This is a genomic window from Halomonas sp. V046, assembly GCF_052645355.1.
The window spans coordinates 56,566-171,908 of the sequence record NZ_JBQXYF010000008.1 but is presented as its reverse complement, the minus strand read 5'-3'; the positions used below and the strand labels follow the sequence as shown (position 1 = coordinate 171,908).

The following is a 115,343-nucleotide window of genomic DNA, read 5'->3' as shown; positions in this document are numbered from 1 at the left end:
GGCTGACGGTCAGCGCCTTCGGCTTCTTTCTCGCGCATGCCACGGCGTCGGGCTGGGTAGGGCGCGAGGCAACCACGGCCAGAGGCAGCGCAACGGCGCTGTATCTGGTGTTCTATTACCTGGGTGCGAGCATCGGCGGGGCCTGGATGGAGCCCTTTTGGCGCTGGGCTCAATGGCCGGGGGTGGTGCTGTCGTCGGTGCTGGTGCTGGGGGCCACCCTGTTCATCGCCTTGAGGCTGTGGTGGCTGCGATGCAGAGGGCGCGAGGGGAAAGGAGCAGGCTGAAGCGGAGCCGATAGATAGGGGAGGCCTGGGGCATGCCGCTATCGCGATCGCTGACCGCGCCGAATAGTGGCACCAACAACACGCCAGCGACGCCCTTGGACGGGGCGTCGCTGGCATGCTTGGCGGGTGACGAGCGGAGCTATGAAGCGGAGACCTTGACCGGACAGAGACCTCGCCCAGGGAGCGGGCTTGCCCGAGTCGCGGCCAAGGGCGTCGCCGTGGTCTGGGGGCGGCGCCTGGCGTGGCTCCCTGGGCCTGATGTTGCTCCTCAGCGCTTGTGGTTCAGGTCTCGTGGCTCAGGTCTCGTGGGTCAGGTCTCGTGGCTCAGGGCTCAGGGCCCTGCGAGGGACTCATGGGGCATGGCCTCATCGCCCCAGATTTCTTCGAGTCTGTCGGGGCGCCCACAGGCGTTCTTGTAGAAATTGTACCGAACCGGGTTCTTGCTGTAGTAATCCTGGTGGTAGTCTTCTGCGGCATAGAAGGTGTCGAAGTTATTGATCTCAGTGGCGATAGATTCGCCAAAACGCTCGGCCAACTCGGCCTTGGCGGATTCTGCCAGGGCGCGCTCGTCGTCGTTCATCGGGAAGAGCGCGCTGCGATAGGGTGAGCCTTCATCGCAGAACTGACGATTGACGGCGAAGGGATCGATATTGCGCCAGTAGACGTAGAGCAGGTCGCTGTAGTCGAGCTTGTCGGTGTCATAGGCGACTTCGACGACTTCGACGTGCCCAGTACCGCCAGCGCTGACGGATTCGTAGGTGGGGGCGTCGGTGTCACCTCCGGTGTATCCGGACGTGGTTTCGATCACGCCATCCAGCTTGTCGAAGGCTTCTTCCACGCACCAGAAGCAGCCGCCGCCGAAGACGGCCTTGCTGGTGTCGGCCGACGCGCCGCCAGCGGGTATGGCGATACCAGCCAGGAGGCCGAAGAAGAGGGGGGATTGCGCGAATGAACGTAATCGCATGCTGTCGCTCCGTCAGGGTCGGGTGATAGTTTGATGAGTCAACATGTCGTTATGTTCCATCATTCGGGGCGTCCTTACATAAATTGAGTGAATTGTCCCGATTCGGCACGGCCAAATGTAAGGAACGAGGCGGCCTGGCGACACAGCGGGCGTTCGAAACATTGGTCAGGTGCCCATAGGGCTTGGCGCCGACGCATTTCTGCATAGCTGTGCAATCCGTGAGTCAAGGAGGTCAGATTGAGCACCAGGCGATGGATCCTGTTGGGTGTGATAGCGGCGGCGATCGCCGCGTTCTTTCTCAGTGGTGCGAGTGACGCCTTCACCCTGGATAATATCAAGGCACAGCAGGTGCAATTTCAGGGCTGGCTGGCGGAGGATCCCTGGACGGTGGCCGGTGGCTTCTTCGTCCTCTACGTCGCGATGGCAGCGCTTTCACTACCCGGCGCAGCGTTGCTGACTCTGCTAGGCGGGGCGCTATTCGGATTCTGGTCTGGGTTGGTGCTGATCTCCTTCGCCAGCACGCTGGGGGCCACCCTGGCCGCCCTGTTTGCTCGTACTCTGCTGCGCGAGACGCTCGAGCGTCGATTCTCCACGCAGCTTGCCCGGATCAACGCTGGCGTCGATCGCGAAGGGCCCTTCTACTTGTTCACCTTGCGTCTGTTGCCCGTCTTTCCTTTCTTCGTCATCAACCTGGTGATGGGGCTTACCCGAATGCGTCTGCGCACTTTTTACTGGGTAAGTCAGCTCGGCATGCTTCCAGGCACCGCGGTATTCGTGAACGCGGGCCGCGAACTCGGCACCCTCGAGTCCCTCGGCGGTATCCTGTCGCCTGGGCTCCTGGTTTCATTGGTGTTGATCGGCGTTTTTCCGTGGATTGCGCGGGGGCTGGTCGGGGTGGTCAAACGTCGGCAGCTGGCCAAGCGCTTCGAACGCCCGAGCCATTTCGACCGTGATATCGTCGTCATCGGTGCCGGCTCCGCGGGGCTCGTGGCCAGCTACATCGCGGCGGCCGTCAAGGCTCGGGTCACCCTGGTAGAACGCCACAAGATGGGCGGTGATTGTCTGAATACCGGGTGTGTTCCGTCCAAGGCGTTGATCCGCGCTGCACGGGCCGCCCACGACATTCGCCAGGCGCCGCGCTATGGCGTAAGTGCCGGCGAGCCGAGGGTGGATTTCGCCGCGATCATGGGCCACGTCCATGGGGCAATTGCCGAGGTGGAGCCCCACGATAGTCCGGAGCGCTATCGCGGGCTGGGGGTGGATGTCATTAAAGGTGACGCCACCCTGGAAGACCCTTGGCGGGTCCGAATCGGTGATCGCGTTGTCACCACGCGGCATGTGATCATCGCCAGCGGGGCGCGGCCTCGGGTGCCGCCGCTGCCGGGGATCGGCGATGTCGAGGTGCTGACCTCGGATAACCTCTGGCAGTTGACCGAGCTGCCCGGGCGCCTTGTGGTACTTGGCGGCGGGCCGATCGGGTGCGAGCTGGGGCAGAGCTTTTCGCGACTGGGCAGTCGTGTCAGCCTGGTCGAGATGGGTGAGCAATTGCTGCCCCGAGAAGACCCGGATGTGGCGGAGCTCGCCGCCGAGGGCCTGCGCGAGAGCGGTGTGGTGCTGAGCCTTGCCACGCGAGCCTTGAAGGTGGTCGCCGGCGGTGGCACGGATGGCGCCCATCGCCTCGAGGTCGAGGTCACCCAGAATGGTGAGGCACGCCTCGAAAGCCTCGACTTCGATCAGCTGCTGGTGGCGGTCGGGCGCCAGGCTAACGTCGAGGGCATGGGCCTGGAGGCGCTGGGCGTGAATACCCGAGGCAACGGGACCCTGGACGTCGACGGCAGCCTGCAGTCGGTGTTGCCCAACGTCTGGGCCTGTGGCGATGTGGTCGGGCCGTTCCAGTTGACCCACGCCAGCGCTCATCAGGCGTGGCATGCCACGGTCAATGCCCTGTTTGGCGAGCTCAAGCGGTTTCGGGTGAGCTACCGTGCGCTGCCGGCGGTGACCTTCACCGAGCCTGAGGTGGCTCGTGTCGGCCTCAATGAGCGTGAGGCAAGCGAGCAGGGCGTTGCCGTCGAGGTGACGCGCTACTCGCTGTCGGAGCTCGACCGCGCAATCGCAGAAGGCAGTACTACGGGCTTTGTGAAGGTGCTCACGGTGCCCGGCAAGGATCGCATACTCGGTGCGACCATCATCGGTACCGGCGCCGGCGAGATGCTGGCGGAATTCACGCTGGCCATGACCCAGGGCATAGGACTCAACAAGCTATTGGGCACCATTCATCCGTATCCCACTCATTCCGAAGCGGTGAAAGCCACGGCGGGAGTCTGGAAAAATGCCCATAAGCCAGAGCGAGTTCTCGGCTGGCTCGAGCGCTATTTCACCTGGCGCCGCGGCGGCGCAGTGGAAGACGCGGCCCCCCGCGCGGGGGGCGAGCAGGCTGTTCCGCGGGATTGACCCACGCCCCTTGGCTTCGAGGTGTCGGAGGCGAGGCCAGGGTATCGCGGCTGGCGTAGTGCGCTTCCATTCACGCTTTCCTTGGCGCTTCCCCGACCCCGGCCGGCCCCGATCCTGATTCCACAGGGACGCTCGGTTGGGGCGTAGACGGGGTCGGCCGTGATCCGATCCGTTGACTGTCAGGACCCTTATGCTTGATCGCTGGACCATGCCGCTCACGCAGCGGCCGCTCACTGCCATCGCTCGTCACCTTGCCCGTCGTGGCGTGACGCCGGATCACGTCACCCTGGTGGCCTTTATTGTCGGCCTCCTGGCGCTTCCCTTGCTGGCGTTCGAGGTCTACTGGCTAGCGCTGGTGGCGATCGTGCTCAATCGGACGGGGGATGGTCTGGACGGGGCGCTGGCGAGACACGTCGGCCAGCCGACCGACAGCGGTGGCTTTCTCGACATCGGACTGGATTTCGTCTTCTATGCTGCCGTGGTGCTTGGGTTTGCTCTCGCGGATCCCGAGCGCAATGCCTTGCCGGCCGCCGTGCTGCTGTTTGCCTTCATTGGCACCGGCACCTCCTTTCTGGCCTTTGCCATCATGGCGGCGCGTCACGATCTGAATCGCCCCCATTTTCAGCGTAAGGCCTTCTATTACCTTCACGGGCTGACGGAGGGCACCGAAACGGTGGTGGCCCTGGTTGTCTTTTGCGTGTGGCCGGGAGCGTTCCCCGCGCTGGCGCTGGTGTTTGCCATTGCCTGCATGATCACGACAGCCACGCGACTGTGGGGCGGATACCATACGCTGAAGGCGCTATCGTCGGGCGGCCTGTCCGGTACGCCAGACACGAAGGGCTGAGGGAGTGCGTGGCCAAGCCCGGGACACGGGTGTCCCTGTCGGCGCGCGAGGGCCGGGGCGCGATACGTCTATCAGGCACAACTGACACGAACCAGGCAGGGGCCGGGGCGCGCTGTCTGGCGTGTCGAGACCGAAGCCGGAGTAGGCGCGGAGGCGGGCCTGGAGTGAGCCTGCAGAGAGAGAGGTGTGTCTGGCGTGCCGAGGCCGGGGCAGGACTGGAGCAGGACTGGAGCTGGCCTGGCGTGAGGTGTGTCAGGAGTGCAGAGCCTGGGGGCACGACCACCGAGGTCGGAACGACCTTAGGGTGTGAACCGAGGTTTGGGCACGAAAAAGGGCAGCCTGGACTGCCCTTTTACCGAAACCGCTGTGTTTCAAAACCGCAGTGCTTTAAAACCGCAGTACTGTAGCCAGATGGCTGGCTTAACAAGGCCCGGGCGATACCGTGGGCCGATGTGGCCAATTTGCTATCGGCTATCGGCTATCGGCTATCGCCATCGCGCCGGAGAGCGCTCGGATGCGCCGAGCGGCTGTCCATCGGTGACGATTGGCACCCGGCGCCAGCGGCGCGAGTCGCGTCAGCGAATCGCCCCGTTCAGACCCAGGGGAGACCCCGGGAGTCGAGAACGGTGTGCTCAGTGCTCGTGGCCGCCTTCGCCGTGCACGTGACCGTGCTCGACTTCTTCCTGGCTGGCTTCCCGCACTTCGGCGATTTCGACGTCGAAGTTCAGGTGCTGACCGGCCAGCGGATGGTTGCCATCGACGGTAACCGTGTCACCTTCGACCTTGGTCACGGTGACCATCAGCGGGCCGCCTTCGGTCTGCGCCTGGAACTGCATGCCCGGCTCGATACCTTCAACGCCCTGGAACGCATCACGCGGCACTTCCTGAACCAGCTGCTCCTGAAGCTCGCCATAGCCTTCGGCGGGGGCTACCTTGGCCTCGACCTTGTCGCCCGCAGCCTTGCCTTCGAGTTCCTTTTCCAGACCCGGAATGATGTTACCGGCGCCGTGGAGGTACGTCAGCGGCTCGCGGCCTTCCGAGCTGTCCAGCACTTCACCTGCGTCGTTGGTCAGGGTGTAGTGGAACGCGACAACGGAATTCTGCGCAATCTGCATTGAAAAACCTTTGGTGAGTGCATGTGAAGAGGGCATGGTAACGTGGTAGCCGATGGGCTGTCAGTGGCGTGGGACATTTTTCAGGTTCTGTGGTCATATCCTGAGCAGGATTCACGCCGCTTCCCGCCTTCTGTTCGGCGGTTGCGTGCCACGGGAGGTGGGGATACTCTCTTCCCACCTTTTGACTTTGATGATCCTTCAACGCTGTCTCACTGGAGTTCGACATGATGCTTTTGATCTGGCTGATCGCCTTTGCCGTCATCCTGGCCCTGATGATCAAGGGATGGGAATCGTCCACAGGGCCTGCCCTGGATCGCGTTCTGCCGGCGGTATTGCGTAGCGAAGGCGACCGCTGGATCTGGTGTCCGGCGCTGGCCGTGCTGGTCGCGACCTTTTTCGTTTCCCCTATCGATATGCTGATGACGCTGCTGGTGATCGGCCTGTTGGCACTGATCGTCGGCAAGCTGGGCTGCTGGGTGATGGGCAAGGTCAACCTGCACTGAACCTGCGCTGAACCCGCAAGGGTAAGCCCCGGACGGCCAGGGCTTGCCATGGGACCCGCACCAACGACAACGCCCAGCGCTATCCGCGCTGGGCGTTGTCGTTTCCATCCGCACCAGACCGCCTGTCTGCGCGGGCGGCCCAGAGGCCGTGATGGCAGCGTTGCCTGTCGCTGGGTCGCGCCCGACTCAGGTATGGACGCGCACGACTCAGGTGTGGACGCGCACGACGCTTGGACCTAGGCCCGAGCCTAGGCTTAGTAGGGCGCGACGCTCAGCCGTGAGCCAGTGCCGATCAGGCGAACGCGTTGGCCAACCTGGAAGGCCTGGTCAGCCTTTTGCACGACCACCACGGTCTGCCCGGTGTCCTTGCGAATTTCCATCTCCCAGGCGGTCGTCCGGTTGACGCCTTGTTCGATCTGGTTGCCGGCCACGGCACCGCCGATGGCGCCGGCGGCGGTAGCGATGGTGCGGCCCGAGCCACCACCGACCTGATTGCCGAGCAGGCCACCGATAATCGCGCCGCCGCCGGTGCCGAGAATGCCGCTGGCACTGCTTTCGCCTTGAATCTGGACTTGACGCAGCGCCGAGATGGTACCGAACTGCACGTTCTGAGCGGTTTGGGCCTGGTTGCCGGAGTAGACGTTGCCGGAATACTTGTTGGTCGCCGTGCAGCCGGCAAGGGTCAGAATGCTGAGTGCCAGGACAGGAAGGATGCCTGCTTTCATGAGAGTTCTCCTCGAATGACTGGGTGCGCCGCGCTATCGGTCTGGTCGTAATGGCGGCTTGATCGTTTTAGCGGTGTTGTCGTGTGAGCGTCTGACTCGTGCTCGGATCGTCGTTGATGCGTGCGTGGTCGAGTCTGCTACTGCTGATTGGCAAACGCTGTTCGGCAATATGATACTGCGAGTTTAGAAGCTTTCACAGCCGCATGGTTCCGCAAGGCTCGATCGCTGGAAGCGAATGGCCGTAGCCAGAAATCCTCCCGGGGGCCAGGCAGGACGACGCCCCAGTGAGGGTCGCTGGTTCGCGCTGCTGGTTCCGTGCTTCAGCCGCCGATGCTCCAGCCAAGCAGCATCGGCGTCGCGAGTGATGACTGGGTCGGCGATGGCGGGCCGATCATGACATGCCGATGCGCGCGCTGGGTGACACGACGCGCGTGTCGTTCGTGTGTCAGTGTGAGCTGGGCGGCAGTAAGGCGCAAAAAAAGCGCTGAGCAACCGGTGCGGCCGCAGCGCCTTGGCGCGCCAGACAACAGCAGGGCGACCCGAGGGTCGCCCTGCTGTTGTGCTTTCGATGGGCAGTGTCGATCCAGGGTACCGACTAGCCGTCTCGATGACGGGTCATGTTCGCGGGGGGCGGGCGGGGCCGAGCGGCACCGGTGACCGACCTCAGCCGAACTGGTTCATCGTGTTGTCCTTGCCGCCGGCCTTGAGTGCCGCGTCGCCGTGGAAGAACTCCTTGTGATCATCGCCGATGTTGGAGCCGGCCATGTCCTGGTGACGTACGGTGGCGATGCCCTCGCGAATTTCGCGACGCTGAACGCCTGCCACATAGGCCAGCATGCCTTCGTCGCCGAAGTAGCCCTTGGCCAGGGTGTCTGTGGAGAGTGCCGCTGTGTGGTAGGTCGGCAGCGTGATCAGGTGATGGAAGATGCCGGCTTCACGAGCGGCGTCGCGCTGGAAGTTGGCGGTCCACTCATCGGCCAGGCGACCCAGTTCGGTGTCGTCGTAGCGCGCTTGCATCAGCTCGGCACGCTCATAGTCGGCAACGCTCTTGCCCTCGGCTTCCCAGGCGTCGAACACTTGCTGACGGAAGTTCAGCGTCCAGTTGAACGACGGCGAGTTGTTGTAGACCAGCTTGGCGTTGGGCACCGCTTCACGGATACGGTTGACCATGGCGGCGATCTGGCCGACGTGGGGCTTCTCGGTCTCGATCCACAGAAGATCGGCGCCATTCTGGAGGCTGGTGATGCAGTCGAGCACGACGCGGTCCTCGCCGGTGCCGGCCTTGAACTGGTAGAGGCCGGAAGCCAGGCGCTTGACCTTGACCAGCTTGCCGTCCTGCTTGATCACCACGTCGCCGTTGTCGATGTCGGCGGCGCTGGCGATCGTCTCGCCGTCGAGGAAGCTGTTGTACTGGTCACCCAGATCGCCAGGCTCCTGGGTCACGGCGATCTTCTGGGTCAGGCCGGCACCGAGGGAGTCGGTGCGTGCCACGATCACGCCGTCATCGATACCGAGTTCGAGGAAGGCGTAGCGCACGGCATTGATCTTGGCGATGAAGTCCTCGTGGGGCACGGTGACCTTGCCGTCCTGATGGCCGCATTGCTTCTCGTCGGACACCTGGTTCTCGAGCTGGATACAGCAGGCCCCGGCTTCGATCATCTTCTTGGCCAGCAGGTACGTGGCCTCGGCGTTGCCGAAACCGGCGTCGATATCGGCGATGATCGGCACCACGTGGGTCTCGTGGTTGTCGATCTTGGCGGTCAATTCGTTGATCTTGGCCTCGTCGCCGGCCTCCTTGGCCTCGTCACGGGCGCGGAACAGGTGGTTCAGCTCCCAGGTGTCGGCCTGGCGCAGGAAGGTGTAGAGCTCTTCGATCAGCGCAGGGACGCTGGTCTTCTCATGCATCGACTGGTCGGGCAGGGGGCCGAACTCGCTGCGCAGGGCGGCGACCATCCAGCCGGACAGGTACAGGTAGCGGCGCTGGGTGGTGCCGAAGTGCTTCTTGATCGAGATCAGCTTCTGCTGACCAATGAAGCCGTGCCAGCAGCCCAGTGACTGGGTGTACTTGGCGCTATCGGCGTCATAGGCGGCCATGTCTTCGCGCATGATGGTGGCGGTGTGGCGGGCGATATCGAGGCCGGTACGAAAGCGGTTCTGGACACGCATGCGTGCAGCGCTCTCTGGATCGATGTTGTCCCACTGGCCGCGCTGAGCTTCGCGAAGCTGAGTCAGTGCCTTGAGTTCGTCAATGAAAGTCATGTTGGGCCGTCCTGTTGTCACCAGAATGTATCGCCTTGAGGCGGTTGGCGGTGTAACGGGCTGTGCCCGTTAGGCCGCGTCGATCATGTGCCGATGTCTCTAGACGCGTGCAGCGTCTTCGCGACATTCCTCTGGCTACCTTCACCTGCCTGCCTTGGGCCTTGTCGGTCGTCTCGGGCGGCGTTGCCGTCGAGGGTTCCACAGCCTGTATCGAGGCGGGTCCCGCTATGCTGCACCTGCGAAGTATAGTCAGGGTCTGTGACTTCGGCCGTGATGTCTTTACGGCCTTGGTCGTAGCCTGGTGGAATCGGTTGTCGGCGACTACAAGACGTGGCGCTGACGCCGCTCTGTCGCTTCTGAAATCCACCATGAACCAGACTATGGCCCATGCCGACGGGGCTGCGCTATTGTCACTTGGGGGGAGAACGGGTTGTAGTCCGACTACAGGAAAGGCTTTTATGAGCACATTCCTGTAGTCGTTTTTCGCGGGGAGAGGGGAGCGTGCGTGCGTCAGTCCGCTAGCGATAGGGTCATATTGCGGTGCGCAATGCCCGCGTCGAGGAAGATATCGCCTTCGGCACGAAAGCCCAGACGTTCGTAGAACACCAGGGCGTGGGTCTGTGCTGCCAGGACCACCTGATGGTGTCCCCGGGCTCGGGCAGCGTCGATGGCGGCCCCCATCAGTGCTGCGCCGATGCCAAGCCCGCGAGTTTCGCCGAGCACCGCCACTCGGCCGATGTGCCCATCGGGCAGCAAGCGGGCGGTGCCGACGGCTTGCTCACCGTGCCAGGCCAGGAAGTGCACGCACTCGGGATCGAGGCCATCCCATTCCTCGTCCTGGGGAACACGTTGTTCATCGATGAAGACGACTCGGCGTATCTCGCTGGCTATCGCGCCGAGGTGATCCCAATTCCCTTGTTCGATGTGAACGGCGCTCATCCCCATTCCTCCTCGTCGTCCATCGGCCAGCCAAGGCTACCGGTATCCACGAGGCGGGTCAGAAGGACGCTGGCGCCGGGCAAGTCGAGGATAGTCGCATCGACCGGTGCAAGGCTCGCCATCCGCCGGGCCAATGCCAGGCTGCAGTTCAGGCCGTCTCCGTCGACAAACAGGGTCGCTCGATCGTTGCCCAGTGATCGCCAGGCGAAACGAGAGCCTGGGGCACGCTCGAGGATTTCACCGTCCTGTAGTGCAGCAACAAGCTCATCGGCGTCGGACGGATGGTCGTTTGGCACCAACTGGTCGACATACTTTGGCTGGGTCATCACGCGGCCGAACCACTGTGCCAGTTGCGCCGGGTCGTCGAGGGTGTCGAGAATCAGCGCGCGCATGCGGGCGAGCGCGGCGTCGTCGACTTCCGCGGGGTCTTCGCAAGGGGCGATGCCTGCGTCCCCGTAGCGGTGAGACGTGGTTTGCAATTCGCCGACATAGTCGGCGAAAGAGGTGATCGACTCATCGGCAGAGGGTGCTCGGAAGCCCACCGAGAAGGTCATGCAGTCGTCGGACTGGCTGACACCGTGGTGCGCCCAGCCCGGCGGTAAATAGAGCATGTCACCCGGCTCCAGCACCCAGTCCTGGTCAGCGTCGACGGCGAAGCTTTCGAGGATGCGCAGGTCGATGCCGGGAACGATCGGTGCGTCGTCGGGGACCTTGCCGCCTAGCTGCCAGCGTCGCTGGCCACTGCCCTGGATCAGGAAGACGTCGTACTGATCGACGTGGGGACCTACGCTGCCGCCGGGAGGGGCGTAGCTCACCATAATGTCATCCAGTCGCCAGCGTGGCAGGAAGGTGAACTGTTCGAGCAGTTCGGCGACTTCCGGCACATAGTGATCCACCGCCTGCACCAGCAGCGACCAATCCCGCTCCGCCAGTTGGGCGAAGGCCGCCGCATCGAAGGGGCCGTGGCTGACCTGCCAGGGGCCGTCGCTGCCGTGCTCCTCGACCAGTCGGGCCTCGATATTGTCCTCGCAGGCGAGCCCGGCCAGCTCGTCCGGGGATAGCGGGCTTTCGAAGTCGGGAAAGGCGCCACGAATCAACAGTGGACGTTGCTGCCAGACGTCACGCAGAAAGTCCTCGGCAGACAGGCCGCCGAGCAGAGCGGAGGGAGTATCGGTTGCCATCTTGGGTCCCTGAGGGTAAGTGGGTGGGAGGCGGGGCTTGACGCGCATCGGCGCGACCCAAGCCAAAGCATCCACGGCATCATCGTCGGCCCATCCGCGTGCCACGGGGCAGGCCCGCCTGGCGGTGGCGAGCGGGCCTGCTCCTGCGCCAGGCCCCTGTCCAGGCTCACTGGTCGCGAGCGGTGGGCTCGGGGCTGGCGTCAGGGCTTCAGTTTTAGCGGCTTGCGCCCAGCGCACGGGCCTGTTCGACGGCGTTGCCGATGTAGTTGCCGGGGGTCAGTGCCTTGAGCTCGGTCTTCACCGCGTCAGGCAGGTCCAGGGTGTCGATGAAGGCGGCAAAGCCGGCCTGATCGATGCGCTTGCCGCGGGTCAGCTCCTTGAGCTTCTCGTAGGGCTTCTCGATGCCGTAGCGACGCATCACGGTCTGGATCGGCTCGGCGAGCACTTCCCAGCTGGCGTCCAGGTCATCGGCCAGGCGCGCCGGGTTGGCTTCCAGCTTGCTGATGCCCTTGAGCGCGGCCTGGTAAGCGATCAGGCCGTACGCCAGGCCGACACCGAGGTTTCTGAGCACCGTGGAGTCGGTCAAATCGCGCTGCCAGCGAGAGATCGGCAGCTTCTGGGCCAGGTGTGCCAGGATCGCGTTGGCTAGCCCCAGGTTGCCCTCGGAATTTTCGAAGTCGATCGGGTTGACCTTATGCGGCATCGTCGACGAGCCGATCTCGCCGGCGACGGTGCGCTGCTTGAAGTAGCCCAGCGAGATGTAGCCCCACACATCGCGGTCGAAGTCGATCAGGATGGTGTTGAAGCGGCACACGGCGTCAAACAGCTCGGCGATGTAGTCGTGGGGTTCGATCTGGGTGGTATAGGGGTTGAAGGTCAGACCGAGCCCTTCGACGAAGGTCTGGGCGTTGGCCTGCCAGTCGATCTCCGGATAGGTGGTCAGGTGGGCGTTGTAGTTGCCCACGGCGCCGTTGATCTTGCCGAGGATCTCGGCGCTCTCGATCTGCTTGAGCTGACGGCCGAGGCGGTAGGCGACATTGGCCATTTCCTTGCCGAGCGTGGTGGGACTCGCGGTCTGGCCGTGGGTGCGCGACAGCATCGGCACCTCGGCGTGCTCGCTGGCCAATCGGGCAATCTCACGCTCGACCTGCCGCAGGGTCGGCAGCAGGGCATCCAGGCCGTCGCGTAGCATCACGCCGTAGGACAGGTTGTTGATGTCCTCGCTGGTGCAGGCGAAGTGAACAAACTCGCTGACCGCATGAAGCTCGGCGTGGTCGGCGATGGCTTCCTTGAGGAAGTACTCGACCGCCTTGACGTCGTGGTTGGTCGTGCGCTCGATGTCCTTGATTCGCGCCGCGTCGGCCTCGGAAAAGTCGCCGATGAGGCGAGCGAGAAAGGCGCTGGCGTCGGCCGATAGCGGCGGAACTTCCGTAATCTGCGGGTGCGCGGCGAGGCGCTCCAGCCAGCGCACTTCGACGATCACGCGGGCGCGAATCAGGCCGAACTCGCTGAAGTGTTCACGCAGGGATTCGGCTTTGGCGCCGTAACGGCCATCGACGGGAGAGAGGGCGGTGAGAGCGGAGAGTTGCATGGCGTGGGTTCCGGCGGTCAGTGTCAGGAAGTCAGTCGGGTAACGGTATCGCGTCGGGTGCCGCCTGGTGGCGACACCCAGGGTCGAGTCAGAGGTCATCCAGGGCGCGCTTCATGGCGCCACGCTGGAAGATCAGCTTCCAGCGACGGCCGCCCTGCTGGTGCCAGAGCAGACCGAAGCGCACACCGGACAGCAGGCAGGCGCGCACCCGCTCCGGCATCATGCGGCTCTGCAGCAGGGAGGGGTCGCCCTGAACGACGATCCGATTCTTGAACGTCGAGAGTGTCTGCTGATAGGCCTCGCCGAGGCTCGCTACGACGTTTTCATGGGTGTTGCCGAAGTGCTCGGCCTGGCCCTGGATACGCGTGAGGTGGCGACCGAGGTCGTCGAGCATGGCGGTGTTGGTGCGCAGCTTGTTCATGATCAGCATCAAGCTGAAGCCGTAGCGCATCACCACGGGATTGGCCTGGCGCCGTCCGAGCACCGCCTCGAGCGTATCGAGGCCAAGGCGCAGATTGTTCGGGTGGCCGCCGTAGATGGATTCGAAGGACGGCGGGTTGGTCTCGAGAGTGGCGTTGATCTGGGTTTCCCAGGCACGCGAATCGACCTGCCCGGTGCGTGCCAGTTCATCGACCAGGTGGGCGGCCTGGAACACGCCGGCCAAGGCGATGGCCTGACGAGCGCCGGGGGAGTCCGGCGCACGGTGGATCGGAATCGAGTCGTTCATGCCGCCAGCTCCTGTGCATTCCAGGTGGACCGGATCACGCCGCCGCCGAGGCAGATGTCGCCATCGTAGAGGACCAGCGATTGCCCCGGGGTGACCGCACGCTGGGGCTCGTCGAAGTGAACTTCGACGCCGCCATCGGCACGGGTACGCATGCTGCAGGCCACATCGCTCTGACGATAACGTGTCTTGGCGGTGAAGCGCCCCTCGGCCAGCGGCGCACTGCCGGCGACCCAGTCCATGGCCTCGGTGGCCAGGCTGTCGGAATAGAGCAGCGGATGGTGTTTGCCCTGTACGGCGATAAGCACGTTGCGATCGAGATCCTTGCCGGCGACGTACCACGGATCTTCGGAATAGTCGGCGAGTCCGCCGATGCCGAGTCCCTGGCGTTGTCCCAAGGTGTAGTACATCAGGCCCATGTGGTCACCGATGACGTCGCCTTCCGGGGTCTCGATGGTGCCGGGCTGGGCCGGCAGGTACTGCTGGAGGAAGTCCGAAAAGCGGCGTTCGCCGATGAAGCAGATGCCGGTCGAGTCTTTCTTCTTGGCCGTGATCAGGCCATGGGCCTCGGCAATCGCGCGGACTTCGGGCTTCTCGATCTCGCCGACGGGAAACAGGGTGCGCGCAATCGCCGCCTCGGGTACTGCGTGCAGAAAATAGCTCTGGTCCTTGTTGGCATCGCGCCCCTTGAGCAAGCGGGCGCGGCCGTCGCGTTGGCCGCCACGGACATAGTGCCCCGTCGCTATCAGGTCGGCGCCGAGCATTTCGGCGTAGTCCAGGAAGACCTTGAACTTGATTTCGCGGTTGCAGAGGATGTCCGGATTCGGCGTGCGCCCGGCCTTGTACTCGGCCAGAAAATGCTCGAACACGTTATCCCAGTACTCGGCGGCGAAGTTCGCGGTGTGCAGCGGGATCTCCAGCTTGTCGCACACGGCCTGGGCATCCGCCAGGTCGTCCATGGCGGTGCAGTATTCGGTGCCGTCGTCCTCGTCCCAGTTCTTCATGAACAGACCCTCTACCTGATACCCCTGTTCGATCAGGCGGAGGGCGGAAACGGAGGAGTCGACACCGCCGGACATACCGACGATGACCTTGCCGGTGGGCGCAGACATGGCAACTCTCGAAATGGTGGCAGTCGTATCGACTCGCCTTGGTGATTTGGCGGATGCTTTGCGTGGTCAAGGCCTGGCGCGGGTAGCCGCGAGCCGTCCCGAATCGTCGGCGCAGAAGCCCGCGGGCGTTTTCAGCGCAGAAGCCCGCGAGCGTTTCAGTGCAGAGGGCAGCAGGCGTTTTCGGCGAGCCCGGGCGATGACCACTAAATGGGCGGGGATTATACACGATTCGACGCCAGGAACCGAAGCCCTCGCCGCAGGGGCCGGTAGCCTGCGCCGGGAGGCTCCCGGCCAGCGCGGTTGTTGCCCCGGAACCCGGGCGACGGCCGGGGTTGCCGGGTGAGGCGGGAGCGCCTGGTCTGATCGGGTCGCAACGCTCAACGCTCGCGGATGACCTCCATGGGAAAGGTCTTGCCGGCCAGCGCATCGCGGATTCGCCTGAGCACCAGTGGGCTGCGCAGGCGCCCGTCGCGCTCGAGTGCCTCGATCTCCTCCAGCGTCAGCCAGTGAATGGCCAGGATGTCTCGGTCCAGGTCGTTGCCGAGGTGAGCCAGGGCCATGCCGAAAAAAGCATGGCTATGGAAGGTCTTGCCGTCCGGCGCATGGTAGACATAGAGCCCCAGGTAGTCGGTGATACCGACGCGCCAGGCGGTCTCTTCCTCGACTTCTCGCAGCGCGCCATCGCGCACGCGCTCACCGGGTTCCAGGTGCCCGGCGGGTTGATTGAATAGCGTATAGGGGCCGCCACGGTCTTCTTCCACCATCAGGAATCGGCCGGCGCGTTCGACCACCGTGGCCACGGTCACTAGAGGGGTCCAGCGGGTCATCGGCGTCTCCTCGGACGGTGTGATGGACGCGAATCCGCGCGCTTGGGTGCGTGCAGGGTCTGGTGTCGCCATTGTCCGGGGGCGAGGTCATCCAGCCGCCAAGGGCCGATGGCAACGCGCACCAGGCGTAATGTCGGGTGGCCGACGTGGGCCGTCATGCGCCGCACCTGGCGATTGCGGCCTTCGCTGATGGTGAGTTCCAACCAGCATGTGCTTGGATGGCGCTTTGGGTCCAGTGGCGGAACCCGCTCCGCCAGCCCGCTGTCTGATAGGCGTCGTACCTTGGCCGGCCGCGTGGGGCCGTCCTTCAGCGTGACGCCTTCGCGCAACGCGTTCAAGGCGGCGTCGCTCGGTTGGCCTTCGACCAGCACACGATAGGTCTTGGACTGCTTGTGGCGGGGGTGGCTGATGCGATGAATCAGCTCACCATCGTCGGACAGCAGCAGCAGGCCTTCGGAGTCATAGTCGAGGCGTCCAGCCGCGTAGATGCCGGGGCGGTCGATGACCTCGGCCAGGGTCGCTCGGCCCTCGCTGTCGGTGAACTGGGAGAGCATACGGTAAGGCTTGTGCAGCAGGTAGAGCTGGCTCATGAGCGGCGAGACCGAAGGATGAAAATGGGTTGACGATAAGATTGTCGACAAAGCCTACTCCGGGCGCGGGCCGTGATGCTATACTCCGCGCTCCACTGAACAGACCAGACAGGGGAGTTCTCAATGGGTTTCCAGAAAATTGTCGTCCCAGAAGGCGGCGAAAAGATCACTGCCAACGCCGACAACAGCCTCAACGTGCCGAATCAGCCGATTATCCCGTTTATCGAGGGTGATGGCATCGGTGTCGACGTGACGCCGGCGATGAAAATCGCCATCGACGCCGCCGTGCAGAAAGCTTACAACGGCGAGCGCAAGATCCACTGGATGGAAGTCTACGCCGGTGAAAAGGCGACGCAGGTCTACGACGCCGACACCTGGCTGCCGGAAGAAACCCTGCAGGCGGTACAAGAGTACATCGTCTCCATCAAGGGTCCGCTGACCACGCCGGTGGGCGGTGGTATCCGCTCCCTGAACGTAGCGCTGCGCCAGAAGCTTGACCTGTACGTCTGCCAGCGCCCGGTACGTTGGTTCGAAGGCGTGCCGAGCCCTGTGAAGAAGCCGGGCGACGTGGACATGGTCATCTTCCGCGAAAACTCCGAAGACATCTATGCCGGCATCGAGTGGAAGGCCGGCACGCCCGACGCCGACAAGGTCATCAAGTTCCTGCGCGAAGAGATGGGTGTCACCAACATCCGCTTCCCGGAGAACTGCGGTATCGGTGTCAAGCCGGTGTCCATCGAAGGAACCAAGCGCCTGGTGCGTCAGGCCCTGCAGTACACCGTGGACAACGACCGCGAGTCGCTGACCCTGGTACACAAGGGCAACATCATGAAGTTCACCGAAGGCTCCTTCAAGGATTGGGGCTACGAGCTCGCCAAGGAAGAGTTTGGCGCCGAGCTGCTCGACGGTGGCCCGTGGATGACCTTCAAGAACCCGAAGACCGGCAAGGACATCGTGGTCAAGGACGTGATCGCCGATGCCATGCTGCAGCAGATCCTGCTGCGCCCGGCAGAGTATGACGTCATTGCCACCCTCAACCTTAACGGTGACTACCTGTCCGATGCTCTGGCGGCGGAAGTCGGCGGCATCGGCATCGCGCCGGGCGCCAACATCTCCGACACGACCGCGATGTTCGAGGCGACTCACGGCACCGCGCCGAAGTACGCCGGCCAGGACAAGGTCAACCCGGGCTCGCTGATTCTCTCTGCCGAGATGATGCTGCGTCACATGGGGTGGGTCGAGGCCGCTGATCTGGTGCTCAAGGGCACCGAGAAAGCCATCAGCAAGGGTGAGGTCACCTACGACTTCCATCGTCTGATGGACGATGCCAAGCTGCTGAAGTGCTCCGAGTTTGGGCAGGCTATCGCCGACAACATGTAAGCGTCGCGCCGGTAAGGGCCCTCGTCCGTTCGCGGACGGGGGCCTTTTTGCGTGAAAGCGGGCGCGAATGGCCCGATAATAGGGAGGGTGACTGAACCCTGCCGCGTCACCGGCGTCCAATGGTCGATGTCACCGACATGCCGGGGCGGCACGTTTTCTGACAGTGTGAGGCTTATGTTGATGGATTGTGTACGCGACCCGGTGAAGGGCCCGGCCCCGATGATCGCGGGCATGACGCGCCCGCCCGGACCCGCAGAGGAAGAGGGGGATGTAGCGACTCAGCAGGCCGACCCTGAGCTCGCGCAGCCGCCGATGTATAAGGTTGTCTTGCATAATGACGACTTTACCCCCATGGAGTTCGTTGTAGAGGTGCTACAGACGTTCTTTCACATGGATAGTGAGACCGCGGTGCAGATCATGCTGACGGTCCACAGCCATGGAAAGGCCATCTGCGGCGTCTTTACCCGCGACATTGCGGAAACCAAGAGCCACCAGGTGAACGAGTACGCCCGGGAGTGCGAACACCCGCTACTCAGCGATATCGAGACGGCGGACTAACCCGTGGCGCGACAGTGAAAGCTGTTGCATCGCGCCAGCGTTGACGAAGAACTTGCAACGGTGGCGTTTGTACCCGATGTTGATGATGCCGGACCACAAAAGATCCGATGCAAGCCCTATGCGGCGAGAAGGGGACTGCCATGCTGAGCAAAGAACTTGAACTGACCCTGAACACGGCTTTTACCGTGGCACGCTCCAAGCGCCACGAGTTCATGACCGTGGAGCACCTGCTGCTGGCGCTTTTGGATAATGCTTCCGCATCAGACGTGCTGCGCGCCTGTGGGGCCAATCTCGACAAGCTGCGGTCCGACCTGCAGGATTTCATCAATTCAACGACGCCGCTGATCCCCGAGGATCAGACCGACCGTGAGACGCAGCCGACGCTGGGGTTCCAGCGCGTGCTGCAGCGAGCGGTCTTCCACGTTCAGTCGTCCGGCAAGAGTGAAGTCACCGGCGCCAACGTGCTCGTGGCGATCTTCTCCGAGCAGGAAAGTCAGGCGGTGTACTTCCTCAAGCAGCAGAACGTTGCGCGAGTCGATGCGGTCAACTATATCGCCCATGGCATCTCCAAGGTCTCTGGCCACGGCCAAAGCCCTGCCTCCAACGCCCATGAGGCGGAGGATGCCGAGGAGGGTGGTAACGAGGCCGGCGGCAACCCGCTGACCGGGTTCGCCACCAACCTCAATGAGCAGGCTCGCATGGGCAAGATCGATCCGTTGATCGGGCGCGATTCCGAGCTCGAGCGAGTGGTGCAGATCCTGGCTCGGCGGCGCAAGAACAACCCATTGCTGGTAGGCGAGGCCGGCGTCGGCAAGACCGCCATCGCCGAGGGCCTGGCCAAGCGTATCGTCGAGGAAGACGTGCCTGACGTCATTGGCGATGCCGTGGTTTATTCGCTGGACATGGGCGCGTTGCTCGCGGGAACCAAGTATCGGGGCGATTTCGAGAAGCGGCTCAAGAGTCTGCTCGCGGAGCTGCGCAAGCTGCCCAATGCGATCTTGTTCATCGACGAGATTCACACCGTGATCGGTGCGGGCGCGGCCTCCGGCGGCGTGATGGATGCCTCCAACCTGCTCAAGCCGCTGCTGTCTTCCGGCGAGCTACGCTGCATTGGCTCCACCACCTTCCAGGAATTCCGCGGCATCTTCGAGAAGGACCGTGCCTTGGCCCGTCGCTTCCAGAAAGTCGATGTGATGGCGCCGTCGGTGGAAGACTCGATTCGTATCCTCAAGGGGCTGCGTTCGCGCTTCGAGGAGCACCACCAGCTCAAGTACACCGACGCGGCGCTCGACACGGCGGCGCGGTTGGCCGACCGGTACATCAACGACCGCTTCCTGCCGGACAAGGCGATCGACGTGATCGACGAGGCCGGTGCCCACCAGCGCCTGCTGCCGCCGGAGATGCGCGTCGATACCATCGACGTGGATCAGGTCGAGGCCGTGGTGGCCTCCATCGCCCGGATTCCGCCGAAGAGCGTGTCGAGCTCCGATCGCAAGTTGCTCGAGAACCTCGATCGCGACCTGAAGATGCTGGTGTTCGGTCAGAACGAAGCCATCGATGGCCTGTCGGCGGCGATCAAGCTGTCGCGGGCCGGGCTCAAGTCGCCGGACAAGCCGGTAGGCAGCTTCCTGTTCGCCGGGCCGACCGGTGTCGGCAAGACCGAAGTCGCGCGCCAGCTGGCCCATATCATGGGGATCGAGCTGCTGCGCTTCGACATGTCCGAGTACATGGAGCGGCACACCGTGTCGCGTTTGATCGGCGCGCCTCCCGGTTATGTCGGCTACGACCAGGGCGGGCTCCTGACCGAAGCCATCACCAAGCAACCGCATTGTGTGCTGCTGCTTGATGAGATCGAGAAGGCTCACCCCGAGGTCTTCAACCTGCTGCTGCAGGTCATGGATCACGGTCGTCTGACCGACAACAACGGTCGCGAAGCCGACTTCCGCCACGTCATTCTGATCATGACCTCCAACGCCGGGGTCGAGCTGGCCTCGCGGCGCTCGATCGGTTTTCAGACCCAGGACCATTCCACCGATGCCATGGAGGTCATTCGCAAGACCTTTACGCCGGAGTTCCGCAACCGCCTGGATGGCATCATTCAGTTCCATGCGCTGCCGATGCCGGTCGTGCGCAACGTGGTCGACAAGTTCCTGGTGGAGCTGCAGGCACAGCTCGACGAGAAGCGCGTCCAGCTCGAGGTCGACGACGAAGCGCGGGATTGGCTCGCCACGACTGGCTATGACCCGGACATGGGGGCACGCCCGATGGCGCGCCTGATTCAGGAAAAGCTCAAGAAGCCGTTGGCTGAGATGATCCTGTTTGGTGACCTGTCCGAGCATGGCGGCCTGGTACACGTTCGCCTCGAGAACGGCGAGCTTCATCTGTCCACCGACGTGGAGCTGGCCGACGCGCCTTGATCGGCGAGCCGGGAAGAGCGTCATCCGTATTCGGTCGATGAACCGAGATGACCCGATACGGTAAGGCTTAGGTGACAGAAGGCTCAGCCAGGAGTGAGCAAGGCACGACGCCCCGTCTTTGACGGGGCGTCGTCGTTTGTGCCGGGTGCCGCTGTTGACGATGATGCCGCTGTTGGAGCCGATGGCGAACTGACCGGCAGCGCGATGTCGCGAATCGTGCCGGGTTGCCGGTGGCCGTGGTTCGAGAAGAGCGGCGAGCCCATCGCCATGGCGTAGGTGCGTGGACGGCGGGCAGGCGGGTCATTGTCGGGCCGGTTGGGCCGGTTTCGAGGGAGAGGCGGGCAACGCCGATATCTCGGTGGCTACCGGCGCGGGCTCCTGGTCGGCGCTGGGCATAGGGTCAGCGCCTGAGCGATATGGAACGGCCGCGGTGGATCGGCCTTGCGCCAGATATGAGATGGGCCAGGCACAGAAAAACGCAAGCAGCACCGCCCTGCAACGCGAGCAGCAGGGCAAGGTCTTGCGTATTCGTAGATCTGGATCACCGGCGGGGCGGGGCGCGCCGCACAGGGCGCTCGGGGCCGATGACGTGGCGCTCTGCGCGTGGCGCAGTTGCCGTCCGCTCAGCGCGAGCGGTAGACGATGCGACCCTTGGACAGATCGTAAGGGGTCAGCTCGACCTTGACCTTATCACCGGTGAGAATGCGGATGTAGTTCTTGCGCATCTTGCCGGAGATATGAGCGGTGACCACGTGGCCGTTTTCCAGCTCGACGCGGAACATGGTATTGGGAAGGGTATCGACGACGACGCCTTCCATTTCGATATGGTCTTCGCGTGCCATATAGGCGAATCCTCGCTGATGAAGTCGAAAAAATCCCGACAGCAGATGGCGGTAGGTTCCGCCCGTGTCGTTAGGATAGCGCGATATTCTGCCGTATGCCGGGCCAGATGGCAAAGGAGATGGATGAAGTCGCTGGGGTTTGTCGGGAAAATGCAGAGAAACGTCAGGCTCAGAAGGGAATGAGGCGTCGCCATTGGCGTCCATCGAGGCGCTCCAGCGGCTGGAACGCCTGCTTGTAGCTCATCTTGCGGCAGTGTTCGATCCAGTAGCCCAGATACAGGTGAGGCAGCCCCTGGGCGGCAGCGCGGGCGATCAGTGTCAGGACCGCCTGGGTGCCGAGCGAACGACGCTCAAACGTTTCTGCGGGATCGAAGAAGGTGTAGATGGCCGACAAGCCGTGGTGCAGTTCATCGAAGGCTGAAACGGCGACGAGCTGGCCTTCCAGGCGCAGCTCAAGGAGCCTTGCATAGGGTTGGTCCAGGCTCAGGAAGGTGCGGTACTGTTCGTGGCTTGGCGGGAACATATCGCCGTCATGGTGACGAGTGCAGATATAGCGGGCGTAGAGGTCGTAATGCTCCGCCTTGAACAGGGCAGGGCATACGGTCACCGTCAGGTCGGCGTTGCGCTTTGCCAGGCGGCGCTGGGTACGGTTGGGCGCGAACTCGGCCACCGGAATGCGTACGGATAAGCAGGCGTTGCAGCCTTCGCAGTGCGGACGGTAGAGGTGCTGGCCACTGCGCCGAAAACCGAGCAGCGTCAGGGCGTCATAGACCCCTTGTCCCGGCGACTCCTTGGGATCCAGGAACAGGGTGGTTGCCTCGCGGTCAGGCAAGTAGCTGCAGGCATGTGGCACCGTGAGGAAGAAGCGCAGATCGCGCACCGGCTGCCGCGGGGTATTGCTGCTCAAGGCTGCCGTCTCCTATTGCGTGTGGGCGATCCCGCTGCCGGACCGGCAGGTGTCGAAAGCGAACCGACTCCGCGAAGGCTCGGTCGCTCGCGACCCGTATTGGGTGGGGCGATGCAGTGATCCTGTCGCTGAGCTCATTCACTGACCCCGTTCACTGCTTCCTTTTCACTGCCCCTTTCCCTGATCCCTTGTGCTGATTCCGTGGACAGAGGCCCATGGCAGCGGAGGGCTAACCGTGAGTCAGGTCGAGGGAGGGCGCGACAGCGGGCCTGGTGCGTCACTGCGACTCGTCGCCCAGGGTGTCGAAGGACCATGTCGGTGTCATCGGCGCGGCGTCGTCGTGTCCCGTCAAGTGTGTATCAAGATAGTCGATGAATTCGCGTCGGGCGATACCTCTAGCGCCCAGACTTTCCAGGTGCGGGGTATGCATCTGGCAGTCGATCAGGCGGCCTCTGCCGGCGGCCATGGCCCTCGCCAGGTGAACGAGGGCTACCTTGGAGGCGTCAGGCGCGACGGAGAACATCGATTCTCCGAAGAATAGCGGGCCGAGTGCCACGCCATAGAGCCCCCCCACGAGTGCCCCCTGGTGCCAGACTTCTACGGAGTGGGCGATCCCGTGGCGGTGGAGTTCACGATAGGCTGCGCACATTTCCGCGGTGATCCAGGTATCGGCCTGAGTATCGCGCGGTGCAGCACAGGCTTCGATGACCCTATCGAAGGCGCGGTCCGCGCTGACCGTGAAGCCGCCATTGCGCAGGCGCTTGGCCAGGCTGCGCCGCACCCGAATCTCCTCCGGTGGTAGCACCATGCGCGTTCCTGGACTCCACCACAGGATGGGTTGGTCGTCGTTGTACCAGGGGAAGATGCCACGACGGTAAGCGCTCACCAACCAGGCCGGCGTCAGGCCCCCACCCGCCGCCAGCAGGCCGTCGGGGTCGTCGAGAGCATCGGTCACTGGCGGAAACTGGACGGGCGACTCGGCGAGCCAGGGCAGCATGTCGATGTCCTCGGATGAAAAGCAGATGGGTTTGGGCGTAGAGTGTGACCCGCCCGGGGGGCCGTGCTCAAGGTCGCAAGGGCCTATAACCTTGCCCCCAGGCTCGGTATCATGGCCGTGAGTAGAAAGTTGGAAGACGCCCACGAGGCGCAAGGGGATGGCCGCTTGAGTGCCAATAAGAAGTCCACGTCGTCACGTGCGACGGCGGCAGCCGCCAGGGAGACCGCCAAACGGGTTGGTGTTCGTCTGCATGGCTCTGCCAGGGAAGGTGTCATCATCATTCTGTTGGCTGCCTGCGTCTTTCTGTTGCTGGCGCTATTCAGCTTCCAGCCGGAAGACCCCGGCTGGTCCCGCAGCGGACCCGAGACGGCGGTGGCCAACTGGATGGGGCCCTTCGGCGCCTGGCTTGCCGACGTGCTGTATTCGCTGTTCGGCGTCAGTGCCCTGTGGTGGCCCGGCATGCTCGGGTTCTCTGGCTGGTGGCTGATCCGCTCGCGCCAGGAGCGCTTCGAGTGGGATGCCACGGCGCTGGCGGTTCGCTGCGGTGGGCTGGTGCTGTTGCTGCTCGGTACCACCACACTTGGTGCGTTGTATTTCTTTCGTCCCGACAGTCCGCTGCCTTACTCCACCGGAGGGATCCTCGGCGAAGGATTGGTCGGTGCCCTTCGGCCATTGGTCGGCACCGGCGGTACCGGGCTGCTGGCCATCGCCGGCATTCTCTGCGGCATGCCATTGTTCACCGGCCTTTCCTGGCTGAACCTGGTCGATGAGCTGGGCAACCGTGTGGTGCGGCTTGGCCGCTGGGTGAGTGCTCGCTTCGGCGGTGGTGACGCGGACGACGCCGTGTCTTCCGACGTATCCGGACCCCAGAAGGTGGCGCGGTCGGCGTCCGCACCGACTGCCGAGCCCCGCGACGATGATAACGTCGATGCTAGCGTCGATGATGGTTCGGGTGAGGAGGCGGCACCGAGTTGGTGGCGGCGTTTGGTACCCGGTGCCAAGCGACGCGAAGCGCCGGATCTCGAAGCGCCGGTAGGGCGCCGCGAGCCGGGCTTTGATAGCCGCATGGGCGATGACGGCAATACCGATATCCCCTGGGACGTCGCGGAGCGGATGCCTTCTGCGAAGCAGCCTGGTGGCTCGTACATCGAGCGTGAGGCAGAGGCCGCCGCGAAGCGCCAGACCGGACGCCAGGATGCCGCTCGGCGCGCCGACGCGCCGAGCCGAGAAGCCCGCGAGCCGACACTGGGCGCGGCTTTCGCTTCATCACCGGCGGCGGGCCAGGACGGTGCCGGACATCACACTGTGGATCGTCAGGGTGTCGAGTCGCCGAGCGCGGGGCCTCAGGGCTCTGGTCAGGTGGACCCTGGCGCCGCACTGGCCGCGGGTAGCGCCCAGGACGCTCCGCGCCCGAAGATGTCATTGCGAGCGGAGCGTTCCGAGCCTCGTGTGCCGGGCGCCGCATCACCGCCAACCGCGGGGGGGCGCGCGCTTCAAGCGCGGACGCCAGTGTCCGGTCAGCGCCCGGTAGCGGGGCCCGGCGAGGCCTCGCAGCAGGTTCCGACTGGTGAAGTACCAACGGCCTCGGGCGCTGGTGACGATCGTGGAGCGGCGGGGGGCAACAGCTCGCCCGACGTCCGCACGCCCCGTCCAAGCGCTGCCGTCTCTCCCGAGAACCCCGCGCCCCGCGCTGACACTGCGCGCTCCGCCGATGACGCAGCCGTGGTGGGCGCTTACCCCGGTGCAGAGCACGGCGCCGAGGGGGCAATGGCGGGCCCGTCTGCGCCATCTCCGTCGTCGACGCAGCCGTTGTCGTCTGACGCAGTGAGCGCTGAGCAAGGTGAACCAAGAGCGGTCGCGCCGCCGTGGGCGACTGATGCGCCCGATGAAACGCCAGAGTCTGCCCGGGCCAACCCCTTCGCCTCGTCGGTGGCTCCGCGTGGTGAGCGTCGCGCCGAGGAAATCCCGGACCCGGTGCTGCCCGATGACGGTGGCGCCCTGGCCGGTGCGGCTATCGCCGGAGCCGGCGCGGCGTCATTGCTGGCGACGACCCACGAGGCGCCACGCGCCACGCGGGGCGCCAGTGTGCCGGGGGCGGCGCGTACCGCCCCGACGCAAGGCTCCGGCGACGTCGGTGCTTCCGACCAGCAGCGTCATGATTCAGGCGCCGAGCCAGGGCACGGCACGATGCGCTCCGTCGAGCCTGCCCAGGAGCACCATGACGCCGCAACGCAAGCACCGTCGCGCCCAGCCGCCGCCTCGGCGCCTGGCCACGAGTCGATGGGGCAAGCGCCGGCAGGCGACGAGGCTCAAGGCCAGGTAGCGACCGCCGAGCAAGGTCGCGAGGCCGCCGACAGTGGCCCCACCCTGTGGACCGTGGAGCACCTGCAGAGCCAGCGCCCGGGGCTCGAGAACATGCCCGAGCCCGACGGCGACTTGCCGAGCCTGCGCCTGTTGACGCCCCCCGAGCCGCATCAGCCCAACTATACCGAGCAGGAACTGGCCGACATGGCCGAGCTGCTGGAGATGCGTCTGCGCGAGTATGGCGTCAAGGCCGAGGTGGTCGACACTTGGCCGGGGCCGGTGATCACGCGTTTCGAGATCAAGCCGGCAGCCGGGGTAAAGGTCTCCAAGATCAGTAACCTGGCCAAGGACCTGGCGCGCTCGCTGATGGTCAAGAGTGTGCGCGTGGTCGAGGTGATCCCGGGCCGCCCGACGGTCGGTATCGAGATCCCCAACCCCAATCGTGCCATGATCCGGTTGCGTGAGGTCATCGACTCGGATCGCTACCAGCAGGAGGGGTCTGCCCTGACCATGGCGCTTGGCCAAGACATTGGCGGCGCCCCTGTGGTCGCCAACCTGGGCAAGATGCCCCACGTGCTGGTAGCCGGTACCACCGGCTCGGGCAAGTCGGTGGGCGTCAATGCGATGTTGATCTCCATGTTGCTCAAGGCCACACCGGACGAGCTGCGCCTGATCATGGTCGACCCCAAGATGCTGGAGTTGTCGGTCTACGATGGCATTCCGCACCTGCTGGCGCCGGTTGTCACCGACATGAAGGAGGCGGCCAATGGACTGCGCTGGTGCGTTGCCGAGATGGAGCGTCGCTACAAGCTGATGGCGGCCATGGGGGTGCGCAACATTGCCGGCTTCAACAGCAAGCTGGACGAGGCCGAACGCGCCGGTGCCCAGGTCGCGGATCCGCTTTGGGAGCCGCAGCCCTGGGAGATGCATCAGACACCGCCGGTGCTCGAGAAGCTACCCTACATCGTCGTTGTGATCGACGAGTTCGCCGACATGTTCATGATCGTCGGCAAGAAGGTCGAAGAACTGATCGCGCGTCTGGCACAGAAGGCGCGGGCGGCGGGCATCCATCTTATTCTGGCGACCCAGCGGCCATCGGTCGATGTGGTGACGGGCTTGATCAAGGCCAACATCCCCACCCGCATGGCGTTCCAGGTGTCGTCGCGCATCGACTCTCGCACCATTCTCGATCAGGGCGGTGCCGAGAACCTGCTGGGTCACGGTGACATGCTGTATCTCCCCGCCGGCTCCGGACAGCCGACCCGTGTCCACGGTGCCTTCGTCGATGACGACGAGGTCCACCGGGTGGTCGATGACTGGAAGCGTCGTGGCGAGCCAGAATACGTCGAGGAAATCCTCTCCGGCGGGGTCTCCGCGGATGCCTTGACCGGGCTCGAGGCGGAAGGCTCGGGGGACGGCGATGATGCCGAGCAGGATGCGATCTACGATGAAGCGGTCCAGTTCGTCACCGAGAGTCGGCGCGCCTCGATCTCGGCAGTGCAGCGTCGGTTCAAGATCGGTTACAACCGCGCGGCGCGTCTGGTTGAAGCGATGGAGGGAGCCGGGGTGGTCTCGACCATGGGCACCAATGGCAGTCGTGAGGTCCTGGCGCCGCCGCCGGTGGGCAACTAGTCCACTTTCTCGCACTCGCCGGCCATCGTCGCGAATTTGCGACGACGGCCGGCGGCAGGGTGCAACTACCATGCAAGGTCCCTGGATGAGGGCGGGTCAACGCAACTCGTCGATCCTCCCGCAGTCACAGTGACACAATGACCATCACGGAGTAAGCCGCTTATGTCCCTGAAACGGACGCTGACCTCGAGTGTGACCATCCTCACTGCCGCCCTGATGCTTCCCGGCATGGCGTTGGCCGATGGCGCCGAGCGACTCACGCGTATGCTGAAGCCGCTGGAGACTTACTCGGCGGACTTCGATCAGCAGATCCTCGACGGCAGCGGGCAGCGCCTGCAACAGGCCAGCGGTCGCATGTGGCTGTCGCGGCCGGGGCGTTTTCGCTGGGAGGTCAACGCGCCTTACGAGCAGGTCGTGGTGTCCGACGGCGATCAGGTGACTCTCTATGACCCCGACCTTCAGCAGGCCACGGTGCAGCCGCTGGATCAGCGCGTGACGCACACACCCGCGCTGCTGCTGTCAGGCAGCGCCAGTGAGCTGACCGAGAACTACGAAGTCTCCAGCAGCCAGCAGGGCGTTGCCGAAACCTTTACCCTGGTACCGACCGCCGCCGACACGCTGTTCGAGGAGTTGCGCTTGACCTTCTACAGCGAAGAGCTGGGCTTTCTCGAAATGACCGACAGCACCGGACAGCGCACCGCCATCGAGTTCGACAATGTCGAGCAGAACGGCGGCGTCGACGAGTCCAAGTTCGACTTCCAGATCCCCGAAGGCACCGACGTGATTCGCCAATCGTCCTGATTGCGCACCGCACCCCTTGCCGGTGCCGGCCGGAGACAACGCCCCTGAACGGCCACGTTCAGGGGCGTTGTCGTTGTCCAATGACGTGGGGGCCGCCGCGGACGATCGAGGGCGCGGCGCTCGGCCCCGTGACGGCCATGGTCGCCGGGTTGCCATCGCTAGTCTCGCTTTAGTGGCGCAAACAGCAACTCGAACAGGGCCTTGCGAATGGCCGGAGAGGCCTGGTTGCGCGCGTAGGCGAGTAGCACATCGCGGTGGTTGGGGTGCTGCGCGTTGCGCACCAGGATCTGGCGTGCCTGCCGGACATGGCCAGGGGACATGGCGATTTCTCCAAGGTTTCAAGCACCGGAGGGGGGGGGGGCTCGATAGAGACTCTGTCGATGCACCCTGCGCCTTCCTTACCCGGCCAAGATGGGATCAGCGTTGATCCGGTTCATCCGCGGCGGCGTCCAGCTCGGCACGCCAGGCCATGATCCGCGCGAAACGCTCCTCATGGCCGTGACCGGTCGGCGCATAGAATTGTTGGGCCGGCACCTCATCGGGCCAGCAATCGTGGGCGTGACCGGCGGGGTAGCCGTGGGGCTCGCTGTGGGCGTAGCGGTAGCCATCGCCATGGCCGAGGGACTCCATCAGCTTGGTCGGTGCGTTGCGCAGATAGGTCGGCACTTCCAGGCGTGGTTGGCTCGCGGCGAATTGCTGTGCGGACTTCCAGGCGCGGTCGATGGCGTTGCTCTTGGGCGCCACGGCAAGGTGAATGATGGCGTGGGCGATGGCACGCTGGCCCTCATAATCCCCGAGCCGTAGATAGGCGTCCCAGGCGGCGATCACCAGAGGCAGCGCGCGGGGGTCGGCGTTGCCCACGTCCTCCGAAGCGATGGCGGACAGGCGGCGAACCACATCCAGCGGATCGCCGCCGCCCTGGATGAACCTTGCCATGTACAGCAAGGCTGCATCCGGGCGCGATGAACGTACCGACTTGTGGATGGCCGACAGCAGGTCGTAGTAGTAGTCGCCTTGCTTGTCGAAGGCGCTGGCGGTGTGGCCAATGACATCCGTCAGGCCCTCCTGGGGCAGGCGCTCTTGAGCGCCTTCGGTGACGGTGAAGTCGCACGCTGTCTCGAGTAGGCCCAGGGCTCGGCGTGCATCGCCGGCGGCGGCTCTCGCCAGGATCGCGAGAGTCTCGTCGGAGACGGCGATGCGGCGCTGGCCAAGCCCGTGTTCGCTGTCGCTCAAGGCGCGCTGCATGACCGTGACAAGCGCCGCCTCGTCGAGGGCCTTCAGGACGTGGACCCTGGCACGCGACAGCAGCGCCGAGTTGACCTCGAACGACGGGTTCTCGGTGGTCGCGCCGATCAGGGTCAGGAGTCCGGATTCCACGTGGGGGAGCAGGGCGTCCTGCTGGCTCTTGTTCAGTCGATGGATCTCATCCAGAAACAGCACCGTGGTTCTGTTGTGTGCCTGCGCGGCCTTGGCGCCGGCGACCACTTCGCGGATATCCTTGACCCCCGCCATGACGGCCGACAGGTGCTCCAGGCGGGCGTCCGATGCCGCGGCGAGGATTTCTGCCAGGGTCGTCTTGCCGACACCTGGCGGTCCCCACAGGATCATCGAACGAACCTGCCCAGCTTCCACCATGCGTCTCAGTGGCTTGCCCGGCCCCACCAGAGCGGGCTGTCCAATGTAGTCATCGAGCCGCCGAGGGCGCATGCGCCAGGCCAAGGGGGCCGAGGCTTCCTGGTGAGCCTGCTCGAACATGTCCATGGTGATCTCCCGGTCACTGAGAAGGTGGCGGCGGTAACGCGGAATCGAGGGGATAGATGCGCTCGAAAATGCCGTTATAGAGCCGTTTGTAGGAAAAAAGCTACGTTGTTCAAGTGATTTTCGTACAAGCAGGATCTCGATAATGCGTCTAGGGTGATACATTCCGGTGCCTTGACGGCCCCGGAACCTGATCCGAGAAGGCAAGTCTAAGCTAGGTGGCTTTTGCTCGCGCTTCCCCCAGCGCCTTCAGCCGTGCCGATCTGAGGCCCTGCCCACGGCGAAACGAACGTACTGTTCGTGTCATGAGGCGTCAGATCACGCAGACCAGAGCCTACAGCTCTCGCTGACCAAAGGAGGTTTCCGCCATGCCCATGCTGAAACAACTGCGTCGGGATCATGCCAACATGGCGCGCATACTGCACGTTCTGCAACTCAAGCAGAAGACCCTTGCCCAAGGAGAGCGACCCAACTTCCAGCTTGTGCGGGAAGTGGTGGATTACATCCTGGACTACATGGCCGGGTTCACGCTGCCCCTGGAGCAGATCTGCACCGCGCGCCTGCAGGAAGTTGTGCCGGAAAGCGAAGAGGTCGCCGAGAGATTGTCGGGAGACTACCGCAAGCTCAAGGCCCGGCTGACGCGCCTGTCGCGTGACATCGACATGATTCTGATGGATGTGGCTGTGCCCATGGGGCAGTTCGCCGAAGACCTGAGTCAGTACCTGGACAGCCATCGAACCTACTTGCGTGATGAGCGCGAACTGTTGTTCCCGTTGATCGCGGATCACTTCACCGACGAGGATCTCGAGCGCCTTGCCCATGCCCTGCCGGAAAATGCCGCCACGGAGCTTGAGCGACTCCAGGCCGCCTACCCTGAGCTTTACGCCGAACTTCGCGAGGAGCCCGATGGCGTGCCTGCCTGACGGGGGCTCGGGGGGCGGGTCCACCCCGTCGTCGCCCTGGCCACCACTCGCCGAGAACCACGCTTAGGGACCATGCTCGGGGCACCATGCTCGGGGCACCATGCTCGGGGCACCATGCTCGGGGCACCATGCTCGGGGCACCATGCTCGGGGCACCATGCTCGGGGGCACCATGCTCGGGGCGCCGCGCCTTGGCGGAACAACACGATAGCGACCGGCGGGTTGCCGGGGTTGGCATCTAGGCCTGAGCCGTTTCGGCTCAGGCCTTCTTGTGCGGTAGAATGTCGGCGTTTTCGTCACCGGTCGGTCCCATGCATTATTCTGTTGTCTGCCGCTTTGCCTTCGCGCGTTGTGATGTGGGGCGCCTTTGCGTCGGTGCACGCCACCGCCTTGGCCGGCGTTGCCACCTCGTTGCAGGATGTCAGACGGAGTGCGAAGCCGTCAGTTTGGCGGTGCGACAGACCGGCCTGGCAAGCGCTGCTGGCCGTCTGGAATACTCTAGTGAGGGGCTCTGATGGCGGGGCCGATTCTGGTGTTCGATTCCGGTGTTGGTGGGCTGTCGGTGGTTGCGGCCTTGCGTCGGCATCTGCCCGATGCCGCCTTGGCTTATGTGTGTGACAACGCCATGCTGCCCTATGGCACGCGCCCGGATGCCTGGCTGGTCGAGCGGATCGTTGCGGTGTGCCGGGCGGCCGTGGCGCAAGCCGGGGCCGATACGCTGGTAGTGGCCTGCAATACGGCCAGCACCCTGGCCCTGGAAGGTCTCCGCGAGGCCCTCTCGATTCCGGTCGTGGGGACGGTGCCGGCGATCAAGCCGGCGGCCCAGCAGAGCCGCAGCGGTCACATAGCGCTACTGGCGACCAGCGCGACCGTGTCGCGACCTTACACTCAGCGCCTGATCGACAGCTTCGCCCCACACTGCCGGGTACTGCGCCTCGCCGCTGATCCGCTAGTGGCCGAGGCCGAAGCCTGGATCCGCGGTGGCTCGCTCGACGTGACCGTCCTGCGGGCTGCCCTGGCCCCGCTGGCAGCAGACCCTCGCCTCGATACCGTGATCCTCGGCTGCACCCATTTTCCGCTGCTGGGCAGCGCCCTCGCAGCGGCGGCGCCGGGGGACTATGACTGGGTCGATTCTGGCGATGCCATCGCCAGGCGCACGGCCCAGGTGGCGTTGTCGCCGGATGCCTGGCGCGGCCGCGGTGCTTCTCTGGTGACCGGGTCGGCGGTTGGGCTTGGCGACGGCTTCGCGCCGTTTGGGTTTGCGCCGCCGGCGCTGTTGCGGGTGCCCTGATGTGAGACGTTGGTCGGGCGCCCGTCGACAGCCTGCATGTGGTCCGTGTTTGTACCGCACGGCGCCTTGCAGCGAACCAGCAGTGAACCAGCACCGGACCGAACCAGCGCCGCACTGGCTCATCGTTGCATCGAATCAGCGTTGCAGCGCCCCATCGCCGTGTCGAACCCTCGCTACGCCGAAGCAGGCTGCTTGGCAGCGCTGCCCTCGGCTGCGTTCTATTCCGTTTTCTTCGCTCAACAGGAGCCGCCGTGGCTATCCCCGTCGTCGACCCCGCCCGTTATGACACCGAACTCGCGACCAAGCGAGAGCGGCTCATCGCTCAGTTCGCCGCCTTCGACGCGCCTCCTCTCGAGGTGTTTGCCTCGCCACCGAGCCATTACCGGCAACGCTGCGAGTTTCGCATCTGGCACGAGGGCGATGATCTTTACTACGCCATGTTCGAGGTCGATGCCGAGGATCCCTCGCAGAAGACGGTGGTGCGCCTCGATCAGTTCGCCGTGGCCGGTGAGCGCATCAATGCGCTGATGCCGGCACTGCTGGATGCCGTCCGCGACAACCCGGTGATGCGCCGCAAGCTCTTTCAGGTCGAGTTTCTGACCACGCTGTCCGGCGAAGCCTTGGTGACGCTGATCTATCACCGGCCGTTGGACGACGATTGGGAGCGCGATGCTCGCGCCCTGGAACAGTCGCTTGACGTCATGATCATCGGCCGCTCGCGCAAGCAGCGCATCGTGTTGACGCGAGACCATGTATGGGAGCAGCTCACCGTAGATGACCGCACCTTCTACTACCAGCAGGTGGAAAACAGCTTCACCCAGCCTAACGCCGAGATCTGTCGGTCGATGTTGTCCTGGGCTCGGGATGTGACCGCCGGGAGCGAAAAGCGTGACCTGGTCGAGCTCTACTGCGGCAACGGCAATTTTACCGCGGCGTTGGCACAGAACTTTCGACGGATTCTCGCCACGGAGATCTCGCGAACCTCGGTAGCCAGTGCGCGCTTGAACATGGAAAAGAACGATATCGACAACGTCTTTGTCGCCCGGATGTCGGCGGAAGACTTCTCTTCTGCGCTGAAAGGCGATAAAGGTGGGCGCCGGGTGGACGAGATGTGCCTGGACGACTATGACTTCTCCACGGTGCTTGTCGATCCTCCCCGCGCGGGGTTGGATGATGATAGTTGTGCCCAAGTCAGCGAGTACGAACGCATCGTCTATATTTCATGCAATCCAGATACGCTGGAGAAAAACCTGGAACACCTGACCCGGACACACCGAGTGACGAGGTTTGCGTTGTTCGACCAGTTCCCCTTTACCCATCACTGCGAGTGTGGGGTGCTGCTGGAGCGACGCTGAATGCGACTTTTGTCGGAGTGCTGCGCGAATGTCAAGAGACGATGCGCAACCGACATGATCCATGAGAAGGCCGGCATGTCGGTAGGGACAGGCAAGGGATTGGCGTAAGCTGGGCCCCACGCGACCATGGGGTCGCCCCACGTTCTTTTCGGTCACAATGAGGTGGCCGACGGCAGCCGAGGTGAGGATGCAACACGTCGCACAGGATGACAGTCGCGAGGATCTTCTCAAGCAGCTCGAGGAGCGCCTGCACGGCCGCCTCGAGCAGGACAAGGCCGATCAGATCGGCGACTTTGCCCGACTCTTCTATTCCACGGTGCCGCTTGAAGACCTCAGCGAGCGCCGGCTGGACGATCTTTATGGTGCCACCCTGTCGGTGTGGCACTTTCTTCAGCAGTTTGATCTCGATACGCCCAAGGTGCGGGTGCTGAACCCCGAGTTCGAAGAGCACGGCTGGCAGTCGACCCACACCTTCGTGGCGGTCCTGCACGAAGACATGCCGTTTCTGGTCGACTCGGTGCGCATTGAACTCAATCGCCGCGGCATGACCGTGCATGCCATTCACAACTCGGTGCTGTCGGTCGAACGCGATGGCGACAATCGCGTGACCCGGGTGACATCACCGTCACAGAATGGGGCTCCAGACGCACGCGAGTCACTGATCGCCATCGAGGTCGATCGTCACTCGAACCCGTCTGAGCTCGACGCCATCGAGGAGAGCCTGCAGGAAGTGTTGCGTGATGTGCGCACCGCGGTGGCCGATTTCGACGAGATGCGCGGCCAGATTCATGCCGCCATTGCCGAGCTCAAGGCTTGTCGACCGGTCTCGGTGCAGGAGGCGGATCACCAGGAGGCGATCGAGTTCCTCGAGTGGATGCTGCACGACAACTTCACGTTCCTTGGCTACGACGAGTACCAGGTCGAGCAGCGTGATGACGGCCAGCACCTCATCCAGGTCGACAACAGTGAGCTCGGCTTATTCCGTCTCGACCAGCCCCGTTACCGCGAGCGGATCCGCACCGACCAGGGCGTCGACGGCGATCAGTACGTACTGGTGCCTCAGCTGTTGTCCTTTGCCAAGAGTGCGCATCACGCCCGGGTCCATCGCCCGACCTATCCTGACTACGTATCGGTCGATCGTTACGACGACCAGGGCCAGGTCATCGGTGAGCGCCGTTTCCTCGGCCTCTTTACGTCCACGGTCTACAACGACTCTCCGCGTCATGTCCCGATCCTGAGGCGCAAGCTGAAGACGGTGATGGATATCGCTGGCTTCAACCCCAAGGGCCATAACGGCAAGCAGCTGCTGCAGATTCTGGAGGTCTACCCGCGTGACGACCTGTTCCAGATCGATACCGACGAACTAGCCCAGACTGCGCTTGGCATCCTCGATATCCGTGAGCGTCGTCGCGTTCGGCTGTTCATCCGCGAAGACCGTTTCGGCAAGTTCTATTCGTGCTTGGTGTTCGTCCCCCGCGACGTGTTTTCGACCGAGCTTCGCCTGCGCCTGCAGGACCTGATGTGCGAGGAGCTCGACGCTACCTTCGGCGACTTCAACACCTATCTGTCGGAGTCGGTGTTGGCACGTATTCAGTTCATCTTGCGCTTCAACGGCGACGCCCCGACCGACTACGACATCAAGGCCCTTGAGGGCAAGCTTGCACGGCTCTCGCGGAACTGGCGCGATGACCTGCTCCATGCCGCCGTTGAAGGTTTTGGCGAGGAGCAGGCCAACCATCTACTGCACCGCTTCCGTGATGCGTTTCCGGCGAGCTACCGGGAAGACTTTTCCGCACGTACCGCGGTCTACGATCTTCAGCATATCGGTGAACTCGACGCCGGCCGGCCGCTGGCGCTGTCGCTGTATCGGCTGATCGAGGAAGAGGGCAGTGGCGTCAACCTCAAGCTGTTCCACAAGGATGCGCCGATACCGCTGTCCGACGTCCTGCCGATGATGGAAAACCTGGGGTTGCGGGTGCTGGGGGAGCGTCCCTACGGCGTCGAGGCGACCGATGCGGAATACTGGATCCATGATTTTGATCTGGAGCACCACACCGCCAACGAGGTCAATCTCCAGGAGATGCGCGCGCCGTTCATCGAGGCCTTCCAGCGCATCTGGGCCGGCGAGGCGGACAATGATCGCTTCAATCGCCTGATCATCGGGGCCAACCTCGATTGGCGTGAAGTGGCCATGCTGCGTGCCTATGCTCGCTACTTGAAGCAGATCCGGTTCGGCATCTCCCAGGCCTTCATCGCCAACACCCTGGTCAATCACCCCGAGATCACCCGGGAATTGGTCACGCTGTTCGAGCTGCGCTTCGACCCCAGCGACCGGCCCGATGACGGCGAAATCGACGCTTGCCTCGAGCGCATCAATGCCTTGCTTGATGAGGTGGCGAGCCTCAACGATGACCGCCTGCTGCGGCGCTATGTGGAACTCATCCAGGCCACGTTGCGCACCAACTATTACCAGACGGCCGAGAACGGCGAGCACAAGGACTACCTGTCATTGAAGCTCGAGCCGTCCAAGGTCACCGGCATGCCCAAGCCCCGGCCGATGTTTGAAATATTCGTCTGTTCGCCGCGGGTGGAAGGCGTGCATCTGCGTGGTGGCAAGGTCGCCCGAGGTGGTCTGCGCTGGTCCGATCGCCACGAGGACTTCCGTACCGAAGTCCTCGGCCTGGTCAAGGCGCAGCAGGTGAAGAACTCGGTCATCGTACCGGTGGGCGCCAAGGGGGGATTCGTGTGCAAGCGCATGCCCGAAGGCGCCGATCGCGAGACCACGCAGAAGGAGGGGATCGCGTGCTACCAGACCTTCATTCGTGCGCTGCTGGATGTCACCGACAACCTGGCCGGTGGCGAAGTGGTGCCGCCGGGGAACGTCGTGCGTCACGATGAAGATGATCCCTACCTGGTGGTGGCCGCCGACAAGGGCACGGCGACCTTCTCCGATATCGCCAACGAGATCTCTATCGAGTACGGCCACTGGCTGGGTGATGCCTTTGCCTCCGGCGGTGCCAACGGCTATGACCACAAGAAGATGGGCATCACCGCGAAGGGCGCCTGGGAATCGGTCAAGCGTCACTTCCGTGGCCTTGGCGTCGACACCCAGGCCGACGAGTTCACCGTCGTCGGCATCGGCGATATGGCCGGCGACGTGTTCGGTAATGGCATGCTGCTGTCTGACACCCTCTGCCTGGTGGGTGCCTTCAACCACATGCACATCTTCGTCGACCCGACACCGGACGCTGCGGCGACCTTCGTCGAGCGCAAGCGCCTGTTTGAGCTGCCGCGCTCGAGCTGGGAAGATTACGACAAGAGCCTGATTTCCGAGGGTGGCGGTATCTTCTCTCGGGCCGCCAAGTCCATCGCCATCACGCCGCAGATGAAAGCCGTGTTCGGCATCAGCGAGGACAAGCTACCGCCCAATGACCTGATTCAGGCCATGCTTCGCTCCAGGGTCGACCTGATCTGGAACGGCGGGATCGGTACTTACGTGAAGTCGAGCGAAGAGACCGATGCCAGCGTTGGCGACAAGGCCAACGACGCGCTGCGCGTTAATGGACGCGAGCTCAACTGCCGAGTGGTCGGCGAGGGCGGCAACCTCGGCCTGACCCAGCGCGGGCGGATGGAAGCCGCGGCCAACGGCATCCGGGTCAACACCGACTTCATCGACAACGCCGGTGGGGTCAACTGCTCCGATCATGAGGTCAATATCAAGATCCTCATCGACGAAGTGGTGGCCAACGGTGACATGACCGACAAGCAGCGCAACCAGTTGTTGGCCGAGATGACCGATGAAGTGGGTGAGCTGGTGCTGCTTAGCAACTATCGCCAGACGCAGGCGCTGGATCTTTCCGAGCGCCTCTCTCAAGGTGGGATCGGGCCGTACCGTCGTTTCATCAGCGAGCTGGAGGCCAATGGCCAGATCGACCGCGAGTTGGAGTTCCTGCCACTCGATGAAGATCTGCAGGAGCGTGCCAACAACGATCAAGGCATGACGCTTCCCGAACTATCGGTGCTGATTTCCTACTCCAAGAGCACGCTCAAGGGCGATCTGATTGCCTCCGACGTGCCGGATGATCCGGTCGTCGCCCAGCACGTGGAGCGGGTCTTCCCGCGGGTGTTGATCGAGCGTTATCGCGATCAGGTCTATGCCCACCGCCTGAAGCGCGAGATCGTGGCCAATCAGGTCGCCAACGATCTGGTCGATCATATGGGCATCGTCTTCGTGCGTCGCCTGATCGACTCCACCGGCATGGGCCGTGCCGATATCGCTCGTGCCTACGTCATTGCTCGCGATAGTTTCCAATTGCCGCGGCTGTGGAACCAGATCGAGGCACTCGACAACCAGGTGTCCACAGACATCCAGTACTCCATGATGCTGGACCTGATGCGCATGCTGCGCCGCGCGACGCGTTGGTTCCTGCGCCACCGTTCCGGCCTTGCTGCTGGTGACTGCATCGAGTACTTCGCTCCGCGTCTTGCCCAGTTGCAGGAGAACATCGGCAAGCGCCTGCGCGGTGAAGAGCTCGAGACCTGGGAAGCGCGCCGTTCGGAGCTGGTCGAGGCCGGTGTGCCCGACGCCCTGGCCTCGACGGTTGCCGCCGCGGGTAGCCTGTATGCCGCACTCGGCATCATTCAGACGGCGCGTCAGGTCGATCAGAAGCCGCAGCGTGTCGCCGAGGTGTACTACGAGATTGGTGCGCGTCTGGAATTGCCGTGGATGATCCAGCAGGTCACCGCCTTGCGGGTGAAAGACAGCTGGCAGGCTCAGGCCCGGGAGACCTTCCGTGATGATATCGAGCGTCAACAGATGGCCCTGGCGGCGAGTGTGCTGCAGATGGAAGGCGGTGCTCGCGAGACGGTCCAGCGAGTGGATCAGTGGCTCGCCCAGCACGAGTCGGTGCATCAGCGCTGGTGTCGCCTGATCAACGAGGTCAGCGGCGGTAGCCAGGGTGGCTTCGCGCTGTTCGCCGTGGCTGTCCGCGAGCTGGTTGATCTGGCCGAGAGCAACGCCGAAACCTGAGCCACGGGGCCGACGCTTCTCGCCGTAGAAGCGTCGGGCCACGGCGGCGGGTCGGGGCACGGTCGTATGATCCTGTAGGGCGGCTCCTTCGTGGCCGTCGATGCCAGCGGCGTCGCCAGGACCATGCGGGGGCTGCGACCTTTGCTGCCAGGGCTGTGAAATCGGTCACCAGCGTCAAGTGAGTTCAACGCCAAAGGGGGCGCCGATATGGCGCCCCCTTTGGCGTTTGTGCTTCGTTGGCACGGCGCCGAGGAGAAATCGTCTTGCCAGCATCGCATCATGTGACGCGCGTTAGGTAGCGTCCAGGCCGGCAAGCGTTTCAGGCTGCTTGCGTCTCTAGCGGCAGCTGATGGTCCATACCGCCTTGTAGCCTTCGCCATCGGCGTTGAGGGCTTCGAGGTTGGTGTCTTCGTTGACGGTGCCGCCTTCGATCATCGCTTCCGCGCTCTCACGCTTTTCGGCGCTGGTGTTCGGGCCAAGCACCTGCTGCTCCTGGATGACGAACTCATTGCGATCTTGGACTTCGCACTGCTCCAGTGCGCGCTCCTTGGCTTCGTCGAGGGCTTCCTGGCGGTCGTCGCCGAGCCCCGTCACCACATAGTCCGTGCTCTTCTTTTCCATGGAGCCGCTGTCGCTGGCGCAACCGGCCAGCCCCAGTGCGGCCATGCCGGCGAGGGCGAACATCAGCGGGCGAGTCTTGGTGATCATCATGTAGCGTCTCCTTATGCTTGGGCCGGCCGGGGTAGCCCGGCTCCCACGTCATGACCATGCTAACGAGCTGACAGATCAGCACAAGAGTGGACGCATGGCGACGTCGATGTCTCCAGTAAGAGACGCATAGTGGGGCGGGGTAGCGCTCGACAGGCATGCCGCGTTGCTATCCAGCGCTCGGCGGCGCTGGCGCTGGCTCGGGGGACACGGGGCTCGGCAGGGCTTGCATTGGGCAAGCCAAGCGCGAAGGGCAGAGAGGACAGCGCTGCCGCCCCCCGAGGAGGGCGGCGGGAGCACCTACAGCATGAAAATGGTGGCAAGCCCGAGGAAAGACATGAAGCCCACCACATCGGTGACGGTGGTCAGGACCACCGAGCCGGACAGTGCCGGGTCGATGTTCATCCGCTTGAGCACCAGCGGAATGACGATGCCGCAGACACCGGCGGCGAGCATGTTGATCACCAATGCCGCCGCAATGATGGCTCCGATGGTGATATTGCCGAACCAGAGGACGGCGAGGACGGCCACCACCAGGGCCCAGACGACGCCGTTGAGCAAGGCGATGCCGACTTCCTTGCGCAGCAGCCAGTTGCTGTTGGTCTTGCTGATCTGGCCGAGGGCCAGGCCACGAATGGCCAGGGTTAGCGTCTGGCTGCCGGCAATGCCGCCCATGCTGGCGACGATGGGCATCAGCACCGCCAGCGCTACGACTTTCTCCAGGGCATCCTCGAACTGGCCGATGACCCAGGCGGCCAGGAAGGCGGTGAGCAGATTGATGCCGAGCCACACCGCACGACGCTTGGCGCTGGGCAGCACCGGGGCGAACAGGTCCTCTTCCTCATCGAGACCGGCCATGTTCATCAGGGCTTGCTCGGAGTCCTCGCGGATGACGTCGACGATGTCGTCGATGACGATCCGCCCAAGTAGCATGCCATCGTTGTCCACGACAGGGGCAGAGGCGAGGTCGTGGGTCTGGAACAGCGTGGCCACGTCCCGGGATTTCATGTCGACCTGGATGATGTCGACATCGGCGTCCATCAACTCGGAGACCCCGGACTCCTGATCGTGGGCGACCAGGCGCGCCAGCGGCAGAACGCCCATGAATTGACCGGTGCGATCGACCACCATCAGGGCGTCGGTATTGTCCGGCACCGACTCCTTCCAACGCAGGAAGCGCTGCACGGTTTCCAGGCTGACGTCGGCACGCACCGCGATGGTATCGGTACGCATGATACGCCCGGCACTGTCTTCTTCGAAGGACAGCGTTTCCTGCAGACGAGCCCGCTGCAACTCGTCCATGGAGCGCAGCATGTCCTCGGCGACCTGCTTGGGCAGGTCCTCGAACAGTTCGGCCAGGTCGGCGGTATCGAGGCTCGAGGTGGCCGCCACGATCTCGTCGGGGTCCATGTCCTTGAGCAGCGTACTGCGGACTTCGTCGTGGACGTGAAGCAGGACCTCGCCGTCGTCCTCCGCCGGGACTTGCTCCCACAGCTTGATACGCTCACCGAGGGGCAGCGATTCCAGCAGCAAGGCAACTTCGGCGGGTTCGAGGTCGTCGAGGACCTCGGCGACCTCATCGCGTCTATCCTCTTCCAGGGCCAGGTGGATTCGCGACAGGTGGCTCTCAAAAGACTCGGTACTCTCTGTCATAGGCTCCTCCCGGCATAGGCGGAGAGGCTGACAGGCCTCGCCGCGTGTCCTACGTTGTGGATGTTAGTAGACCATAAATGTCCGTAAATAAAAGGAGAGTGTGATGGCTGGAGGCAGCGAGGGGTACCACGAGCCGGTCGACGAACTGACCACCGAGACTCGCGACTACCATCGGGCGATGGTGTCGTTGATGGAAGAGCTGGAAGCGGTGGACTGGTACAACCAGCGCGTTGATGCATGCAAGGACGACGAACTGCGCAAGATCCTCGAACATAACCGCGATGAGGAGAAAGAACACGCCGCGATGACGCTCGAATGGCTGCGCCGCAAGGACCCTGCCCTGGACAAGTACTTGCGTGAGTTTCTGTTCAAGGACGGCGAAATCGGCCACTGAGCCGGAGCGGGCAACCTGACCGGCATGCCTGAATAGGCAAACAAAACCCCCACGGAAGGGCCCCGCCACCCGGCGGGGTTCGTCGTTTGCTGGCCGCTGCGCTATACTCCGCCCCCAATTCTCGCCGCGGTTTCTCGAGTCCCTGTCGTTGTCGATGGGCGCCTCGTCGCACCGCTGGCAGCGTTGTGCTGCCCACAATGGCCGCTTGGCCCTCACCGCCGCCTCGATGGAGACACCATGTACGAACTCGCTCGCTCGCTGCTCTTTCGTCTCGATGCGGAGGCCGCTCATGGCTTGTCGTTGAGCGGTCTGGATTGGCTTGAGCGCCTGCGCCTGGCGGGTTGCCTGGGGGGGCAACGGGTCGAGGACCCGGTCCAGGTGATGGGGTTGAGCTTCGCCAACCGTATCGGGCTGGCGGCGGGGCTCGACAAGAATGCCGATCATCTCGATGCCCTCGGGGCATTGGGCTTCGGCTTCGTCGAGGTGGGCACCGTGACGCCCCGTGCCCAGGCGGGCAATCCTAAGCCGCGCCTGTTTCGGATCCCCGAGCGCGGGGCCATCGTCAATCGCATGGGATTCAACAATTTCGGCGTCGACCACCTCGTCGAGCGGGTGAAGGCCAGCCGCTATCGCGGTGTGATCGGCATCAATATCGGCAAGAACCTGACGACCTCGGTGGAGGACGCGGTATCCGACTACCTGTATTGCCTGGAGCGTGTCCACGCCCATGCGCACTACATCACCGTGAACATCTCGTCGCCGAATACGCCGGGGCTCCGTAACCTCCAGTTCGGTGAGCATCTCGACGAGTTGCTGGGTCGCTTGCGTGAGCGCGGGTCACGCCTCGATAGCGCGGGCGGCAAGCGGGTACCGCTCACGGTCAAGATCGCACCGGACATGGACGAAGATGAGGTGACGCAGGTAGCCCAGGCGCTGGTGGCCAATGGGATCGACGGGGTGATCGCCACCAACACCACCGTGTCCCGCGAGGCCGTGGCCGGTCTGCCCCATGCCGATGAGCAGGGCGGGCTTTCCGGTCGGCCGGTGCGCCAGCCATCCAACCGGGTCATTGCAGCCCTACGTCAGGCCCTGCCCGACCTGCCGATCATTGGCGTTGGTGGTGTCGACAGCGGCGCCACGGCGGTGGAAAAACACTCCGCCGGGGCCGATCTGGTGCAACTGTATTCGGGCTTCATCTACCGTGGGCCGGGGCTGGTCGGCGAGTGCGCCAGGGCGTTGAAAGACGTCGCCGACTGATCTAGGCCACGTCTTGCAGCCGGGGCGGCGATGGGGCTCGGGGGAAACCGCGCCAGGTCATCGGGGCGGCAGGGCGACGAAAAAAGCCCATGGCTGTGCCATGGGCTTGTCGTGTGGCCATTGTACAATGGCGGACGAGGATGACTCGCTATGGGACTAACTGCTGATGATTCAATGTCGCGTCGAATTCAGAGCTAGAGCACCATGGGGTTCTTGTGGATACCGGAGACTCCCGTCATGCCCGACCACTGATCCCCACGACCTTCACGCCAACCGCTCATCCAGTATTCGCGTAGATTGATATCCTGGCTGGGACAGTCGTCGCGGGATCGCCCCGACACTCCTGCCTTGTAACCATGCACATAGGCGCGCTGGAAGCGATCACGTTTCTGTCGTTTCATGGGTTTACCTCATGACAAAGGTACCAATCCGACTCGATCCCGCCCTGGTTGGTGGGGCAAGGGACAATCGAGCCCGTGATGCCCAAGTCTCCCTCCGGTGCCTGCTCTCCCGAGCGGCACGACATGAAGACTTGTTGACAGGAACGCATGCGTCGTATCTGGTAGCTACCAGTTCATTGATAGCGCAACCGGCAACGGCTTGTCGACTGTTGATTTGTAACAGGCTGTTCACCGAACGGTCACTCTGAGCGTCGGCGCTGTCGTCGATTCAGGGCCTTTTTATCGATGGAGTTTCAAGTGGCTGAAAAGCTGGATCTTCTGGCAACCTGTCCCAAGGGCATCGAGCTGCTGCTGGCCGAAGAGCTGACGCAGCTGGAATGCGAGCCTGGCAAGACGACCGTCTCGGGTGTGCACTTTGGTGCCGATCTTGCCGGTGCCTACCGCGCCTGCCTGTGGTCGCGGCTGGCCAACCGCGTGATACTGTGCCTGTCCCGGGTGGACGGCATCGAGACGCCTGAAGCCTTGCATGATGCCGCCGCTGCCATCGATTGGCAGGCCCATCTTGGCCCTGGATCCACCATCGCGGTGGACTTTCACGGTCGCTCCGAGCAGATCCGTCACACACGCTTTGGCGCCCAGACGGTCAAGGACGGCATCGTCGATCGGCTGGTTGCCGCCGGCAGCCCGCGTCCTAACGTCGAGATTCGCGATCCGGATGTCCGCCTCTATGCGCACCTGCACCGCGGCCGATTGACGCTCGGTATCGATCTGTCCGGGGACAGCCTGCACCGCCGCGGCTATCGGCGCGATGCCGGTCACGCCCCGCTCAAGGAAAACCTGGCGGCGGCACTGCTGGTACGGGCCGGCTGGCCGGCGCTGGCACGCCAGGGCGCGCCGCTGGTCGATCCGATGTGTGGCTCCGGCACGCTGCTGATCGAAGCGGGCATGATGGCCGCCGATATCGCGCCGAACCTGCTGCGTGAGCGCTTCGGCTTCAGTCACTGGGTCGGCCACGATCCAGCGCTCTGGGCCGACCTGCGGCGCGAGGCCACGGCGCGGGCGAGTTTCGGCCGCAAGCGCATGAATAACCTGTTGTTCGGCTTCGATCAGAGCCCGCCGGCGTTGGCGGCGGCCAAGGCCAACGCCATGCGCGCCGGCATCCCCGCCTTGATGACTCTGGAAGGTAGCAGCGTCAATCGACTGTCGCGACCGAGGGTGCTCGACCCGGAGCAGCCGGGGTTGGTGATCACCAATCCGCCTTATGGTGAGCGCCTTGGCGAATTGCCTGAACTGGTGCGCTTGTACGCCGATCTCGGCGAGCGTCTGCGCCAGGAGTTCGGCCGCTGGCGGGTGGCGCTGTTTACCGCCAACCCGGACCTCGGGCATCGCCTGGGGCTACGGTCCCATAAGCAGTACGCGCTGAGAAACGGCCCCTTGGAAGCCAAGCTGCTGTTGATCGAGGTTCCGGATCCGGCGAGTCAACCGCAGCGTCAACCCGGGCCCGGCGACGGCGCATCGGCGGGTGACGAAGGGCAGGGCGCGGGCAGCGCCTCGCGGGAGGCATATGGCGAAAAGCCCAGCCGCTCTGCTGGTGCGCAGATGTTCGCCAATCGTCTGGAAAAGAACCGCAAAAAACTGTCAAAGTGGCTGAAACGTTCGGGCGAGACTTGCTATCGTCTTTACGATGCCGACATGCCGGAGTACGCCCTGGCTATCGACATCTACGGCAATTACGTTCACGTGCAGGAATACGCAGCGCCCAAGACCGTAGACGCCGGCCAGGCACAGAAACGCCTGTTCGAAGCCCTGGCCGTCATCCCCGATGTGCTCGAACTGGATCCGTCCCGTGTGGTGATCAAGCGCCGTGAGCGCCAGGCGGGCAAGGCCCAGTACCAGAAGCAGGGCGCCAGCGGGCAACGTTTCGAGGTCCAGGAAGGGCGCGCCCGGCTGTGGGTCAACCTGCGTGACTATCTCGATACCGGACTCTTTCTCGATCACCGGCCGGTGCGCCGGATGCTGGCCGAGATGGCGCCCGGCAAGCGCTTTTTGAACCTGTTTTGCTACACCGCCAGTGCCACCGTACAGGCCGCACTCGGCAGCGAGTCCGAGGGCGGGGCCAGCGACAGCGTCAGCGTCGATCTCTCCAATACCTATCTCGACTGGGCGCGCGACAACTTCAGTCTGAACCGGCTCGACCCTTCCCGTCACCGGGTGGTGCGCGATGACTGCCTGCGCTGGCTCGAAACCGCGAGCAGCGAGTTCGACCTGATCTTCATGGACCCGCCGACTTTCTCCAACTCGAAGAAGATGGACGACACCCTGGATATCCAGCGTGACCACGTGGCGCTGGTGCGCCTTGCCATGGCTCGGCTGGCGCCGGGTGGCACCCTGGTGTTCTCGAATAACCAGCGGCGTTTCGTGCTGGATGCAGGACTCGCCGAGCAGTTCGAGGTTCAGGACATCTCGCGCAAGACCTTCGACCCGGACTTCACCCGTCGCCCGGACCTGCACCATTGTTTCGTGATTCGCCATCGCGCCGACGAAGCAGGCGCGGCGTGATACGCCTGCGGCTGTACACCACGCTGGGTTGCCATCTGTGCGAGCAGATGCAGGCCCTGGTGACGACGCTATCGTGTGTCGATATCGTCTTTGAACCTGTCGAGATCAGTGCTGATGAGGCGCTGATGCAGCGCTACGGTACGCGCATTCCGGTGCTGCTGGACGGCGCGGACGACAGTGCCCAGGAAGCCCTGGAAGGCCGCGTTGGCGCGGACGATGTCGCCGACTGGCTGGCGGGCAAGGGGTGGCTCGATAGATCCGCCCTTGAGGCGTTTTCCCGATCGCCTGGCGTTCGAGAGACGCCGGGAGCACGGCTGGTTGCTGGGCGTAGGGTGCTGGGCCAGAAGGGTTAGCACAGCTCCGTCGCCAGCCCAAGACCCGCCGCTCAAGACCCGTCGCCCAAGACCCAACCGCCCAAGACCCGTCGCTCAAGCCCACCTCAGTGCGTTGGCGTGCGTCGCGCTTGCATGGCCTGGTAGCGTTCCTGGCGGTACGCCTCGGCGTGCAGGGTGGCTTCGGTGGGGAACCGGCCGAGGGCCACGGCCAGTTCGAAGAACCCGGCTCCTGGCACCTGCGCGCCCTGGCGGCTGACCACCAGGGCGGCGATGAAGGGGCGGCCATATCGCGCATCCTCCTTCATCAGCGCCTCCAGCGCCTCGGCGACGCGCCGGATCGTGCGGGGTGGCGTCAACGCCAGCGCCTCGGCGACACCCTGGTAGGTCATCGGCAGATGACTCGCCGGTGCCGTCGCCAGTAGCTCTCGGATCCGGCCGGGGAGGCGGTGTTCGGTCATATCGGTGGTCATGTTGGAATCTTCGTGTCGCACGTCGGTGGTGCCCGCAGCGTTGGCTAGCTCTCGGCGGCGCTGGCTAGCTCTCGGCAGCGCACGGTGCGAGCCCTGGGCAATGGCGTGAAAGAGGAGAGACGAATCGCGCGGGGCGAGCCTCGAATCCGAGCCCAAGCCTACACTTGGGTCATTGCCAAAGGGGCTACAAGGCATCGAGGAGCGACAGCTGGCTGACGGCCTCGCGCCCCTCGGGGGTATGGTCATCGGCTTCGAGCACCTTGCGAAAGCCCCGCGAGGTCTGGATCGTCGTCTCGTCATCGAGCCACATCATGGCCTGGGGGTGGTCGTCGGCAAGGCGATGCTTCAGGCCGCCAAACTGAGTGCCGATCTGGCCCCAGGCGCGACTGAAGATCCAGTCACCGAACATGTCCTGGTGGATATGCACGAGGACATAGTCATGGTCGGTTTCCCAGCGGACGATCACGGCGGCTCCCGGTGTGGCGACGTCTGTCATCGACGTCATGGTAGGCAGAAAGGGTATGATGGGCATTGTAAGGCCTTGTGGACGCACCACAAAGTGCCGCCGCCTTTTTGATTCTGTCGTTCAAGGAAGTGCATGAATATCCTCGTTGACGCCAATGTGCCTGCCAGTGATGCCTGTTTCGCCGCGCTGGGTGATGTCAGGCGCCTTCCCGGGCGCGATATCGATGCTCGAGCGCTCGTCGACGCCGATGCGCTGGTGATTCGCTCCATCACCCGCCTCGATGGCGATACCATCGAGCGCACCAAGGCACTGGGGTCGCCGCTGTCCTTTGTCGGCACCTGTACCATCGGCACCGACCATGTGGATCAGGCGGCGTTGGCGGCCCACGGCATCGGCTTTGCCAGCGCCCCTGGCTGCAATGCCGAGGCGGTGGTGGATTATGTGCTGTCGAGTCTGCTGCTGGCCCTTGAGCGGCGCGGTGAGTCGCTGTTCGGGCGTCGTGTCGGCATTGTCGGGGTCGGCAACGTAGGCGGCAGGCTTGCCTCGCGCCTTGAAGCGCTTGGGGTCGAGTGCCTGCGATGCGACCCCCCGAGAAAGGCGCTCGCGGCGAGCGGGGACGACTTTGTCGATCTCGATACCGTGATCCGGCGCTGTGACGTGCTGTGCTTGCATACGCCGCTGGTGACAGAGGGGCAGCACGCGACCTATCACTTGCTTGGCGCTCGGCGCATCGATGCCTTGGCGCCGGGCACTATCGTGCTCAATGCCGGGCGCGGTGACTGCCTGGATGGTGAGGCCCTGAAGGCTCGGCTGGTGTCGCGTGGCGATATCACGGCGCTGCTCGACGTCTGGGAGGGCGAGCCCGGCATCGACCATGGACTGAGCCGTCGGGTGGATCTGGCCACGCCTCACATTGCCGGCCACAGCCTCGATGGCAAGCTGCGGGGTACCCATCAGATCTATGCTGCGCTGTCGCGTCATGTCGGGCTGCCGACGCGAATTGCTTTCGCCGACCTGGCGCCGCCGCCGGCCTTGGCGCGTCTGGAACTTGGCCCGGGTCTCGGCGCCGATGAGGCGCTGCGCCTGTGCATGCGGGCGGTCTATGACCCGAGGCGTGATCATGACGCGCTGGCCCGCGCCCTCGGCGGCGAGGCGCCGGCCAAGGGGTTCGATGCCTGTCGCGCCAACTATCCTCTGCGGCGGGAGTTCGCGACCCTGGAAGTGGCGGTGTCCGGTGACGCCATGACGCTGGCGCCGCTGCTGGAGGGCGCCGGTTTCCGCGTGGTTCATGACGTCGAGAGGCCTCGCGCGGGGTAGCGGTTGCGCCAGGCGCTACGCCCCCTGTCGGGCTTGGCGCCTTGGGGTGCCAGGCTCACGCACTCGACTCCGCCGCGTGTGTCTGCGCTGCATCCCGGGGCGCCCTGGCCGCGGGATGGTACGGCGAGGCCCCGCCCCTTGCGCGTAAAGCCTCCTTACCAGCAAGCCCCCTTACAGCCCCATGGCCGACGACGTGGAGCGCCGCGGATCGGCGCCGCCGGTGAAGACGCCATCTTCTATCATGATCGATTGGGCCGCACCCATGGCTTCCTGCTGGCTGACGGTATGGCCCATGGCCTCGAGCAGGTCCACGGTGTCGGGGCTGATCCCCTGCTCCACGCGGATCTCGTCGGGCAGCCACTGGTGGTGAATGCGCGGCACGCTGACCGCCGCCTGGATGTTCATGTTGTGGTCGATGACGTTCATCAGCACCTGCAGCGTCGTGGTGATGATGCGTGAGCCTCCGGGGCTGCCGGTGATCAGGAAGTTTCTGCCGTCTTTTTTGACGATGGTCGGGGTCATCGACGACAGCATGCGCTTGTTGGGCTCGATCTTGTTGGCCTCGCCGCCGATCAGGCCGTAGGCGTTGGGTACGCCTGGCTTGGCGGAAAAGTCGTCCATCTCGTTATTGAGCAGAAAGCCGGCGCCGTCGACCACGATGCCCGAGCCGTAGCTGAAGTTGATGGTGTAGGTGTTGGAGACGGCGAGGCCATTGGCGTCGGCGATCGAGAAGTGGGTGGTTTCGTTGGACTCGTAGGGCAGCGGGTTGGCCGGGGCGATTTCGGCGCTGGGGGTGGCCGTATCGTCGGAGATGCCCGCGCGGAGCTCGTCGGCGTACGCCTTGGAGGTCAGTCCCGCCAGCGGTACCTCGATGAAGTCGGTGTCGCCCAGGTACTCCGAGCGGTCGGCGTAGGCGCGCTTCATCGCCTCGGCCATCAGGTGGATGGTGCTGGCCGAGTTGAAGCCCATCGCACCGATGTCGTCACCCTCGAGGATGTTGAGAATCTCGACGATATGCACGCCGCCGGAGGAGGGCGGGCTCATGGCATAGACGTCATAGCCGCGATAGGTGCCGTGACTCGGCTCACGTACGCTGGGCTGGTAGTTGGCCAGGTCCTCGAGGGTCATCAGGCCGCCGTGCTTGTCCATTTCGGCGGCGATCAGCTCGGCGGTTTCGCCTTCATAGAATTCCCGCGCGCCCTGGTCGGCGATGCGCTTGAGCGTGGCGGCCAGGTCCGGCTGGCGATAGATCTCGCCGACCGCATAGCTCGAGCCATCAGCCTTGTAGAACTTGGCGCGGCTGGCCTCCCAGGGAGCGAACATCTCGCCGGCATCGGCAATCCCGTCGACAAAACGCTGGGGCAGGGGGAAGCCTTCTTCGGCGAGCTTGATCGCCGGTGCCAGGGCCTCGGCCAGACTCAGGGTGCCGTAGTCCTCCAGGGCCTTCGCCAGACCCGCTACGGTGCCGGGGACCCCGGTGGCGTTGTGGGTGTAGCGCGACAGTTCGGAGACCGCCTCGCCAGACTCGTCCTGGAACATGGTCTCGTAGGCGGCGGCCGGGGCCTTCTCGCGGTAGTCGATGGCCACGACCTCATCGCTTTGTTCATCGGAGATCAGCATGAACCCGCCACCGCCGATATTGCCCGACCGGGGCTGAGTGACCGCCAGGGCGAAGCCGGCGGTCACGGCGGCGTCGACGGCGTTGCCGCCTTCGGCCAGCACATCTCTCGCCACCTGTGAGGCGAGGAAGTGGCTGGTCGCGACCATGCCCTGGGTGCCGACCTCGGGATTGAAGCGCTCGCCTTCGAGGATCGCCTGGTTCTGGGCCGGGGCCGTGGTGGACGCTAGTGTGAGTGCGGTACCGATCATCCAAGGCGCGACGCGCAGCAGTCGACGGGAAAACACAGGGTGCGGGTTCGGCATGATAGCCCTCGTTTGTGGTTGGCATTGTCGTTGGCGTGCAGGAGTAACTATTGACGTCTTTCTCAAGGGCTGCAAACCCTTGGCGAGAAGAAGCGCGACGAGGGCTCGGCGGCGGGTGTGTGACCGCGACCGTGCCTGGTGGAGGGGCATCCGGCGGCCGCAATATTGTTTGATTGAATGGTTAATCAAAAATATGAATAATGGAAATGTCATATAACCATAATCTGACGACATGAACAGGAGCTCCATGATCTCATCTCGCTTCGCGATATCTTCTTTTGCCTCCGCCCCTCTGGTTGCGGCCGTTGTGTTGGCCAGCGGTGCCGCCCAGGCCGATGTCAGTGTGACACGCGGGCCGACCGCCATCCCGGACGGTGAGGCAGGGCATGCTGAGGATCTGACCATTGCCAATGACCATCTGGCCTTTTCTCTGGCCGTAGAGTCGCTGCCGCCCTGGGGGGTGCCGCGAGGTACTCTGGTGGACCTGGCGGCCGTCAAGGATGGCGAGATGGATCTGGACCGGGTCGCCTTCGCCGACTTCATTCCCGATAACTGGTCTGCCTGGCCTAACGACGGCAAGCAGGTCAGGGTGGTCGAACAGTCTCCCGAGCGTGCCGTCATCGAAGTCGCGCGCAACTTCGCAGATGCCATGGTCACGACGACGTACACCCTGGAAAAAGGCAGCGATCGTGTGCACCTGGTCACCGAGCTCGATAACCGTGGTGACGATCCGCTGGCAGCGATTCGATCGGGCTATACGCTGTGGCCGGACACCGGCTACCTGTTCGGAGTGCCGGGGCTGGGGGATGCCGAAGAGACCGAGGCCAGTGATGCGCTAACCGATCGCATGGTGGCCTACGATCGGGACTGGGCATTCGCCCTGCATGCACCTTACTTCGATCGCATTAGCTATCAGGGACAGGACATGTACCTGGAGCATAGCCTGGCACCCGGCGAGACGCGTCGTTTCGAAGGCTGGCTGCAGGTGGTGCCAAGCGGTGACCTGGCGGCCGTCGTCGCTAACGAGATCGAGCGCAAGGGATTACCGAGTGGACGGGTTCACGGTCAGGTCGAGGGCGATGATGGTCAGTCGCCGCCCGATGCCCTGGTCATGATTGAGCGCGAGGGGGCGCCATATGCCTGGACACTGGCCGAGGGTGGTGAGTATTCACTGAGCCTGCCGGTCGGCGAGTATCGTGCTTATGCCACTGCCCAGGGGCACTCCAACAGCGACACCGTCGATCTCGACGTGACCGAGGGTGGCGACCAGACGCTGGATTTCGATGGACTCAAGGGGCCGGGGACGCTGGAACTCAGCATCAAGGAGGCCGGCAGCGGCGTGGCCCGAGATGCTCGCTTGACCCTGCTCGAGGGCCAGGAACCCCCCGTGGAGTTTCTCGGCAAGAAGACGTTCTTCACTGAGCTCGACCCTGCCGGACAGGCATCGCTGGCGCTGGCACCGGGCGACTATCGATTCGCCATCAACGCGGGCGCGGGCTTCACTGCCAGTCAGCAAAGCCTCGAGGTGAGTCTTGCTTCCGGCGAGACCAAGCAACAGGACGTCAGTATCGACCGGTTGGTGGAGCCCAACGACGAGAACTGGTACGGCGCGGACCTCCACCACCATGCCAACATCCTTGAGGGCACCACACCGCCCGAGGTTGTGGTACGTGCGCAGCTGGCCACCGATCTGGATCTGACCTTTGTCAGCGATCACGATGCAACGACCAACCACGCCCGCTTCAAGCAGCTCTCTGATGCCCGCGGCGTGCCCTTTATCGCCTCCATCGAAGTCTCTCCGTCCTGGGGCCACTTGAATCCGTTTCCGATCGATTTCGAGGGCGAGCTCAAGGTGGACCCGGGTACTGCACCGGTGCAGGATGTGCTGGCCGAGGCCCGCCGGCTGGGGGCACAAGTCATTCCGATGAACCATCCTTACAATGCCTACGGTTACCTGAGAAACCTGGCGGACGGCAAGGTGCCCGGCGGCTTCTCCCCGGGCTTCGATCTACTCGAACTCAATGCCGCGGTGGACAACGCCGAGACCATCGCTGCCGCGCATCGCCTCTGGGATCAGGGCACAGAAATCTATTTCACGGCGGGCACCGACACTCACGATGCCTGGAATGACCTGACGGGGCGTATTCGGATGATGGCTCGGGTACCCGGTGAGCTGACCCCGGATGCTTTCGCCAGGGCCTTGAAGGCTGGGCATGGTTATGCCACCGAAGGCCCGTTGCTGTTTCCTCAGGACCATGGCTTCGGCGAACGCCTGCGCTTGGTCGAAGAGGGCGTCGGTAGCTGGACCGTCAGGGCCTTCGCCGTGGATGGCCTGAAGGAGGCTCGTCTGGTCGGCGCCGAGGGTGAAGTCGTCGAACGCCGTTCGTTGGAAGGCCAGAACGATACCCGCCTGACTTTCGACGTTCCTGGGGAGCAAACGACGTGGGTCGCGCTCGAGGTTGAAGATGTCGATGGGGACACCGCCTGGAGCAACCCGCTGTGGATAGAGCGCCGCGAGATGCAGGACTACGTGGGCGACTCGACCGACTGATTCCTCTTGATCCTGGCAAGGTGGCACTAAAAAGCCCCTGCTCGGCGATGCCGGGCAGGGGCTTTCGGGTTATCCACCGGGGCCTGGGACGGGAGAGTTGTCCACAGGCGCTGTGGTGCTCGACCTATCCGCGGTAGGCGGCTTCTTTCAGCGCGCGGATGCGGTCGTCCAGCGGCGGGTGGCTGGCGAAGAGCTTCTCCATCAACTTGCGCGACTGGCCGGTCGTGATGGCGAAGGCGGTCAGGGTGTCGGGCATCTGGTCCGGCATCTGGGTCTCTGCCTTGAGGCGGGCGAGGGCGTTGATCATGGCGCCGGAGCCGGCGAGCTTGGCTCCCGCCGCGTCGGCGCGGTATTCACGAAAGCGTGAGAACCAGGCGGCGATCATCGATGCCAGGATGCCGAACACCACCTCGGCGACCATGACCACGGCGAAATAGCCGAAAAAGCCGAGGCCTCCGCCGTTGTCATCACGGCGCAGGAAGCTGTCGACCAGTTGGGCGACAACGCGGGCGAAGAACATGACGAAGGTATTCAGCACGCCCTGGATCAGGGCCAGGGTGACCATGTCGCCATTGGCGACGTGGCCGATCTCGTGGGCCAGCACCGCCTTGATCTCTTCGGGCTGCATGCGATTGAGCAGGCCGGCGGAGACCGCGACCAGGGCTTCGTTCTTGTTCCAGCCGGTGGCGAAGGCGTTGGACTGCTGTGCCGGGAAGATGCCGACCTCCGGCGTCTTGATGCCGGCGTTCTGAGCCAGTTCTGCGACGGTGTCGACCAGCCACTTCTCGGTGGCGTTGGACGGGGACTCGATGACCACGGTGCCGGTCGAGCGCTTGGCCATCCACTTGGAGATGAACAGCGAGACCATGGAACCGGCCATGCCGAAGATGAAGCAGAAAATCAGCAGAGACGTGAAGTTGATGCCCTGGGCATTGAGGTAGGGCTCTACCCCGAGGATTCGCAGGGTAAAGCTGGCGACCAGAATGACCGCCAGGTTGGTGCCCAGAAAGAGCAGGATTCTCATCATTGCCGGATGTCTCCGTGAGGGGGAATTTGGCCAGCCGGCGCAGAGCGCACGGCATCAACAAACTGAAGCTTAGATAAGCGCTAGGCTATCAAGTTTCAAGCGTTTGACAGTGATTTGATGGTCGCCGAGGGTGCCTGAGGCGGCTGGCAAAGTCGCCTTGGCACACTCGTGCCGCGTCACGACACGGGTCGTGGTCGTCACCTCTGGCCATCATGGCGGCCAGAGGTGACGAGTGCGCTACCGGCGCTACTGGCGGTAGCGCGATAGAAAGTGTGCAAAACGGTCGAGGGCATCGCCGAGCTGGTCGGCCCAGGGAAGGGTGACGATGCGCACATGGTCCGGGTCGGGCCAGTTGAAGGCGGTGCCCTGAACGAGCAGGATCTTCTCCTGCAACAGCAGGTCCAGCACCAGCTGCTGGTCATCCTTGATGTTGAAGACCTTGGGATCCAGGCGCGGGAAGGCGTAGAGCGCGCCCTTGGGGGTGGTGCAGCTGACCCCCGGGATGCTGTTGAGCTTGTCGACGGTGATGTTGCGCTGGGCCAGCAGGCGCCCGCCGGGCAGGATCAGGTCATTGATCGACTGATAGCCGCCGAGCGCCGTCTGAATGGCATGCTGCGCCGGCACGTTGGCGCATAGGCGCATCGACGCCAGCATGGTGAGCCCTTGGATGAAGTCCCGGGCACGCTGCATGGCTACGGCTCCCGACAGGGTCATCCAGCCGCTGCGAAAGCCGGCGCAGCGGTAGCTCTTGGAGAGTCCATTCATGGTGACGACCAGCTGGTCTTCACCGGCCAGGGCGCCGGTCGCGACGTGGACGGTATCGTCGTAGAGGATCTTGTCGTAGATCTCGTCGGAGAACACCACCAGGTCATGTTCCCGGGCGATCTCCAGCAGCTCGCGCAGCACCTCGGGGGGATAGACCGCCCCGGTCGGATTGTTCGGGTTGATGATGACAATCGCCCGGGTGTGGCTGGTGACCTTGGCCCGAATGTCGTCCATGGCCGGCGCCCAGTCGGCCTGCTCGTCACACAGGTAGTGCACGCCGCGCCCGCCCGAGAGATTTACCGCCGCCGTCCACAGCGGGTAGTCCGGCGCGGGGATCAGCACCTCATCGCCATCGTTGAGCAGCGCCTGCATGGCCATCACGATCAGCTCGGAGACGCCGTTGCCGATGTAGATGTCTTCGACGCTGACGCCGGGAATCTGCTTGCGCTGGCATTCCTGCATGATCGCCTTGCGCGCCGAGTAGAGGCCCTTGGAGTCGCAGTAGCCCTGCGCGGTGGGCAGGTTGCGCATCACGTCCTGGAGGATTTCCTCGGGGGCCTCGAAGCCGAACGGCGCCGGGTTGCCGATGTTGAGCTTCAGAATGCGCTGACCCTCGTCCTCGAGGCGCTTGGCGTGCTCGAGGACGGGCCCGCGAATGTCATAGCAGACGTTGTCGAGCTTGTGGGACTTCCTAAGCGGTTGCGTGTCCATGGCGCTGGGGTCTCGCAGAATGTCGTGTGTCCAGCCCCGCTCTGGCGGGGTGCGTCAAGTGTTCGGTGGTTGAGAAAGAGGCCGTCGATGAGCGGCGCGGCAGGCTCGCTCAGCGATCGTCATCGGCCTTGCCGAGACCGTCAGCCGCACCGGTGCCCGGCTCCGATGGGCACGCTGCTGGCGTTTCGGCGTCAGCCTGGAGATCGGACGCAGGCTCGGAAGCGGGAATATCCGCCGGCGTCTCCAGGGTCAGGCGGCCCAGCTTGCCATCGCGCAGCTCGTGGAGCAGGACCTCTGCACCGCGATGCAGGTCGATCTCGCCACCGGCCCGCAGCCCCCCTCGCTTGGCGGCGATCTCAGCCAGGATGGCATGGCCATCGAAACCGGCCAGGGCCATCAGGTCGGGGCGAGCATCGCCGTCGGCCTCGACGCGCTCGGCATCGGGGTTGGCCTCGTAGGTCGGCAGCGCCTTGAGTTTATACCGCGTCTTGAGGGCATCGGGGTAGCGCTTGGCGAGCTCGGCTGCGCTAATCAGGGCGACATCGATGTAGTCGATGGCCGTATCGCGGATCGCGCCGCTGGCCGCCAGCCGATAGGCGCTGGCCTGGTCTTCGATTTTCGGCCACAGCACGCCCGGGGTATCGGTGAGGGCGACGCGGCCGTCGATCCGCACCTTTTGCTGGCGCTTGGTTACCGCGGGTTCGTTGCCGGTCTTGGCGATGGTGCGTCCGGCGAGGCCGTTGATCAGGGTCGACTTGCCGACATTGGGAATGCCCATGACCATCACCCGTACGTCGCGATCGGCGCGTACCTGGCCCGCCAGTTCGTGGCAAAGCTTGGGAATCCGCTTGAGCTCGCGGGTATTGGTCGTGGTCACGGCCAGCGCCCGGGTGTCGTCCTGGGCGTCGAAGTGCGCGGTCCACTCACGGGTGGCGTCGGGGTCTGCCAGGTCGGCCCGGGACAGGATCTTCAGCACCGGCTTGTGACGGGTCAGGGTCGCCAGCATCGGATTGGCGCTGGAGTAGGGCAGGCGGGCGTCCAGCACCTCGATGACCACGTCGATTTCCGGCAGCGCCTCGAGAATCTGGCGGCGCGCCTTGTTCATGTGTCCCGGAAACCAACCGAGCATGATGTTTCTCCTGCCTATGACAATGTAAACGCAAACGGCCGACCATCTTAGCAGATGGTCGGCCGTGTTCACCGTTGGAAAGGGGCGCAAAGGGTCTCGTCGGGGGCGTTTTCGTCGCGGGGGTGTCGTCGACGCGATGTTGGTGCCGAGTCGGTGTCGCGGTCATTGCCCGTGGGTGGCGCGGGTGGCGTGAGTGTCAGGTTCCACGTCAAGCGCCGCGGGCGGCCGCCGTGACGTCAGGGGCCCTGGTGTTGCCTGACTGACGTCGCCTCGCCACCCGCTGCCCGCATACTGACGTCGGCCCGCTCCAGTTGGCACTGGCCCTCGGCTGTCGGCCACTTGCCCCGGGAAACGCCGTCCTGCTGTTGGTGACAACCGGACTTAGGTGTCTATCGGGAGTCGGCGCGACGCTATTCCCCCTCATGAAAGTTGAGGGCAACCGAATTGATGCAGAAGCGATCGCCGGTCGCCGGCGGCCCATCGGGAAACACGTGGCCCAGGTGAGCGCCACAGCGGTAGCAGGTGACTTCCGTGCGCGTCATGCCATGGCTGGCATCGTCGTGCTTTTCGATGCTCTCGCTGGACAGCGGGCGATCGAAGCTCGGCCAGCCGCAGCCGGCATCGAACTTGTGCTCATTTTCAAAGAGTGGGGCGTTGCAGCAGATGCAGTGATAGATGCCATGCACATCGGTCACCTGGTAGTCGCCGGTAAAAGGGCGTTCGGTGCCTTTCTCGCGGGTGACCCGATACTGCTCCGAGGTGAGCTGATCGCGCCATTCGGCGTCTGTCTTGTCGATCTTCTTGCGCATTGGCGTTCTCCTTTCGTGCTGAGTCAGGGGAGAGCTCGGCGGTCGTGACACAAGCGCCTCGGCTTGCGCTGCCTGCCTTTAAGCTACGACGTTTCCTCAGTTTTGACCAACCCACGTCAAAAGACGCTTCTCATCGCGGTGAGGGTTGACACTTATGAGGCCTCTCAGTAACATACGCGCCACCTCGACGAGACGAGACAGCAACGTCCCATTCGTCTAGTGGTCCAGGACACCGCCCTTTCACGGCGGTAACAGGGGTTCGAACCCCCTATGGGACGCCACTCGACTCATCAGGTACCGGAGCGCGGGAATAGCTCAGTGGTAGAGCACAACCTTGCCAAGGTTGGGGTCGCGAGTTCGAATCTCGTTTCCCGCTCCAATGCGTCCCATTCGTCTAGTGGTCTAGGACACCGCCCTTTCACGGCGGTAACAGGGGTTCGAACCCCCTATGGGACGCCACTTCCGGTGCTGTGGCTGGCAATGCTCGCCTCAGCGGTGCAAGGTAATGCGATAGTTTGCGGGAATAGCTCAGTGGTAGAGCACAACCTTGCCAAGGTTGGGGTCGCGAGTTCGAATCTCGTTTCCCGCTCCATGCGTCCCATTCGTCTAGTGGTCTAGGACACCGCCCTTTCACGGCGGTAACAGGGGTTCGAACCCCCTATGGGACGCCATTTCGCGCCTTTGATTGCACATCGACACCAGAGTTCTGCCGAGCCGGCCGAATTCACCCGAGCGGGAATAGCTCAGTGGTAGAGCACAACCTTGCCAAGGTTGGGGTCGCGAGTTCGAATCTCGTTTCCCGCTCCAGCGTCGAACCTCATCTCTAATTTCTCGTGTCGCCCTAGTCTGTCGTGTCGCCCTAGCCAACTGTGCTCGGCGGCCCGTTGCTGTGTCCGGTGTCTTCCCGTTTTTCCGAGCCGCGGTTGAACTCGCGTCATGGCGCCCCAACATGTAAGCCGTCTATCTATTTCTGCCTGGGTGCCGCGTGGGCACCCCGGTTCTGCACGTTTGGCAGCGGATTCCCTGCCCAGGGCTTGTTGTAGCGAACCTCGTCGATGGTCGCGCTTCTTACCCGAGCGATTGTCTACGCACGAGCAATTGTCTGTGCAAGAGCGGTTGGCGTCGCACGGGCCGCTTTCCTGGGCTCGGGTTCGAGTTCGAGCTCAGCACAGGCGCCGAACGGGCTTATCGTGAATCTTCAACCAAGGATCTCTCATGGCCGAACCGGCTCTGTCCATTGAAGGCCTGACCAAGGTCTACGGCAATGGCTTCCAGGCCCTGAAAGGCATCGACCTTGATGTCCAGCAGGGCGACTTCTATGCGCTGCTCGGCCCCAACGGCGCGGGTAAATCCACCACCCTTGGGGTGGTCTGTTCGCTGGTGCAGAAAACCGCGGGCAAGGTGAAGATCTTCGGCATCGATATCGACGAGGACTTCGCCCGGGCCAAGTATCACCTGGGCGTGGTGCCCCAGGAGTTCAACTTCAACCAGTTCGAGCGCGTCATCGATATCGTGCTGGCCCAGGCCGGTTACTACGGCATGTCGCGGCGCGAGGCGCTTCCCCGGGCCGAGAGCCTGCTCAAGGACCTGAGCCTGTGGGACAAGCGCAACGGCAGCGCGCGCATGCTCTCCGGCGGCATGAAGCGGCGCCTGATGATCGCCCGTGCCTTGATGCATCGCCCCAGGCTCTTGATCCTCGACGAGCCCACCGCGGGTGTCGATATCGAGCTGCGTCGCAGCATGTGGGAGTACATGCGGCGTATCAACCAGGAGGAGGGCACCACCATCATCCTCACGACTCACTATCTCGAGGAAGCCGAAAGCCTGTGTCGCCATGTCGGCATCATCAACCATGGCGAGATCGTGCGAAACACCAGCGTGCGCCAGTTGCTGGCCGAGCTCGATACCGAGACGTTCCTGCTCGATCTCGCCCACCCGGTCGAGGCCGCGCCGGTGATCGACGGGTTCGACGTGACCCTGGTGGATAGTGCCCAACTGTCGGTGATGGTGCACCGTGGCCAGCGTCTCAACGGCGTGTTCGATGCCCTCGGCCGCGCGGGTATCGAGGTGGTGTCGATGCGCAACCGCGCCAACCGTCTGGAGGAAATGTTCGTGTCCATGGTGGAGAAGGGGGATAGCGCCCACAAGGAGATGCGCGGATGAATGCTCAACAGACCGCTATTGCGCTCTGGACCCTGATGGTCAAGGAGATCAAGCGTTTTACCCGTATCTGGCCGCAGACGCTGCTGCCGCCGTCGATCACCATGACGATGTACTTCATCATCTTCGGTAACCTGATCGGTTCGCGTATCGGCGAAATGGACGGCTACAGCTACATGGACTTCATCGTCCCGGGGCTGATCATGATGTCGGTGATCACCAACAGCTACTCCAATGTGGCGTCATCGTTCTTCTCCAACAAGTTCCAGCGCAGCGTCGAGGAGATGATGGTCTCGCCGATGCCCAACTGGGTGATGCTCTCGGGCTTCATTCTCGGCGGCATGGCGCGCGGGCTCGGTGTGGGGATCATCGTCACCGGCGTATCGCTGTTCTTCACCCGCATCGACGTTGCCCACCCGATCCTGACCGTGGGCGTGGTGGTGCTGACCGCGGCACTATTCGCCACCGGTGGCTTCATCAACGCCTTGCTGGGCAAGAAGTTTGACGATATCTCTATTGTGCCGACCTTCATCCTGACGCCGCTGACCTATCTGGGCGGGGTGTTCTACTCGATCTCTCTGCTGCCGGACTTCTGGCAGGGTGCCTCGATGCTCAACCCCATCCTGTACATGGTCAACGTGTTCCGCTATGGCTTTCTCGGGGTGTCCGACATTCCCGTGGGCTGGGCGCTGGCCGCGGTGTTCGGCTTTATTATTGCGCTGTTTTCCCTGGCCCTGTGGATGCTGGAGAACGGCAAGGGCATTCGCAGTTGAGGACTCTATCGATGGCCGCTGATGACACCCGTCCGGATACCCTGAAGCATGCCCCGCTGGGGCGTGAATCGGCCTATCCGGAGCACTATGACCCCACGCTGTTGTTCCCGATTTCCCGGGCGGCCAATCGTGCGCCTCTCGGCATCGAGGCAGGGGCACTGCCCTTCATCGGCGAGGACGAATGGCACGCCTTCGAGGTCTCGTGGCTGACGCCCAAGGGTAAGCCGGTGGTGGCCGTGGCGCGCTTTCGCCTGCCGGCGACCTCGCCCTACCTGATCGAATCGAAGTCCTGGAAGCTGTACCTCAATAGCCTCAATCAGAGCCGTTTTGCGGATCACGAAGCGGTGGCCGCGACCCTGATCCATGACCTTTCAAAGGCGGCAGGCGCCAGCGTGAGCGTTGACCTGCTGGCCGTCGACGATGGCGATCTGCTGCCTCGGCCGCTGCCGGGGGAATGCCTCGACGATCGCGATATCGAGATCACCGACTATACCCCGAGCCCCGCACATCTGGTCGTGGGCGACGATATCGTCGAAGAGACGCTGACCTCGCACCTGCTCAAGTCCAATTGCCCGGTGACCGGTCAGCCGGATTGGGGCAGCGTGCTGATTCGCTACCGTGGTCCCAGGCTCGACCGCGATGGCCTGCTGCGCTACCTCATTGGCTATCGTCAGCACCAGGACTTCCACGAGCACTGTGTGGAGCACATCTTCACCGACCTGATGGCGCGGGCGAAGCCCGAACGCTTGCTGGTCCTGGCGCGCTACGTGCGCCGCGGCGGCCTGGATATCAGCCCCTGGCGCGCGACCCCAGGCGAGGCGCCGCCTTCACCCCTGCGACTGGCGCGGCAGTAGCGGACCTGGCGCAGGGTCCGAGACATGACGCAAGGGTGGGCGCGACAGTCGTGGAGCCTTCTGATAGGGTTTTGCGAGAAATTCTCGTTCGAGCATCGCTAACGTGGCCGGCCCAGGTCGGCCTGTCGGGAGAAAGACAATGGATGCCATGTCCCTGCTGCACGAGCGCAGCTCCATGGGCAAATTGATGGGCCCGGCGCCAAGCGCCGAGCAGCTTGCCGCCATCTATCGCGCTGCGCTGCGCGCCCCGGATCACAAGGAGCTGCGGCCCTGGCGTTTCATCGAGTTCTGCGGCGAGGGGCTGGAGCGGCTTGGCGAGCTGTTCGCCGAGGCCGAATTTCGCGAGGATCCCAAGGCGACCGACGACTGCCTGAATTCCGCGCGCATGAAGACCAAGCGCGCCCCGATGATCATCGGCGTCGTGGCCAAGGTCACCCCGGATGAGCCCAAGGTGCCCAAGATCGAACAGGTCATCTCCGCCGGTTGTGCTGCCCACAGCATTTTGCTGGCAGCGCATGCCCAGGGCCTCGGGGCCATGTGGCGAAGTGGCAAGTACGCCTTCGATGACACCGTGCGCAAGGGCCTCCGGTTGAAAGACGACGACGAACTGGTTGCCTTCATCTATATCGGCCAGATGGGCGGGCGCCACAAGCCGATCGCGGAACACGACATCGACGACTTCGTCGAGCGTTGGGACTAGGAGGCACCATGCGAGAGGTCGGCGTTCCTCACCCCCGTCTACCGCTGCCACCCGCGGGCGGTGACGATGATCCCGCCGCCTTTCTGGCGTGGCTGGGCGAGGCGATCCCCCTGGTGGGGGGGCTCGGCATCCGCGAGATGCAAAGGGAAGGGCAGCGTCTGAGCTGGCGGCTCGCGCTGGCCCCCAATCTCAATGACAAGGGCACCGGCTTCGGCGGCGCCTTGAGCGCCCAGACTGCGCTGCTGGGCTGGTGCTGGACGACGCTGTGGCTCAGGCGCGAAGGGCTCGCCCGAGACGTCGTGGTCGCCGACGCCAGCCAGCGCTTTCTCGCCCCGGTGACCAGCGACTACTGCCTGACCTGCGAGCCCGAACAGGCCGATGGCGTCGAGCGCCTGCAGCAGCGCCTGCAAGAGCGTGGCAAGGGGCGCATCGCCCTGGTGCAGTCGCTGTGGTGCGGCGACACCCTGTGCCTTACAGCGCGAGGCGACTACGCGGTGCTGCCCGAGCGCTAGGTGAAGCACCGCATTGGACCTGGACCTGGACCTGTGACGCCGCGACCAGGAATAGCCGGGGGCGATGGCGCAGGACGCGCACCAGCCGGTAGCTATCGCTGAGTAAAGAAGGAGCCGTGAGTGAACGGGAATCGGGGAGAGGGCGTCAAGAAGAGGAAAGCGAAAGGCAGGAATCCAGAAAATGGCTTGCAATCGCGAACTTAAGCCGTTAAAGTATGCGCCGTCTTGAGCGAAACGGTTCGCGCAACGCAGCCAGCACTACGTTCATGATGACAATGCGGAGGGGTGTCCGAGTGGTCGAAGGAGCACGCCTGGAAAGTGTGTAAGTCGAAAGGCTTCGAGGGTTCGAATCCCTCCCCCTCCGCCAAGAATATAGATAAGCCGCTGATTACAGCGGCTTTTTCTTTTTCTATACCCTCACAGCCCATACTCCAGCCCATACTTTGTGCCTGGCTTTCACTAGCCTTCCCAGGACACTGTTGGACAGTACGTCCCTTTGCAGCACCCTCCCACCGCTTTCCTTTTTCAATGCCTCTGCTGTCACTGACGGTCCCGAGCCTGGCACAGGGTGATCGGCAGCTAAACATCAGGCACGTTAGCCAGAGCAACGACAAGGCGTTCAGGTAGGTGGCCCATGTGGCCAACCACTCCGATCTACTGGCGATCCAGGATTTGGAAGAGGTGTTTCTTGGGGCGATCCACGTGCACGGGAGCTCTATGCTTTCTTGTGTCGCGTGAACGAGATAGCTCATTCGGGTAGCGTGGTGGTTTTCTGAACCATGGCGATACCTTTTCCCGTAAGCCCCATGCGGCGCTCTTTCGTGATATGGAGAGCGGGGACCTAATCACCGTCGCCACGCTGCTGTGGCTTGCTGGGAAGGCCTCCCAGCAGCGGAGCAGGCGATGACCCAACCCTGTCGATTATTAACAATCGCGTAGATGAAAACTCGCCAATAGCAGGTGACAGCCGGTGTCAAGCTGGTACGCTGGATCGTATATAAGGTATGACGCAAAGGAACTGCGCTATGTCCGACTCTTCAAGGGCGCCACGTATCAACCTGTTCCCGCATTCGTGCCGGGTACCCATCTATGCCGGCGACACCTTGGTTGCAGATCCCAAGGTGACCCACTGCCTGTTGAAGGGCGATACCGATTGCTACTCCCCCGACACCAACCCTCACGTAGCTTGGAGTTATCAGCAGCCGACCAGCGAGCGATTGAGGTTCGATGCCGATAAGGTAGGCGGACGGTTCGAGTGAAGTCTCCTACCGACCCAAAGCGGCCATGCCGGCAAAAGCAGCAGGCGCGTTTATTGGTGTTATATAGCCACGTCAACGAAAATACACTGAAAGATCAATTGGTTGATGTGGCGGCATGAGAATGTTAAACGCGCGCGCTCGTTCAAGTCAATAAACGAGCGCGCTGTCTAACTGTAGGGTCTCGGATGTTCAATTGACGAAGAGGGGCTATCCTTTGATTGCTGCCAGAAGCCTTCTTCGTCAGTTCGTCCAGGAGCACCGAGATGGACATCAAACTGCATAAGCAAGCGACGACAACACCCAAAATTCGTGCTGAGATCCAGGCCGCCCCTGCCCACATCCCGGACACGGCACTGGCGGAGCGCTTTGGCGTTAGCGATATGACCATCCGCCGGTGGCGACATCGAGACGACGTCCATGATCGTCCTCACACGCGTCATAACCTTCTGGCGACCCTCAACAGGGAACAGGAAGAGGTTCTCATCGCCGCCAGAACGTTCCTTCGCCTGGGGCTGGATGATCTCCTCGTGATAGCCCGTGAGTTTCTTCATCCGGCCCTTTCCCGTGCCGCCTTGCACCGGATGCTCAAAAGGCGTCAGGTGCCAACGCTTGCTGAATTGGCACGCCAGGACAGAGAAGACAACAAGCAGGCTCCCAAGGCCTTTCGGGACTACGAGCCAGGCTACCTGCACATCGACATCAAGTATCTTCCACAGATGCCCGATGAGGCCCAACGACGCTACCTGTTTGTCGCCATCGACCGAGCGACCCGTTGGGTCTATCTTGAAGTGCGCTCCAATCAGTCAGCGAAGGATGCCGAAGCGTTCTTCCATCGCGTTCTCGACAAGGCCCCGTTCAAGGTCCAGAAGGTACTGACAGACAACGGCAAGTGCTTTACTGATCGCTTCACCTCGGGCGGTGAACACAAGCCAACAGGGCAGCATATCTTCGACAAGGCCTGTGAACAGCATCATGTGGAACACCGACTTATCCGCCCGGGACACCCCCAGACCAATGGGATGGTCGAGCGTTTCAATGGCCGCATCAGCGATGTGCTGGCCACTCGGCGGTACGAATCAAGGGAGGACCTGGAGCAAACGCTCAAGCGTTACTGTTGGCTCTACAATCACTGCATCCAGCAGAAAGCGCTACACCACCAGCCCCCGATAGCGGCGATGAAAAGCTGGCAAAAAAAGCGCCCTGAGCTTTTTCACAAACGAGTCATTAATCACGCGGGACCCGACACTTAGCGCCTGGTCCGAATTTCGGGGGCCACTTCAGGAGAGAATCGTCAGGAAATTAGCGGAGCATGTAAGGGATAGCTTAAGAAAATATTAGATACTCCCCTTTTTTCTATAATTGATGGGGAGTAAGGGTAGAGGCCGAGTGAAAAAGAATATGATTTAATGAATCGCGCATAGGAGGACTGTTAGTGTTTATAATAAACTGTTCGCTCGCGCTTGCTGAGAGTTTGTGCACATAAAAAATCATTGCTATTCGGAGTCGTATTCATGAAGCATTAGATAATTCTTCGTTAAAGATTTCAAGAAGGATGCCGATAAGTATCATGGAAGATGTTTTTTCAGCAGGGAAGGTTTAGGGAATGTCATTTCAAAATTTTTGTTCTGAGCAAGGGTTTTCAAGTAGAAAAAAGGTGTTTTTTTCTCCGCATATACCCGATAAGATTATAAATAATGCCAAGACGTCGTTTGGTTTAAGTTCAGAGTCTAATGAGATATTGGCGGCTGTAGACAATACGGTGTTTGGGAGTGGAAAAGATGGGTGCTTGATCCTGGTTGATAGGATTATTTTTAAACAGCCATTTGAGGATTTGAGAGAGCACTTTTTTAGCGGGATATCAAGCATAGTTTCAGATGGTCAGACAGTCTTCCTTAATGGCAGAAAAGTATTTAAATTCCACATGCCTGAGAAGGAAGATTTAATTGAGTTTTTCCAGCTTTTTGGTGCGTGGATTTCTAACTCCGGGGTTGAAAGTGAATATACGCAAAATGACGAAGGGGGTTCCATAAATCTCCAAAAACCCACAGACTCATGGGTTTCGTCTTTGGCGAAGCAAGAACTTGATATTGATCATCGGGCAATTTATTGCGCACCAAGTATACCAGTCAAAAAGATAAGCGGTGCTCTATCTTCGTATGGAAACTGGGTTGATTCAGAAGACGTGATTGTCTTGATTGATGATACTGCTTTTGGAGGAGCTAAGGAAGGAGTTCTTATAACAGAAGAGAAGATCGCGATGAAGGCGATGATGGACTCGCCGCGCCTTTTTTTCTGGAAAAATATACAGAAAATATCGATACAAAAGAAAAAAATATTCATCAACGGAAGGGGGGTTATCAGCCTAGCCCAGCTGGGAGAAAAAGAGCTTGGTGCATTTTTTTATGAGATAAACAAGCTTTTACCCTTAAGGGATGCTGAGCATCAAGATCATGCCCAGGATGTTAGTAAAAATAGTCAAGCTGGCCTGAGAGATGATAAAGCTATAGTTGATAGCGATCCGTCCCATTCTAACAAGGAAAAGAGAAATGCTGTGCAGCTAGGGAAGGCTGTGAGAGCACCTCAAGAAAAAAATAAATGTAAAGAAGTTAATGAAGAGGAAGAGATTATTCTTGAGGCCAATGAAGCTGAGCAGTCCAGCGATAATAATGGCAAAGGCAAGCTCAGTGAGTATGCTGCCCAAGCTATAGAGGCCAACTGGTCTAGAATATCTCCTTTCCTTTTGGAGAAGACTGGGGAGGCTTCTCTTGATGCGTTAAATAATGATGAAAATATTGAAAGGCTTGGCTCCGTTATTTATACTCTCTTGCCTAGTGTGGTCAGGTTCGCCATTAGGGAAGATGTTTTCATAAAATTCTTGCTCGACAACCGTAATAAAATAATTGGAGATAAGCTGAAAGCGTTTGTCGAAAGTAAGAAATCCGAAAGTGGTGCGCCTAGGGATTTGCTGGAGAAACAGGCGGCCTTTAATAGTTCTATTTTCGCTGCTGAGTTTGAAAAAGCAAAAAGACATATGAGAAATGGCTTTAGTAGTCATGGGGTAGGTTTTTCAAAAGAGCAGTTTGCCAAGAAAAAGGCGGACTACCTATTTTACATGAAAGTTATGGAAGTGGCGTTGGAGTTCCCTAGTTTTGCCTCAGAAAAAATTAGTGATACCATTACAAGAGAGGAGGCATCCGCTCTAGCTAGTGACGAAGCCATAATAACAACCTTAGGGTATATAATTGCTTCTACAAGCTACATGCTTGAGTTTCAGGCAGGTTTCAATCAAGATCAAGTCCAGAGCGTTTTAGAGCCTGTTTTTAGCTTGGCGATACTTCCTTATGCTGAGCAGGCTGCTAAGGGTAAGCCAAAAACGCTTAAAAGCTTCTCTTCATCTGAAGCTAGAATTCAAGAGATTCCAGAGCTGGCACGAATAAAGAAAGTTGCTCACGTGTTAATGCAAAACATCGGCAATAAAGATATGAGATCTTTGTGTGGGAACTATACAAACTTTATAACCAGTGCTACTGAACATGCCTTCGACAGCAAAGATGCTCAGCTCAATTTCTTTAGTAAGATGTGGAAGCTCGGTGATGGCGATGTGGAGGAATATTTGAATAAAGTTGATGAAAATCTGGAGGAAGGTTTGATTGATTATTTGAGTGCTCTTCAGGGGTTATAAGTTTAGTTGCTTGCCAAGCATCAGGTCTTGTTTTCCTGATGCTTGGTCATACGACTTTATTATTTAACGAAGTCAGCCCAATCCTGCATCATCGCTCTCCGTTTCTCGAAGAGATCTCCACGACGATAGGCGGCCTCGACCTTGTTCTCGATGGTGTGCGCCAATGCCATTTCGGCCACATCGCGGGGGTAGCTTGTGACCTCTCCAGTCCAGTCGCGAAAGCTCGAGCGGAAGCCGTGGGGCACGTAGTCACCACGCTCACCGTCGAGGCCGAAGCCCATGCCGCGCATCAGCTGGAGCATTGCCATATTCGAGAGGGGGCGTCCCTGGCGTGCGCCCGGAAAGACATAGGAGTTGTCCTTTATCCTTGGGAGCTGGGTCAGTAGTTCCACCGCTTGCCGTGACAGCGGTACGCGATGCTCACGGCGCGCCTTCATCCGATCCGCTGGGATCGTCCAGGTTTCATTGTCGAGGTCGATCTCTGGCCATTCCGAACGTAGCACTTCCGAGGTGCATGTGGCCGTCAGCATCAAGAACTGCAGCGCCTTGGAGGAGATGCTGGTGTAGCCCTGGACCTCGGTCATGAAGTCGGCGACCTCCTCGTATGGCATGGCCGGGTGGTGGGCCACCTTCTTGACCCTTGATGGCTTGGCCAACAGCTTGTCGAGGTGCCCACGCCATCGGGCCGGGTTGCAGACGCTGGCAGCACCGTACCTGAAGCGGCCACGAGGCCGGCCACCGGAGCAGCCTCGGGAGTGGTGCCATGATCTGGAGTACCAGGCGGGTTCCTGGCCGACGCCCCGTCGCGTGGTGCTGGTGGTGCAGGAACGACCTGATGATCTGCTGCTACATGCCTTCTCCCTGGTGACCAACCTCAGCAAGTTCCACTGGCCGCCGGAGAAGGTTCTGGCGCTCTACCGCAAGCGCGGCAGCGCCGAGGCGCATATGGGCGAGGTGAAGTCGGCGCTGGATGTGCATCTCTCATCGACCGATCGCGGCGCCTCCACCGTCCAGGACGTCATGGCCCGCAACGAGGTGAGCCTGCTGCTAAGCCTCTACGCCTACCAGGTTCTGCATGGACTGAGGCGCCTGCTGGAGAGCCGGACACGACAGGGTTGGAGCCTGATACGGATGCGCGAACAGGTACTCAAGGTCGCGGCCACGCTGACGGTACACGCTCGTCGCATTACCGTGCACCTCGGCGATGCCGCCGACAAATGGTGGCCCACCTTGCTGAAGGGGCTGCCTCGGCTGACGGCTCTGGTCTGATCGTTGGCGTCACCACGTTCCATGCAGCAGGCAAGGCGGCCACAGTGGAGGTCGACGGCCACGGCTGTGTCGGCGATCGACATTGATTGCTAAAAGCTATAGAAAAGCCGACCAAAAGCCGAGCCGGATATAGATCAACCGGCTACCAAGCGGCCTCACGACGTTGAAGTGGGGCGATACCGGCAATCCCTTGGCTCAACAGCCTCAGTCGGCCCCCTGATGAATAACCCGGGCTGATGAGCGCTGGGCGACCGATCTCACCCATGTGTGGTGCGGTAAGGATCGGCGGGCCAGCTTAGCGGTCATCATTGACTGCTGCACGCGTGAGATTCTTGGCTGGCGGTTATCGGACAATGGCAGCAGCAAGACTGCGGAGGCGGCGTTGGAGGAAGCGCTGATCTATCGGCTCGGGGCGCTGGGGCGCGTTCAGCAGCCTTTGGCCCTTCGCTCTGATAATGGGCTTGTGTTCAGCAGTCGCCACTACACGGGCACGGTGAAGGCCTATGGCCTGACTCAAGAGTTCACGACGCCATATACACCGGAACAGAACGGGCTCGTGGAGCGCTTCTTCCGTTCCTTGAAGGAGGAGTGTATCTGGCTCCATCGCTTTGAATCGCTGGGCCAGGCCAGGGCCGTCATCAATCGCTGGATTAGGTACTACAACGAAGAGCGGCCACATCAGTCTCTGGGCTATGTGGCACCCCGAGCACACCCGGCGTTAGCCGCGTAAGGTGTGTAGAAACCAGGGGGTCATTACACTGCTTTACTTGTTCTACTCTGGTGCGGTGAGGGTAGCGGCGCAGCCCTTGAGGTGGTCCACAAAGTGGCGCACCTTGGCCAGTTCGCCGAGGTGTTCCGGGTAGACCAGGTAGTAGGCGTTGGGGCCGTGCAGCAGCGAGGGCCAGGCGGGGACCAGGGCGCCGGCCTCCAGTTCATGGTCGATCATGAAGCGCGGAATCAGCGCCAGGCCGCCGCCGGCCATCACCGTGCGAATCAGGGTCTGGAAGGTCTCGACGCGGATGCCGTGGTAGCTGCGGTCGGTACGAATATCCTGTTCGTCGAACCAGCGGTGCCAGGCGTCGGGACGAGAGGACAGATGCAAAAGGCGGCAGTCGGCCAGATGGGCGGGGCTGGCGATCCGTTGACGCGCCAGGTAACCGGGTGCGCCGACCGCCATCACCTCTTCCTCGAACAGCTTGTGGCACTCGAGATTGGGCCAGCTGCCGTGGCCGTGGAAGATGGCTACGTCGATCCCCTCGTTTTCCAGGTCGAAGGTTTCCACGCGGTCTGACAGGTGCAGAGTGATCCCGGGGTGGGCTTCGAAGAACGCCGGTAGCTGCAACGACAGCCAGCGCGTTCCAAAGGTGGGAAGCGTCGCGACCTTGAGCACGTCACCGTGGCCGCTGTAGGTCATGATGGCGTTGGCCGACATCTCGAGGTGGGCCAGGATCTTGCGCACCTCTGTCAGATAGAGCGAGCCTTCTGGTGTCAGTACCAGAGTTCGCCTGAGGCGACGGAAGAGCTTGTGCTGAAGGGTGTCCTCGAGTTGAGCCACCTGCTTGCTGATGGCGCTCTGGGTGATGCTCAGTTCATTCGCCGCCCGGGTAAAGCTCAGGTGCCGGGCGGCGGCTTCGAAACATTGCAGCGTGGTGGTCGAGGGGAGATGGCGGGCCTTCATCGAACGCTGACTCCAGCGTAAAAAACCGCCATTCTACCCCAAACGAGGCAGTACCGCTGGTGCAAGCGTCGCCGGCGACGCGAGCGCCTGTCCAATCCGTCGCCTGGCGTCCCGGCGGCGCTGAGGCCGCCGGGCGTTGCCACGTCCTGGCATCGTCGACGTCAGTGCTGAACCGACGTCGCCGAATCCATCGGCGCCTTCGGGCGACGCGACTGCCACAGGGCGATCAGCGCCAGGGCCACCAGTCCCAGGGAGCTGGTGATGGGCGCCGGGGCCACCATGGCCAGGCCCGCTGCCAGCAGCACCGCACGCTCCCACATCAAGGCGTCACGTACGAAATGGCCGATCAGGGCGGCGCTCACACCGACCAGGCCCACCACCAGGAAGCCGACGTCTCGTACCAGTCCAAGCGGTGTTGCGTCGATCATCACCAGCGCCGGGTTGTAGATCAGCGCATAGGGGATGATGAAGGCACCGATGGCAAGCTTCAGTGCCGTCACGCCGGTCTTCATTGGATTGGCCCCTGCAATGCCTGCACCGGCGTAGGCGGCCAGACAGACCGGTGGCGTGATGTCCGCCACAATCCCGAAGTAGAACACGAACAGATGTACCGCCATGGGTGCCAGGCCGAACTCGTTGATCAGCGCCGGCGCGGCGATGGTCGCGGTAACGACATAGTTGGCGGTGGTCGGCAGGCCCATGCCGAGCACGATGCAGGCCAGCATGGTGAAGATCAGGGCGAGGATCAGGGTGCCGTCGGCCAGGCTGATGATGCCGGCGGCAAACTTGGAACCCAGCCCGGTCATCCCCACCACCCCGGCGATGATGCCGGCGGTGGCTACCGCAGCGATCACCGGCAGCGCGACCCTGGCCCCCTTGTCTAGAAGGCGCACCAGGTCGGCCAGTGACGGGCGGGTCTCCTTGCGCAACAGGCTGACCGCCAGTGCGGCGGCGATACCGAGCAGGGCGGCGCGCTGGGCGGTGAAGCCGACGCTTACGGTGGTCACGATCACCGCCAGCGGAAGCAGCATGTAGCCCTGGCGCATCAGCAGCTTGCGCTTGCTCGGGAGCTGGTCCTTGGGAATGCCGAGGATACGACTGCGCTTGGCCTCGAAGTGTACGCCGATAAAGATACCGGTGAAGTACATCAGCGCCGGTATCAGGGCCGCGTACATGATCTCGCGGTAGGAGACGCCCACGTACTCGACCATGATGAAGGCGGCGGCACCCATCAGCGGTGGCATGATCTGTCCACCGGTCGATGCCGAGGCTTCGGTCGCGGCGGCGACCTCCGGACGGAAGCGGGCGTTCTTCATCATCGGGATGGTGAAGGAACCCGAGGCCACGGTGTTGCCGACCGAGCTACCCGAGATCATGCCCTGCAGCGAGCTTGCGATCACCGCGGCCTTGGCCGTACCGCCGGTGAAGCGGCCGGTGGCGGCGAAGGCGAGGTCATTGAAGAAGCGGCCGACCCCGGTCTGGATCAGTACCACGCCGAAGAACAGAAACAGGAAGATGAACTTCGCCGAGATCTGCAAAGGGGTGCCGAACACGCCGCTTTCGCGGAACCACAGGTAGGGCGCGACCTGCTCGAAGGAGAAGCCCGGATGGGACAGCAGCGCCGTGGGAATATGATTGCCCAGCAGCGCATAGGCCAGGGCCAGCAGGGCCACGATCACAATGGGCAGGCCGACGGTGCGCCGCGTCGCCTCGAGCACGAACAATACGCCGACGCCGGCCACGATCAGATCCAGGGTGGAATAGCCGGTAATACGGGCGCGCAGGACCTCGTCGTAGAACAGGATCTTGTAGTAGGCGCCAAAGGTGGCGGTGACGGCCAGTACCACGTCGTACCAGGGCACCGACCGGCGAGCGCGTTCGCCGCGACAGGCGGGGAATAGCAGGAAGATCATCCCCAGCGCCAGGCCCAGGTGTATCGCCCCTTGCTGTTGCGACGGCAGGGTGCCGAAGTAGCCGGTATACAGGTGGAATGTCGTCAGGGCGATGCCGAGCAGCGACACCGCCCAACTCCAGCGGCCGAGGTGAGGGCGAACGCTGGACTCCCGGTCGTACTTTTCGAGCAGTTCCTGAGAGGCGTCAGCGGTTTTATTTTCGACCATAGCGTGAATCTCCCAATGACCCGCAGGCGCCGACACGCCGGTGCCTGCGGGTGACATGGTTTACTTGGCGAGGTCGTCGAGACTGGTGATGCCGCTGTCTTCGCGGGTCACGATCTGGATGACTTCCGGGTAGATATGGCCGATAAAGGCGACGTTGCCGATGGCGTTGTCGTCGAACTCACCGTTGCCGGACACCGCGTCCTTGGCCGGCGCGTGCACGGTCATGCCTAGATCCATGCGGTCGTCACGGATGCTGACCAGGTTCTCGATGGAGGCGCCGGTCTCGATGTTGGTGAAGTTTGCGTCATCGAGGTAGTTGTTCCAGATGGTGGCCATCTCGCCGCCCAGCGGATAGTAGGTACCGCCCTGGCTGCCGGTGCCGAGGATGTACTCGCTCTTGTCGCCTTGAGTCTCGAGTTGTGCCACCGGATTGCTCACCTCCAGTCCCTGCTCCTCGTAGTAGCGCTTGGCACCGGGATGGATCGGAATGCCGGCGGAGCCATTCAGGGCATTTTCGAGGGTCATGAAGGCAGACTGGGCGTGGGTATTCTCTTCAGCCTTCTCGTGCATCAGGCGTGCGAGTTCGTAGCCCAGTTCCTCGTCGATGCTGTGGGTGTTGCCCACCAGCACGGCGTAGGCGGTCACCGTGGTCACGTCCTGGTCGAGGAAGTCGTAGCTATCCTGGGAAATGACGAAGCGACGGTACTCGCTGTTGGTCTCGATATAGTCCACCGCGTCGTCGCTCAGCCCGATCATGCGAACGTCACCGGCGGCCGCCTGAAGGTTCTCGATGCTGCCAGACGGCAGGCCGAGGATGCCGATGGACAGGTCGATATTGCCGTCCTGCACGCCGTCGAGCGCAGCGCCGAAACCTTCCTGATAGGCGCTGTAGTCATCTTCCTTGACGCCGTGGGCGTCGAGCAGCAGCTTGGACACCAACTGGGTCGTGCTGGCGGGCGGACCGATGGCCACGTTAGGGGTAGAGGAGGCTCCATCGCTGCAGGCGCTGAGGAGGGTGGATGCAGCGATGGCGATCACGGCCGGCTTCAGGGGATGAGTCATTTGGCGTTCCTGTCGTTGAGGGGATGTCGTGGCTCTGAGGCCGTATTTTTGGACATTGTTGCTGGTGCAATGCAGAACGGCGGGCATTGTTATCACGCGTCCTGAATGTGCACAAAAGAAATCTCGTACTCGATCCATTCCTTCTGGTCATTGATGCGTGTTATCCGCGACCTGTCGGCCTGGTTCAGGTGGAATAGTTATTCATAATTGGAATGCATAAGGCGCTTTTTTTCGTTTGAAGTGCCTCGCTGTCGCTGGTTTGATCGTCGTCTTGAATTCCCCGACGATTCGACAGGAACCGGACATGGACTTTTCTCACGTCAGTGCCTCGCTGGGCATCGTGCACCCCTTGTGTATGGACCACGGCCGTAACGCCGAACTGTGGGATGAGGACGGTCGGCACTACGTCGACTTCATCGGCGGCATCGGGGTGCTCAACCTGGGACATGGGCACCCAGCGGTGGTGGAGGCGGTGAAGTCGCAGGTCGACAAGCTGATGCATTCCGCCTTCAACGCCTTGCCCCACCGCGGCTATCTGGAGGTGGCACGGGCACTCGATGATTTCGTGCCGGTGTCCTATCCGCTGTCCTGCATGCTGACCAACTGCGGTGCCGAGGCGACCGAGAACGCCCTCAAGGTGGCGCGGGCCGCAACCGGCCGCCAGGCGGTGATCGCCTTCGACGACGGCTTTCATGGCCGCACCCTGGCGGCGCTCAATCTCAACGGCAAGGTCAAACCCTACAAGAGTGGGCTTGGCAGCCTGCCGGGGCCGGTCTATCACCTGCCGTTCCCGAGCCAGGACAGCGATGTGAGTACCGAGGAGGTCGTGCGCGCTCTCGATCGTCTGCTCGAGGTCGAGCTGCCCGCCGACGAGATCGCCGCGGTCATCGTCGAGCCGGTTCAGGGCGAGGGCGGCTTCCGCCTGCTCGATGCGGCCTTTGCCGAGCATCTGCGTGACTTCTGCGACCGACAGGGTATCGCGCTGATCTTCGACGAGATCCAGTCGGGCTTCGGACGTACCGGCACGCGTTTTGCGTTCACCCACCTGGGCGTCGAACCCGACCTGCTGCTGATGGGCAAGAGCATGGCGGCGGGCCTGCCGCTGGCAGCAGTGGTCGGCAGGTCCCGCTTCATGGATGCGCTGCCCAAGGGCGGGCTCGGCGGTACTTACTCGGGCAACCCGGTGGCCTGCGCGGCGGCACGGACGGTGATGGACGTGATGTCCGAGGCTCAGCTGACGTATTGGGGCGAGATCCAGGAATCGCTGATTGTGGCGACCCATGCACGTCTGAAGGAACGCTTCCCGATGGTGGGGGCGTTGACTGGAGTGGGCGCCATGCGCGGCATCGTCTTTAACGATACCGAGCGTGCCAGTGGCGCCGAACACCTGGCCGCGCTGCTGGTCGCCGGGCGCGAGGCGGGGGTACTGTTGATGCCGAGCGGGCGTCACCGCAATGTGCTGCGCCTGCTGCCCCCGCTGACCGCAGAACCCGAGGTGCTCAACGAAGGCATGGCGCGCCTGGAGAGTGCGCTGGCGACGCTCACGCCATGATCGCCCGGATCGACGCCCATTCCGATGTGGCCGCGACCTATCAGCGTTTTCTCGAGGCCATGGTGGATCAGGGCTTCGAAGGAGACATCGCCCCCGACTACGCCAACCGCACGGTCCTGGCCACCGACAACTCGATCTACCAGCGCCTGCCCCAGGCTGTGCTTTATCCTCGAGGGACCGAGGATCTCGTGCGTATCGCCGAGCTTGCGGGACGCGAGGCGTATCACCAGGTGGTGCTGGCGCCTCGGGGAGGAGGCACCGGCACCAATGGGCAGGCCCTGACCGACGGCCTGGTGGTGGACGTCTCTCGGTACATGAACGCCATCCTCGAGATCGATGCGGAGGGTCATCGAGTGCGTGTCCAGGCCGGGGTGGTCAAGGATCAGCTCAATGCCGCGCTCAAGCCCCACGGGTTGTTCTTCGCCCCGGAGCTGTCCACCTCCAACCGCGCCACTCTCGGCGGGATGATCGCCACCGATGCCAGCGGCCAGGGCAGCTGCGAGTACGGCAAGACCCGCGACCATGTGCTCGAGCTCGAGAGTGTCCTGCTTGGCGGAGAGCGACTGGTCACTCGGCCGGTGGACGAGGACGAGCTGTCGGCGCTGTGCGCTCGCCAGGATACGGTGGGCCGGGTGTACCGGGCCGCCCGTGACATTCTCGAGCGTGAGGGCGAGCGTATCCGCAAGACCTTTCCGCCGCTCAACCGCTGCCTGACCGGCTACGATCTTGCCCACTTCATCACGGAGGACGGTAGCTTCGACCTGTCCAGCGTGCTGTGTGGAGCCGAGGGGTCGCTGGCCTTCACCAGCGAGGCGGTACTTAGGGTCTTGCCGATCCCGGCCCACTCGACCCTGGTCAATGTCCGTTATGCCGGCTTCATGGATGCGCTGGGCGACGCCCAGGCGCTGATGGCCAGCGACGCCTCTCCTACGTCCATCGAGACGGTGGACGAACGGGTGCTGCAGCTCGCCCGGGGCGACTACGTCTGGGACTCTGTCGGCGAGTTCTTCCCCAACGCCGGCGATAGCCGGACCCAGGGCATCAACCTTATCGAGTTCAATGACGATGATCCGGCGCGGCTGGCGCGCAGGGTCGAGGCCTTCTGCCGGCATCTGGACGAGGATCCGAGCGTCAGGCGTCTGGGCCACACCCGCGCCCAGGGGCGCGAGGCCATCTCCCGGGTCTACGCCATGCGTAAGCGCGCGGTGGGCCTGTTAGGCAACGTGGCCGGGGAAAAACGCCCGTTGCCCTTCGTCGAGGACACCGCCGTGCCGCCCGAGCACCTGGCGGACTATATCGCCGAGTTTCGCGCCCTGTTCGATGCCAGGGGGCTCGAGTACGGCATGTTCGGCCACGTCGACGCCGGGGTCCTGCACGTGCGCCCGGCGCTGGACATGAAGGACCCCGCTCAGGAAGCGTTGATTCGCGAGATTACCGATGAGGTCGCCGTGCTGACGCACAAGTACGGTGGCCTGCTATGGGGCGAACACGGCAAGGGCCTTCGCTCGGAGTACGCTCCGGCCTTTTTCGGGCCCCTCTACCCAAGCCTGCGTCGGCTCAAGGGCGCCTTCGATCCCTACAACCAGCTCAACCCGGGCAAGATCGCGACACCGCTGATTAGTCCATCCGACGATGCTGGCAAGGCGCGCGTTTCTCCCCCGCTCGATGGCGCCGGCGAGGCGCCACCTAAATGGAGCGATCCGGGGCTGCTGGCGGTGGACGGGGTGGCGACCCGTGGCCAGTTCGACCGACAGATCGATGAGCGGGTATGGCAGGCCTACGGCGAGGCCGTGCACTGCAACGGCAATGGTGCCTGCTACAACTATCATCCCGATGACGCCATGTGCCCCTCCTGGAAGGCGACGCGGCAGCGCATCCACTCGCCCAAGGGGCGTGCCAGCCTGATGCGGGAATGGCTGCGGCTGCAGCAGCAGGCCGGTGTCGATGTGCTCGATGTGTCCCGGCGCCTGCGCAAGCGCGACGCCTGGAGCGCGCTCAAGGTCTTTCCGGCCAAGCTCGGGCGTAGCCTGGCGCGTCGACGGGGCCAGAGAGACGTTTCGCACCAGGTGCACGAAGCCATGGCCGGTTGTCTGTCGTGCAAGTCCTGCGCTGGCCAGTGTCCGATCAAGGTCGATGTGCCGAGCTTCCGGGCGCGCTTTCTCGAGCTGTATCACAGTCGTTACCTGCGCTCGCCACGGGACCACCTGGTCGGCGGACTGGAGCGCATGGTGCCGTTGCTGTCGCGGTTCGCACCGCTGTACAACGCCATGCTGCGGACCCCGGGGGTGGAGCGAGCGATGGCCGGCGTCCTCGGCCTGGTCGATAGTCCGCGGCTGTCGCGAGAGCGTCTGGACGTCTGGCTCGAGCAGCGTGGGATCGAACGGGCCACACCCGGGGCGCTGCAGCGCCTGCACGATGCAGAAAAGGCGTGCAGCGTGGTACTGGTGCAGGACGCTTTCACCAGCTACTTCGACTCCCGGGTGGTGATGGATACCGTCGAGTTGCTTGAATGTCTCGGAGTGCGGGTATTCGTGGCGCCCTATGGCCCCAACGGCAAGCCACTGCACGTTCAGGGCTTTCTCGGTGCCTTCGAACGCACCGCCGCAAGGCAGGCGAGCCGACTGCAGGCACTGGCCGACGCCGGGGTGGCACTGGTCGGCATCGACCCGGCCATGACGCTGACCTACCGCCAGGAGTATGTGAAGGCGCTGGGCGCAGCCGCGGTGCCCCAGGTGCAGCTGCTGGCCTCTTGGCTGGTGCAGTGGCTCGCCGATGGAACGACAGCGCAGCAGGCCGCGCGGCAGCGGGTCATCGAAGACCCAGGCTATCGCTTGCTGCTGCACTGCACCGAGGCAACCCATGCGTCCGGGGCGGCGCAGGACTGGCAGCACTTGTTCGAGGCCTTAGGATTGTCGCTCGAGGTGCTGCAAAGCGGCTGTTGCGGCATGTCCGGTACCTACGGCCACGAAGCAGAGCATCGAGAGACCTCCGCGGTCATCTATGGCCAATCCTGGCGACCCCGGGTAGAGGATCCCGGCCTTCAGGGGCGCCTGCTGGCCACCGGCTACTCCTGCCGGTGCCAAGCTCGGCGATTTTCCGGGGCCGCATTGTCACATCCGCTTCAGGGGCTGCTCGCTTGTCTTGGGCCGCCAGGCGCCACCTGAGCGTTGCGCTATCGGCGCAGGCGGCCCTGCGGGTCTGACCAACGAACGCCGGGTGCAGTCGCATCCGGCGTTCACGTCACGACGTCACTTCGGGCTGCTCGGCGGCCACCTGCTGCAAAACCTCCTGGTAGTTCTCCACGCCCTGGGCGCCGGTGACCAGGTAACGGTGGTTGAACACCATGGCGGGCACTCCGCTGATGCCCTGTTGTTGCCAGAAGGCCTGGCGCTTTCGCACCGATTCGGCGCGCACGCCCGACGTAAGCACCCCCACGACCTCATCGCGATCGTAACCGAGACCTGCCGCCACATCGGCCAGCACCTCGATCCGGTGGAGGTCGCGGCGTTCGGTGAAGAAGGCGCCGAACAGGGCCTGCTTCATGCGATGGCCTTCGCCGGGGGGTTGCTCGTCGGCCCAATCGATCAACTGGTGGGCACGGAAGGTGTTCACCATGCGCATGTCATCGGTGTAGTCGAAGGTAAAGCCGAGGTCGGCGCCCATCTGGGTGAGGCGTTCCCGGGATAGGCGCGAGTCCTCGTCGCTGCGGCCAAGGGCTAGCTTGAGGCAGCCTTCCGCGGCTGACGCCCTGACAACAGCCGGCGAGAAGCGCCGATCTCACGGCAGCCTTTGATGGCCAGCCACGAAAACGCCTCCGACGGTCCTCGTCGGGGGCGTTTTCGTGGTCCCTCTCCAGTATCCGATCGATGGAGGCGGGCCTGGAACTTTAGTCCAGTAATTGAAATAAATCCTATTGTTTTCTTGAAAATGAAAAAATAGATGCTAGTTTTCATAAATATGAAGTCTTTTTCCGTTTATGTCGTTTATCGCTCGAAGATGATGGCACCGTGTCGCGGGTGTGATCTAACGGCCTGGCGGTCAGCCATTGCCTTCGGGAGCCACTCACCAAGGAGTTTTCGATGACCCAACAATCGATAACGAATGTCGAAAGCCGTCCGCCAGCGGGGCCGATTAGCCGTATCTTCGGCCAGTACGATCGCTCGCTGTTCTGGCCCGTGCTACTGATCTACACCCTGATCATGGCCTGTGCGCTGTTCTTCCCGACCATGACGGGGCAACTGCTGTCTACGACCCGGGACTTTCTGATCTTCAACTTCGGCTGGGGCTTTCTGCTGGGGATGGGCGGCGCGCTGCTGTTCTGCCTGTATCTGGTGATCAGCCCCTATGGCGACTTGAAGCTGGGGGCGGACGATGAGGTGCCGGAGTTCTCCTACGGCGCCTGGATCTCGATGCTGTTCAGCTGTGGTTTTGGCATCGGCTTCGTGTTCTTCAGCGTGGCCGAACCCCTGACCCACCTGTACCAGTCCTCTCATGTGATCGACATGGGCGCGGCCGGCGAGGCGGCAGGCGTCGCCAAGGCGGTCCAGCTCACCTTGCTGGACTGGGGCATGCACGGCTGGGCGGTGTTTGCCATCGCCGCCTGGGCGATCGCCTTTCCGGCCTACCGACTGGGGCTGCCGCTGACGGTGGCCACCGGTCTCTACGGCATTCTGGGGGAGCGCTGCAACACCAGCGTCTGGGGGCGGGTGGCCAACGCCCTGGGCATCATCGGTACCATCGGCGGCAACGCCACCATGATCGGTCTCGGCGTGGCCTCCATCAACTACGGCCTGGCGACCCTGTTCGGGCTGGATCTCGGCCCCCTCGGCCAGGCCCTGGTGATGATCGTGGTGATCGTGGCCTACGTGATTTCCGCCGCCACCGGTGTCGAGCGGGGCATCAAGGTGCTGAGCCAGGCCAACATGGTGATGGCCGGCGCCATCCTGCTGGCGCTGCTGTTCTTTGGCCATGCGCCGACACAGTACCTGCTTAACCTTGCCACACAGCAGGTCGGCGACTACTTCGGCGAGGTCTTCGCGCTGCAGTTCTGGAGCGATGCCGGCAACTTCGAACAGCGCGAATGGCTCGGCTGGTGGGTGGTGTTCTACTGGCTCTGGTACATCTCCTACATTCCCTTCTGCGGCGGATTCATCGCGCGGATTTCCCGTGGACGGACGCTGCGCGAGTTCATCGTCGGGGTCATCCTGGTGCCGATGCTGTTGGCGATCGGCTGGTTCAGCATCTGGGGAGGCTCCGCCGGCTACGTCGAGGTCACCGGTATCGCTCCCCTCTGGGAAGGCGTTCAGCAAAAGCCGGAGTCGGGGATCTATGCCCTGCTCGAGAGCATGCCGGGTGGCTGGTGGCTGAGTCTCGGGGTGCTTTTCAATATCGTCATCTTCGCGGTGACGACGTCCGACTCGGCGTCCTTCTTCGCCGCCATGCAGGTGTCCAACGGTGATGAAAACCCCAAGGTGTCGATGCGCCTGCTGTGGGGCGTGGTGATCGGTTTCACCGGCATCATGTTCCAGTTGACCGGCGGCTTCGACGCGATCAGAAGCCTCGCCATCGTGGTCGGTGCGCCCTTCTTTGTGGTCGGCATCGCCTACATGGTGTCGGTCTACCGGATGCTGAAATCGGCCAAGAAAGGCGACGTCCACAACGACAACATAGGCGTCTTCTACAGAGGCCTGGTGCCCCACAAGATCGGCCAGCAGGTGGCAAATGGCGACGCGAAGAAGGGGGATGAAGATGGAAGATAAGGAGTCAATCATGTCGCAACGCCAGCCGTTCGACCCCAGCTACGACCCGCTGAAGGACGCCTCTCCTGGCGCGGGCCGGGATTATGCGCCGAGCTACTGGTGTCATCAAGCCGGGCCGCCCCCGCAAGACGACGGCCCGGTGGGCCGCGACATGGACGTTGACGTGGTACTGATCGGTGCCGGCTTCACCGGGCTTGCCACCGCGCTCTTTCTGGCGCGGGAGTACGGCATCAAGGCGACCGTGCTGGAGGCCAACCAGATCGGCTGGGGCTGCACCAGCCGCAACGGTGGCCAAGGGCACCTTGCCTGGGGGCGCCTGAGTCGCAGCCAGTGGGTCAAGCGCTGGGGGCAGGACGTCGCCAGGCGTCTGCACGCCAACAGCCTGGAAGGCTTCGAGGTGTTCCAGTCGATGGCGGAGGATCCCGATATCGACTGCGAGCCGCAGAATCACGGCAACCTGCTGATCGCGCACAGCGCCAAGGCACTCGATGGATTGAAGGAGGAGTCGTGGCTATGCAATCGGCAGCTGGGCTACCCGACCCGGGTGCTCGGCCGTGCTGACGTGCTCGACGGCTACATCGGTGACCAGGAAGCCCAGGGCGCCATGCTGGAGCCGGTGGGGATAGCCGTCCAGCCGCTCAAGCTGGCCTACGGCTATGCCAGAGTGGCGAGGCGGCTCGGTGCGAAGATTCACACGGCAAGTCCAGTCCAGAGTTGGACCACCGAGGGCGGGGTGCATCACCTCAAGACCCCGGGCGGAGTGGTGCGCGCCCGTGCCGTGGGTATCGCCACGGCGGGATACACGAGTCCCCGGCTACACCGGGTCACGGCCTATCGCAATATGCCGATCATGGCCAACTCGGCGTGGACCCGGACCTTGACCGATGACGAGATCGAGGCCTGCGGTTTTCATTCCACCATCCTGACCACCGATACCCGCAAGCTCCGCTACTACTATCGTTTTCTGCCCGAGAAGCGCCTGCAGATCGGTACACGCAGCGCCATCAGTGGCGCAGACGCTCAGAATCCGCGCCACCTCAAGGTGGTTCACGACGCCATCGCCCGAAAATTTCCGGCAATCGCCGGCATCGAGACACCCTGGTTCTCCCATGGCTGGATGGATATCTCCCACGACATGATGCCAAGAATCGTACAGCCGGACCCGGACAACCGCATCTTCTACGCCCAGGGATACAGCGGTAATGGCGTGGCGTTTTCCGCCTACGCCTCGAAGAAGATGGCGGCGCTGATCGCAGGAGAGTCGCTGAAGGAGGCTGATTTACCGATCTTCAATTCGCCACTGCCCGGGCATCCGCTGCGGCCAATACGGCGACTGGGCCAGCGTGCGCTCTACCGATACTTCCAGGTGCTCGACAGCCTGCAATAGCCATGGAAGTGCGAGGGTACCGCTTAAGCGCCGCGTCCTTTTTACAACCACGACTCACAACGACCGCTACTCACTGCGACCAGAGCGACCCGACAGGAGCAAAGACACATGACGACGATGACCAACGACACACTCAATCGCCTCTTCGAGGCCTTCAACGCCCATGATATCGACGCAGTGATGAGCTACTTCGCCGATGATATCGTCTTCGATACCGTCGCCGGGGAACAGGCGCACGGGACCCGCATCGAGGGCCGGGACGACGTCAAGGCGGCCTTCGAGAATACCTGGGGGACGATGCCGGACGTGCAGTGGATCAACGGCAGGCACTATGTTGTCCAGGGCGGCGAACGTATCGTTTCCGAGTCGACCTTTGTCGCCACCCGGCCCGACGGCAAGCGTATCGAAGCCGATGGCGTCGACCTGTTCAGCGTGCGCGAGGGCAAGATCATCCGCAAACAGGCGTTTCGCAAGCAGCGTCCTGCATTCGATCCTCGGTGACATCCCGAACCCAGCCACACCGGCCATCGCCGCGTGGCACGGCGACGCGATAAGCGAGAGCAAGACGTGCCGGCGTTTCGCGCGGCGGTGCTCGATCCCGACCGACCGTCTGGTAGTCTAGGGGCACGTAAACGATGACGGAAAGCGCAATGGCCAGGACGAAGGACGCCAGCAACGAGGCAAGTGACGGGCAGGATGCTTTGCGGCTCGGTCAGCAGATCCGTGATCTGCGCAAGTCACGCCAGATGACGCTGGCCGAGCTGGCCCAGCGGGTGAACCGCTCGGTGGGGTATCTGAGCCAGGTCGAGCGAGGCGCGTCGTCGCTGCCCATCGGGGTGCTGCAGTCGATCAGCGAGGCCCTGGGGGTGCGGGTGAGCTGGTTCTTCGAGGCCGACAACGACGTACCCGAGCACGAGCGCGATGTCATCGTGCGTGCGCCCGGGCGCCGGGCCATGGAATTCTCCGGCATCGGCGTCCGGGAAGAACTGCTGTCACCACGCCTCAGCGGCCAGTTGATTCTGATCATGACGCGGTTGGAACCGGGCGGCACAGGCGGTGAGGTGCCCCGGCAACGCAAGGGCGAGGAGGCCGGCTACGTGGAGGCCGGGCAACTCGAGCTGACCATCGGCGATCGGCGCCACTGGCTCGACGCAGGCGACAGCTTCTCCATCACCGGTGATCAACCCCACCTTATCCGCAATCCGGGAGATACCGAGACCCGGGTCGTCTGGGTGATGACCGGGGTCGACTACTGAGGCGCCCGGAGCTGTCTCCGGGCGCTCTTTTCGGGCGTTGTTTCCGGTTGTCGGCGACGGGTTCAGGCGGGTAGCCGGTTCACCGGCCACAGCACCTTCTCGCCTGAGGCGAAGCGTACCGCTTCCTCGGCCACCTTGCGCTTGAGCTCCTGCGCTGCGTCCTCGGAATACCAGGCCATGTGCGGTGTGATCAGGCAGTTGTCGATACCACGCAACGGACTATCGGTCGGCAGCGGTTCCTGCTCGGTGGTATCCAGGGCGGCGCCGGCAAGCCTGCCCTCCATCAACGCCCGGGCCAGCGCCGTTTCATCGATGATGCCCCCGCGGGAGGTATTGATCAGATAGGCCGAGTCCTTCATCCGGTCCAGCGCGGCGGCGTCCACCAGATGGCGGGTTTGCTCGGTCAGGGGGCAGAACAGCCCGATCACGTCGGCCTCTGCGAAAAGGGCGTCGAGTTCCAGGCAGCGAATCCCGTCGGTACCGTCGTCGGCGTTGGGCTGGTGATAGCGGTCGTGGGCGATGACGTTGAAACCAAGTGCCGCCATCTTGCGGGCGTAGAGCCGGCCGATGCGACCAAGCCCCACCACGCCCGCTGTCATCCTGGTCTGACGACGGATCGGGATGGCCTCGGCGTATTCCCAGCGCCCGTCCTGGCAGCCGGCATTCATCGGCACCAGCTTGCGAATCAGCGCGAGACTCAGCGCCAGGGCGTGATCGGAGACCTCGTGCATGCCGTAGTCCGGGACGTTGCAGACCTGAACCCCGGCGGCGCTGGCGGCCTCGAGCTCGACATTATTGACCCCGACCCCGTAGCGCACGATCTGCTTGAGATCGGGCAGGGCGTCGAATACCCGGCGAGTGAAGGGCGCGTACTGGTTCAGCGCGATTTCGACGCCTGCGAGCTGCTCGATCAGCTCATCCTCGCTCGTGCAGCGGAGCAGGGGGGCTGCGAAGCCTGCACGGTCGAGGATCTCGGTTTCCACATCGTGGTTGGCGTGATCGAGGTCGGTAAAGACGATGTTCATGCAGGTCTCCTGTCAGCGGCCGAGGTAGCCGCCATCGACGGGCAGGGTGACGCCGTGGACATAGTCCGAAGCGGGGGAGGCCAGGAATAGCAGCGGGCCTTTCATGTCGTCGCCGTTGCCCCAGCGCCCGGCGGGAATGCGTGCGGTGATCTCGGCGTTGCGGCCTTCGTCGGCCAGCAGGGCGGTATTCATGTCGGTGGCCATGTAGCCGGGAGCGATGGCGTTGACGTTGATGCCCCGCCCCGCCCATTCGTTGGCCAGGGCCTTGGTCAGCTGCATCACGCCACCCTTGCTGGCGGCGTAGGCCGGTACCGTCATGCCGCCGAAGAACGACAGCAGCGAGGCGATATTGATGATCTTGCCCTGGCCGTCGGACCCTTCGATGTCACGCTCGAGCATGCGCTGGGCGGCGAGCTGGCAGAGCTCGAACACCGCCGTCAGGTTGACCTCGACCACCGCCTCCCAGTCCTCCAGGGGGAAGTGTTCGGAGGGATGGCGGCGCTGGACACCGGCGGCGTTGACCAGGATGTCGAGGTCGCCGCCGAGCTTGGCGAGAGCCGCATCGAAGCCGTCGTTGCGCTGCTGACGGCTAGACAGGTCGACGACCACGCCATGACAGGCACTGTCCGACGTGGACAGGCGTGAGGCGACATCGAAGACCTTGTCCGACGAGCCCAGGATGACGACTTCGGCGCCTGCGTCGAGCAGGGCTTCGGCCATGCCGAGCCCGAGCCCCCGCGTCCCGCCGGTGACGATGGCCTTGCGGCCTTGTAGTTCAAAGAGCTTCATGATTGGCAGTCCACCAGTACCTTGACGGTGTTGAGGGATGGCGTGGCGATCATCTCGAAGACGCCGGCGGCGTCGGATAGCGGCACGACCTGGGTGATGGTCTGGCGCAGTTCATCGGCCAGGGTGTCGGCGAGCGCGAGGGCGTCGCCGAACTCCTTGTGGGTGTAGACCCGGGAGCCGATCAGGGTCAGCTCCTTGAAGTTTACGTCGATCAGGTTGACCGCGTGGGCCGACTTGTGGGTAGCGGTCAGGCAGATGGTGCCACCGACGCGCACCACGCGGGTCATTTCCAGCGCGGCGCTCTCGACGCCTGAACACTCGAACACGGCATCGGCGCCGTCGCCACCGGTGACGCTGGCGACCCGGTCGACCAGACTCTCGCTGCGCGCGTCCACGGTATCGAAGCCAAGCTGGCGGCACAGCCCCAGGCGGCCCTCGTCGACGTCGGAGACGATCACTCGAGACGCACCTGCGTGGCGCAGCACGATGGCGGTCAGCAGGCCGATGGGGCCGGCGCCCATGACCACCGCGCTGTCGAGCAGCGCAAAGCGTGCCTGATGCAGGGTCCTTACCACCACCGCGAGGGGTTCCACCAGTGCCGCCACGTCATCGGACAGGCTGTCCGGTACCTTGAACAGGACGCTTTCGTCGATCCATTGATGGTCGGTCATGCCGCCGTCGCGATCGATGCCGATCAGGCGCAGGTTGGCGCAGACGTGGGGGGTGCCGTTACGACAGGGGTGGCAGTCGCCGCAGGAGATCAACGGGTAGGCCACCACCCGGTCGCCCAGCGCGAACGCCGAGCCTTCCGGGGCCTGCTCCACGCGTCCGACGAATTCGTGCCCCAGCACCAGCGGTGCCTGGGCGCGGGGGTGCTTGCCCGAATATATGCCGATGTCGGTGCCACAGACGCCGCAGTAGAGCATGCGAACCTTGACCGCGCCGGCCCGCTCGGCGGGCTCCGGGACCTCGGTGACCTCGACCTGCCTGGGGCCAGTGTAGACCAGTGCTTCCATGATGGGATTCCTCGTGTCGTTGGGGCGTTGCGACGATTGTCGGCTCAGGCGCTGTGTGGCTGACGCCGGGCACTGTCGCCGTTGCTGTTGTCCTTGCTGTTGTCGATGGTCAGCCTGGCGTTGCCGGTGCGATGGGGGGCGAGCCGGTCGCGATCGAATTCGACGCCGATGCCGGGGCTGTCCGGGGCCACCGCGTGGCCCTGGTCGAGGACCAGGGGGCGGCGGGTGTACTGGTCGATGGGGAAAGAGTGGATCTCCATCCAGCCGGCGTTGGGCTGGGCCGACACCAGGCTGACGTGCAACTCCTGCATGCCGTGGCTGCAGATGGGCAGGCCATATTCCCGGCTCTGGCGGGCAACATCGAGCCAGCCGCTGATGCCGCCGCAGTTCGAGGCATCCGGCTGGATGAAGGACAGCCGAGCCTGATCGAAGGCGTAGCCGAACTCGTGAGAAGTGTGCAGGTTTTCCCCCATGGCCAGCGCCATGCCGGTCGCCTCGGCGATGCGGGCATAGCCCTGGTAGTCGTCAGGAACCGTGGGTTCCTCGAACCAGGTGATGTCGTACGGGGCAAAGGCCTTGGCGGCGTCGATGGCGCCATCGACGCTAAGCGCGTAGTTGGCATCGACCATGAAGGGGCGCTCGGGGCCGATCAGTTCGCGTACCCGTGCCACGCGCTCGACATCGTCGGCAAGCGTCGGGCGGCCGACCTTGATCTTGACCGCCGCGGCGCCCTGGTCGAGGTAGCCCTGGACATTGGCGAGCAGACGCTCGAGGGAGAAGTTGAGGTCGATGCCGCCGAAGTAGGCACGGCACTGGCGGGCCTGGCCGCCGGCCATCTGCCACAGTGGCTGTCCCAGGCGATGGCCCCGGAGGTCCCACAGCGCGATATCCAGCGCCGAGATGGCGAAGGCGGCGATACCACCGCGGCCTACGTAGTGGATGTGCCACAGCATCTCCTGATAGCGACCCGCGATGTCGGCGCCGTCCCGCCCCAGCAGCATCGGTGCGAGGTCGTGCTCGAGCAGCGCCAGAATGGCCTGTCCGCCACGCCCCCCGGTGTAGGTGTAGCCGGTGCCGCTGAGGCCATCTGCGGTGGTGACGGTGGCGGTCACGATCTCGAATTCCGTGTGCACGCCATGCTTGGCGTCGCCCATGGGCTCGCTCAGGGGCACGCGGTAGAGGTCGAGTTCGATGGAGGTGATCGTCGACATGAGGGGGTTATCCTGTGTTGCGTGTGCGCGTGATCTGCACCTGGATCGCGATCACGACGAAGAGAAAGGCGCCGCGGATGACCATCTGCCAGTAGGCGCTGAGATTGAAGGTGCCGAGGCCGTTCTCGAAGTTCAGAAGGTTGAAGATCAGGCCGAGCATCAGGGCACCGATCAACGTCGCCACCAGCGACCCCTTGCCACCGGTCAAGAGGGTGCCACCGACGACGACGGCGGCGATGGCGGTCAGCTCCCAGCCGAGGCCTTCCAGTGGCTGTCCGGCGCCGAAGCCCGAGGCCAGAAAGACCCCGGCGAGACCGGCGCAGCCGCCACTGATCAGGTAGGCCAGCGTCTTGGCCTTGCGTGCGGGAAGGCCCATCAGGTGAGCAGCCTCCTCGTTGTCGCCCACCGCGAGCATGGTGCGTCCAATGGGGCGCTGCTCCAGCAGCCACCACAGGCCGGCACCCACCACCAGGGTGATGGCAAAGCTCCAGGGCAGCAGGCCGCCGATCGACTCCATGCCCAGCCGGGTAAAGCCGCTGCCCCAGTCCACCGGCACCGTCTGGTTGCCGCTGATGATCAGGGCGGCACCCTTGGCCGCCAGCAGGCTCGCCAGGGTGGCGATGAAGGGAGGGATATGCAGGCGCGTGATCATCACGGCATTGACCAGTCCCGCCGCCAGCCCGGTGGCGAGCCCCGCCAGCAGCGCCGGGACGAGGCCGTAAGGGCTGGCATAGGCGGCGGTGACCGAGGACAGTGCGGCCACCGTACCGACCGACAGGTCGATGCCACCGGTGATGATCACCAGGCACATGCCCAGACTGATCAGCACGAACATGGCGTTGTAGTTGAGAAAGGACGACAAGTTGTAGGCGCTGCCGAAGTTGTCGTAGCGGATCAGGCCGAGGCAGACCAGCACCAGCAGGATCACGCAGACCCCGGTGGCCTGGCCATTGTCGGTAAGGCGCTGGCGCCAGGAGACGGTGGTCATGTCAGTGGACTCCTCTGGGCGTCTGGAGGTAAACCGCCAGCACGATGATGGCGGCCTTCACCACCAGCGCCACCTCGTCGGCGACACCGTTGGCGAGCAGGGTGTAGCGCACCAGTTGAATGATCGCGGCGCCGAGGATCACCCCGGCGATGGGGGCCTTGCCCCCCTTGAGCAGGGCGCCACCGACGACCGCCGCGGCGATGGCGTCTAGCTCCATCAGGTTGCCGTTCTTGGCCGCGTCCGAGGCGGAATTGATGGCGACGGTGATCAGCCCGGCGAGGCCGGCGAGCAGGGCGCAGCTGGTGTAGGCCGCGAGCTTGACGCGGGTCACCGGGACACCGGCCATGCGCGCCGCCTGCGGGTTGCCGCCGGTGGCCAGTAGATAGCGTCCGTAGCGGGTGCGAGCGATGACCCAGGCCACCACCAGGGCGATGACCACCACCAGCCAGCCCTGGAAGGGCAGGCCGAGCAGCCGGCCCGAGCCGAGGAACTCGAAGGCGGGGTTGTCGAAGGTCTGCAGGTTGCCGTTGGTCAACACCTGGGCCAGGCCTCGTCCGGAGATGAACAGCACCAGGGTGGCGATGATCGGCTGCACGCCGAAGCGGCTGACCAGCACGCCGTTGAACAGTCCGCAGGCCACGGCGATGGCCAGCGCCACGACAATCGCCACCAGGGTCATCGCCAGCGGCGCCTGCTGGCCGAACTCCGACAGGAAGATCAGCGGCGCCAGGGCGCCGGCCAGGGCCATCACGGCGCCCACCGAGAGATCGATGCCGCCGGTGGCGATGACCAGGGTCATGCCGATGGCGACGATGGCGATGGTCGAAACCTGAGAGATGTTGACCGACAGCGTCTGCCACTCGAGAAAGTTGGGGGTTATCAGGGCGTTGAACAGGATCAGCGCCAGCAGGGCGACGAGCAGGGCAAGGCTGCGCGAATTCACCGGCATGGCTCGGCGCCGTCGGGGACCGGCCGGCCGAGCGGTCGCCTGGCTGGATGAGCGGAGCGACGTCATGGTGCTGTCTCCTGGTGGTCGGGGGCGGGCGTGGGCGGCGGGCCATCGATGGGGGATGTACCGTCGCTGTGGCCGTGTTGGGCGGTGGCGATGGCGGTGACCAGGGTGTCTTCGCTGAGCCCGGGGTTGTCGAGTACCCGGGTCGAATGGCCTTCGTGCATGATCACCACTCGCTGGGCGCCCTCGGCGAGTTCCTCGAACTCCGAACTGATCATCAGTACCGCGCCGCCCTCGGCCTGATAGTCCTGAACGATACGCTGGATCTCCCGCTTGGCGCCGATGTCGACGCCCCGGGTCGGCTCGTCCAGGATCAGCAGCCGCGGCTGGGTCGCCAGCCAGCGTGCCAGCAGCACCTTCTGCTGATTGCCGCCGGACAGCTGTCCGATGGGCTGTTCCATGGAGGCGGTCTTGATCTGCAGTGCCTCGATGAAGTGCTCGGCCAGTTCGCGTTCGCGTCGCCGCTGAATGACGCCGCGACGACTGAGCGAGCCGAGCATGGGCAGGGTCATGTTCTCACGCACGCTCATTTCCGGGATGATGCCTTCGACCTTGCGATCTTCGCTGAGCAGCGCCACCCCTGCGGCGATGGCGTCGCGGGTATGGCGGGGGGCGAAGGGCTGGCCGGCCAGGCGCATGGAGCCGCTGGTGGGCCGGTCGAGCCCGAACAGGGCGCGCGCAAGCTCACTGCGCCCGGCGCCGAGCAACCCGCCAAGGCCCACCATCTCGCCCTGGCGGACCTCCAGCGAGGCCCGGCGCAGCCCCTTGTCGGTGGCCAGTGCCTCGATCTCGAGCAGCGTTTCGTCGGCGGCGACCTCGAGCTCGCGAAAGCTGGTGGTGCCGCTGGCCTGGATGTCCGAGGCTGCCCGGCCGAGCATGGAAGCCACCAGTTCCAGTCGCGGCGTGTCGCTGAGGGTGCGTTGTTCCACCGTGGCGCCGTTGCGCATGATGGTGGCGCAGTCGCACACGGCGTAGAGTTCCTCGAGAAAGTGCGAGACGAACAATACCGAGGTGCCCTGGGACTTGAGCAGCCGGATGACCTCGAACAGCCGCTGTACTTCGCGTTCATCCAGTGAGCTGGTTGGTTCGTCCATAATCACCAGCCTGACCCGCTGGGATACCGCCCGGCCGATGGCCACCAGCTGCTGGATGGCGGTGGAGTACTCGTTGAGCGGGCGGCGAACGTCGATATCCAGGCCCAGTTCCTCGAGTACCGAGCGGGCCCGTCGGTGGGCCTGGGCCCAGTCGATCCCGCCCCACCAGTGGAGTGGCTCGAACCCCATCATCATGTTCTCGGTGACCGAGCGCAGCGGCACCAGATTGAGCTCCTGGTAGATGGTGGCGACGCCCGCCTGCTGTGCCCTGCGTGGGCCGGAGAAGGTCACCGGCTTACCGTCGAGGAGGATCTTGCCGCTGGTGGGCGTGTAGACGCCGGTCAGGACCTTGATCAGGGTGGACTTGCCCGCCCCGTTCTGGCCGATCAGGGCGTGAACTTCACCTGGCGCGATCCTGAGGGAGGCGCCGTCGAGGGCGACGGTGCCTCCAAACCGCTTGTGGATGTCGCGCATGTCGATAAGCGCTGTCATGGCGTGGGTACCTGGTGTCGGTGGGCAGGCGCGGATCAATAGGCGTCGTCGATATGCTCGGCGGCGTTGGCGCGAGTGAAGACGCGGTCCTCGACACGCACCCAGGGCTCGATGGTGTCGCCGGCGGCGTAGCGGTTGAGCACGTCGCAGGCCATGGGGCCAAAGCGTGGTGATGACTCCACACTGACCCCAAGCTTGCCGTCGAGGATCGCCTGGAGGGCGTCACGGGTGCCGTCGATGGAGACCAGCAGCACGTCCTCGCCAGGTGTGCGCCCGGCCAGTTCCAGCGCCTGGATGGCACCGATGATCATCTCGTCATTGTGGGCGTAGACCACGTTGACCTCAGGGTGGGCCTGGAGCAGCGTCTCCATCACCTGGCGGCCGGTATCGCGGGCGAAGTCGCCGGACTGGGAGGCGATGATCTCCATGTTGTCCTGTTCGGCGATGACGGCATCGAACCCTTCCTTGCGATCGTTGGCCGAGGAGGCGCCGGTGGTGCCTTCCAGCTCGATGATGTGGGCCTGTTCGCCATCGAAGTTGTCGAGCAACCACTGGGCAGCGATACGCCCCTGCTCGACGAAGTCGGAGCCGAGGAAGCTGACATAGTGCTCGCCGGCCCTGGCGACCTCGTCATCGACGATACGGTCGACCAGGAACACCGGGATGCCAGCGGCACGGGCCTTCATTACCGCCGGGATCAGCGCCTTTTCCTCTCGCGGTGGCAGGAAGATGGCGTCGACGCCCTGGGCGATCATGCTGTCCACGTCGGCGACCTGCTTGGCGGCGGAGCCGGCGGCGTCGGTGACCGTCAGCTGCCAGTGGCACTCAGGCGCGATATCGCGAAACGACTGGGTCTCGGCGATACGCCAGGGGTTGTTGCTCTCCATCTGTGCGAAGCCAACGCGATAGCTGTCCTTTTCTTCCAGCGGCGGCAATTGCTGTGCCCAGCCGGGAGTGGCGGACAGCGCCAGCAGGGCGGCGGTGGCAAGCCCGGCCAGGCGGCGGGGGCGGGCATGATGGGCTCGGGCGTGACGGGCCTGGTGGTGGTTGATCGAAGACATCGTGGACTCCTGGGCTGTTGTGCTTGTTGTCGAGGGAGAGCCGCAGCGGCGGCGCTCCGTCCTGCGGGGAGGGGGCGTTCAGTCGCCCCAGTTGACGTACATCGTCTGTTTCTTGAAGTAGGCGGAAAAACCGTACTTGCCGTCCTCGCCGCCGACGCCGGAGTGGCCCCAGCCGGAGTGATAGGCGTGGACCTGCTCGCCGTTGGCGCGGTTGAAGTAGATCTCACCGAAGCGCAACTCCGAAGGCAGCCGCATCATCCGCTTGAGGTCGCGGGTGAAGACATAGGCGGAGAGTCCGTAGGCGGTGTCGTTGGCAAAGCTCAGTGCCTGCTCGAAGTCGTCGACGCGCTGGATCGGCACCACGGGTCCGAACACCTCGTCGTCGATCAACGGCGAGCGATTGTCCCGGGTCTCGACGATGGTGGGGGCGATCCAGTAGCCCTTGGCGTAGTCGCCGGTGTCGAGCGGGCCGCCTTCGAGCAGCACCCGATCGCCCTGGGCGATGCCGCGCTGGACCATGGAGGCGACCTTGTCGCGCTCGGCCCGGCTGACCTTGGGTCCCATGTCGGGATCGTCCAGCGGGTCGCCGATGGTCAGCTCGCGCGAGGCGGCGATGAACTTTTCGGTAAACTCGTCGGCGATCTGCCGATGCAGGTAGATGCGCTCGCTGCAGGTGCAGATCTGGCCGCAGTTGGTATAGCGCGCGGTGACGGCGGCCTTGACTGCGGCGTCGACGTCGGCATCCTCCATCACGATGAAGGGTGCCTTGCCGCCCAACTCCAGGCGCACGATCTTGAGTTCCTCGGCCGCGCTGCGAAATATCTGGCGCCCAGCCCGGGTGCTGCCGGTCATGGTGATCAGGTCGGTACCGGGGTGCTCCACCAGCGCCTGACCCACCACCGGGCCCTGGCCGGTCACCACGTTGAATACCCCCGGCGGAAATCCGGCACGCTCGGACAGTGCTGCCAGGTATAGCCCGGCGTAGGGGGTAATCTCGTGACCCAGCAGGATGAAGGTGTTGCCCGCGACCAGCGCGGGGCCGGCCTTGCGCGTGGCCAGGGCTGCCGGGTAGTTCCAGGCGGTCAGGCCGGCGACCACGCCCAGCGGCAGCGAGCGAATCTGGATTTCCTCGTTGGCATTGTCCGAAGGCAGGATATCGCCTTCGATGCGTCTGGCCCATTGGGCGCTGTAACGCAGAAACTCGCTGCAGGCACCGACCTCACCACGGGCCTGGGACAAGGGTTTGCCCTGTTCCAGGGCAATCAGGCGGGCAAAGGGTTCGAGGTGGCGGTCGATCTCCTCGGCCCACCGGGCCAGCAGCTTTCCGCGTTCGCTGGCCGGCCGCCTGGCCCAGCCGTGCTGCGCCTTTGTGGCCGCGGCAACGGCGGCGTCCACCGTTGCCGCATCACCGGCGGGCACATGGCCCAGCAGGGCTTCGCTGGCCGGGTTGTCCACGTCGATCGAATGGGTGCCGGCATGACTGAACCAGTTGCCATCGACCCACATGCGGCCTTCCAGGGGGGTGGCACCGAACTGTTGGAAATCCATGGGCTATCCTCTTTTGGTACGACCATATGTTGTTGGTGTTCGGAGAGACTAGCAAGGCGACAAGACTAAGACTATTGTCTATAAGATACATAAGTTATTGAAATAAAAGATTTTTAAATCTATTGTTGGCAGTATTAGCCATTGGTTGTAGTTGAAGGTCGGAAATTTTGAGCTTAGTTTGGTACGACGATAAACGAGGTGTTGTATGAGCGGACGCAGTGCAGACTCGATCACTCTGGATATTGAGCGCTCCATCGCCGCCGGCGAGCTGGAGGAAGGACGTCCGCTGCCCGCCGAGCGGGCGCTGATGGAGCAGTACGGTGCCAGTCGCACCGTGATCCGCGAGGCGATCACCGCGCTGACCGCCAAGGGATTCTTGAAGAGTCGACCGCGCTATCGGCCGATCGTATGTCGCCCGGACGCGAGTTCGGCGATGCAGGCGGCAGGCGGGGTGATCAAGCACCTGCTCGACAACTCCCGTGGCGTGCATGACCTGTACCAGGTACGGGTGTTGTTCGAGCGGGTGTTGGTGCGGGACGCGGCCACCGGGGCAGGCAGAGACGACCTCAAGCGGTTGAAGGATGCGCTGGACGACAACCAGGCGGCAATCGGTGATTCCGAGCGTTTCTATGCCACCGACGTGGCCTTCCACCGGGTGCTCTACACCATTTCCGGCAACCCGGCCTATCCGTCCATTCACGCTGGCTTCGTCGAGTGGCTGGCGCCCCAGTGGAGCCGGATGCCGCGAAGCGAGCAGCGCAATGGTGACAACTTTCGGGCCCACGAGGCGATCTACGAGGCCATCCTGATGCGCGATCCTGACGCCGCAGAACGCGCCCTGGTCGAGCACCTCGAGGCCTCATGGGAGTTCGTGCGCAGCACCTTCTTTGCAGGAGAACACGAGTGAACGACGTTGATCATATTGTTGTCGGGGGCGGGGCGGCTGGCTGCGTGGCGGCCGCTCGCCTGGTGCGCGAGCACGGTGGCAGGGTGCTGCTGCTGGAGGCGGGGTCATCTCACCATCATCCGCTGCTCGACATGCCCCCGGGCATCTTCAAGATGATCAATGGCTCGAAGTTCATGCGCTACCACCAGACCGAACCTCAGGCCCATCTGGGCGGTCGGGTCCACGACATTCCCCAAGGCCACGTGCTCGGCGGCGGGACCTCGGTCAATGCCCAGGTCTATATGCGCGGGCGCCCCGAGGATTATGACGACTGGGATCGGCGACTCGCCGGTAATGCGGCAGGAGCGGACTGGTCCTGGCAGGCGGTGGTCGGGCACTTTCGACGGATGGAAGACAACGATCGCCTCGTCAACGAGCTCCACGGACGTGGCGGGCCGCTCAAGGTCTCCGATCCCGGGCATGTCGATGTGGCCTCGCGCTGGTTTATCCAGGCCACCCAGGCGGCGGGACTTGCCTACAACGGCGACTTCAATGGCGAACGCCAGGCCGGGGTAGGCTTCTACCAGTTCATGAATCGTGCGGGCAAGCGCTGTTCTGCCGCTTACGCCTACGTGGAACCGCTGCGCGATCATCCGGGCCTTCGGGTGGAACTCGACTGCGATGTCCAACGGGTGTTGGTGGAGGACGGTCGAGCGGTGGGCGTCGAGTACCGCGATCGCAAGGGCAGGCCGCACCAGGTCCGTGCCAAGGGTGAGGTAGTCCTGGCGGCGGGCGCGCTTGTCACTCCCAAGCTGCTGATGCTCTCCGGCATCGGGCCGGCCGAGCAGCTGGCCGAGCACGGCCTCGAGGTGAAGGTCGATCTGCCGGGTGTGGGGAAAAATTTGATCGACCACCCCGAGGTGCCGATCACCGCCTACGCCAGGACCCCTTGTGGCTATTATCGCCAGGGAGTCGGCTGGCGGATGCTCGCCAACGGCCTGCAGTTCAAGCTGTTCGGCAGTGGCCCCGTGACCTCTGCCGGGGTGGAGGCAGGCGCCTTCGTCAACCCTACCGATCCCCAGGCGTTGCCGACTATCCAGGCCTTCTGCGTGCCCATCGTCTACCTGGACCGGGATACCAGGGACGCCCTGAAGGACGACTACGGCCTGACAGTGACCACCGTGGTGGTCAAGCCCAAGGCCAGGGGGAGTGTCCGACTGCGTTCGGCCGATCCCGGCGACATGCCGCTGGTATCGCCCAATCTGCTCGGCCATCCGGATGACATGCAGGCGATGGTGGACGGGCAGAGGTTCTTCCTGAGGGCCTTCGAACAGTCACCGCTCAAGGAAAACCTGCACGGTGTGGCCTTGCCGTTCGCCGGTAGCGGTGCCAGCGACGATGAGCTGCTCGAGCACTGCCGGCGCTTCGTCAAGACCAACTACCACCCGGCGGGGAGCGCCGCCATGGGCGCGGATGACGATCCCATGGCGGTGCTGGACGCGCGCCTGCGCGTGCGCGGGGTGCGCGGGCTCAGGGTCTGCGACATGTCCGCGGTTCCCGATATTCCCGCCGGCAACACCACCGCACCGGCGATGATGCTGGGCAGCCGCTGCGCCGACTTCATTGGCGAGGAGGCCGCGCTAGGCGCCGATGCCCTGGCCGTTGAGGCCGCCGGCACGACTGCCGCCAAGGCACCCGGGGCCGCGGTGAAGTGATGTCCGTGAACTGATTTCCATCACCGGCAGGTCTCGGCGTGGTCGGCGCGATGCGTCGGCTCGTGGGCGGCGCTCGGCCTGTCATCACTCTCTGTCAGTACCAACAACACGCTCCGTACCAATGATCGACTACCTACAGCAACAATGAAAAGGGAACCCCTCATGACACGTTTTTCCCCCCTTCGACTGACCCTGAGCATAGGCCTTGCCACCGCTGCTTCCATGGCGCAGGCCGCCGAGACCGTCCAGTGGGCCCACGTGTACGAACCTTCCGAGGCTTACCACCACTGGGCCGAGTGGGGTGCCGAACAGATCGCCGAGCGTACCGATGGCCGCTACGAGGTAGAGGTGTTCCCCGCCTCGACCCTGGGCAAGGAGGTCGAGATCAATCAGGGGCTGGTACTGGGTACCGTCGACATCATCTACACCGGGCAGAGCTTCGCCGCCCAGACCTACGGCTCCCTGGCGCTGTCCGATGCCCCCTTCGTGTTCCGTGACTACGAGCACTGGAAGGCTTACGCCGACAGCGATCTATTGGCGGAATTCGCCGACGGTTACCGCCAGGCCTCCGGAGGCAACGTCATCCTGGGCGACTGTTACTACGGCCAGCGCCACGTGACATCCAATACCCCCATCGTCGAGCCCGCCGACATGGAAGGCCTGAAGATCCGGGTGCCCAATGCGCCCATCTACAGCCTGTTCCCCCGTGCCGTCGGTGCCCAGCCGACGCCGGTGGCCTTCTCCGAGGTCTATCTGGCGTTGCAGCAGGGGGTGGTGGATGCCCAGGAAAATCCCTTGCCGACGATCCGCGCCAAGAAGTTCTACGAGGTCCAGGACTATATCAACCTGACCGGCCATGTGACCGGCTCCAACCTGATCGTTGCCGGTGGTCCCTTCTTCAACGGCCTGTCCGAAGAAGACCAGCAGATCTTCCGCGAGGTGCTTGGTGAAGTGGCCAGGAACGTCTCCGATGACGTGCGCGAGCAGGAGCTGGCCTCCATCGACTGGTTCAAAGAGCAGGGCGTGGAGGTGCTGGAGGTCGAGCGCGAGGCCTTCCGCGAGAAGACGTTGCCGGTGCTCAACGGTGACGAGGCGACCTGGACCCAGGAACAATTCGATCGCTTGCAGGCGCTTTGACGCCTCGGGAAGGATTCTATGAACCACACTGACAGCGAGGCACTTGGCCCCTCACGGGCATCCCGAGAGGATGCCCGTGAGGGGCCGCGAGACTCGGATATCGAGTTTGACGACGAGGGCCCGACCTTTGCCTGGCGCGGTATCGGGCTGGAGGATGCTCTCACCTTGATGGTCTTCTGGACCATGGCGGCGGTGGTATTCGCCCAGTTCTTCAGCCGCTATGTGCTCGGCTCGCCGCTGGGCTGGACCGAGGAGGTCGCCCGCTACCTGCTGATCTGCGTCGGCTTTCTGGCGGCCACCGTGGGGGTGCGCAAGCGCAGCCACATTCGTCTTGAACTGTTGTATCGCTACCTTCCCTTGCGCGCATCGGCGGCGATGATCTGGCTTGTCGACCTCGGCCAGCTCGTCTATTTCGTGCTGCTGGGCTGGGTCACCTGGAAGATCCTGCCGCTGATGAGCGCCCAGAAGATGACCTCGATGGCGGTAGGCATGGACACGCTCTACAGCGTGGTGCTGTTGAGCATCGCCATCATGGTCGTGCGACAGGCCTGGCAGCTGGTGCGAGCGAGCGGCCCGAAGCAGTGGCTGGCGGCGCACCGATGTGACATCACAGACGAGGAGGCATCATGACGCTATTGGTCCTGTTCGGCGGCCTGCTGCTGATGCTGGTGATGGGCTTCCCGGTGATGGTGGCGCTTGGCGCCTCGTCGCTGGCGGCGATCCTGGTTGATGGGAGTGTCCCGGATTTCATCGTGCTGCACCGCATGGTCGGCGGCATGGACAGCTTCCCGCTGCTGTCGATTCCATTCTTTGTACTGGCCGGTGCGCTGATGAACTCGGCCGGCATCACCAGCCGAATCTTCGACTTCGCCAGGGCGTTGGTGGGCTGGATGCCGGGCGGGCTCGGCCATGTCAACGTCGGTGCCTCGGTCATCTTTGCCGGCATGTCCGGTGCTGCGGTGGCCGACGCCGGTGGTCTCGGCGCGATCGAGATCAAGGCGATGCGTCGCGCGGGCTATGATCCCGGCTTTTCGGTGGGCATCACCGCCGCCTCGTCCACCATCGGGCCGATCATTCCACCGAGCCTGCCACTGGTGATCTATGGGGTCATGGCGTCGGCCTCGATCGGTCAGCTGTTCGCGGCCGGCCTGGTGCCGGGGCTGCTGATGGCGCTGGCGCTGATGCTGATGGTGGCCTGGTACGCGGTGCGCTACCAGTATCCTCGCGACGTCGGCTTCGCGCTGGGCTGGATCGCGCAGACCTTCCGTCGCGCCTTTCTGTCGCTGTTGACCCCGGTGATCATCGTTGGCGGAATCGTGCTCGGCATCTTTACCGCAACCGAGGCCGCCATCGCCGCGGTGATCTACGCCATGGTTCTGGGCGCGGTGGTCTATCGCACCCTGACCTTCAAGCGGCTGCTGGCGGTTACCATGGAGACTATCGAGACCACCGGGATCATCATGATGATCATCGCGGCCTCATCGATCTTCTCCTGGCTGCTGACCAGTCACCACGTAGCCGAAAACTTCGCCAACTGGATGCTGGCGGTCACCTCTAATCCCACGGTCATCCTGCTGTTGATGACGTTGATCCTGTTCGTGGTGGGCTGCTTCATGGAGACCATCGCGGCGATCACCATCCTGGTGCCGATTCTGCTGCCGATCGCGGTCAACCTGGGTGTCGACCCGGTGCAGTTCGGTATCGTCATGGTGCTGAACCTGATGATCGGCCTGCTGACGCCACCAGTGGGACTGGTGCTCTACGTGCTCTCGCAGGTATCCAAGGTGCCGTTCGAGCGTTGTGCCTCGGCGACCTTGCCGTTCTTGATACCGCTTTTCATCGTGCTGATGCTGGTCACCTTCGTGCCGTCCATTTCGATGTGGCTGCCGACCTTGATCTATCGCTAGTGTTGACTCAAAGCGTCGAAACGGAACAAGGACGGTAGGGGCTACCGGCGTTCTACGACTATCCGGTGGAGTATCGGATACGGTTTCGTGCCGCTCACCCGATCGCGTCGACCTTTGCCGAGGTCCACTTGAAGAGCAAGCGCAGCAGAAGCTGCGGGCCCCGAGAGTCGATCTTGGCGATGGTATTCACGTTGCTTCAGAGCGTCGCGAAGCGCTGGAAGCGCGTTGAGGAATTTAGCAGGCTGGAGTCCGTCGTGAGTCACGTCGAGTTCTAAGATAGCGAGCCCGTCACTGATCAATTAGTCAGTCAGGGCCTCCGCCTAACTGCCAAACACCAGAGTTGACGATAACTCGCGAAGGCGGTGTCTGAGTGCAACGCGATTCAGACACCGCCTCCATGAAGTGGTCCCCGGATTTTGGACCAGGCGCTAAGCTCTGATCAGACCGACCAGGAGACCCTGATCATGAGCAGAAAACGTCGACAACACAGCGGTGAGTTCAAGGCTAAGGTCGCGCTAGCTGCCTTGAAGAGCGATCAGACCACATCAGAGCTTGCCGCCCGGTTTGGGGTTCACCCCACCCAGGTGAGCCAATGGAAGCGCGAGCTGCAGGAGAAGGCGGCCGGGCTCTTTGATGGCAAAGACGGCAAAACCGCTCAAAAGAGCCAGGAAGAGATCGATGCCCTCTACCGAGAAATCGGTAAGCTCACGGTTGAACGAGATTTTTTATCACGAGGGCTCGCTCGTTGAGCCGGGCCCAGCGTCAGGCCACGATTGAGCCCAACCGCCGAGTCAGTATCAGGCGGCAATGCCAGATGCTTGGTGTCGCTCGCTCCTCTGTCTATTCCCGCCGGCGACAGGTGAGTGCCGAAGACCTTGAGCTGATGCGACTGATTGATGAGGAATACCTGCGTACGCCCGTCTACGGATCGCGGCGTATGACGTCCTATCTTCGACGCAACGGCCACTGGGTGAATCGCAAACGTGTGCAGCGGCTGATGCGTTTGATGGGCTTGCACGCCGTATACCCGAGGCCACGAACGACCAGAGTGAATCAAGACCATCGGGTGTATCCCTATCTCCTGCGAGGGCTGGACATCAACCGACCTAACCAGGTGTGGGCCACTGATATCACGTACCTTCCAATGGCGCGGGGGTTCATGTACCTGGTGGCCATTATGGACTGGCACAGTCGTCGGGTGCTGGCCTGGCGGGTATCCAACACCCTGGACACAGACTTCTGTGTTGATGCCCTGGAGGAGGCGCTGGCAGGCCATGGAGTGCCGGAGATCTTCAACACTGATCAGGGGTGCCAGTTCACCCCCGAAGCGTTCACCGACGTCTTGCACGATCATCATGTGAAGATCAGCATGGACAGCAAGGGGTGCTATCAGGACAACATTTTCGTCGAGCGACTTTGGCGCAGCGTGAAGTACGAGAGTATCTATCTGCACGCCTTCGCCGACGGGGCGCAGTTGCGCAAGGAGCTGGCGCACTATTTCTCCTGGTACAACGCTGAACGGCCTCACCAGGGGCTTGAAGATGCGACTCCGGATGAAGTCTACTTCTCTCAACCACTGACCCAGGCAGCCTGACGCCTATGATCTACTGACCCGAGCTTAGATGACCTGTCAGGTGGTCCAACGAATGGGGTCCACTTCAATCCGTCGCCTATACCCGGCGGTGTGCATGAAGGAGCGAGTCTCATATTGTGGTTGGACCGAAACCAGGGGGAAGGTCACATCCGTACGCGCACTTCTCTCTATGGGGAGGTGAGAGCTGTCGGCTGAAGCATAAGACGCTCAGCTGACAACCTTGGGGAGGGGCGTGAGGGGGGATTTCCATTCATCACAGCTGTGCCAGCTCCAGTAGCCATCGGCAGCGCTTTGTGCACTCGCCACCCGCCGCGGCTTAGCATGATTTTTGTAATTGATTGAAAAAACACATTATTTAGAGAATTCTGTAATGGAGAATTCAGCACAAAGTCGTGCTTGATCCCTGTTGTGCAATCGATTACATTGAAGTTGCACCAGGACGCTGATCACTCACGGAGACCCGGTGTTGGCAATATGCAGTGATATCAGCCAGTTAATAATTCACAACAGGATCTGGGTGCTTTATGAAAGACATTTACGGAGATAACGTTAACGCGAGTTACGACTACGTGGTGATCGGCTCAGGATCTGCGGGTAGTGTCGTCGCATCGCGATTGGCCGAAATGCCTGATAGCAATGTGCTGCTGCTCGAAGCAGGGCCGAAGGATGACCATATCCATATTCGCATGCCCGCCGCCTTGGGGTTTCCCCTGATGAGCGAGCGCTTTAACTGGAACCTAAAGTCCGAGCAAGAAAAGGAGCTGAACAATAGGGAGATCGTCGAGGCCCGTGGCAAGGTGCTTGGAGGATCCTCGTCAATCAATGGAATGAACTGGATTCGTGGCAACCCCAGGGACTATGACAAGTGGTCGAGCCTTCCCGGCCTATCGAGCTGGAGCTATGCTGACTGCTTGCCATACTTCAAGAAAGCCGAAACGTTCGACCAAGGCGCGAATGCCTATCGTGGCGGCAGTGGTCCGATGCGAGTCCAGACCTGTGGGGCAGACAATCCGCTCTATAAGGCCTTCCTCGATGCCGGTGTTCAAGCTGGCTACGAGAGAGTCGATGACCACAACGGTTATCGACAGGAAGGCGTTCATATCACTCAGCGCAATGTCCACAACGGCCTTCGCTGGAATACGTCAAGAGCTTACATCTATTCGCAGCCGCGTAGAAAAAACTTTCAAGTCTGTGAACAATCGATTGTTACTAAAATTGAATTCGCCGAAAAACGGGCCGTAAAGATACACCTGGAGTGGAAGAATCAGCCGGTTACCATTGATGTAGGAAAGGAAGTTATCGTGTCCGCTGGCGCGATTCACTCCCCTCATATTCTCATGCTATCGGGAGTTGGTGATAAAAACGAGCTCGAGGAGCTAGGTATCCCCTGTGTCGTAAATCTTCCCGGAGTCGGAAAGGGATTGAAGGATCATGTCGCGGCTCCTGTCCAGTACCGTGCGACAAAGAATGTCTCAATATCAAGAGAGCTTACGCTATTGGGTAAGCTGAAGATCGGGGTGCTATGGACGCTTTTCAAGAAAGGGCTCGGAGCAACAAACTTTTTCGAGGTCGGTGCTTTTATAAAAACCAATGACAAGGTGGATATTCCAAACGTACAGTTTGAATTTATACCAATGCTTGGAGAGTTTCAGCATGGAAGCGTCAAGCTTGAGAATGGCTTTCAGTACTTTTTTAGCCTGATGCGGCCATCGAGTGAGGGAAGGGTCTGGTTGGCCAACAGCGACCCAAAGCAAGCACCGAAGTTTGTTTTTAATTATCTTTCGACGGAGTCAGATCGAAGAGAAGCCATAGAGGCGGTAAAAGCAATACGCAACGTTGTCTCGCAATCAGCCTGGGACGAACTTCGCGGCGAAGAGGTAATACCGGGATCAGATGTACAGACCGACGACCAAATTCTAGATGCCATTCGGGAGCTCGCCGGTACTAACTACCACCCGTGCTGCACCTGTAAAATGGGTGAGAATCCGGATAGTGTGGTCGACCAGAATGGCCTGATACATGGGTTGGATAATGTTCGTGTCGTCGATGCATCGATTATGCCGGAGATTGTGAGTGGGAACTTGAATGCTCCAATTATTATGATGGCCGAGAAGATCGCTGATGCGATTAAGAAGGTTGACCCATTAGAAAAGGAGAACGTTGAGTACTACAGGGGGGGTGTGGAAGAAGAGCTTCAGAGAGCTTGAGTGCCATGAGGTTGAATAATTATAAAGGAGATTGTTATGTACCTGACAGATGAGTTAAGAGTTTCGCGTAGGTCGACGACCGCCATATTTTTCACGAATGGCATGGTGTTGGGTATCTGGGCGACCAGTATCCCAGGCATCAGTCGTGTGCTTGGTCTTACCGATGGTCAACTGGGTACAGCGCTCAGCATGTTTGCCGTCGGCACAATCGCCATGATATTTTTGGCAGGCAGTATTGCAAATAAGTTTGGGAGTCGGGCCTCCATCGTCCTCGGTGGACTGCTGCTATCTATCTCACTTCCGACGCTTGCGCTATCGCCTTCCTATTCTGCGTTCTTCATCATCCTGTTCGTTTTCGGGATGGCCAATAGCATTATCGATATATCCATGAATACTCATGGGTCAATCATAGAATCCCAAAGCGGTCGGCCTTTTATGTCAATATTCCATTCGGCATATAGTTTCGGTGGTTTGGCAGGTGCGGGGTTGGTGTCAGTACTTTCAGCGCTTGATTTTGGAGCCGAGACAAATCTTACCGTTGCAGCAGTGTTAATGGCGAGTGTTACTCTTGTGTGCGTTAAACCGTTGCAAAAATTACGTCCCGAACAGGTGTCAACGAAAGCAAAAAATAAGATTCTCATTCGCCCGAATACCACGATCCTGATCATAGCTACGATGACCGTTCTAGCGCTTTTTACGGAAAATACGATGATCAATTGGAGTTCCAAGTTCTTGACGGATGTCGCCGATACGACTACTAGCGTCGCGGCGTTTGCTTTTGGTGGTTTCAGCTTGATGATGGCAGTCGGGCGCCTCATCGGGAACCGGTTTGTCCGCCGCCATGGACGAGATGTGGTGCTGACGGCATGTGGGATGATTACGGCTTCGGGGTGTCTGCTTGCCATGGTAGCGCCATCGCCCGTTACATCAATCGCTGGGTTTATGCTGGTTGGCCTAGGTTTGGCAAATGTGATCCCAATCTTGTACAGCGAGGCGGGTAGTGCATTTCCGAATACACCAAGTCTCGGCCTCGCCATGAATGGCACCATCGGGTACTTGGGGTTCCTCATTGGCCCGCCAATTATTGGTTATGTATCCGACCAGATAGGCCTTCAATACACGATGACTTTGCCGTTAGTAGCAATGTTGGTAGTCGGCGTTGTTGCGTATAGCGCCAAGGTTGGCTGCAAGGTGGCGAAAAAATCGACTGTTCAAACAGAAATGTAATCGTTTTCTTTCTGGGGGATGTCGAATATGAAGGATCGTCTAGCCAAAGTCTGCGCAGGTGGAGTCCACGCCAAGATCGCGGGTCAAGGACAAGCCGTCGTACTGATCTCTGGCCTCGGCGGGTTGGCGAGTTTTTGGAGCCCGGTAGCGGAACGGCTGAGCGAGAACTATCGGGTCATTAGCTTCGATCATCCTGGTGTCGGTGAAAGCGAGACAGTGGCCGAGCAGCACATCGAAAATATCGCCACTGCTGCGCTGGCAATCCTCGATGAGCTCGGTATCAGTCGAGCTCATATCGTGGGTCACTCTACCGGCAGTCTGGTGGCGCAGGCATTCGGTCTGGATTTTGCAGAAAGGACCAATAGCGTTGTATTGAGTAGTGGCTGGGGCATTGCTGATCAACGCTTTAACGACCTGTTCCAACTTCGAAAAACAGTTCTTCAGACATTAGGTTACGCGCAATACCGGATGCTCGGGAATCTGCTGGCCTACCCATCCAAGGAGTACAACGAGATGGAATTCCCGCCGCCTAAGGAAAAGTCAGCTCTCGCCACGCTGATGGCTGAACGAATCGACATGCTGCTGAGCTATTCGAGGTTCACGAGCCTAGGAGAGATCGCTTCTCCGGTGCTCGTGATCGGTGCTGAGGATGACTGGATCGTGCCGTACCACCATTCGGTGGAGCTGGCGACGGCGATACCGCAGGCCCAGCTGCGGGAGTTCTCCGGTGGTCATTTCGCGCCGCAGGTCAGGCCGCAGGGCTATGCGAGATTGCTGGATGAATTTTTCACGGGTGCCACATGAACAACAGAATGGTTAAGAAAATCGCCTTTATTGGCATGGGGGCAATGGGTAAGAAGGTTGTTACCTCGTTGCAGACAAAGTTGGACGGTACACAGTTCGCCTTTCTGGAGAAACCTGAGCGTACTTCAGCTCATGGCGATGAGATTCTGGCACAGGGGTTTAAGGACATTGACGCTCTGCTGGACTGGATGCCTGACCTGGTTGTCGAATGCGCCGGACATGAGGCAGTGCGGGAGCTAGTGCCGGTTGTGATAGAGAGAGGCATCAATGTGGTCATCGCTTCTATCGGTGCTCTTAGCGATAGCTTGTTGCTTGCTAATTTGAACGCTGCGGTAGCAGCTAGTGGTGCAAAAATCACGCTCGTATCGGGAGCTATCGGCGGGTTAGATGCGCTACGAGGCGGTATGCTTTCAGCGGTGGATAGCGTGATTTATGAAGGTCGTAAACCTCCCGCTGCCTGGCTTGGCACCCCGGCAGAAGATGCGTATGACCTGATGGAGTTGACGGAAGAGACCTTGCTGTTTGAAGGGAACGCCAACGATGCAGCCCGATCCTATCCCAAGAATGCCAACGTAACGGCGGCAGTAGCATTATCGGGTATTGGGTTCGACGCAACACAGGTAAAGCTGATTGCTGATCCGAACGTAACAGAAAACTCCCACTCTCTTCATGTTTACGGAGCCTTTGGCGAGTTCTTTGTCGTATTGAAAAATAACCCGCTTCCCGAGAATCCACGCACCTCATGGCTCGCTGCGCTAAGTGTCGAAGAGGCGGTGTTGAGGGAAACTGGATCAATCGTATTCTAATATCATTGGAGATAATGATGCGTGTCAAGAACAAGGTGGTGATCGTTACAGGGGCGGGAGCTGGCATCGGTGCAGCGACCGCAGTTCGCATGGCCGAGGAGGGCGCAAAGGTTGTCGTTACGGATATTGATGAGAAGATGGCGATCTCGGTGGCGAGCGGGATTGGAGAAAATGCACTCGGTTTAAAGCTTGATGTATCGAAGGCAAGTGAAGTCGAAGAGGTTGTTTCTCAAACCGTTGCTCATTTTGGTAGTTTGGACGTGCTGGTGAATAACGCCGGGTTCGGCATTCTTGGAACCGTCGTAACCACCGAAGAGGAAGATTGGGATAGGTTGATGGATGTGGATCTGAAAGGCGTGTATCTATGCGCAAAGTACGCCATTCCTGAGATGATTCGATCTGGTGGTGGATCAATCGTCAACCTTGCTTCCACCATATCGGTGGTTGGGATCCCGGACCGAGCGGCTTATGTCGCATCGAAGGGAGGTGTGGCCGCGCTGACGCGTGCAATGGCACTTGATCATGCCAATAGCAATATTCGTGTAAATAGTGTTGCGCCCGGCGTTATTGACTCAAGCTATTACGAAGAGATGTACAAGAAAGTAGACGATCCAGTCGCCTTCCGAAAAAACCTCGAGGCGCGCTCTCCGCTCAATAAAATGGGAGAGCCGGTGGATATTGCTAACATGATACTGTTTCTGGCGTCCGACGAGTCAAAATTTGCTACGGGCGCGATGTTTACAATCGATGGCGGTTTCACCGCGGGATGATGGAATGATCCATGAACTGCGCGAATATACATTTAAGCGGCCGAAGTGGGAGGCGTATTGGGACTTGTTTAATCAGGTCTGTATGCCGATCAGGAAGAGCAATTTCGGTACCCTTGCTTGTACCTGGAAGGTGGAGCGAGGCGACCAAGTTCGCTTTCTCCACCTGTGGGAGTATGACTCTCTTGAGGTGAGACGGCAGCAGCGCGGGGCGCTCGCCAAGAACAAGGCCTGGTCCGACGAGTTTTTACCCCAGGCGACTGCGCTGATCGAGACTCAGGTATCCCGGATACTTTCCCCTGTGATGCCCGTTGCGGCTTCTGATGACGTCCACGAGGTTTATCTCACAGCGTCGTATTGTCGGGTCGGGAATGCCGCCGACGTAGCCGCTGGTATAGCGGCCAGACGCGACGACATGCTCGGAGTCTGGATGGAAGAGTTTTGTGACCCCAATCGTGTCTTATCGTTGTCGGCCCAGCCTTTGCAGGACGACAGGACGGCAGGTGGCAAGGATGCCATTCGGTATCGCGAGACTCAGTGGCTGGAGCGTTTGCCGATCCAGCGGCGCTAGCATAACTGGCGTACACCGCATCGCCGCACCAATGTTGAATTCGTAAATGAACGGGGAGTGACATGAACTGGAGTCGCGTACTGAACATGGTTGGCTGCCATGCCGAGGGTGAAGTCGGACATGTGATTACCGGAGGAATGGTCGACGTACCGGGGCACACGATCTTCGCCAAGAAGCAGTATCTACAGGAGCACCTCGATCACATTCGCAAGTTGCTCTTGTTTGAACCGCGAGGTGGGGTTGTTCACAGCGTCAACGTAGTGCTTCCCGCGACCAATCCTGAGGCCAGCTTCGGCTACGTCATCATGGAGTCAACGGAATATCCGGCGATGTCTGGATCGAACACCATTTGTGTTGCGACTGTGTTGCTGGAAACGGGCATGGTGCCGATGCACGAACCGGTGACTGAGTTGGTGTTGGAAGCGCCGGCAGGACTGATCAGGCTGCGGTGTGAATGCAGTAGCGGCAAAGTCAAGAAGGTCAGGTTTCACAATCAGCCTGCGTTCGTTCATGCACTGGATCGGCATGTTGAGGTCCCCGGTCTCGGCACGGTGACCCTGGACGTCGCCTACGGTGGAATGACCTACGCCGTAGTGGATGCATCCGCACTTGGTTTTCAGTTGGCGCCTGCAGAGGCGCGTGATCTGTGTATGGTCGGGCAGCAGATCAAGGAAGCCGCATACGAGCAGATTCCGACCTCTCACCCGGAGAATCCGGCCATTGCCGGTGTGACTCAGACGCTGTTCGCCGGGCCGCTGACACGGGATGGCGGGCAGTTGACGTCAAAAAATGCGGTGATCGTGTCTCCGGGGCGGGTCGACCGGAGTCCTTGCGGCACGGGGACGTCGGCGCGGCTCGCGGTGATGCATGCCCGAGGACAGATAGCACTGAAGGAAAACTTCGTACATGAGTCGATCATCGGTACCAGCTTCGACAGCCAGATTGAGTCGGTTGCCAAGGTTGGGGCGTTCGATGCCGTTGTGCCTAGTGTGGCGGGTCAGGCATGGATTACCAGCCTCAACCAGATCGGACTGGACCCAAGCGATCCGTTCCCGGAGGGCTACACCTTGTCTGATACCTGGCTCAAGACTCTCTGAAACCAACAACTCGTAGAGGGAGAATGACATGACTCGACACTATACACATTGGATCAACGGTCACTGGACGGACGCCAGTTACCTCGAAACGATCGAACGCCACTCACCGGCCCATGGTGAGCTCCTGGCGAGCTTCTCGGCGGGCAATGCCGAGGACGTGGACCAGGCTGTCGGCGCGGCGCTGGAGCTGTTCGAATCTCGTGACTGGAGCGGGCTGCCAGCCAGCCAAAAATCCAGGGCCCTCAATGAATGGGCAGCCCTGATCGAGCGAGACACCGAGAAACTGGCCCGGATCGAGGCTGAGGAGGTTGGCAAGCCGATCACTTTTGCGCGAGCAGAGGTTGGCGCGGCTATCGAAATGGTTCGCTATGCGGCGGCGTTGATCTGGCAAATTCCAGGCGAGGCGCATAACCATCTGGGCGAGGACAAACTTGGCCTGGTCACTCGAGAGGCGCGTGGCGTGGTCGCCATGATCGTGCCGTGGAACTTCCCCTTGGTGACGTTGTTCCAGAAGTTACCTTACGCATTGGCTGCTGGCTGCTCGGCTGTTATCAAACCGTCCGAGCTGACGTCAGGAACAGCGCTGGAAGTGGCAAAGCTCGCAGGGGAGGCGGGGTTGCCGGCGGGGTTGATAAACGTCGTTACTGGCACTGGTACTGCCGTCGGCGAGCGTTTGTCTACTCACCCTGATGTGGCGATGATCTCCTTCACGGGCTCTACCCAGGTGGGCAAGAAAATTGCCGCCAATGCCGCCAAGGACATGCGCCGTGTGTCACTCGAGCTTGGTGGTAAGGGTGCCCAGGTTGTGTTTGCCGATGCCGATCTGGAGGCGGCCCTGGATGGCGTGCTGTTTGGCACGATTCTCAACCAAGGGGAGGAGTGCGTTGCCGGTACCCGTCTACTCATTGAAGACGGTGTGGCCGACGCCTTCGTCGAGCGCCTTGTGGAGCGCGCCAGGAAGGTCGCGATCGGTATGCCCCTGGATGAAGAGTGTCAGCTAAGTTCCTTGATTCATGAAGGCCACATGCGTTCCGTGCTTGATTATATCGCTATCGGCAAGGAGGAAGGTGCGACGCTTGTGGCTGGTGGTGAGCGCATCACCGAGGGGGAATTAGGGAAAGGGTACTTTGTGGACACCACCATCTTCACCAATGTGACACCGGAGATGCGAATCTTCCGGGAGGAAATCTTTGGTCCGGTACTGACGGTTTCTACGTTCTCCTCAGTAGAGGAGGCGATCCGACTCGCTAACGATACCGAATACGGATTAGGCAATGGGCTGTGGACCAAGGATGTCGATAAGGCGATTCAGGTGTCGCAACGCCTGCGCAGCGGTACGGTATTCGTCAATACTTATCTCGAGACCGCCGTACAGATGCCGTTCGGAGGTTTCAAGCAGAGCGGTGTGGGGCGTGAGAATGGCCTCGAAGGGTTGCTCGAGTTTACCGAGCTGAAGTCGACATTTATCAAGATGGGAAAAAGAGAGCCGGTTCTTCCCAATACAGTCGATTAAAAAAAGTGTAACTTAAATTGGATTGTATATCTTCTATCAGGAGAGCTAGATGTCTAGTGAAGCTAAAGTAGATTCGATGGAGCTTGGCGATGTTCTGGTCCTGGGGCCCGATGAAGGAAAAAATTATTGGCAGCCAGTGCCAGCGAATGGGCATATATCGGTGCGTATCGCTCCAGAAAACTTGAGGATGGAGACGCCTTTTAGTATCGGCACCCAGACTATTCCGCCGAATAGCTACGTTAGAGAGCATTATCACCCGATACATGATGAGGCTTTGCATTTTATTAGTGGTGAAGGAGTCGCACGGGTCGACGGTAAGGAATACAAGGTTGAGCCTGGAGTTACCATCTTCGTAGGTAAGAATCGTCGCCATATGTTTATTAACCACGGGCCCGACGATCTGCACTGGCTGTGGTTTATTCAGCCTAATGGTCTCGAGCTCTTTTTTCGTGATGTCGGTACCGAGAAAAAAGCGGGACAGCCCGCACCTGAGCCCTTCGCACGGCCTGATAATGTGCTGGAGATCGAGAAAACAACGGCATTTGGTCCTCCGCTCGAAGACGCGCATATACCAACTTTCTAGCGTGTTGGTGCCTGCTCAGCAGGCGCCATTTTTTCCGATTATCCTCTCTCTTATCATTTCCTCCGTTATCAGGAACGGTCGCGCCATCTCGGCGTGGCCGATTCCGGATCCACTTAGGAGAACTCGGTTTCAGGCGGCGTACTGAGCCCTGTGTACTTGCTTATCAAAATCGATAGTAGATGCCATGAAGGCGGAAAGGCTACCGGTGGTTACGATGACTGGTCGATGTGTCGGTTGGTGGATTCTCGCATGATCAATTGACTTTCGACCTCTTCCGATACAATGGCCTGCCCTTTCTCCAGGAAATCGATCAGAGCCTGTGTGGCGCGCCTACCGATATCGGCTACGGGCACCGAGACCGTCGTGAGAGGTGGAGTCAGCAGGGTGGCGAAACTGATGTCGTCAAACCCTGTGACGGCTAGCTGACCTGGAACGTCTATATTCATTTCGCGACAAGCCAGTAGTACACCCAAGGCGATGAAGTCACTATTGCAGATGCAGGCAGTCACATCATCGCGCTGCTGGTAGACCTTTTTGAAGACATCGACAGCATCACTAATGACATAGTCCTGCTTGATGGTACGGACAATAGGCTCTGCTCCATGTTCGGCAGAGACATCCTCGAAGGCGCGGACCCGGTCCTGCTGACGATCATTGCCTACGGTTGGACCAGAGATCATGAGTACCTTTCGGTGGCCAAGATCGTAGATGTGGTTGGCGATCTTGGTGGCGGCCGAGTAGTTATCGATACCGATGGACGGGGGCGACTCTTCCGCCAGATACGAGTAAATACAGATGACAGGAATCTTGAATTTGTTGATGTGTCTGATGAGCGCCGGGTCATCGATACGGCCGAAAACGAGGATTCCCTCCGCGCCTTTCTCGATCAGGTACTTGGCTCGGTCCGAGATACGGGAGTTGTCGAAGCCAGAAGTATCAAGAATTCCGACATAGCCATTTTCGTACAGTGTTTGCTGAATAGCATTCGCCGTTTCAGCATAGATGGTGTTATCCAGCTTGGGAAGGATGGTCGCAATTATACGCGTGCGGCGCTGGCGAAGCGCTTTCGCTGCGGCGTTGGAATAGTACCCAAGCTCGTCGGCGGCCTTGAAGATTTTCTCGCGAAGATCGGCGTTGACCATGTGCGGAAGGTTGAATGCCCTCGACACGGTCGCGGTCGAGACCTTGGCGAGTTCCGCGACATCCTTTATTTTGACAGGTCTTCTTGCCATAGTTAATCCCGCTTGTCTTTCACTAGTTACGCTAGAAATGGTAGGGAGAGCGATGTTGTCGTTCGCGTATTACGCGGGAGTAATGTCGCATTTTTTATTTTATTCGCTCGGTCATTGCCATGTTTATTACTACCGTGGTGGTTCCGTTATCAGGGTATCAGCAAGTCAACCTCTCTGACTGAGAAGATGCGCCATTTCGATCATCACTGGTCGGGGGCGGTATCTCGTCACCTGAGGGGCCTGCATTCGATAGGCCATAGCATACCGCCTGTGGCCGGCGACTTCATTGTCATGTTTGCGTCCTACCGATTCTATACCAATGTGGTGAGTGAGCTATGCGAAAAAAGGCGAGTGGTCTGCCAGCACTCGCTTTCCATGAGCGCTGATGGCATGTCCATTGGTGTGACGACGGTTGTCCCGGCCTAGCCGAAGGACCTGACTCGCTCAAACAGCTTGTTGTTGCAGCGCTTCGGGCGATCATTTCCCTCCAGCATCGGGATGAGCGTCGTGCCCGTAGGACTCTGTTTCTCTACAATGTTGACGAGTTAGGAAGTGCTTATATTTCGCTGTCCGAGGGGGCTGACGAGCCGCCGTGGCTGCGCCGCCAGCACCTCTTACCGTAAGCCTTTACAACACGGCCGAGCAGGAGGCTATCTCGCCGTGCACCGTCTAGCCTGGCGCAAGGCGCGATGTTGCCTACCAGGCTGCTAACAAAGGCGCTCTGAGCATTTTTCCAGGCGAGTCATCCATCACGAGGGACCCGACATCTAACCGCCGATCTTGCATGAAGGTCGGGTCTCCCCGGCACTCGCTTGGCCGGGTGGGCGCGCGGCTCATGAGGGATCTGGGCTTGCGACCCACGCCCCTGGCGACTTACCTCACTGCCGCTGGGGGCTCTGTCTTTAGCCCATGCTGGGCGAAGTCAATGCCTGAGTGCAACGCGATTCAGACATCGCTCTCAGCGTCTCGCTGCCTTACGAGACCCGCGACTGACGCACCATGCGCACCAGCAAAAATACGGATAGCGCGAGCATCGTCAACGAAATAGGTGAGGTCAGGAGAAAGAAGGGGTTTCCGCCGGAGGCGGTGAAGGCGCCGCGCACCAGTCCTTCCAGAGTGGGGGCAAGCAGAAAGCCAATTACGAACGGCAGGATCGAGATTTTCAGGCGGCGCAGCGCGTAGCCGATCAAGGCGAAGACGCACGCGGTGATGAGGCCGAGGTAACCACCGTCCTGAACGTAGGCCGCGGTTAGCGAGATGGTCAGGATCACGGGAAGCATCACGTCCTTGGGAATGCGCACCAGGTAGCCAAGCAGCCCCATCAGTACGCCGCCGACGGTCCAGTTGAAGGCGTTGGCCAGCACCATCATGGTGAAGATGCCGAAGGCCGTGACGAGGTCCTTGTTCATGAGGGTGCCGAAGCCTTCGATCTCCTGGATGGGAGTGAAGCGAAAGACCTGGGGGCCGAAGGCGAAGTCGCCTATGGTTTCTACCGCCAGGATGATGAAGACGGCGGCAAAGTTGCCAGGAATGCCGAGGCTCATCACGGGAATCAGGTTGGCACCGGACACCGCCGAGTTGGCCGATTCGGTGGCAACCACACCGTCAGGGGTGCCCTGGCCGAAGTCTTCAGGTGTCTTCGAGCGGCGCTTGGCGGTGTCGTAGCTCAGGGTGGCAGCGGTGGTGGTGCCGATGCCGGGCAGGGCGCCGATCAGGGTGCCGATGCTGGCCCCGCGAAGGATGGCCGGCAGCATGCTGGCTCGCTCCCACCAGGTGAGCTTCGGCCCCATTTCGGGGGTGGTCTGGGGAGCGGCGTCCTGGTGTCGCGCGCGACGCATATCCTCGACCGAGATAAGCACCTCGGACAGCACCAGCACGCCCAGCACGGCAGAGGTCAGCGGCAGGCCGCCGCCGAGTTCCGGCATGTCGAACGTCAGCCGAGGTCCGTTGCCAGACAGCGTGGAGCCGACCAGTGACAGGAACATCCCGAGCAAGCCGCCGAGCAGTCCCTTGAGCGGCGCCTGGCCGACGACGGCCGCCATGAAGCACAGCGACAGGATGATCAGGGCGGACTTTTCCGGTAGGCCGAGTACGCGTTCTACTGCCACGGCGATGATGGGGGCGGCGATGAACAGCACCAGGTCGGAAAAGTTGTCTCCCATGACCGAGGCAAAATGGGCGGTCTGCACGGCCTTGCGGCCCTGGCCCCGTTGCGCCATGGGATGGCCGTCGAGGGTGGTCAGAAAGGCGTCCGGGGTGCCGGGAGTATTAAACAGAATCGCCGGGACGGCGCCACCCACGGTGGCACCCTTCATGATGCCCACCAGGCAGCCAAGCACCGGGTACAGTGCCTCGTTGGTATAGCCGAAGATCGAGACCAGAACGGGCAGCGCGATGGCCATGGCGAAGGGGCCAGACATGCCGGGAGTCGCGCCGATCAGAATCCCGATCACCACGCCCACCAGTGTCATGGCCAACGGCATGAGCCAGAGTCCGCCCTCGGCTGTGTGGAACACCGACGAGACCCCGAGCCCGATGTATTGCAAAAGCAGCTCCATGATGGGTCCTCAGAGGTCGGCGTTGGGCGGTAACTGGACGTTGTCGATCAGTCCGTTGAAGAGCAGTACCAGGGCGCCCGCGGCGACGAGCGCGACCAGTACGTCGAGCGGCCGAAGCCGGTGGCGGGTGGTATGGATATAGCCACACGTCAGCAGTGTCGCGCCGACGAAAAAGCCCGAGACATGGAAGGGGAAAGTCCCGGAAGCGGCGCGGTAGCCGCTGTAGTCGGTGAGCCCTACGGCATTGGTGAGCCATACCAGTGCCGGCCCTGTCCAGCTCATGATCAGCAGGCTCGAGGCAGTCAGAACGATGGCGCGCAGGACAAAGGCGAGGTTGTCGGCACCGATGTGCCCGACCGGCTCGCCGATCGATGTATGCTTAGATGTCGCATCACTGGCCTTGCGCCGTAACGTGGTATGGCGCAGTTGGCTGAGCAGCAGCAGGGTGGCCAGTAGCGCCATCAGCCCCACTAGCAGTACGGGAAAGAAGGCGTCACCGGGCACGGTACGCCCGGTGAGGTTTTGCTGCAGAAAGCCGCTTCCAATATCGTGCGGAAACCACAGCGTCAGACACAGCAGGCAGAAGCCCAGCACGCCGATGCTGAGCCAGAGGTTCCAGCGGCCGCCCCGCAAGGGGGCGGGCTGGGTTTGTCGACTGGCATCGGTCATTCGGCCAGTTCCTGCATCATCGTTATATTGGCCTCATAGGATGACAGGATCTGCTCGCGCAGCGCCTCACCCTGGGTGATGATCGGGGCCGGCGGGTACTGCTTCTCGATGAACTGGCGTGTTTCGCTCTCTGGGTCGTTGAGGATCTCGGCGACGGCCTCGGCGATTTCGTCACGCACCTCGTCGGACATGCCGGCGGGGGCGGTGATGATGTACTGATAGCCAAGGTTGAGATCGATCCCCAGGTCCTGGAGGGTCGGTTTTTCTGGCGCCAGGGCGACAGGGCCTTCTTCGGCGGAGGCCAGAATGTTGAGCTGACCGGCTTCGACCAGTGGCTTCTGCACGCCGCCTCCCCAGCCCACATTGGCGTCCATCGACACCAGCGCATTGAGGGTGCCGCGGCCACCTTTCATGCGCAGGTGGTTGACCTCGATGCCGAGTGCCCGGGCGACAATCTCCGCTCCGGCCTCGACCTGGGTGCCCCAGTTGGCCCAGACGATCTGCTCGCCCGAGGCGGCGGCGGCCTGAAGGTCGTCGAGGCTCTGCCAACCGCTGTCAGCACGGGCGAGCACCGCCATCTGCGAGCCGGCGGTAGTGGTGATGTAGGTGAAGTCTTCCGGTGACAGGTTATCGCTATTCAGCGGCGCAAAGTCGTAGGTGGTCGTGATCGCAAAGCCCAGGGTCTGACCATCGGGCGCCTCGCCCTTGAGCTGTGCAGACATCACAGTGCCGTCGTCGCCGGCCTTGTTCTCCGGGATCACCTGCCAGCCCCGGGCGGCCTCGAGTTCCTGGGCCAGGGTGCGGCCCTGGACATCGGTGCCGCCGCCGGCGCCATACCCGATCCACAGCCGGATGGGGCCGTCAGGATTCCAGTCGGCCATGGCCGGACCTGCCAGCAGAAGCGTCGATGCCGCGGTGAGGAGGATACGTTTCATGGGATTCTCCGGGGGTTTTAGTGTTGTTGTGTCTGAACGTCACCAGGACGTCGTGGGAGTGCGTCTGCGCCGAGAACGTGATGGGTCAGGACTTGGTCT

The 115,343-nt window shown here is 62.2% G+C and carries 93 protein-coding genes, 7 tRNA genes and 2 pseudogenes (2 of these 102 only partly in view); 57 read left to right on the top strand and 45 right to left on the bottom strand.

Annotated features, from left to right (window positions below):
• A protein-coding gene (locus ACUN9Y_RS12725) for an MFS transporter (RefSeq protein WP_445461083.1) crosses the window boundary here: on the top strand, positions 1-284 show its 3' end. The gene continues 919 nt to the left of window position 1, outside the view; the window shows 284 of its 1,203 coding nt (coding positions 920-1,203); the start codon falls outside the window, past its left edge; it ends in the stop codon at positions 282-284.
• A 331-nt stretch (positions 285-615) separates the two neighbouring features.
• Here ACUN9Y_RS12725 and msrA read toward each other — a convergent pair whose 3' ends face one another.
• On the bottom strand, positions 616-1,248 hold the full coding sequence (gene msrA / locus ACUN9Y_RS12720) for a peptide-methionine (S)-S-oxide reductase MsrA (protein ID WP_445461082.1): 633 nt from the start codon (positions 1,246-1,248) through the stop codon (positions 616-618).
• A gap of 237 nt (positions 1,249-1,485) precedes the next feature.
• Between msrA and ACUN9Y_RS12715 the strand changes: the two genes are divergently transcribed.
• Together ACUN9Y_RS12715 and ACUN9Y_RS12710 are read left to right on the top strand one after the other, a co-directional pair.
• Positions 1,486-3,699, top strand: coding sequence for an FAD-dependent oxidoreductase (locus ACUN9Y_RS12715; RefSeq protein ID WP_445461081.1), 2,214 nt, complete (start codon positions 1,486-1,488; stop codon positions 3,697-3,699).
• Between the two features lie 190 nt (positions 3,700-3,889).
• Complete coding sequence (locus ACUN9Y_RS12710) at positions 3,890-4,543, top strand: CDP-alcohol phosphatidyltransferase family protein (RefSeq protein WP_445461080.1); 654 nt, start codon at positions 3,890-3,892, stop codon at positions 4,541-4,543.
• 632 nt (positions 4,544-5,175) lie between these two features.
• Here the strand turns inward: ACUN9Y_RS12710 and ACUN9Y_RS12705 are convergent.
• Positions 5,176-5,658, bottom strand: a complete 483-nt coding sequence (locus tag ACUN9Y_RS12705) for an FKBP-type peptidyl-prolyl cis-trans isomerase (RefSeq protein ID WP_445461079.1) — start codon at positions 5,656-5,658, stop codon at positions 5,176-5,178.
• 224 nt (positions 5,659-5,882) lie between these two features.
• Between ACUN9Y_RS12705 and ACUN9Y_RS12700 the strand changes: the two genes are divergently transcribed.
• Positions 5,883-6,161 carry a hypothetical protein gene (locus ACUN9Y_RS12700; RefSeq protein ID WP_445461078.1) on the top strand — a complete coding sequence of 93 codons (279 nt, stop codon included), beginning with the start codon at positions 5,883-5,885 and terminating at the stop codon, positions 6,159-6,161.
• 254 nt (positions 6,162-6,415) lie between these two features.
• Here ACUN9Y_RS12700 and ACUN9Y_RS12695 read toward each other — a convergent pair whose 3' ends face one another.
• From ACUN9Y_RS12695 to ACUN9Y_RS12655, 9 genes are all read right to left on the bottom strand, one after another.
• Positions 6,416-6,886 carry an outer membrane lipoprotein gene (locus ACUN9Y_RS12695; RefSeq protein ID WP_445461077.1) on the bottom strand — a complete coding sequence of 157 codons (471 nt, stop codon included), beginning with the start codon at positions 6,884-6,886 and terminating at the stop codon, positions 6,416-6,418.
• Positions 6,887-7,549: 663 nt separating this feature from the next.
• Positions 7,550-9,145 carry an isocitrate lyase gene (locus ACUN9Y_RS12690; RefSeq protein WP_445461076.1) on the bottom strand — a complete coding sequence of 532 codons (1,596 nt, stop codon included), beginning with the start codon at positions 9,143-9,145 and terminating at the stop codon, positions 7,550-7,552.
• A 510-nt stretch (positions 9,146-9,655) separates the two neighbouring features.
• Positions 9,656-10,084 (bottom strand): GNAT family N-acetyltransferase, encoded by a 429-nt coding sequence (locus ACUN9Y_RS12685; RefSeq protein ID WP_445461075.1) that lies wholly within the window; start codon positions 10,082-10,084, stop codon positions 9,656-9,658.
• Positions 10,081-11,265 carry a JmjC domain-containing protein gene (locus tag ACUN9Y_RS12680; protein ID WP_445461074.1) on the bottom strand — a complete coding sequence of 395 codons (1,185 nt, stop codon included), beginning with the start codon at positions 11,263-11,265 and terminating at the stop codon, positions 10,081-10,083. Before ACUN9Y_RS12680 ends, ACUN9Y_RS12685 begins: the two co-directional genes overlap by 4 nt.
• Before the next feature lie 214 nt (positions 11,266-11,479).
• Positions 11,480-12,856 carry an adenylosuccinate lyase gene (gene purB / locus ACUN9Y_RS12675; protein ID WP_445461073.1) on the bottom strand — a complete coding sequence of 459 codons (1,377 nt, stop codon included), beginning with the start codon at positions 12,854-12,856 and terminating at the stop codon, positions 11,480-11,482.
• A gap of 88 nt (positions 12,857-12,944) precedes the next feature.
• On the bottom strand, positions 12,945-13,583 hold the full coding sequence (hflD, locus tag ACUN9Y_RS12670) for a high frequency lysogenization protein HflD (protein WP_445461072.1): 639 nt from the start codon (positions 13,581-13,583) through the stop codon (positions 12,945-12,947).
• The gene (mnmA, locus tag ACUN9Y_RS12665; protein WP_445461071.1) at positions 13,580-14,692 is read right to left on the bottom strand and encodes a tRNA 2-thiouridine(34) synthase MnmA; all 1,113 of its coding nucleotides are present in this window, start codon (positions 14,690-14,692) and stop codon (positions 13,580-13,582) included. The genes hflD and mnmA overlap by 4 nt, the downstream gene beginning before the upstream one ends.
• 377 nt (positions 14,693-15,069) lie before the next feature.
• Positions 15,070-15,519 carry an NUDIX domain-containing protein gene (locus ACUN9Y_RS12660; RefSeq protein WP_445461070.1) on the bottom strand — a complete coding sequence of 150 codons (450 nt, stop codon included), beginning with the start codon at positions 15,517-15,519 and terminating at the stop codon, positions 15,070-15,072.
• Positions 15,516-16,109, bottom strand: a complete 594-nt coding sequence (locus tag ACUN9Y_RS12655) for a pseudouridine synthase (RefSeq protein ID WP_445461069.1) — start codon at positions 16,107-16,109, stop codon at positions 15,516-15,518. The genes ACUN9Y_RS12660 and ACUN9Y_RS12655 overlap by 4 nt, the downstream gene beginning before the upstream one ends.
• 123 nt (positions 16,110-16,232) lie before the next feature.
• Here ACUN9Y_RS12655 and icd point away from each other — a divergent pair, with 123 nt between their 5' ends.
• The 3 genes from icd (at position 16,233) to clpA (ending at position 20,464) form a co-directional block, all read left to right on the top strand.
• On the top strand, positions 16,233-17,489 hold the full coding sequence (gene icd, locus ACUN9Y_RS12650) for an NADP-dependent isocitrate dehydrogenase (RefSeq protein ID WP_445461068.1): 1,257 nt from the start codon (positions 16,233-16,235) through the stop codon (positions 17,487-17,489).
• A 231-nt stretch (positions 17,490-17,720) separates the two neighbouring features.
• Entirely contained in the window at positions 17,721-18,047 is a 327-nt protein-coding gene (gene clpS / locus ACUN9Y_RS12645; RefSeq protein WP_445461067.1) for an ATP-dependent Clp protease adapter ClpS, read from the top strand.
• 140 nt (positions 18,048-18,187) lie between these two features.
• A complete protein-coding gene (clpA, locus tag ACUN9Y_RS12640) occupies positions 18,188-20,464 on the top strand; it encodes an ATP-dependent Clp protease ATP-binding subunit ClpA (protein ID WP_445461066.1) in 2,277 nt (758 codons plus the stop codon).
• Positions 20,465-21,087: 623 nt separating this feature from the next.
• Here the strand turns inward: clpA and infA are convergent.
• The 3 genes from infA to aat form a co-directional block, all read right to left on the bottom strand.
• On the bottom strand, positions 21,088-21,306 hold the full coding sequence (gene infA / locus ACUN9Y_RS12635; protein ID WP_013332816.1) for a translation initiation factor IF-1: 219 nt from the start codon (positions 21,304-21,306) through the stop codon (positions 21,088-21,090).
• 169 nt (positions 21,307-21,475) lie between these two features.
• Entirely contained in the window at positions 21,476-22,213 is a 738-nt protein-coding gene (locus tag ACUN9Y_RS12630; RefSeq protein ID WP_445461065.1) for an arginyltransferase, read from the bottom strand.
• 277 nt (positions 22,214-22,490) lie between these two features.
• Positions 22,491-23,210 (bottom strand): leucyl/phenylalanyl-tRNA--protein transferase, encoded by a 720-nt coding sequence (gene aat / locus ACUN9Y_RS12625; protein ID WP_445461064.1) that lies wholly within the window; start codon positions 23,208-23,210, stop codon positions 22,491-22,493.
• Positions 23,211-23,375: 165 nt separating this feature from the next.
• Here aat and ACUN9Y_RS12620 point away from each other — a divergent pair, with 165 nt between their 5' ends.
• Both ACUN9Y_RS12620 and lolA read left to right on the top strand, forming a co-directional pair.
• Complete coding sequence (locus tag ACUN9Y_RS12620) at positions 23,376-27,146, top strand: DNA translocase FtsK 4TM domain-containing protein (protein WP_445461063.1); 3,771 nt, start codon at positions 23,376-23,378, stop codon at positions 27,144-27,146.
• A gap of 162 nt (positions 27,147-27,308) precedes the next feature.
• The gene (lolA, locus tag ACUN9Y_RS12615; RefSeq protein ID WP_445461062.1) at positions 27,309-27,947 is read left to right on the top strand and encodes an outer membrane lipoprotein chaperone LolA; all 639 of its coding nucleotides are present in this window, start codon (positions 27,309-27,311) and stop codon (positions 27,945-27,947) included.
• 158 nt (positions 27,948-28,105) lie between these two features.
• Here the strand turns inward: lolA and ACUN9Y_RS12610 are convergent, their stop codons facing one another.
• Both ACUN9Y_RS12610 and ACUN9Y_RS12605 read right to left on the bottom strand, forming a co-directional pair.
• Positions 28,106-28,267: a hypothetical protein gene (locus ACUN9Y_RS12610; RefSeq protein WP_445461061.1), complete on the bottom strand. Its 162-nt coding sequence runs from the start codon at positions 28,265-28,267 to the stop codon at positions 28,106-28,108.
• A 97-nt stretch (positions 28,268-28,364) separates the two neighbouring features.
• Positions 28,365-29,708 carry a replication-associated recombination protein A gene (locus tag ACUN9Y_RS12605; protein WP_445461060.1) on the bottom strand — a complete coding sequence of 448 codons (1,344 nt, stop codon included), beginning with the start codon at positions 29,706-29,708 and terminating at the stop codon, positions 28,365-28,367.
• Between the two features lie 371 nt (positions 29,709-30,079).
• On the opposite strand from ACUN9Y_RS12605, the gene ACUN9Y_RS12600 reads away from it, so the two are divergent.
• The 4 genes from ACUN9Y_RS12600 to ACUN9Y_RS12585 all read left to right on the top strand — a co-directional run bounded on the left by ACUN9Y_RS12600 (position 30,080) and on the right by ACUN9Y_RS12585 (position 38,302).
• On the top strand, positions 30,080-30,628 hold the full coding sequence (locus ACUN9Y_RS12600; RefSeq protein WP_445461176.1) for a hemerythrin domain-containing protein: 549 nt from the start codon (positions 30,080-30,082) through the stop codon (positions 30,626-30,628).
• Between the two features lie 513 nt (positions 30,629-31,141).
• On the top strand, positions 31,142-31,918 hold the full coding sequence (gene murI, locus ACUN9Y_RS12595) for a glutamate racemase (RefSeq protein WP_445461059.1): 777 nt from the start codon (positions 31,142-31,144) through the stop codon (positions 31,916-31,918).
• Positions 31,919-32,169: 251 nt separating this feature from the next.
• Positions 32,170-33,273, top strand: coding sequence for a tRNA (uridine(54)-C5)-methyltransferase TrmA (trmA, locus tag ACUN9Y_RS12590; protein WP_445461058.1), 1,104 nt, complete (start codon positions 32,170-32,172; stop codon positions 33,271-33,273).
• Positions 33,274-33,460: 187 nt separating this feature from the next.
• Positions 33,461-38,302, top strand: coding sequence for an NAD-glutamate dehydrogenase (locus ACUN9Y_RS12585; protein ID WP_445461057.1), 4,842 nt, complete (start codon positions 33,461-33,463; stop codon positions 38,300-38,302).
• Between the two features lie 336 nt (positions 38,303-38,638).
• Here the strand turns inward: ACUN9Y_RS12585 and ACUN9Y_RS12580 are convergent, their stop codons facing one another.
• Complete coding sequence (locus ACUN9Y_RS12580) at positions 38,639-39,013, bottom strand: hypothetical protein (protein WP_445461056.1); 375 nt, start codon at positions 39,011-39,013, stop codon at positions 38,639-38,641.
• Between the two features lie 297 nt (positions 39,014-39,310).
• Complete coding sequence (gene mgtE, locus ACUN9Y_RS12575) at positions 39,311-40,663, bottom strand: magnesium transporter (RefSeq protein ID WP_445461055.1); 1,353 nt, start codon at positions 40,661-40,663, stop codon at positions 39,311-39,313.
• A gap of 103 nt (positions 40,664-40,766) precedes the next feature.
• Between mgtE and ACUN9Y_RS12570 the strand changes: the two genes are divergently transcribed.
• A complete protein-coding gene (locus tag ACUN9Y_RS12570) occupies positions 40,767-41,057 on the top strand; it encodes an encapsulin-associated ferritin-like protein (protein ID WP_445461054.1) in 291 nt (96 codons plus the stop codon).
• Between the two features lie 237 nt (positions 41,058-41,294).
• A complete protein-coding gene (locus ACUN9Y_RS12565) occupies positions 41,295-42,314 on the top strand; it encodes a quinone-dependent dihydroorotate dehydrogenase (protein ID WP_445461053.1) in 1,020 nt (339 codons plus the stop codon).
• Positions 42,315-42,508: 194 nt separating this feature from the next.
• Here ACUN9Y_RS12565 and rmf read toward each other — a convergent pair whose 3' ends face one another.
• On the bottom strand, positions 42,509-42,715 hold the full coding sequence (gene rmf / locus ACUN9Y_RS12560) for a ribosome modulation factor (protein ID WP_149284152.1): 207 nt from the start codon (positions 42,713-42,715) through the stop codon (positions 42,509-42,511).
• A gap of 285 nt (positions 42,716-43,000) precedes the next feature.
• Between rmf and rlmKL the strand changes: the two genes are divergently transcribed.
• On the top strand, positions 43,001-45,274 hold the full coding sequence (gene rlmKL / locus ACUN9Y_RS12555; protein ID WP_445461052.1) for a bifunctional 23S rRNA (guanine(2069)-N(7))-methyltransferase RlmK/23S rRNA (guanine(2445)-N(2))-methyltransferase RlmL: 2,274 nt from the start codon (positions 43,001-43,003) through the stop codon (positions 45,272-45,274).
• Positions 45,271-45,627 carry a glutaredoxin family protein gene (locus ACUN9Y_RS12550; protein ID WP_445461051.1) on the top strand — a complete coding sequence of 119 codons (357 nt, stop codon included), beginning with the start codon at positions 45,271-45,273 and terminating at the stop codon, positions 45,625-45,627. The genes rlmKL and ACUN9Y_RS12550 overlap by 4 nt, the downstream gene beginning before the upstream one ends.
• A gap of 86 nt (positions 45,628-45,713) precedes the next feature.
• Here ACUN9Y_RS12550 and ACUN9Y_RS12545 read toward each other — a convergent pair whose 3' ends face one another.
• Entirely contained in the window at positions 45,714-46,079 is a 366-nt protein-coding gene (locus tag ACUN9Y_RS12545; RefSeq protein ID WP_445461050.1) for a hypothetical protein, read from the bottom strand.
• 184 nt (positions 46,080-46,263) lie between these two features.
• Positions 46,264-46,545, bottom strand: coding sequence for a hypothetical protein (locus ACUN9Y_RS12540; RefSeq protein WP_445461175.1), 282 nt, complete (start codon positions 46,543-46,545; stop codon positions 46,264-46,266).
• A 132-nt stretch (positions 46,546-46,677) separates the two neighbouring features.
• Here ACUN9Y_RS12540 and pdxB point away from each other — a divergent pair, with 132 nt between their 5' ends.
• Positions 46,678-47,862: a 4-phosphoerythronate dehydrogenase PdxB gene (gene pdxB, locus ACUN9Y_RS12535; protein WP_445461049.1), complete on the top strand. Its 1,185-nt coding sequence runs from the start codon at positions 46,678-46,680 to the stop codon at positions 47,860-47,862.
• 171 nt (positions 47,863-48,033) lie between these two features.
• Here the strand turns inward: pdxB and ggt are convergent, their stop codons facing one another.
• Positions 48,034-49,731, bottom strand: coding sequence for a gamma-glutamyltransferase (gene ggt, locus ACUN9Y_RS12530; protein ID WP_445461174.1), 1,698 nt, complete (start codon positions 49,729-49,731; stop codon positions 48,034-48,036).
• 301 nt (positions 49,732-50,032) lie between these two features.
• Here ggt and ACUN9Y_RS12525 point away from each other — a divergent pair, with 301 nt between their 5' ends.
• Positions 50,033-52,336, top strand: a complete 2,304-nt coding sequence (locus ACUN9Y_RS12525; protein ID WP_445461048.1) for a CehA/McbA family metallohydrolase — start codon at positions 50,033-50,035, stop codon at positions 52,334-52,336.
• A gap of 124 nt (positions 52,337-52,460) precedes the next feature.
• Here ACUN9Y_RS12525 and htpX read toward each other — a convergent pair whose 3' ends face one another.
• The 4 genes from htpX to msrB all read right to left on the bottom strand — a co-directional run bounded on the left by htpX (position 52,461) and on the right by msrB (position 56,777).
• Entirely contained in the window at positions 52,461-53,363 is a 903-nt protein-coding gene (gene htpX, locus ACUN9Y_RS12520) for a protease HtpX (protein ID WP_445461047.1), read from the bottom strand.
• A 246-nt stretch (positions 53,364-53,609) separates the two neighbouring features.
• On the bottom strand, positions 53,610-54,839 hold the full coding sequence (locus ACUN9Y_RS12515) for a pyridoxal phosphate-dependent aminotransferase (protein WP_445461046.1): 1,230 nt from the start codon (positions 54,837-54,839) through the stop codon (positions 53,610-53,612).
• Positions 54,840-54,948: 109 nt separating this feature from the next.
• The gene (gene ylqF / locus ACUN9Y_RS12510; protein ID WP_445461045.1) at positions 54,949-55,968 is read right to left on the bottom strand and encodes a ribosome biogenesis GTPase YlqF; all 1,020 of its coding nucleotides are present in this window, start codon (positions 55,966-55,968) and stop codon (positions 54,949-54,951) included.
• A gap of 410 nt (positions 55,969-56,378) precedes the next feature.
• Positions 56,379-56,777 carry a peptide-methionine (R)-S-oxide reductase MsrB gene (msrB, locus tag ACUN9Y_RS12505; RefSeq protein ID WP_445461044.1) on the bottom strand — a complete coding sequence of 133 codons (399 nt, stop codon included), beginning with the start codon at positions 56,775-56,777 and terminating at the stop codon, positions 56,379-56,381.
• A 205-nt stretch (positions 56,778-56,982) separates the two neighbouring features.
• Here msrB and ACUN9Y_RS12500 point away from each other — a divergent pair.
• The 15 genes from ACUN9Y_RS12500 to ACUN9Y_RS12430 all read left to right on the top strand — a co-directional run bounded on the left by ACUN9Y_RS12500 (position 56,983) and on the right by ACUN9Y_RS12430 (position 66,717).
• Positions 56,983-57,058: transfer RNA gene (locus tag ACUN9Y_RS12500), tRNA-Glu, on the top strand.
• 23 nt (positions 57,059-57,081) lie between these two features.
• Positions 57,082-57,156: transfer RNA gene (locus ACUN9Y_RS12495), tRNA-Gly, on the top strand.
• 4 nt (positions 57,157-57,160) lie between these two features.
• Positions 57,161-57,236 (top strand) — tRNA-Glu (locus ACUN9Y_RS12490).
• A gap of 58 nt (positions 57,237-57,294) precedes the next feature.
• Positions 57,295-57,369, top strand: a tRNA-Gly gene (locus ACUN9Y_RS12485).
• 3 nt (positions 57,370-57,372) lie between these two features.
• Positions 57,373-57,448, top strand: a tRNA-Glu gene (locus tag ACUN9Y_RS12480).
• 61 nt (positions 57,449-57,509) lie between these two features.
• Positions 57,510-57,584, top strand: a tRNA-Gly gene (locus tag ACUN9Y_RS12475).
• A 408-nt stretch (positions 57,585-57,992) separates the two neighbouring features.
• Positions 57,993-58,940: an ABC transporter ATP-binding protein gene (locus ACUN9Y_RS12470; protein ID WP_445461043.1), complete on the top strand. Its 948-nt coding sequence runs from the start codon at positions 57,993-57,995 to the stop codon at positions 58,938-58,940.
• Entirely contained in the window at positions 58,937-59,710 is a 774-nt protein-coding gene (locus ACUN9Y_RS12465; protein ID WP_445461042.1) for an ABC transporter permease, read from the top strand. The genes ACUN9Y_RS12470 and ACUN9Y_RS12465 overlap by 4 nt, the downstream gene beginning before the upstream one ends.
• Positions 59,711-59,721: 11 nt before the next feature.
• Positions 59,722-60,564, top strand: coding sequence for an NADPH-dependent 7-cyano-7-deazaguanine reductase QueF (gene queF / locus ACUN9Y_RS12460; protein ID WP_445461041.1), 843 nt, complete (start codon positions 59,722-59,724; stop codon positions 60,562-60,564).
• Between the two features lie 139 nt (positions 60,565-60,703).
• Complete coding sequence (locus tag ACUN9Y_RS12455) at positions 60,704-61,264, top strand: nitroreductase family protein (RefSeq protein WP_445461040.1); 561 nt, start codon at positions 60,704-60,706, stop codon at positions 61,262-61,264.
• A gap of 8 nt (positions 61,265-61,272) precedes the next feature.
• Positions 61,273-61,776, top strand: a complete 504-nt coding sequence (locus ACUN9Y_RS12450) for a YiiD C-terminal domain-containing protein (protein WP_445461039.1) — start codon at positions 61,273-61,275, stop codon at positions 61,774-61,776.
• 279 nt (positions 61,777-62,055) lie between these two features.
• Positions 62,056-62,143: transfer RNA gene (locus ACUN9Y_RS12445), tRNA-Ser, on the top strand.
• 658 nt (positions 62,144-62,801) lie between these two features.
• Positions 62,802-63,035, top strand: coding sequence for a hypothetical protein (locus ACUN9Y_RS12440; protein ID WP_445461038.1), 234 nt, complete (start codon positions 62,802-62,804; stop codon positions 63,033-63,035).
• A 263-nt stretch (positions 63,036-63,298) separates the two neighbouring features.
• Positions 63,299-64,285, top strand: a complete 987-nt coding sequence (locus ACUN9Y_RS12435; protein ID WP_445461037.1) for an IS481 family transposase — start codon at positions 63,299-63,301, stop codon at positions 64,283-64,285.
• 353 nt (positions 64,286-64,638) lie between these two features.
• The gene (locus tag ACUN9Y_RS12430) at positions 64,639-66,717 is read left to right on the top strand and encodes a hypothetical protein (RefSeq protein WP_445461036.1); all 2,079 of its coding nucleotides are present in this window, start codon (positions 64,639-64,641) and stop codon (positions 66,715-66,717) included.
• A 59-nt stretch (positions 66,718-66,776) separates the two neighbouring features.
• Here the strand turns inward: ACUN9Y_RS12430 and ACUN9Y_RS12425 are convergent, their stop codons facing one another.
• Positions 66,777-67,301, bottom strand: coding sequence for a tyrosine-type recombinase/integrase (locus ACUN9Y_RS12425; RefSeq protein WP_445461035.1), 525 nt, complete (start codon positions 67,299-67,301; stop codon positions 66,777-66,779).
• 91 nt (positions 67,302-67,392) lie between these two features.
• Between ACUN9Y_RS12425 and ACUN9Y_RS12420 the strand changes: the two are divergent.
• Together ACUN9Y_RS12420 and ACUN9Y_RS12415 are read left to right on the top strand one after the other, a co-directional pair.
• Positions 67,393-67,986: pseudogene (locus tag ACUN9Y_RS12420) on the top strand (transposase); the annotation flags it as partial.
• Positions 67,987-68,209: 223 nt separating this feature from the next.
• Complete coding sequence (locus ACUN9Y_RS12415; RefSeq protein WP_445461173.1) at positions 68,210-68,716, top strand: IS3 family transposase; 507 nt, start codon at positions 68,210-68,212, stop codon at positions 68,714-68,716.
• A 42-nt stretch (positions 68,717-68,758) separates the two neighbouring features.
• Here ACUN9Y_RS12415 and ACUN9Y_RS12410 read toward each other — a convergent pair whose 3' ends face one another.
• The 3 genes from ACUN9Y_RS12410 to ACUN9Y_RS12400 form a co-directional block, all read right to left on the bottom strand.
• Positions 68,759-69,664 carry a LysR substrate-binding domain-containing protein gene (locus ACUN9Y_RS12410; protein WP_445461034.1) on the bottom strand — a complete coding sequence of 302 codons (906 nt, stop codon included), beginning with the start codon at positions 69,662-69,664 and terminating at the stop codon, positions 68,759-68,761.
• 161 nt (positions 69,665-69,825) lie between these two features.
• Positions 69,826-71,784, bottom strand: a complete 1,959-nt coding sequence (locus ACUN9Y_RS12405; protein ID WP_445461033.1) for a TRAP transporter permease — start codon at positions 71,782-71,784, stop codon at positions 69,826-69,828.
• Between the two features lie 60 nt (positions 71,785-71,844).
• Positions 71,845-72,846 carry a TAXI family TRAP transporter solute-binding subunit gene (locus ACUN9Y_RS12400; protein WP_445461032.1) on the bottom strand — a complete coding sequence of 334 codons (1,002 nt, stop codon included), beginning with the start codon at positions 72,844-72,846 and terminating at the stop codon, positions 71,845-71,847.
• Between the two features lie 304 nt (positions 72,847-73,150).
• Here ACUN9Y_RS12400 and ACUN9Y_RS12395 point away from each other — a divergent pair, with 304 nt between their 5' ends.
• Together ACUN9Y_RS12395 and ACUN9Y_RS12390 are read left to right on the top strand one after the other, a co-directional pair.
• Positions 73,151-74,398 carry a 2-aminoadipate transaminase gene (locus ACUN9Y_RS12395; RefSeq protein WP_445461031.1) on the top strand — a complete coding sequence of 416 codons (1,248 nt, stop codon included), beginning with the start codon at positions 73,151-73,153 and terminating at the stop codon, positions 74,396-74,398.
• Positions 74,395-77,562 carry an FAD-binding and (Fe-S)-binding domain-containing protein gene (locus tag ACUN9Y_RS12390; RefSeq protein ID WP_445461030.1) on the top strand — a complete coding sequence of 1,056 codons (3,168 nt, stop codon included), beginning with the start codon at positions 74,395-74,397 and terminating at the stop codon, positions 77,560-77,562. The genes ACUN9Y_RS12395 and ACUN9Y_RS12390 overlap by 4 nt, the downstream gene beginning before the upstream one ends.
• A gap of 76 nt (positions 77,563-77,638) precedes the next feature.
• Here ACUN9Y_RS12390 and ACUN9Y_RS12385 read toward each other — a convergent pair.
• Positions 77,639-78,076 (bottom strand): annotated as a pseudogene (locus tag ACUN9Y_RS12385) (DsbA family oxidoreductase); the annotation flags it as partial.
• 401 nt (positions 78,077-78,477) lie between these two features.
• Here ACUN9Y_RS12385 and ACUN9Y_RS12380 point away from each other — a divergent pair.
• From ACUN9Y_RS12380 to ACUN9Y_RS12365, 4 genes are all read left to right on the top strand, one after another.
• The gene (locus ACUN9Y_RS12380) at positions 78,478-80,157 is read left to right on the top strand and encodes a BCCT family transporter (protein WP_445461029.1); all 1,680 of its coding nucleotides are present in this window, start codon (positions 78,478-78,480) and stop codon (positions 80,155-80,157) included.
• A 10-nt stretch (positions 80,158-80,167) separates the two neighbouring features.
• The gene (locus ACUN9Y_RS12375; protein ID WP_445461028.1) at positions 80,168-81,544 is read left to right on the top strand and encodes an NAD(P)/FAD-dependent oxidoreductase; all 1,377 of its coding nucleotides are present in this window, start codon (positions 80,168-80,170) and stop codon (positions 81,542-81,544) included.
• 108 nt (positions 81,545-81,652) lie between these two features.
• Complete coding sequence (locus tag ACUN9Y_RS12370; protein ID WP_445461027.1) at positions 81,653-82,045, top strand: nuclear transport factor 2 family protein; 393 nt, start codon at positions 81,653-81,655, stop codon at positions 82,043-82,045.
• Between the two features lie 149 nt (positions 82,046-82,194).
• The gene (locus tag ACUN9Y_RS12365) at positions 82,195-82,800 is read left to right on the top strand and encodes a helix-turn-helix domain-containing protein (RefSeq protein WP_445461026.1); all 606 of its coding nucleotides are present in this window, start codon (positions 82,195-82,197) and stop codon (positions 82,798-82,800) included.
• A gap of 62 nt (positions 82,801-82,862) precedes the next feature.
• Here the strand turns inward: ACUN9Y_RS12365 and ACUN9Y_RS12360 are convergent, their stop codons facing one another.
• The 9 genes from ACUN9Y_RS12360 to ACUN9Y_RS12320 form a co-directional block, all read right to left on the bottom strand.
• Positions 82,863-83,825: a C-terminal binding protein gene (locus tag ACUN9Y_RS12360; RefSeq protein WP_445461025.1), complete on the bottom strand. Its 963-nt coding sequence runs from the start codon at positions 83,823-83,825 to the stop codon at positions 82,863-82,865.
• A 12-nt stretch (positions 83,826-83,837) separates the two neighbouring features.
• A complete protein-coding gene (locus ACUN9Y_RS12355) occupies positions 83,838-84,614 on the bottom strand; it encodes an SDR family NAD(P)-dependent oxidoreductase (protein ID WP_445461024.1) in 777 nt (258 codons plus the stop codon).
• Positions 84,611-85,630, bottom strand: a complete 1,020-nt coding sequence (locus ACUN9Y_RS12350; RefSeq protein ID WP_445461023.1) for a zinc-dependent alcohol dehydrogenase — start codon at positions 85,628-85,630, stop codon at positions 84,611-84,613. The genes ACUN9Y_RS12355 and ACUN9Y_RS12350 overlap by 4 nt, the downstream gene beginning before the upstream one ends.
• Positions 85,631-85,674: 44 nt before the next feature.
• Positions 85,675-86,841 carry a mandelate racemase/muconate lactonizing enzyme family protein gene (locus ACUN9Y_RS12345; RefSeq protein WP_445461022.1) on the bottom strand — a complete coding sequence of 389 codons (1,167 nt, stop codon included), beginning with the start codon at positions 86,839-86,841 and terminating at the stop codon, positions 85,675-85,677.
• 7 nt (positions 86,842-86,848) lie between these two features.
• Complete coding sequence (locus ACUN9Y_RS12340; protein WP_445461021.1) at positions 86,849-87,829, bottom strand: ABC transporter permease; 981 nt, start codon at positions 87,827-87,829, stop codon at positions 86,849-86,851.
• A gap of 1 nt (position 87,830) precedes the next feature.
• Complete coding sequence (locus tag ACUN9Y_RS12335; protein ID WP_445461020.1) at positions 87,831-88,844, bottom strand: ABC transporter permease; 1,014 nt, start codon at positions 88,842-88,844, stop codon at positions 87,831-87,833.
• On the bottom strand, positions 88,841-90,427 hold the full coding sequence (locus tag ACUN9Y_RS12330; RefSeq protein WP_445461019.1) for a sugar ABC transporter ATP-binding protein: 1,587 nt from the start codon (positions 90,425-90,427) through the stop codon (positions 88,841-88,843). The genes ACUN9Y_RS12335 and ACUN9Y_RS12330 overlap by 4 nt, the downstream gene beginning before the upstream one ends.
• A 35-nt stretch (positions 90,428-90,462) precedes the next feature.
• The gene (locus ACUN9Y_RS12325; protein ID WP_445461018.1) at positions 90,463-91,488 is read right to left on the bottom strand and encodes an ABC transporter substrate-binding protein; all 1,026 of its coding nucleotides are present in this window, start codon (positions 91,486-91,488) and stop codon (positions 90,463-90,465) included.
• Positions 91,489-91,566: 78 nt separating this feature from the next.
• On the bottom strand, positions 91,567-93,036 hold the full coding sequence (locus ACUN9Y_RS12320) for an aldehyde dehydrogenase family protein (protein WP_445461017.1): 1,470 nt from the start codon (positions 93,034-93,036) through the stop codon (positions 91,567-91,569).
• Positions 93,037-93,241: 205 nt separating this feature from the next.
• Between ACUN9Y_RS12320 and ACUN9Y_RS12315 the strand changes: the two genes are divergently transcribed.
• The 15 genes from ACUN9Y_RS12315 (at position 93,242) to ACUN9Y_RS12245 (ending at position 109,850) form a co-directional block, all read left to right on the top strand.
• The gene (locus ACUN9Y_RS12315) at positions 93,242-93,943 is read left to right on the top strand and encodes an FCD domain-containing protein (RefSeq protein ID WP_445461016.1); all 702 of its coding nucleotides are present in this window, start codon (positions 93,242-93,244) and stop codon (positions 93,941-93,943) included.
• Complete coding sequence (locus ACUN9Y_RS12310; RefSeq protein ID WP_445461015.1) at positions 93,940-95,637, top strand: GMC family oxidoreductase; 1,698 nt, start codon at positions 93,940-93,942, stop codon at positions 95,635-95,637. Before ACUN9Y_RS12315 ends, ACUN9Y_RS12310 begins: the two co-directional genes overlap by 4 nt.
• Before the next feature lie 162 nt (positions 95,638-95,799).
• Entirely contained in the window at positions 95,800-96,774 is a 975-nt protein-coding gene (locus tag ACUN9Y_RS12305) for a sialic acid TRAP transporter substrate-binding protein SiaP (protein WP_445461014.1), read from the top strand.
• 18 nt (positions 96,775-96,792) lie between these two features.
• The gene (locus tag ACUN9Y_RS12300) at positions 96,793-97,404 is read left to right on the top strand and encodes a TRAP transporter small permease (RefSeq protein ID WP_445461013.1); all 612 of its coding nucleotides are present in this window, start codon (positions 96,793-96,795) and stop codon (positions 97,402-97,404) included.
• Positions 97,401-98,681, top strand: coding sequence for a TRAP transporter large permease (locus tag ACUN9Y_RS12295; protein ID WP_445461012.1), 1,281 nt, complete (start codon positions 97,401-97,403; stop codon positions 98,679-98,681). The genes ACUN9Y_RS12300 and ACUN9Y_RS12295 overlap by 4 nt, the downstream gene beginning before the upstream one ends.
• A gap of 464 nt (positions 98,682-99,145) precedes the next feature.
• Positions 99,146-100,275 (top strand): IS3 family transposase gene (locus tag ACUN9Y_RS12290; protein ID WP_445461011.1). Its coding sequence is split into 2 segments (ribosomal slippage): positions 99,146-99,401 and positions 99,401-100,275, totalling 1,131 coding nucleotides; the frame shifts between segments, so codons are not numbered across the junction.
• Positions 100,276-100,799: 524 nt separating this feature from the next.
• Complete coding sequence (locus tag ACUN9Y_RS12285; protein ID WP_445461010.1) at positions 100,800-102,482, top strand: choline dehydrogenase; 1,683 nt, start codon at positions 100,800-100,802, stop codon at positions 102,480-102,482.
• Positions 102,483-102,518: 36 nt separating this feature from the next.
• Positions 102,519-103,709, top strand: coding sequence for an MFS transporter (locus ACUN9Y_RS12280; protein WP_445461009.1), 1,191 nt, complete (start codon positions 102,519-102,521; stop codon positions 103,707-103,709).
• A 27-nt stretch (positions 103,710-103,736) separates the two neighbouring features.
• On the top strand, positions 103,737-104,513 hold the full coding sequence (locus ACUN9Y_RS12275; RefSeq protein WP_445461008.1) for an alpha/beta fold hydrolase: 777 nt from the start codon (positions 103,737-103,739) through the stop codon (positions 104,511-104,513).
• Entirely contained in the window at positions 104,510-105,319 is an 810-nt protein-coding gene (locus ACUN9Y_RS12270) for an aspartate dehydrogenase (RefSeq protein ID WP_445461007.1), read from the top strand. Before ACUN9Y_RS12275 ends, ACUN9Y_RS12270 begins: the two co-directional genes overlap by 4 nt.
• Before the next feature lie 17 nt (positions 105,320-105,336).
• On the top strand, positions 105,337-106,089 hold the full coding sequence (locus tag ACUN9Y_RS12265; RefSeq protein WP_445461006.1) for an SDR family oxidoreductase: 753 nt from the start codon (positions 105,337-105,339) through the stop codon (positions 106,087-106,089).
• Between the two features lie 4 nt (positions 106,090-106,093).
• On the top strand, positions 106,094-106,657 hold the full coding sequence (locus ACUN9Y_RS12260) for an NIPSNAP family protein (RefSeq protein ID WP_445461005.1): 564 nt from the start codon (positions 106,094-106,096) through the stop codon (positions 106,655-106,657).
• A gap of 62 nt (positions 106,658-106,719) precedes the next feature.
• Positions 106,720-107,754 carry a proline racemase family protein gene (locus ACUN9Y_RS12255; RefSeq protein ID WP_445461004.1) on the top strand — a complete coding sequence of 345 codons (1,035 nt, stop codon included), beginning with the start codon at positions 106,720-106,722 and terminating at the stop codon, positions 107,752-107,754.
• Between the two features lie 28 nt (positions 107,755-107,782).
• A complete protein-coding gene (locus ACUN9Y_RS12250; protein WP_445461003.1) occupies positions 107,783-109,267 on the top strand; it encodes an aldehyde dehydrogenase family protein in 1,485 nt (494 codons plus the stop codon).
• A 49-nt stretch (positions 109,268-109,316) separates the two neighbouring features.
• Positions 109,317-109,850: a cupin domain-containing protein gene (locus ACUN9Y_RS12245; RefSeq protein ID WP_445461002.1), complete on the top strand. Its 534-nt coding sequence runs from the start codon at positions 109,317-109,319 to the stop codon at positions 109,848-109,850.
• 209 nt (positions 109,851-110,059) lie between these two features.
• Here ACUN9Y_RS12245 and ACUN9Y_RS12240 read toward each other — a convergent pair whose 3' ends face one another.
• From ACUN9Y_RS12240 to ACUN9Y_RS12220, 5 genes are all read right to left on the bottom strand, one after another.
• A complete protein-coding gene (locus ACUN9Y_RS12240) occupies positions 110,060-111,082 on the bottom strand; it encodes a LacI family DNA-binding transcriptional regulator (protein WP_445461001.1) in 1,023 nt (340 codons plus the stop codon).
• 974 nt (positions 111,083-112,056) lie between these two features.
• A complete protein-coding gene (locus ACUN9Y_RS12235; RefSeq protein ID WP_445461000.1) occupies positions 112,057-113,640 on the bottom strand; it encodes a tripartite tricarboxylate transporter permease in 1,584 nt (527 codons plus the stop codon).
• 9 nt (positions 113,641-113,649) lie between these two features.
• A complete protein-coding gene (locus tag ACUN9Y_RS12230) occupies positions 113,650-114,309 on the bottom strand; it encodes a hypothetical protein (protein ID WP_445460999.1) in 660 nt (219 codons plus the stop codon).
• The gene (locus tag ACUN9Y_RS12225) at positions 114,306-115,244 is read right to left on the bottom strand and encodes a tripartite tricarboxylate transporter substrate binding protein (RefSeq protein WP_445460998.1); all 939 of its coding nucleotides are present in this window, start codon (positions 115,242-115,244) and stop codon (positions 114,306-114,308) included. The genes ACUN9Y_RS12230 and ACUN9Y_RS12225 overlap by 4 nt, the downstream gene beginning before the upstream one ends.
• 85 nt (positions 115,245-115,329) lie before the next feature.
• Positions 115,330-115,343 carry the end of a GntR family transcriptional regulator gene (locus ACUN9Y_RS12220; RefSeq protein ID WP_445460997.1) on the bottom strand. 766 nt of this gene lie beyond the right edge of the window, so only the last 14 of its 780 coding nucleotides appear in the window; the start codon falls outside the window, past its right edge; its stop codon occupies positions 115,330-115,332.

Bases quoted from the DNA above. Each gene is read 5' to 3' on its own strand.
- ACUN9Y_RS12380 (WP_445461029.1), top strand. From the start codon at position 78,478: ATGACCCAACAATCGATAACGAATGTCGAAAGCCGTCCGCCAGCGGGG.
- aat (WP_445461064.1), bottom strand. From the start codon at position 23,210: ATGCTGCCCTGGCTCGCCGAGTCGCCCGTCCAGTTTCCGCCAGTGACC.
- ACUN9Y_RS12340 (WP_445461021.1), bottom strand. From the start codon at position 87,829: ATGACCACCGTCTCCTGGCGCCAGCGCCTTACCGACAATGGCCAGGCC.
- ACUN9Y_RS12700 (WP_445461078.1), top strand. From the start codon at position 5,883: ATGATGCTTTTGATCTGGCTGATCGCCTTTGCCGTCATCCTGGCCCTG.
- ACUN9Y_RS12450 (WP_445461039.1), top strand. From the start codon at position 61,273: ATGCGAGAGGTCGGCGTTCCTCACCCCCGTCTACCGCTGCCACCCGCG.
- purB (WP_445461073.1), bottom strand. From the start codon at position 12,856: ATGCAACTCTCCGCTCTCACCGCCCTCTCTCCCGTCGATGGCCGTTAC.
- ACUN9Y_RS12355 (WP_445461024.1), bottom strand. From the start codon at position 84,614: ATGAAGCTCTTTGAACTACAAGGCCGCAAGGCCATCGTCACCGGCGGG.
- queF (WP_445461041.1), top strand. From the start codon at position 59,722: ATGGCCGCTGATGACACCCGTCCGGATACCCTGAAGCATGCCCCGCTG.
- ACUN9Y_RS12280 (WP_445461009.1), top strand. From the start codon at position 102,519: ATGTACCTGACAGATGAGTTAAGAGTTTCGCGTAGGTCGACGACCGCC.
- ACUN9Y_RS12390 (WP_445461030.1), top strand. From the start codon at position 74,395: ATGATCGCCCGGATCGACGCCCATTCCGATGTGGCCGCGACCTATCAG.
- clpS (WP_445461067.1), top strand. From the start codon at position 17,721: ATGACGCGCCCGCCCGGACCCGCAGAGGAAGAGGGGGATGTAGCGACT.
- ACUN9Y_RS12610 (WP_445461061.1), bottom strand. From the start codon at position 28,267: ATGTCCCCTGGCCATGTCCGGCAGGCACGCCAGATCCTGGTGCGCAAC.
- hflD (WP_445461072.1), bottom strand. From the start codon at position 13,583: ATGAACGACTCGATTCCGATCCACCGTGCGCCGGACTCCCCCGGCGCT.
- ACUN9Y_RS12425 (WP_445461035.1), bottom strand. From the start codon at position 67,301: ATGACCGAGGTCCAGGGCTACACCAGCATCTCCTCCAAGGCGCTGCAG.
- ACUN9Y_RS12265 (WP_445461006.1), top strand. From the start codon at position 105,337: ATGCGTGTCAAGAACAAGGTGGTGATCGTTACAGGGGCGGGAGCTGGC.
- ACUN9Y_RS12285 (WP_445461010.1), top strand. From the start codon at position 100,800: ATGAAAGACATTTACGGAGATAACGTTAACGCGAGTTACGACTACGTG.
- ACUN9Y_RS12470 (WP_445461043.1), top strand. From the start codon at position 57,993: ATGGCCGAACCGGCTCTGTCCATTGAAGGCCTGACCAAGGTCTACGGC.
- ACUN9Y_RS12710 (WP_445461080.1), top strand. From the start codon at position 3,890: ATGCTTGATCGCTGGACCATGCCGCTCACGCAGCGGCCGCTCACTGCC.
- ACUN9Y_RS12430 (WP_445461036.1), top strand. From the start codon at position 64,639: ATGTCATTTCAAAATTTTTGTTCTGAGCAAGGGTTTTCAAGTAGAAAA.
- ACUN9Y_RS12410 (WP_445461034.1), bottom strand. From the start codon at position 69,664: ATGAAGGCCCGCCATCTCCCCTCGACCACCACGCTGCAATGTTTCGAA.
- ACUN9Y_RS12400 (WP_445461032.1), bottom strand. From the start codon at position 72,846: ATGACTCATCCCCTGAAGCCGGCCGTGATCGCCATCGCTGCATCCACC.
- ACUN9Y_RS12330 (WP_445461019.1), bottom strand. From the start codon at position 90,427: ATGACAGCGCTTATCGACATGCGCGACATCCACAAGCGGTTTGGAGGC.
- ACUN9Y_RS12225 (WP_445460998.1), bottom strand. From the start codon at position 115,244: ATGAAACGTATCCTCCTCACCGCGGCATCGACGCTTCTGCTGGCAGGT.
- ACUN9Y_RS12660 (WP_445461070.1), bottom strand. From the start codon at position 15,519: ATGACCCGCTGGACCCCTCTAGTGACCGTGGCCACGGTGGTCGAACGC.
- mgtE (WP_445461055.1), bottom strand. From the start codon at position 40,663: ATGACAGAGAGTACCGAGTCTTTTGAGAGCCACCTGTCGCGAATCCAC.
- ACUN9Y_RS12365 (WP_445461026.1), top strand. From the start codon at position 82,195: ATGGCCAGGACGAAGGACGCCAGCAACGAGGCAAGTGACGGGCAGGAT.
- ACUN9Y_RS12360 (WP_445461025.1), bottom strand. From the start codon at position 83,825: ATGAACATCGTCTTTACCGACCTCGATCACGCCAACCACGATGTGGAA.
- murI (WP_445461059.1), top strand. From the start codon at position 31,142: ATGGCGGGGCCGATTCTGGTGTTCGATTCCGGTGTTGGTGGGCTGTCG.
- ACUN9Y_RS12320 (WP_445461017.1), bottom strand. From the start codon at position 93,036: ATGGATTTCCAACAGTTCGGTGCCACCCCCCTGGAAGGCCGCATGTGG.
- ACUN9Y_RS12695 (WP_445461077.1), bottom strand. From the start codon at position 6,886: ATGAAAGCAGGCATCCTTCCTGTCCTGGCACTCAGCATTCTGACCCTT.
- ACUN9Y_RS12300 (WP_445461013.1), top strand. From the start codon at position 96,793: ATGAACCACACTGACAGCGAGGCACTTGGCCCCTCACGGGCATCCCGA.
- ACUN9Y_RS12690 (WP_445461076.1), bottom strand. From the start codon at position 9,145: ATGACTTTCATTGACGAACTCAAGGCACTGACTCAGCTTCGCGAAGCT.
- ACUN9Y_RS12685 (WP_445461075.1), bottom strand. From the start codon at position 10,084: ATGAGCGCCGTTCACATCGAACAAGGGAATTGGGATCACCTCGGCGCG.
- msrB (WP_445461044.1), bottom strand. From the start codon at position 56,777: ATGCGCAAGAAGATCGACAAGACAGACGCCGAATGGCGCGATCAGCTC.
- ACUN9Y_RS12275 (WP_445461008.1), top strand. From the start codon at position 103,737: ATGAAGGATCGTCTAGCCAAAGTCTGCGCAGGTGGAGTCCACGCCAAG.
- htpX (WP_445461047.1), bottom strand. From the start codon at position 53,363: ATGATGAGAATCCTGCTCTTTCTGGGCACCAACCTGGCGGTCATTCTG.
- ACUN9Y_RS12455 (WP_445461040.1), top strand. From the start codon at position 60,704: ATGGATGCCATGTCCCTGCTGCACGAGCGCAGCTCCATGGGCAAATTG.
- ACUN9Y_RS12240 (WP_445461001.1), bottom strand. From the start codon at position 111,082: ATGGCAAGAAGACCTGTCAAAATAAAGGATGTCGCGGAACTCGCCAAG.
- ACUN9Y_RS12395 (WP_445461031.1), top strand. From the start codon at position 73,151: ATGGACTTTTCTCACGTCAGTGCCTCGCTGGGCATCGTGCACCCCTTG.
- ACUN9Y_RS12705 (WP_445461079.1), bottom strand. From the start codon at position 5,658: ATGCAGATTGCGCAGAATTCCGTTGTCGCGTTCCACTACACCCTGACC.
- ACUN9Y_RS12465 (WP_445461042.1), top strand. From the start codon at position 58,937: ATGAATGCTCAACAGACCGCTATTGCGCTCTGGACCCTGATGGTCAAG.
- ACUN9Y_RS12605 (WP_445461060.1), bottom strand. From the start codon at position 29,708: ATGGACATGTTCGAGCAGGCTCACCAGGAAGCCTCGGCCCCCTTGGCC.
- ACUN9Y_RS12545 (WP_445461050.1), bottom strand. From the start codon at position 46,079: ATGACCACCGATATGACCGAACACCGCCTCCCCGGCCGGATCCGAGAG.
- ACUN9Y_RS12295 (WP_445461012.1), top strand. From the start codon at position 97,401: ATGACGCTATTGGTCCTGTTCGGCGGCCTGCTGCTGATGCTGGTGATG.
- ACUN9Y_RS12405 (WP_445461033.1), bottom strand. From the start codon at position 71,784: ATGGTCGAAAATAAAACCGCTGACGCCTCTCAGGAACTGCTCGAAAAG.
- ACUN9Y_RS12585 (WP_445461057.1), top strand. From the start codon at position 33,461: ATGCAACACGTCGCACAGGATGACAGTCGCGAGGATCTTCTCAAGCAG.
- ACUN9Y_RS12570 (WP_445461054.1), top strand. From the start codon at position 40,767: ATGGCTGGAGGCAGCGAGGGGTACCACGAGCCGGTCGACGAACTGACC.
- ACUN9Y_RS12315 (WP_445461016.1), top strand. From the start codon at position 93,242: ATGAGCGGACGCAGTGCAGACTCGATCACTCTGGATATTGAGCGCTCC.
- ACUN9Y_RS12305 (WP_445461014.1), top strand. From the start codon at position 95,800: ATGACACGTTTTTCCCCCCTTCGACTGACCCTGAGCATAGGCCTTGCC.
- ACUN9Y_RS12335 (WP_445461020.1), bottom strand. From the start codon at position 88,844: ATGACGTCGCTCCGCTCATCCAGCCAGGCGACCGCTCGGCCGGCCGGT.
- ACUN9Y_RS12350 (WP_445461023.1), bottom strand. From the start codon at position 85,630: ATGGAAGCACTGGTCTACACTGGCCCCAGGCAGGTCGAGGTCACCGAG.
- ACUN9Y_RS12655 (WP_445461069.1), bottom strand. From the start codon at position 16,109: ATGAGCCAGCTCTACCTGCTGCACAAGCCTTACCGTATGCTCTCCCAG.
- ACUN9Y_RS12525 (WP_445461048.1), top strand. From the start codon at position 50,033: ATGATCTCATCTCGCTTCGCGATATCTTCTTTTGCCTCCGCCCCTCTG.
- msrA (WP_445461082.1), bottom strand. From the start codon at position 1,248: ATGCGATTACGTTCATTCGCGCAATCCCCCCTCTTCTTCGGCCTCCTG.
- ACUN9Y_RS12435 (WP_445461037.1), top strand. From the start codon at position 63,299: ATGGACATCAAACTGCATAAGCAAGCGACGACAACACCCAAAATTCGT.
- infA (WP_013332816.1), bottom strand. From the start codon at position 21,306: ATGGCACGCGAAGACCATATCGAAATGGAAGGCGTCGTCGTCGATACC.
- ACUN9Y_RS12565 (WP_445461053.1), top strand. From the start codon at position 41,295: ATGTACGAACTCGCTCGCTCGCTGCTCTTTCGTCTCGATGCGGAGGCC.
- ACUN9Y_RS12260 (WP_445461005.1), top strand. From the start codon at position 106,094: ATGATCCATGAACTGCGCGAATATACATTTAAGCGGCCGAAGTGGGAG.
- ACUN9Y_RS12375 (WP_445461028.1), top strand. From the start codon at position 80,168: ATGTCGCAACGCCAGCCGTTCGACCCCAGCTACGACCCGCTGAAGGAC.
- mnmA (WP_445461071.1), bottom strand. From the start codon at position 14,692: ATGTCTGCGCCCACCGGCAAGGTCATCGTCGGTATGTCCGGCGGTGTC.
- rlmKL (WP_445461052.1), top strand. From the start codon at position 43,001: ATGGAGTTTCAAGTGGCTGAAAAGCTGGATCTTCTGGCAACCTGTCCC.
- ACUN9Y_RS12255 (WP_445461004.1), top strand. From the start codon at position 106,720: ATGAACTGGAGTCGCGTACTGAACATGGTTGGCTGCCATGCCGAGGGT.
- ACUN9Y_RS12345 (WP_445461022.1), bottom strand. From the start codon at position 86,841: ATGTCGACGATCACCTCCATCGAACTCGACCTCTACCGCGTGCCCCTG.
- ACUN9Y_RS12515 (WP_445461046.1), bottom strand. From the start codon at position 54,839: ATGGACACGCAACCGCTTAGGAAGTCCCACAAGCTCGACAACGTCTGC.
- ACUN9Y_RS12325 (WP_445461018.1), bottom strand. From the start codon at position 91,488: ATGTCTTCGATCAACCACCACCAGGCCCGTCACGCCCGAGCCCATCAT.
- ACUN9Y_RS12680 (WP_445461074.1), bottom strand. From the start codon at position 11,265: ATGGCAACCGATACTCCCTCCGCTCTGCTCGGCGGCCTGTCTGCCGAG.
- icd (WP_445461068.1), top strand. From the start codon at position 16,233: ATGGGTTTCCAGAAAATTGTCGTCCCAGAAGGCGGCGAAAAGATCACT.
- ACUN9Y_RS12230 (WP_445460999.1), bottom strand. From the start codon at position 114,309: ATGACCGATGCCAGTCGACAAACCCAGCCCGCCCCCTTGCGGGGCGGC.
- ACUN9Y_RS12600 (WP_445461176.1), top strand. From the start codon at position 30,080: ATGCTGAAACAACTGCGTCGGGATCATGCCAACATGGCGCGCATACTG.
- clpA (WP_445461066.1), top strand. From the start codon at position 18,188: ATGCTGAGCAAAGAACTTGAACTGACCCTGAACACGGCTTTTACCGTG.
- rmf (WP_149284152.1), bottom strand. From the start codon at position 42,715: ATGAAACGACAGAAACGTGATCGCTTCCAGCGCGCCTATGTGCATGGT.
- ACUN9Y_RS12250 (WP_445461003.1), top strand. From the start codon at position 107,783: ATGACTCGACACTATACACATTGGATCAACGGTCACTGGACGGACGCC.
- ACUN9Y_RS12580 (WP_445461056.1), bottom strand. From the start codon at position 39,013: ATGATGATCACCAAGACTCGCCCGCTGATGTTCGCCCTCGCCGGCATG.
- ACUN9Y_RS12270 (WP_445461007.1), top strand. From the start codon at position 104,510: ATGAACAACAGAATGGTTAAGAAAATCGCCTTTATTGGCATGGGGGCA.
- ACUN9Y_RS12235 (WP_445461000.1), bottom strand. From the start codon at position 113,640: ATGGAGCTGCTTTTGCAATACATCGGGCTCGGGGTCTCGTCGGTGTTC.
- ACUN9Y_RS12440 (WP_445461038.1), top strand. From the start codon at position 62,802: ATGTCCGACTCTTCAAGGGCGCCACGTATCAACCTGTTCCCGCATTCG.
- ggt (WP_445461174.1), bottom strand. From the start codon at position 49,731: ATGATCGGTACCGCACTCACACTAGCGTCCACCACGGCCCCGGCCCAG.
- ACUN9Y_RS12370 (WP_445461027.1), top strand. From the start codon at position 81,653: ATGACGACGATGACCAACGACACACTCAATCGCCTCTTCGAGGCCTTC.
- ylqF (WP_445461045.1), bottom strand. From the start codon at position 55,968: ATGCTCGGTTGGTTTCCGGGACACATGAACAAGGCGCGCCGCCAGATT.
- ACUN9Y_RS12245 (WP_445461002.1), top strand. From the start codon at position 109,317: ATGTCTAGTGAAGCTAAAGTAGATTCGATGGAGCTTGGCGATGTTCTG.
- pdxB (WP_445461049.1), top strand. From the start codon at position 46,678: ATGAATATCCTCGTTGACGCCAATGTGCCTGCCAGTGATGCCTGTTTC.
- lolA (WP_445461062.1), top strand. From the start codon at position 27,309: ATGTCCCTGAAACGGACGCTGACCTCGAGTGTGACCATCCTCACTGCC.